Origin of the sequence: Halorhodospira sp. 9628 (assembly GCF_022228075.1) — a bacterium.
Classification (GTDB): domain Bacteria; phylum Pseudomonadota; class Gammaproteobacteria; order Nitrococcales; family Halorhodospiraceae; genus Halorhodospira; species Halorhodospira halophila_A.
On sequence record NZ_JAJNRF010000004.1, the window covers coordinates 113,068 to 209,852 of the forward strand.

Here is a 96,785-nt window from a genome sequence, read left to right on the forward strand (position 1 = left end):
GGTGATCGAGCCGCCCCCGTCGGCGCCGTTGCCGGCGCGCTCGACCAGCCGCGGCAGCAACCCGAAGACCGACGGCGGATAGCCCTTGGTGGTGGGCGGCTCGCCGATGGCCAGACCGATCTCCCGCTGCGCCTGGGCGTAGCGGGTCAGCGAGTCCATCAGCAGCAGGACGTTGTAGCCCTGGTCGCGGAAGTACTCGGCGATGCTGGTCGCGCGCATGGCGCCGTGGAGCCGGAAAAGCGGCGACGTGTCGGCCGGTGCGGCGACCACCACCGCCCGCGCCAGGCCGTGGCGGCCCAGGATCTCGGTGATGAACTCGCGCACCTCGCGCCCCCGCTCGCCGATCAGCCCCACCACCACGACATCGGCGGTGGTGTAGCGGGTCATCATGCCCAGCAGCACGCTCTTGCCCACCCCGGAGCCGGCGAACAGGCCCATGCGCTGGCCTCGGCCAACGGTGAACAGGGCATTGATCGAGCGCACCCCGACGTCCAGCGGCGCGGCGATGGGGGCGCGCTCGAGGGGGTTGATCGGCTCGGCCATGAGCGGTGTGCGCTCCCGGGCCTTAAGCGGACCGCCGCCGTCGATGGGCTGCCCGCCGCCGTCGATGACCCGGCCGAGCAGCTCCTCGCCCACCCGGGCCTGGGCGCCGCTGCCCCGGGGCACGACCCGGGCATTGGGCATGACGCCGCGCAGATCGCCGGTGGGCATGAGGTAGAGGCGGTCTCCGGCGAAACCCACCACCTCGGCCTCGACGCCGCCCTGGCCGTCCTCGATGGTGCAGCGCGCCCCGAGCGGCGCCCGACACCCCTCGGCCTCCAGGGTCAGGCCGACCATGCGCCGCAGCACGCCCTCCACCGGGGGGCGCACGGGCTCGATGTGCTCGACCCGGCGGCGCACGCGGGCGGTCCAGTCCTGGGCCAGACCAGCAACGGTGCTCATCGACCGCCCCCGTCATCGCCGGCCGGGGCCTCGGCACCCTCGCCACCGGCCTCACCCGCCGTATCGTCCTCCTCGGCGCCGGGGGCACGACCGCGATAGCTGCGCTGCACGGCCTCGCCCCCCTCGCCGGCGTGGGCGTCGCCGAGCAGCTGCTCGCCGACGGCGTCCAGGCGCCGCTCCACGGTGGCGTCCACCCGAGAGGTCTCGGTGGTGACGATGCACCCGCCAGGGGTGAGGTGGGCGTCGGCCACCACCGACCAGCCCTTGTCGCCGACCTCGGTGCCCAGCTGCTCGGTGATGAAGCCGTGCTCCTCCGGGTGGACCTGTATGGTCAGGCCGCGCTCCTGCGCCGGTAGCTCGCGCAGCGCCTGGCGCACTGCCGCCAGGGCGTGCTCCGGGTCGGTACGCAGCTCCTCCAGGGCCAGCCGCCGGGCCACGGAGAAGACCAGGTGCAGCAGCTCATCCTCGGCGTCCCGATCGAGCTGCTCCAGCGGCCGGCCCAGGGTATCGAGCAGGGCCCGCAGCCGGCGCACCAGCACCGCCCCGGCCCGCCGGCCGTCGCTCTGCCCGGCCTGCAGGCCCTCGGGGTAGCCGGCGTGGAAGCCTTCGTGACGACCGGCCTCGTAGCCCTCCTGGTGGCCCTGGCGGCGAGCCGTGGCCCGGATCTCCTCGATCTCCTCGACCGTCGGCAGCGAGCGCCGTGCCTCGTCCTCCAGGCGCAGGCGCTCGGCCACTGCCTGGCGGCGGCGCTCGCGACGGCGGCGGCGCTTCTCGCGCTCGATACGCCGGGCTTGCTCCTGCTCGGCCTGGCGCTGACGGTCGATCTCGGGCTGGTCGAAGTCGGGCGTCTCCCACGCCTCGGCCGTCTCGGCGAACTCTCCAGGGATGATCCGCAGGCGTCGATCGCCACTGTCCATCCGCGCCCTCCCGGCTGCGACACGCCCCCGGGCTCAGCGGCACCGGGGGGGTGGGGTTCAGACGTACTGGTCGGAGCTACTGACCAGGTTGATGGTGCCCTCGTCGGCCATGCGCTTGGCAACGGCGAGGACCTCCTTCTGTGCGGCCTCGACGTCGGACAGACGCGCCGGCCCCATGGCCTCCAGGTCCTCCTGGAGCATCTCGCCGGCACGGCGCGAGAGGTTGTTCATGAACTTGGCCTGCAGGTCCTCGCTGGCGCCCTTCAGGGCCAGGGTCAGCGAGCCGGTGTCGATCTCGCGCAGGACCTGTTGCATGGAGCGGTCGTCCATCTGCTTGAGGTCCTCGAAGACGAACATCAGCTCCTGGATGCGGTCGGCGAGCTCCTCGTCGAGCTCCTTGACGTTGTCCAGAATGGCGGTCTCGGTCTGCCCGTCCATGTTGTTGAGGATGTTCGCCGCCGACTGCAGGCCGCCGATGGTCGAGGACTTCAGGCGCTGCTGACCGGAGAACTGCTTCTCCATGATCTCGTCGAGCTCCTGCAGTGCGCGGGGCTGGATGCCCTCAAGGGTGGCCACGCGCATGACGATGTCGTGGCGAACGCGCTCGGGCATCTCGGCGAGCACCAACCCCGCCTGATCCGCCTCCAGGTAGGAGAGCACGATGGCGATGATCTGCGGGTGCTCGAGGCGGATCATCTCGGCGATGGTCCGCGGATCCAGCCACTTGAGCTGATCCAGCCCGCGGGTGGTGCCGCCCATGACGATGCGGTCGATGATCGAGCCGGCCTTCTCCTCGCCCAGGGCCTTGACCAGGGTGCTGCGGATGAAGTCCGTGGAGCCGATCCCCAGCGAGGTCTGCTCGGCGGCGGTCTGGATGAACTCGTCGAGGACCTCGTCGACCTGCTCGCGGCTGACGTTGCCGATCTGCGTCATGCCCAGGCCGAGCTTCTGTACCTCGCGCGGGCCGAGGTAGCGCATGATCTCGGCGGCAGCGTCCTCGCCGAGGGTGAGCATGAGGACCGCGGCGCGGTCGGTACCCTTCATCATCGCCATCAGCCCTTGCGCTTGTCGTCTTCATCGAGCCAGGCCTTGACGGCGTTGGCCGCCAGCTCCGGTTCGTTCTCGACGAGCTCGAGCACGGCCTGGAGCTTGGCCTCGTAGGGGCGCTCGCGCATGTCGCTGAGCTGCTCGCCGCTGATCCCCGCCAGGCGCATGGCGGCTTCGCTCTCCTGCCCACCGCCGGGACTCTCCAGGCTCTCGCCGGCCGGGCGCTCCAGCCCCTCGGTCTCGGCCCCGCCGCGCTCCTCGTCCATTTCGTCCTCGCCCCCGAGCATACGGTTGACGATCGGGCGGATGGCGACGATGTAGATCAACAATCCGATGGCAGCAAAGACCGCCAGCCGGATCAAGTCGCGCACCCACTCCTGCTCCCAGACCTCCTCGGGCGGATCCGGCGGCTCGACGATCTCGGCGAAGGGCACGGTGGCCACGCTCACGGCATCGCCGCGATCGGCGTCGAAGCCCACCGCGTCCTGGACGAGATTCTCCAGGGTCTGGATCTCGTCGTCGGAGAGGGCCTCGCGGACCACCTCGCCGTCCTCGTTCTCGACGTAGCGGTGATCGACCAGAACCCCGACGGTCAGCCGATCGATCACGCCAATGGCCGGCTGCACCTCGCTCAGCGTCCGGCCCACCTCCCAGTTGCGGGTCTCGTCGGAGCTGAACGGCGTGCCGCCCCCGCCCTCGGGCTCCTCCCCGTCGAGGGTCCCCGGGCCGGGCGGCTGATTGGTCAGCGCACCGGGGATGCCGATGGGCCACTGCCCGCCCCCGCCGCTGCGCTCACTCATCTGCTCGCTGCGGATGGCGCTGCGCTCCGGGTCGAAGAGCTCTTCGATCTGGCGGCGCTCGTCGAAGTTGAGCCGGGCGCTGACCTGGGCGCGGACGCGGTCCGGGCCGATGATTGGCTCGACCATGTCCTCGACGCGGCGCTGGATGCGTTCCTCGAGCCGGCGGGTGAGCTCGAACTGCTGCGCCGAACGGGTCGCCTCGGTGGGCTCATCCTCGGCGGTGAGCAGACGGCCGCGGTGGTCGACCACGCTGACATTGCCGTGCTCGAGATCGGAGACGGCGCTGGCCACCAGGTGGATGATCCCCTCCACCTGGCGGTCGGGCAGCTGCCTGTCTTGGTCCAGCTCGAGGACCACCGACGCCTTGGCATCGCGGCGGTCGCGTACGAAGACCGACTCCTCGGGGTCGTCCAGGTGGACGCGGGCGCTGACCACGCCGCGCAGGGTCTCGATGGAGCGCGCCAGCTCCGTCTCCAGCGCGCGGTCGAAGCGGGCGTGCTCCATGAACTCGCTGACGCCGAACCCGGGGTCTTCCTCGAGCATCTCGTAGCCGAACCCGGTCCCGCGCGGCAGCCCCTCGGAGGCGAGGAAGATGCGCGCCCGGTGGACGGCGCCTTCCGCAACCTTGATATCCCCGGTGCGCTCGTCGAACTCGACGCGCACGCCCTGCTCCTCGAGGGCGTTGATGACCTCGGCGGCGTCGTCCGAGGAGAGATCGGCGTAGAGCGTACGCAGCTCGGCGGGCTCCTGCGCCCAGAAGAAGATCGCCACGCCCAGCCCGGCCACCGCCAGCAGCCCGGCGCCGAGACCGAGCTTGCGCAGCGGGTTGTCGCCGAGGACACGGGTCAGCTGCTCACGCCAGTCCTCAGGCACGAACCGGCCCACGCCGGCAAAGCCACCCGCCTCGGCTCCGGCACCGCCCTGGCCGCCGCTGTCCAGCGGCGACGGCGGCGAGGAGCCGCTCGATTCGGTCATGGCCTGGCTATCCGCCATGGCGACCCCTCACGCGTTACACCTGCATGTTGGCGATTTCCTGGTAGGCCTCCAGGAGCTGGTTGCGGACCTCCTTCATGGCCTCGAAGGAGACATCGGCCTTCTGGGCGGCCATCATGACATCGGTGAGCTGAACGTCCTCACCGCGGAGGAACTGATCCTTGAGCTCACTCGACTGGACCTGACGCTCATTGACCTGCTCGACGGCATCCCGCAGGAGATCCGAGAACTCCTCCACCGGCGGCGCGTCCTGCTCCGGCTGCTGCACCGGCTGCCCGCCGATGGCGCGCATCTCCGCGAGGGCCTGCTCGATACGAAAATCCGACATGGCGCGACCTCAGTTGCCGTAGGCGTAGAGCATCCCGGAGCGCTCGGGAATCTCGACGCCCTCCTGACGCATGCGCGCCAGCTTGTACCGCAGGGTGCGGCTGCTGATCCCCAGCCGCGCCGCGGCCTCCTTGCGGTTGCCACCGACCCGATCGAGCGTCTCGAGGATACGGCGGTACTCGCGGCTCTTGAGATCCTCCTCGAGGGTCGCCGCGGCGTCCTGGCCGGCAGCGGCCTCCGGCCGCACCGCCGGACCGGGGGTGCCCTCCGCCGCGGCGACCCCGGCGACCGGAGCGCTCGCGCCCGCCGACTCCCCGGTGCTCGGAGCGTCGGCGCCAGCGCTGACGGTGACGGGCTCGAAACGGATCGCCTCGGCATCGATGGCGCTGCCCTCGGCGAGGATCAGCGCGCGCTGGACGACGTTCTCGAGCTCGCGGACATTGCCCGGCCACGGGTGCTGGATGAGCAGCCGTTCCGCCTCGGGGGTAAAGTCTGCGCCGCAGCCGCCGCCAAGCTGGGCGTACTTCTGGGCGAAGGAGCGAGCGAGCGGGATGATGTCCGCGGCGCGCTCGCGCAGGGGCGGCAGATGGATCGGGAAGACGTGCAGACGATAAAAGAGGTCCTCGCGGAAGCGCCCGTTGCGCACCGCCTCGCGCAGATCGCGGTTGCTGCTGGCGAGCACGCGGACGTCGAGCGGGATCGGCGTCTGCCCGCAGAGGCGCTCGATCTCCTTCTCCTGCAGGGCCCGGAGCAGCTTGGCCTGGAGCCCCGGCTCGATCTCCGAGACCTCGTCGAGCAGCAGCGTGCCGCCCTGCGCCTGCTCGAACTTGCCGGCGTGGGCCCGGTTGGCCCCGGTGAAAGCGCCCTTCTCGAAGCCGAAGAGCAGGGCCTCGAGCATGTTCTCGGGGATCGCCGCGCAGTTGACGGCGATGAAGGGGCCATCGGCACGGGGCGAGCGCTCGTGGATGTAGCGGGCGAAGATCTCCTTGCCGGTCCCGGACTCGCCGGTCAGCAGGACGGTGACGTCCTTGCCGGCGACCCGCTGGGCAAGCGCCATCAGCTGACGGCTGCTGCGATCCTCGGCCACCAGCTCGGGACCGGCGTCGGTGACCCGGGCCACGGCGGCAGCCAGCTCGCCGGCCGGGGCCTCCTCGGCGACGTAGTCCGCCGCCCCGTCGCGCATGGCGGCGACGGCGCCGCTGACCTCGGCGCGGGCGGAGATGACGATCACCGGCGGAGCCATGGGGTGCCGGGTAAGCACCCGCCAGTTGTCCCCGTCACCGGCGTCCTCGAAGCAGACGACGGCAGCGATCCCGCCCTGCTCCAGGAGTTCGTGGGCGGAGCCGGTGTCTTCCGCCTCGGCGGTCACGAACCCGGCGTCGTCCAGGCGGCGCCGCTGCTCGCTGCGGCGGCCCGGCTCGCGGGCCACCACGAGCACGCGTTGCTGACCCATATGGATTGTCCCCCTCAGCGCAAATCCGCGCCGCGGTGGTACCCCGCGGCGGCCCCTTCTGAAGCAAGGGGCGTGCCAGGGGTGGGGTGGTGCGCTAAACGCCGGATTCCACGCGGCCGGCGAGGCGCTGCCGCCGCCGCGGGCGGAACCGGCAGTCAAAGTTCTGTCGACCGGCAAGACCGGCAACCGCTTGCCGCTTGACGGTCGGTGCTTGCCGACCGGCGGCCCGAGCGTGCCGGCTCAGGCGGGACGCTCGACGTCGAGCCGGCGCAGCTTCTCGACCAGCGTGGTACGGCGCAACCCGAGCAGCCGGGCAGCCCGACCGACGACCCCATTCGTGGCCTCCAGGGCCTGGCGGATCAGCTCCTGCTCCACCTCGGTCAGGTGGCCCTTGAGATCGATGCCCTCGGACCAGTCCACCGCCGGCAGCGGCACCCCGGCCTGTCCGTTGACGGGCTCCGGCGCGCCCGCAGGTGCGCCGCCATCCTCCAGCTCCTCGCGGGCCGCCTCCCGGATCTTCCGGGGCAGGTCTTCGACCCCCACCTCGCCGTAGGGGCAAAGGATGGCCAGACGCTCGACCACGTTGGCCAGCTCACGCACGTTGCCCGGCCAGTGGTAGGCCGACAGGCAGGACATGGCTGCCGGGCTGACCCGCACCGAACCCCGCCCCTCGTCCTCGATGCGCCGGATGATCTCCTCGACGAGCACCGGGATATCCCCGGGGCGCTCGCGCAGGGCCGGGATCTCGATGGGGAAGACGTTGAGCCGGTAGAACAGATCCTCGCGGAAGCTGCCGTCCCGGATCCCCGTGTCGAGGTTGCGGTGGGTGGCGGCGATGACCCGAACGTCGGCGTGGATGGGCTTGTTGGAGCCGACCCGCTCGAACGTCCGCTCCTGGAGCACGCGCAGCAGCTTGACCTGCATGTGCATGCTCATGTCCCCGATCTCGTCGAGGAAGACCGTGCCGCCTTGGGCCATCTCGAAACGGCCCTGCCGGGCGCTGATGGCGCCGGTAAACGCGCCCTTCTCGTGCCCGAAGAGTTCGCTCTCGAGCAGGTCGGCGGGGATGGCCCCGCAGTTGATCGGCACAAACGGTCTCGCCCGACGGGAGGAGCGCGCGTGGATGTTGCGCGCCACCACCTCCTTGCCGGTGCCCGACTCACCGAGGATCAGCACGCTGGCGTCGGTGTCGGCCACCTGCTCGATGAGGCTGGTAACCCGCTGCACACCGCGGCTCTCGCCGGCCAGCCGCGGCGCCCGCCCGGCGGCACCGTGCTCGCGGTGGCGGACGTTGTGGCTCAGGGCCTGACGCAGGGCGGCGGTGAGCTGGCCCTGACGCAGCGGCAGATCGAGCACCCCGAGGACACCGTGCTGCGGATCACCGCCACGGCGCCGCGCATCGGCATCCGGCGCAATGAGAAAGACGGGCAGCTCGGGCCGGCTATCGACGAGCCGCTGCAGGCAGGCGCGCTCCTGTCCGTCGATGCCCACCAGCGCCGCGGCCAGCCCAGGGTGGCGGGTAGCGGCGCCGCCGGCATCGCCGGCCTCGGCGGGGATGGGTTCGTGTTCAAGGAATTGCAGCACCGTCTCGACACCCGACCGGCGCTCCGCGTCGCTGTCGACCACCAGGACCTGAACCAACGCTCCCCTCCGATGACGGATCGCCTGTCTGCGAGGGGGCGAGTTTACGCCGGGTTAACCAGGCCGTCAAAAAAACGACACAGGCGCCGGCAAGGTGTTTCCTAGCCGGAACAGCGCGAGTAGGCGTCGTGGACCTCGCGGTGGTGCTGCTCGTCGCGCGAGGCGGCGCCGAGGCGGTCGCGCTCGGCCTCCATCAGCGCCCGGACCGCGCGGTCGCACTCGAGCGATTGGGCCAGCGCGCGGCGAGCCAGGTCAGCGCCGGGGTGGTCCGGGTCTTCGGGCAACCCGCGGGCGTGCGCCTGGCGCAGTCCATTGCGCTCCATGACCCCGTCCCAGTCCCCGGCCTCTGCGCAACGGCGCATCTGCCGGGACAGCTCCAGCAGGCGTCGGGCCGAGGCGGCCACCGCCGCCCGCCCGTCGCCGCCCTTGGCGCTGCCGCCGCCCACGCGCACCCCTACTCGCCGCGGGCGGCGGCCGCCTCGGCAGCGTCGCGGGTACGCACCTCCGGCGGGATGGCGTCCCAGGCGCTCTTGATCTCGCGCATCAACGAGGCGACCTCATCAAGGTGCTGGACCTCGTTCTGGGCGTTCGCCTCCACCAGGCGGCGCTGCATGTAGGTGTAGAGCTCCTCGAGGTTGCCGGCGATCTCGGCACCGCGCTCGTGGTCGAGCCCGGAACGCAGGCCGTCCAGGATGGAGATGGACTTGCTGATCAGCTCGCCCTTGAGGGCGATCTCCTGGCGCTCCATGGCGCCGCGGGCCTGGGCGACTCGGTCGAGGAACCCGTCCATGAGCAACTGCACCAACCGGTAAGGGTCGGCGTAGGCCGTGCTGGAGTAGGTCCCGACTTGTTGGTATTGGTTTATGCCGCGATGCATGCTCATATCCCGTTCCTACTCTTGGGGGTAGTTGGTTCGCGCTCTGTCCTTTTAGCGGCTGCTACCCATGATCCTTGAGGGCGGAACCTCCGTTCCGGAAGCTTCTGACCGCTTAATCCCGACTGTTCATGGCCGCCAGGCGCTGCTCGAGGAACTCCGAGGTCTGATTGAGTTCAGCGACCCGCGAGTCCATCCGCGAGAACTGGCTGCGCAGCTGCTCCTCGCGCCGCTCCATGCGCCGGTCGAGGCGTTCGCGATCGTCGGCGATACCGTCGAGGCGGCGCTCGACCCCCTCGGTGCGCATGTCGATCACGCTGTCGCGGCCGAGGGCGTTGTCGAGCACCCCCTCCAACCGCGACATCACCCCGCTTTCCGGGTCGGTCATCATGCGCGTGACCAGCTCCGAGTGCTCGCCAACCATCTGCTGCAGGCGCTCGCCATCGAGTTCCAGGGTGCCGTCCCGGTTGGTGCGCACACCGAGATCCCCCAACGATGAAATCGGCGCCCCGTCCAGGGCCTCCACCGGCTCGTTGAGGGACCGGCTCAGCTGCGAGAGGAGGTTGCGCAGGGTATGGTCCCCCTGCAGCGGGCCGGCCTTCTCGGTCTCGGGGTCGTAGTCCGAGAGCTGGTTGAGCTGCGCCCGGACCTGATTGAACGAGTCGACCAGACGCTGGATATTCTCTTCGGCCAGCCCGGTCTGCTGTTCGATGGAGATGCGGCTGCGCCCCTCGTCCTGGAGGCTGATGGTGGCGCCCTCGATGGCCCCCTCGATGCGGTTCTCAGGGCGGGTGACGCGCATGCCGTCGATGGTGACTACGGCGTCGCTGGCCGGGCGGATCTCCTGAAAGGCGCCGGCGGGCTCGCCGGTCTGGGGATCGGCGACGTTGTACTGCAGGGCGGAAAGATCGCCCTCGTCCGCTTCCGGATCCTGCTCGGCGCGGATCTGGGTAATGGCATTGGTCTGACCGGTCTGCTCGGTAGCCAGGGCCAGCCGCGGCCCGGCGCCATCATCGACCACCGAGGCGCGCACGCCCTCGGCCTGGGCATTGATGGCGTCGCGGATGCCGAGCAGGGTGGCCGACTCCTCGTCGATGGTGACCGCCTGCTCGTTGCCCTCGCCGTCGGTGATCATCAGCCGGCCGGTGCCGACCGGATCGGCGCTGTCCTCGAACACGCCGCTGGCCGTGGCGATGCGCTGGGTCCGCGCCAGCTGCTCCACCTCCACGTCGTACTGGCCCGGGCGCGCCTCCTCGCTGGCCGAGACCCCGGCCACACTGGTGTTGCTCGATTCCGCATCGATGCCGGAGTAAGCGCCGGGATCGCCCAGCCCCTGGACGGCCTCCTGGAGTTCGCCGATGACCCCTCGCATCTGCCCCAGGGCCTCGAGCTTCTCCTGCAGTTCTTCCTCGCGCCGGCCCAGGCGCTGCTCCGTGGGTGCCCGCTCGGCCTGGACCAGGTCCTGGACCATCTTGTTGGTGTCGATGCCGGAGCCGACGTCCATCTGGCTCGGCATGTTCGGCATCTGATCCAGCGGTGAGACCATATCCGGTCACCTCTCGAGGTATCGCTAGCGGGCCTGCCCGGTGGACCCTTCCGGCGGCGGATGCGTTCCGGCCACGCTCAGGCCTCCCCGTTGAAGAGCAGCCCCTGGACCTCGCGCATGCGCGCGGCGATGGCCAGCATCTCTTCCGGGGGGATCTGACGGACCACGTCGTCGGTGCCGCGGACGTAGACAGTGACCACCGTCTTGCCGGTGTTGTCGTCGACCCGGAACTCCAGGTCCCGGCCGACGCGCTGCATGAATTGCTCCATGCGCTCCACCGCCCGGGCAAGCGCCTGGGGATCCTCCGCCTTGAAGTGCTCCAGCGGCTCGAGCTCGGACAACGGCACGCGGGAGCGCTCTTCCGTCTCGGCGGCGGGGACCGGTGCTGCCGTGTCCTGCTCGGGGGCAAGGCGCCTCCCTTCCCCCTGCTCGGTTGGCCGCGACCAGTTGATGCTGCTGGTCACGGAACTCACCTTGTGCATTTCACTCATACAGCCTCCCGACCGGCCCTGCTACCAGGCCCCTGGGCCGGGTTCCGGAAGGCTCCCCGGAGGTCCCGGCCGTCGTTACTGCTGCAACAGCTGTGCCACTTGCTGCGGGATCTCGTTGGCCTGACCCAGCACCGAGGTCCCCGCCTGTTGCAGGATCTGCGTCCTTGTCATCTCGGCCGTCTCCTCGGCGAAGTCGGCATCCAGGATCCGCGAGCGGGATGCGCTCAGGTTCTCCGAGGAGATGTTCAGGTTGTTGATGGTGGCGTCAAACCGGCTCTGGATCGCGCCCAGATCGGCCCGGGTGTTGTTGATCTGCTGCAGGGCGAAGTCCACCGCCACGATGGTATCGGAAGCGGTCTCGCGGGTGCGCACATCAACCGGGTCGACCCCGCCGATGGTGTACGCCTCCGCCTGCAGGTCCTCGTAGTCGCCACCGTCCTGCCAGTTCTTCAGGCCGATCTGCCCCAGGGCTGCATCGTCGTCGCCATCCACCGGTTCGACCCGCAGCTCGCCGCCGATCTCGGTGGAGAGGGTGATGCCGCGCTCGACGATGAGCCCGGTGCTCTCCTCGTCGGCGCGATCCAGCCCCTGGCCGATCTCGGTCCCACCAACACCGATGGCATCTTCGGCGTCGTCCGAGAAGTACTCGAGCTCGAAGTCGCTGTTGGAGACAAAGGACCAGCCGTTTTCCCCGTTCTCCAGGCGCACCCCGGTCTCCGAGGCCCGGTCGTTAACCCGGGCGGCCAGTTCGCCGATGTCCGTGACGCTCTCGTCAAGCTCGATGGCGTGGTCGTTGATACGCAGCTGACCGCGCTCGCCCTCACCCAAGCCGTCAAACTCCACCGCCTGGGTCTCGGCCCGGTCGGCGCGCATGGCGGACACGCCGGTTTCGGCCTGGCGCTCGTTGATCTCGCGCGCCACGTCGTTGAGCCCGCGCGCATCGCCCAGGTCGATCTCGTGACCGTTGACTTGCAGCCCGCCCGGGAGCTCCACACCGGGACCACCGGCGGCCTGATGCACCGCCCGCCCCTCGGCCACATTGGCGCCCAGGTTCTCGGCGCGGACGTCCACGCCGCCGGCGTTGATGGTCTGGCCGCGGTTCGGCCCGACCTGGAAGACCAGCTCGCGCAGGGTGCCGTTGAGCACGTTCTGCTGGTTGAACTGGGTTGTCTCGGCGATCCGGCCGATCTCCTGCACGGCGGCCTGCACCTCGCGGTCGAGCGCGGCGCGATCCGACGGCGAGTTGGTGTCGTTCGCCGCCTGCACCGCCAGCTCGCGGACCCGCTGGAGCAGGTTGCTCATCTCTTCCATGGCGCCTTCCGCGGTCTGGGCGAACGAGATGCCGTCGTTCGCATTGCGGGCGGCCTGATCCATGCCGTTGATCTGGCCGGTGAAGCGCTCGCTGATCGCCAGCCCAGCCGCATCGTCCCGGGCGCTGTTGATGCGCAGCCCCGAGGAGAGCCGCTCCAGGGCCACCTCCTGATCGCCCCGGGAAGAATTCAAGTGCCGTTGCGCGTTCAGCGATGCAACGTTGGTGTTGATCACCTGTGCCATGACCCGTCTCCTCACGTCTGACGCCGTTACGGCGCCGTTTCGCTGACCCCAGCACGAGCGAACCTGTTCGCTTGGGCTCGCGTCTCGCGCTCTTGCCCAAACGTATCGGCGCTCCCTGGCAAAGCTTTAACGGTTCCGTTGTCCACCAACGGTCACCGCCGGGGTCGGCCCGCGTGGGTTCAGGTCATGGCCCGGGGTCTCACCTCCTTCTCTTTATCCGCGTCCGTTCACGGAAGAATCCCGAATCTGCTGCGGGTCATGGCACCGGTCTCGGGGTCAGCGAGCCGGTGGCGGAGCCCGGGGGGTCAGCCGGGCTCCGCCTCGGGCCTTACTGCAGCAGGGTCAGGACGTTCTGCGGGGCCTCGTTGGCCTGGGCCAAGACCGAGGTACCGGCCTGCTGCAGCACCTGGGCGCGGGTCATGGCGGCGGTCTCGGCCGCGAAGTCCGCATCCAGGATCCGGGAACGGGAAGCTTCCATGTTCTCGGAGACGTTCTGCAGGTTGCTGGTGGTGGCCTCGAAGCGGTTCTGCACCGCACCCAAGTCGGCCCGGGCGTCGTTGATCTGCCCCAGGGCGAAGTCCACCGTACGGATGGCGTCATCGGCGTCGGTCCGGGTGGCCACGCTCAGCGCATCCGGCCCGCTGACCCGGTGACGGCTCATCTCCATTTGCTCGTCGGACATCCCGAGCGCCCCGAGGGTGTCGGCGTCACCATTGACGTCGATCCGCTGGCCCAGGTCAGTGGAGAGCTGGATGCCGCGCTCAAAGCGCATCCCACTCTCCTCGCCTTCGAGCCCGAGATCGCCGATGGGGCTGTCGTCACCCGGCTCGATGCGGAAATCGGACTCGGAGACGAAGCGCACCTGATCACCGTCCATCTCGGCCCGGACGCCGGTGTTGCCGGAAGCGGCGTTCACCTCGTCGACGAACTCGCCGACGCCGGCATCCTCACCGATGCTGATGGTGGTGCCGTTGATCTCCAGGCTGGCGCCACCGTCATTGTTGAAGTCGAACGACTCGGTGGTGGCCCGGTCAGCGCGGAACGCCGTCACACCGGTGGCACGGGACTGGGCGTTGATGGCGTCCATGGCGTCGGAGACGTTGCGCGAGCCACTGACGTCAATATCCAGCCCGTTGATGTTGATCGAGCCATCCAGGTCCAGATCGCCGTAGTTGCCTTCCTCATCGAGAACGCGCTGCACCGCCTGCCCCTCGCCGATCTCGGCGCCGAGGTTGTGGCCACGCACATCGACACCGCTGGTGTTGATGCTCTGGGCCCGGTTGGCACCCACCTGGAAGACCAGCTCGTCGAGCGACCCGTCCAGGATGTTCTGGTTGTTGAACTGGGTGCTGGAGGCGATCCGGTCGATCTCCTGCACCGCCTGCTGCACCTCGGCCTCCAGGGCCTGGCGGTCCTCGGCGGTGTTGGTGTCGTTGGCCGACTGCACCGCCAGCTCACGAACCCGCTGCAGGAGGTTGCCCATCTCCTCCATGGCGCCCTCGGCGGTCTGGGCGTAGGAGATGCCGTCGTTGGCGTTGCGCTCCGCCTGGTTCATGCCACCGATCTGCGAGGTGAAGCGCTCGCTGATCGCCAGGCCGGCGGCGTCGTCGGCCGCGGAGTTGATCCGCTTGCCCGAGGAGAGCCGCTCCAGGGCCTGCTGCTGCTCGCCCTGACTGGCGCTCAGATGCCGCTGACCGGTCAGGGACGCAATGTTGGTGTTGATGACCTGTGCCATTGCCTTTGCTCCTTGTGCTCCGCTGTTTGGAAGGCCCCGGCGGCGAGCTCTTGCCGCCTGCCGGTACCCAGTCTTTCGCCTTCACTTACCGTATCGGCGACCGGCGGCAAGGCTTTACCCCTTTGGCGGCAAAAATTTTCCATACGCGGCAATCCGGTGGCACAGAGCGGCAAGCAGGGGCCGCATCCTCGTATCTGACTGTTTGAGCAGGGTGTTCAGGGGCAGCATGTTGCCACAACAGGCAACCGAGAGCACCACGGAGGGTGACCCGACGGCGGCGGGCGGCAAGCGCAGCGGCAAGAGCGGGTCGCGCCGCGACCCGTGAGGCGGGCAAAAAAGTGCCGGGGAGGATGCCCTCCCCGGCAATCAGGCGCCGATCGTTCGGCTGGAGGAAGCCGCCAAGGCGGCAGGCATGAGCACCCCTAAGCTACGGGTGACCCGTGACGTGGGATCAGAAGTCGACGCGCATCCCCGCCCAGTAGGTCCGCGGCGCGCCGGGCCGTGCCCCCGCCGGGCGGTGGTGGGCGACGTAGGTCTCGTCGGTGAGGTTCTCGATGCTCCCGAGCAACCGCACGTTGTCCATCAGCTGATAGTGGGCGGAGAGATCGAACAGCCAGCGCGAGTCGATCTTCAGATCGTCGTAGTCCCGATCCGCCAGCGCGCGGGTCTCGGAGACGTAGTTGGCGTTCAGGTTGACGCGCCAGTCAGCCTGGCCCACGCCGGCACTGAGGTTGAGCTGGTGCTCGGGGATCTCCGGCAGGCGGTCACCCTTGCGGGCATTCTCCCACTGGTTCGACAGCTCGCCGTCATCGCTCTCCCGGAACTCGCTGTCGGTGAAGGTGTAGCTGACGCTGACCGGGAGCTGGACGGGCAGGTCCTGGCTCTGACCCAGATCGTGCATCCACAGCGCCTCCAGGCCCCAGACGTGAACCTCGCCAGCCGAGACCAGTTCATCATCGGTCTGGCAGGCCCCGCCGACGTTGGTGCACTCGTAATTGATGTTGGAGTAGTCGTTGAAGAAGCCGATGACCTCCGCCTGGGTATACATGTCGCTGAACCGGAAACCGGCCTCGTAGTTGACGCTGCGCTCCTCATCGGCCTGCGGGTCGGCACCCGACGGCGCGAACCCGCGGTGGACCCCGCCAAGGACGCTCCACTGATCATCGATGGCGTAGGTGGCGCCCATGCCAGGGACCCAAACCCGATAGGTGTTGGAGTAGGAACCGTCCGCATCGAGGTTGGCGGTGGTGCGCCCCGGACCATCCCACTGCTTGCGATCCACATCGATGTTCTCGTAACGCACACCGGGAACCAGGGTCCACGAACCGCGCTCCATGGTGTTCTGCACGTGGAACGCGTAGGCCTCGGCGGAGGTGACCCGATTGGTGGTCTCACCCGGTTCCTCGTGTTCGTCGAGAACCATCATGCCGTTCTGCATCTCGAACGAGTCCTGCCACTGCTCGCGGTCCTCCTCGTCCTCGTGGTAACGGAAGCCCACCTCCAGGTCGTGATCCCAGCCGAAGGCCTGGAAGAGGTGGCCGGCCTGCACCTGGATGCCCTGGGCGTAATACTCGCGATTGTTGGCGCGGACGTTGCCGCGGGCGTCGTCGTCAATGCTAAGCCCCGCGTCATAGGCGGTGTCGAAGCCACCGAGGATCCAGGCCAGTTCGTCTTCGTGGTCGCCCGGGTCGCGGAGGATGTCGGAGATGCCCGTAAAATCACCGCTACCGCCATCCACCTCATGCAGCTTGTACCAGTTGCGCACGGTATCGGTGCGGTAGAGCGTGGTGGTGACGTCGGTATCCACCGTGGGCTGGAAGTAATGGCGGACCTGGTAGAGGTCGTTCTCGGTGTTGATCTCGTCGAGCTGCGAGCCCGCGTAGCGCCGGTGTGGGTTGTCGTCGAAGTCGTCGGGGAGCAGGCCCAGGTAGGTGTCGTGGACGGTCCGCCGATCGCGCGCGTATTTGAACTCCACCTCCTGGTAGACCTCGGCGGTGGGGTCGCTGGCCCACATCCCCTTGGCGACGAAGTTGTTGCGGTCGAAGCCGGTGTTCGGCACCGGATTGTTGGGCTTGTTGGACTGATCCCCGGAGAGCGGATGGTCGAGTTCCTTGAAGCCGTCGCTCTGCTCCGTGTAGCTCTCCAGCAGCCAGCCGAACTGCCCCTCGCGGCCGCCGATGTGGGCGTGGGCGCGCCGCCCGTTGTCCGAGCCCAGGCGCCCCTCCACCTTGCCGGAGCGCTCCTGGGGGATCGGCGTGGAGGTCATGTTCAGGGCGCCGCCGACGGTGTAGGGGCCGTGCTTGATGGCGCTCGAGCCCTTGCGCACCTCGACGTTGTCCATGCGCCCCATGGGCGGAAAATAGTAGGCCGCCGGTGCGGCGTAGGGCGCCGGCGAAGCCGTCAGCACCCCGTCCTCCATGACCGTGATGCGCGCGTTCCGCTCCGGGTTCACGCCGCGCATGCTGATGTGCGGGAACTGGCCGTAGCCCTCCTCCTCCGCGACATTGACCCCGGGGATCTGGCGCAGGATGCGGTGCGGATCGGTGTACCCCTGCCGATCGATATCCTCCCGGCTGAGCACCTGCGCCGAGCCGGCGGTATCCTGCACCCGGTCCGGGCCACCGGTGATCATGATGCGATCGAGCAGGCGGGTCTCCGCATCGCCGGATTCCGCGTGCGCCGCGCTCAGGGCGCCCCCTGCCAGGACCGCAGCAGCCGCAACCCCCCAAGGCCTTACTGTCTGACTCATAATCCCCTCGTTCTGTTATCCGTGCCGATGTGCGCAATACGTATACTAGTGATAACGATTCGCGTTTCCAAGAGACGGCCATGCCGCCGGCAGGCCTTTCCCATCGGCGTTTTCGATAACCGGAACCCCAAGGGATTGACTTTGCGCAAACCCGGGCGGCCACGGCACCCCTCGGACCGGCACCAGCGCGGCACGCCGGCCCGGCCAGGCAACGCATTGGCGGGAGAGACTAGATGTAGTCGAACAGGGAGAGGTTCTGCACGCGGCCGAAGGTGGATTGGGCCGCCTCGAGCCCGGTGAGCTCCTGGTTGAAGCGGCCGGTGGCCTCGGCGTAATCCAGGTCGCGCTCGTCGGAGGTGGCCTGCTTGAGGTCGATGATCGCCGCCTCGTTGCTGGCCTTCTCGCTATCGAGGGTGGACAGGCGGGCGCCGATCTCCGCCCGCACCCGGAAGGTGTTCTCCATGGCCAGGTCCAGATCGCCCAGGGCGCGGTCGGCGGCGTTGCGGAAGTCGGGCCCCTCACCCTCCTTAAGGGCGCCGATGAGCTCATTGACGGTGGCGAAGATCGACTGGGATCGGCTACCGGTGACCGTGAACCGGTCGCCGTCCTCGAACCCCCCCTGGCCCGGATCGGGGTTGCCCTCGATCTTCACCCGGACGCCGTCGTCCACCTCGATGGTCGCCCCCGGCTCATACAGCGGGGCGTCCTCCACCGCCGGCGGCCCGCCGTTCTCGCCGTTCACCCACTCCCAGGCGTTCTCGTCCTCGGGGTTGTGGGTGCGTTGGATGGCGTAGCGGGTGTTTCCGTCCGCGTCCTCGGCGAAGCGCACGCGGTACTGCTCGGCATCCAGGCCCCGGACCTTGCCGTCGACCACGCTGACCACGCCGGTGCCGCGGTTCTCCTCGCCCTGGAAGGCCTGGTACTGGCCGTTGCCGTCGGGGACCTTCATGAAGGCGTCGAAGCCGGAGTGATCCACGCCGATCTGGCGTCCGGGCCCGATGCGCACCTCGCGGCTGTTCTGGTCGCCGTGGTAGGTCACGTGGCCATCGGTGCCCATATTGAACGGCTGGGTGCGGGTGCGCGAGCCGGAGAAGAGATACTCCCCATTGCCGTCGCGGCTGTTGCCGAGTTCCACCAGCTGCTTGTAGCGCTCCTCGATCTCCGCGGCGATGTAGCTGCGGGTGTCGGCGTCCTGGCTGCCGTTGGCCGCCTGGACGGTGAGTTCGCGGATGCGCTGGAGCTCGTTGCCGGCCTGCTCCAGGGCGGACTCGGACATGGACAGCCGGGTCCGCGCCAGATCGCCGTTGCGGTTGAACCGCTCCACCGACTCGGTGGCCCGTTTGAGATCCAGGGTGCGCGCAGCCGAGGTGGGATCATCCGACGGCCGCAGCACCCGGCGCCCGCTGGAGAGCTGGGTCTGCGTGTCGTTGATCTCGCTCTGCTGGCCGGTCATGTTCTGAACGGCCGTGTTCTGCATGTGGCTCGTGGATACGCGCACGGCTCACCCCCTTAGCGACGCACCGCGTTGAGCATCTCCTGGAAGACCTCGTCGGCACTGGTGATGATCTGGGCGGCGGCCTGGTAGGCCTGCTGATACTCCATCATGTTGGCCGCCTCCTCATCCAGGTTGACGCCGGAGAGCTCCTCCCACTGCTCCTTGGCCTGGTTGAGCAGGGCCTCCTGGGCATCGCGATTGGTCTGCACCCGCTGGCTGAAGCCGCCGAGCTCGCCGACCATGGCGCTGTAGGCCTCCTGGAAGGTGCTGTTGCCGTTGTCCATGACGGTCTCTTCCATCAGCTCGGCCATGCGCAGGGCGTTGGTGTTGTCGCCCACGCCCTCGTAGTTGCCATAGAGCCCGAAGCGATCCCCGTCATCCGGCACGCCGGAGATGCGCACCGAGACATCCAGCGCCGCCAGCGTCTCGGCCTGGGCGCTGCCGGCCGGCTCCACGTCCTCGGCCAGGTTCACCACCTGGCCGCGCTCGATGTCCTCGGGGGCGTAGTCGAAGGTGCCCGCCGTCTCGCCACCGATGGTCACGGTGAACGTGCCGTCATCGGCGTAGGTCATCTCGACTCCCTGCTGCAGGGCACCCCCCTCCTCCAGGGCTGCCATGACGCCTTCGGCCCGCCCGACATCCGGCGGACCGATCTGCGCGCGCCCGGTGTTCTCGGTCTGACCGTCGGCGCGCGGCGCCTCGCCGGTGACCACCGGTGCGGCCGCCGCCACCTGGGTCGGCCGCGCGAGCCGGCCCTCGATCCCCTGAGCCGCGTCCCGGGTGGGCTGGATCAGGAAGCGGTCGCCCTCCTCGACGGCGCCGTCGCCGGACTCCGGCGGATAGAGGATCAGCCCGTCGAAGCGGTAGCCGCCGTCCGCGTCGGGCTGGATGTCGGCATCCCCGCCCTGGCCGAGGGTACGCACCTCGTTGGCGTCCTGAGTGGCCACCTGCCACTGCCCGTCAACGAGGCGCACCTGGTAGTTCTCGCGGCGCAGCTCACCGATACGCTCCTCGTCGACGATCACCTGCGGCTGGCCCTCGCCGGCGTTGCCGCGGTGGGCGGAGACCCCGGCCTCTCGGGCGTAGTCGAAGAAGTCGTCACCGGCCTCGGGGTAACCGCTGTCGAACTGGATGCCGCTGCGGTGCTGCTCGTTCATGGCCCCGGCCAGGGAGGTGGCCACCCGGCCGATCTCATCGCGGGTCTCGTCCAGCACACCGTTGCGGAACTCCAGCAGCCCGCCCAGCGAACCGCCCTGAACGGCGTCGGTGATCTGAACGGCGCGATCGCCCCGGCGGACAGCCAGCTCCGGGCGCTCCGGCTCGAAGGCGTTGCGCGTGACTTCCAGGGTGTTGGCGCGGTCGCCGGTGACCAGCGGCTGGCCATTGCCAATGCCCACGTTCAGCGACCGGTCGTCCTGCTCGGTCACCCGGACCGTGACGTGCTCGGAGAGCTCGCGGATCTTCTCGTCGCGCTGGTCGAGCAGGTCGTTGGGCGGGCGCTGCGGGTTGGTCCAGCGGCTGCGGATCTCGCCATTGAGCTCGGCGATGGACTCGGCCAGGCCGTTGACCTTGTCGGTCTCGGCCCGCACCCGCTTGTTGACGTCCTCTTCCAGGGTCAGCAGTCGGTTGTCCAGGGTCTGGAAGCGATCGGCCAGGGCCTGCCCCTGGGTGAGCAGCTGCTGCCGGGCAACGGTGTTCGAGGGGTCGTTGGCCACCTCCTCGACGGCGTCGAAGAACTGACGCAGCGCCGGGCTCAGCCCGGCGTCCTGGTCGGCAACCAGGTTGTCGATGCGCCCGGTCATCTCCGCGAGTCGATCCAGGCGCTCATATTCAGCGTGGTTGTTGCGCAGGGCGTCGACGCGGTGATCCTCGGTCAGGCGCTGGATGGTCTGCACCTGCGTGCCGGTGCCGACGGCCCCGCGGGAGTGGTAGTGCGGGATGCTCGTATCCTGCTCCACCCGTTGGCGGCTGTAGCCGTCGGTGTTGACGTTGGAGATGTTGTGCGACGTGGTCGCCAGCCCGCGCTGGGATGCGCGCAGCCCGGAGATGCCCGTCTGCAACAGATCAACCATAGACTCCGCCTCGCTGGGGCCCGCAGGCCCACACTGCCCTGTCTAACCTCTCGGCACGGAATCGGAAATCTTGAGGGTCTCACCGCCGATCCGCACCCCCTGCCCGTCGTCACCAAGCTCCATGATCCGCTGCAGCTTCTCCGCGTACTGCGGATCGGTGGCGTACCCAGCCCGCTGGAGGGCCTCGACATACCGCTCCGGATCGTCGCCGACCTCCAGGGCCTCACGGTAGCGCGGGTTGCGCTCGAGGAAGTCGGCGTAATCGGCAAAGCTCTCGGCCACCGAGTCGTAAGCGCGGAAGTCGGCCATCTCGCGCTGCGGGATACCATCCCGGTACTCCAGGGTGGGCACGCGCACGGCATCGCCCTGCCAGTCCGCGGAGTGGGCCTTGATATTGAACAGATTGTTGGCGCTGCGCCCGTCCCCGTCGGCCACCATGTGCTGGCCCCACCCGGTCTCCAGAGCAGCCTGGGCCACCAGGGCCACCGCTGGCACCCCGAGGCGCTCGGCGGTCTCCCTGGCCGCCGGGGTGATGTCCTCGACGAAGTCCTGCGGGCTCGACCAGCCGGCCCCCTTGCCGCCGAGGCCGCCACTGCGGCCTTGCGCGCCGTCGCCCGCGTCCGCCGCCGCGAGCTCCCCGGCATCGGGCTGCACCGGCACCGCCGAGTGGCGGTAGTCCGAGATCTCCTGCGGCAGCCCCTGCATCCGGTCGGTCTCGAAGCCCGCATTCTCGCGCAGCTGTTCTTCGATCATCGGGGCCAGCCCCAAGCCCTCGCCGTCACGGGACATCTGCACCGCCATCTGCCGGTCGAAGAGGTCGCGGTACGTCTCCTCGGCGTTGCCGCCGAAGATCTCATCGCCCGGGGTGGCCTGGCGCATCTGGCCGAGCATCATCTCGACGAACACCGCCTCGAACTGCCGCGCCACCTCGGCGAGGTCCTCCTCGCTGGGGTTGCGCGTCATCGAGCGCAGCTGCTGCAGACCCTGGGGCTCGAGGGCGTTACCGAGGGCACCGCTGCTGTTGTGCATGGTCGCCTCCCTAGATGATGGTCAGCTCGGCACGCAGCGCACCGGCGCGCTTGAGGGCCTCGAGGATAGCCACCAGGTCGCCGGGGGCGGCGCCCACGGCGTTGATGGCGTCGACGATCTCGTTGAGATCGGCGCCGGCTTCGAAGACGAAGGCCGGATTCTCACCCTCGAGGCCCTCCATGTCCTCGTCGGGGACGATCAGCGGCTCATCCAACCCGAAGGGGTCGTCGGCCACCTGTTCCGGGCCGCCGGCGCCGATGGCCACGGTCATGTTGCCGTGGCTGACCGCCGCCGGGCGGACGCGGACATTGGAGCCCATGACGATGGTCCCGGTGCGGGCGTTGACGATGACCTCCGCCGGCGCCTCACCGGGCTCGACACGCAGCTCCTCGAGGAAGGAGATGAAGCTCACCCGCTGATCCGAATCCCGCGGCGCGCGGACCCGCACCGAGCCGGCATCACGGGCACGGGCGGTGTTCGGCCCGAGGTTGTGGTTGATCACCTCGGCGGTACGGCGGGCGGTGGTGAAATCTGGCTCGTGGAGGTTGAGCACCACCTCGTCGCGATCCTGGAAACCGGTCTCGATGCGCCGCTCGACCATAGCGCCGTTGGGGATGGAGCCGCCAAGCTGGTTGTCCACGGGGATCTCGGTGTCATCGGCGCCGAAGCCGCCGATGACCACACGCCCCTGGGCCACCGCGTAGACCTCGCCGTCGGCGGCACGCAGCGGCGTCATCAGCAGCTCGCCGCCCTGCAGGCTGTCGGCATCGCCCAGCGACGAGACACTGACATCGATCTGCTGCCCGGGACGGGTGAAGGCCGGCAGCTCGGCGGTGATCATCACCGCCGCGGTGTTGTCCGCGTCCGGATCCACGTCGTGGGGGATGTTGACGCCCTGGCTGGCGAGCATGGAGCGCACGCTCTGCTCGGTGAACGGCGTGTCGTCGCCGGTCCCGTCCAGACCCACCACCAAGCCGTAGCCAACCAGCTGGTTGCTGCGCACCCCGGCCACCGAGGCGATGTCCTTGATCCGCTCGGCCGCTGAGACACTCGCCGCGAGCATCACCAGGAGCACCCCCGCGGCGACCTGGATCCAGCGTGTGTCGATCCTGCGCATTCTCATCACCTTGCGTCCTCCCGAGCGCGCCGTCCATCGCGGCGGCACCCGCCGTTCAGTAGCGCCTCATCAGAAAACGCGTCAGCCACCCCGGTTGGGCGGAGTCGCTGAGCGCCTCTTCGCCGGTGTAACCGACCTGCATGTTCGCCACCCGGTTGGACGAGACCTCGTTGTTGGCCCCCACGTCGTCGGTGCGCACGATCCCGGAGATGCGCAGCGTCTCCTGGCCCTGACTGACCCGTACGTTCTTCTCGCCGCGGATGACCAGATGTCCGTTGGGGGTGGTGTCCACCACCACGGCATTGATCGTGCCGGTGAGGTTCGTCTCCTGGTCCGCGCTCCCGCCGCCCTCGAAGCTGGCCTCGCCCTCCTGCTCGAAGGCGAAGGGGCGGCCGAAGATCTCCAGGTCCTCGCCGCCGATCTGCGGCGCCGGGATATCCGCCTCCTGCTGGCGCGCCATCTCGGAGTTGATCGAGCGATCGCCGGCGGTCTCCTCCTCGATGACCACGGTGATCAGATCCCCGGTGCGCCGCGCGCTGCGGTCCTCGAACAGCCGCATGCTGCGCTGTTCATCAAAGACCGAGCCGGTCCGCTCGTCCGGGTCATCGGGGATGTCGACCCGCGGCGCGGTGATCGGCGACGGATCCGGCGCCTCCTGCGGCATCGGGGTACACGCCGCTGCCGCCACCCCGGCCACCATGGCCGCGGCACAGCCGCGTACCCACCGATGCCAGCGCATCATCTCAGCCGCCCTCAGACGTTCTGGTTGAGGAACTGGAGCATCTCATCGGTGGTCGAGATGGCCCGGGTGTTGGTCTCGAAGCCGCGCTGGTTCTCGATCATGTTCACCAGCTCCTCGGCGATGTTCACGTTGGAGGTCTCCAGGGCCCCCTGCATGACGTTGCCCAGGGCCCCCTCCCCCGGGGCACCCACCTCGGGGGCGCCGCTCGAGGCGGTCTCAAGGAACATGTTCTCGCCCACCGGCTCGAGGCCGGAGGGGTTGATGAAGTCGGCGAGCTCGATCTGGCCGATCTCCTCGGGCTCCTCGTCGCCGGGGATCTTGGCGCTGACCGTACCGTCGCTGCCGATGCTGATGGTCTCGGCCTCCTCGGGGACCTGGATGGCCGGCTCGAGCAGGTAACCGCCGGAGGTGACGATCTCACCGTTCTCGTTGAGCTGGAAGGCGCCGTCCCGGGTATAACCCACCTGCCCGTCGGGACGGAGGATCTGGAAGAAGCCCTTGCCCTCGATGGCGACATCAAGACTCCGCTCGGTCTGCTGCACATTGCCCTGGGAGTGGATCTTCTCCGTACCCATGACCCGCGAGCCGGTGCCGAGCATCAGCCCCGAGGGCAGCAGGTTGTCCTGGCTGGCTCGGGAGCCGGGCTGGCGGACGGTCTGATAGAACAGGTCCTCGAAGTTGGCCCGGTCCTTCTTGAAGCCGTTGGTGTTCACGTTGGCCAGGTTGTTCGACGTCACCTGCATACTCTTCTGCTGGGCGTCGAGTCCGGTCTTGGCTACCCAGAGGGCAGGATCCATGGCGTCACCTCATTGTTGTTCGGTTGTCACGGCACGGGACGTGCTCGCGCCACCTCAGCCCGGGTGGTTGAGCAGCTGGGCGCTGGTCTGCTCGTTCTCCTCGGCGGCGGTCAGCATCTTGATGTGCGTCTCGAACTGCCGCGCGTGATCGATCATGTTCACCAACGATTCCGCCATGTTCACGTTGCTGCCCTCGAGCGCGCCGCCGCGGACCTTCACTTGCGCGTCGTCAGCGGCCGGTTCGCCCTCGGCGTGGCGGATCAGCCCGTCCTCGCCCTTGACCAGCTGCGTCGAGTCCGGATTGACCAGCCGCAGCCGGTCGAGCTCGATGGGCGCCCCGGCTCCGTCCTGCGGGGTGGCCGTGATCACCCCGTCGTCGGCGATGTCCACCTTGGTATCCGGCGGGATCGAGATGGGCCCGGCCTCGCCCATGACCAGGTGGCCATCGCCGGTGGTCAGCAGCCCCTCGGGCGTCGTCTGGAAATCGCCGCGCCGGGTGTACGCCTCGTCGCCGTCCGGGGCCTGGACTACGAACCAGCCCTCGTCCTGGATGGCCACATCCAGGTCGCGCCCGGTGGTCTCGATCGGCCCCGGGTTGAAATCGGTCCCGGCACGCAGCTCCTCGGCGTAGGCCCGGGTGGCGAAGCCGGGCCCGTAGACCGGCGCTTGGTAGAAGCTGTCCAGGTCGGCGCGAAAGCCCGGGGTGCTGGCGTTGGCCAGGTTCTGGTTGTTGTGGTGCTGCGCCTCCAGGGAGTGCTTCGCCCCGGTCATGGCCACATACAGTTGACGATCCATACGCCTCTACCCGTTCTGCCCCGCTGCGGCGGGAGGGGACACCCCGTTAGCGGATGTTGAGGATCTCCTGAGTCACCTGATCTTGGGTGCTGACCATCTGCGCATTGGCGGAGAAGTTGCGCTGCGCGGTGATCATGTTCACCAGCTGATCCGAGACCTCCACGTTGGACTGCTCCAGGGCGCCGTTCTCGATGCGGCCGAACTGGCCCTGACCGGCCACGCCGATCAGCGGATCCCCGGCATCGCGGGTCGCCTGCCAGGAGGTCTCGCCCACGGACTGCAGGTTCTCCTCCGACGGGAAGCTGGTCAGCGCCACCTGACCGACGGCCTGGGCCTCGCCGTTGCTGTAGCGGGCCAGGATGGTGCCATCGCCCTCGACGTTGATGTTCTCGAACTCGCCGGCGGTGTAGCCGTCCTGGGAGACGTTGGTGACGTTGAACGGCCGGGCGAACTGGGTCATCTCGCCGAAGTCGATGTCGATGTCCAGGTCGTCCACCTCGGCGAGCAGCGGGATATCCTCGAGGCTGGCGATCCGGCCTTCACCATCGTCCTCGGCATCGACCAGCGAACCGGAGGTGTCGAAGGTGAGAGTGTGCGGGCCGAAGAAATCCTCACCCTCGGCACCCGCCGCATCGTAGTCCACCCCGTCGATCTGGGTGTAGACATCCCACTCGTTGTTGCCCGCCTTGCGGAAGTAGAAGGTCGCGTCCCGGGCCGAGCCCTGGGAGTCGTAGAGGGTGGTCGTCGTCGACTCGGTGAAAGTCTCGCTGTCGTCCGGATCGAACGCCACACCCTCATCGATCACCTCGGCATCGGCGCTGAGGTTGGCGGCGATCTCGACGTTCTCGCTGGCACGCGCCGGGATCCCGTCGGTGGGCAGCTGAAGCTGGTCGCGACCGTCGCCGATGCGGCTGCCGTCCTCGTCGGTCTGGAAGCCGGTCAGGCGCTTGCCGGTGTTGTTGACGATGTAGCCGTCGCGATCCACCTCGAACTGACCGGCCCGGGTGTAGCTGACCTCGCCGTCGTCCTCAAGGCGGAAGAAGCCGCGCCCCTCGATACCCAGATCCAGGCTGCGCTCGGTGAACTCGAAGGACCCCTGGCTGAACATCTGGCCGACGTTGGCCAGCCGCGACCCCTGCCCCACGGCCAGCTGCGGGATGCCCATCGGGCCCATGGCGAAGAGGTCGTTGAACTCCGCCCGCGACTCCTTGAAGCCCGTAGTGCCGGCGTTGGCCAGGTTGTTGCTGGTGGTCTCCAGGTCCTTGGAGGCGGAGTTGATCCCGGTTAGCGAGATGTTGAATGACATGGCTGATCTCCTCGATCCCCGCTGCTCTTGTTCGTCTTATCGGATGCGCTTGACGTCGGATAGCGACATCTCACCGAGCCCGGCCACGCTGAGCTCCGGCGGCCGGCCGTCCATCCCCACCGAGACACTGGTCACCGGCGCACCCACCAGGGTGGGCACCGGCTCGCGCTCATCACCGTCCTCAACGTAGGCGTTGACCTGGTACGTGCCCTGGGGCATGCGCTGGCCGTCGTTGTCGGTACCGTCCCAGGTGAAGGGGTGTTCGCCCTCTTCCATCTCGCCAAGCTGCTCACGATGGACCCGCTCTCCGGCCTCGTTCTCGATCTCGACGGTCAGATTGGGGGCCGAGCGCTCGAGCTGGAGCAGCGCCTCCATCTCCCCATCCTCGGGCAGATAGGCCTCGCGGCTCTCGGTGACCACCTCACGGCCGACCAGCTGCGAGGCGCGCAGCGACTGATCCGAGCGCATGTGCTCGAAGAACTCGCGGAAGTCCGACTGCAGCTGCTCGATCCCCGAGGCCGTGGTGAACTGGGCGATCTGCCCCATCATCTGCTCGGTGTCCTGCGGGTCGGTCGGATCCTGGTTCTCGAGCTGGACCATCATCAGCTCCAGGAAGTCCTCGTGGCCGATGCTCTGCGGGTCGCCGTCGTCCTTCTCGTCGGGGATGCTGCGCAGATCCTCGGGCAGCGCCTCATAGCCCGACCGGGCGACCGAACCGGACGGCTCGCCGCGCGAACCGCCGGCGGGGCCACTGCCCACGGGCTTCTCGGCCGCCTTCTGCGCCGCCTGCACACCCTCGGCGACGCCCTGCGTGGCCCCGCCGCCCGGCTTACCGGATCCGCCGTCACCGGCGTTCGGCGGTTTGGGGGCCTTCTGGCCGCCACCGGCGGCCCCGCCCATCAATTGGCTCGGATCGAGCATGGTCGCTCCTCCCGGATTCAGCGGCCGAGGCGCAGGGTCTCGAGCATGAGATCCCGCGAGGTGTTCATGACTTCGACATTGTTCTGGAACGACCGCGAGGCGGAGATCATGTTGGTCATCTCCTCGACGGAGTTCACGTTGGAGCGGTAGACGTAGCCGTCGTCATCCGCCTGCGGATGGTGCGGCTTGTACAGCGGCTCAATCTCGGCGTCGCTCTCCACCACCCCCGGCATGAAGACCGGCACGCTGGGCGACGGGCTGGCCCAGGGGTCGCCGGCCGCCGGCACACCGGCGGGCTCGCCGCCAAAGAACTGACGCTGGAAGCTCACCGGGCTGACCCGATCCACCGGCCCGCCGGATTCGGCCCAGCCGGGGGTTTGCGCCGGCTGCGGTCCGCCACCCTGCGGATAGCCGCCCTGGGCCTGGTGGAGCGCCGCGGCGAAAACCGGCTGCCGGGCGCGGTACGCCTCCTCGGGGCTGGAGGCGACCGTCTCGGCGTTGGCCAGGTTGCTGGCCACGGTGTTCAGGCGCAGCTGCTGGGCGTTCATCCCGGTGCCGGCGACGTCGATGGCGTGCATCAAGGACATGTTCGCTTACTCCCCTCGGATGGCGCCGGTGAGCTTCTGGATCCGGCCGTTGAGGAAGTCCACGGCGGCCTGGTAGTTCACGGCGTTCTCGGCGAACTTGGCCTGCTCGACGTGCATCTCGACGGTGTTGCCGTCGAGCGAGGCGGCGTGGGGCTCCCGGTATAAAGATTTCGGATCGCCTGCCGCCATGGTGGATGACGGCGGCGGTTGCACGTGCTGCGCATGCGTCGCCTGCAACGGCTGCGGCTGCGGTTCGCTGGCCTGGCGCATGGCCTCGCGAAAGTCCATGTCCCGGGCCTTGTAGCCGGGCGTGTCCGCGTTGGCGATGTTCGAGGCGAGCAGCTCGTGCCGCTCGCCGCGCAGGCGCATGGCCTGCTCGGGTACCGAGAAGGCCTGATCGAAGCCGATCCGCATGGCGGGCTCCCGTGGTGTTCGTTCACGGGACCTTTATGCAGATCGCGTGCCAGGCACGCGGGGTTGGCGGATCAACGACTAAGCCGGAAGAAGGCGGCAACGGGCGGCAAGCGCTTGCCGCCCGGCGGCAGGGTCTGTCCGTCAGCCGCGGCGCCGGTAGACCACACCGCCATCGAGGCGGACCAGCTCGAACTCGTCGGAATGCCGGGCGAGGGACTCCGACGCCCCGACGATCAGGTACCCGCCCGGGCGGGTCACCTCGGCGATGCGCTGGACGATATCCCGCCGCGAGTCCCAGCCGAAGTAGATGAGCACGTTGCGGCAGTAAACGATGTCGAATCGACCCAGACCGGCGTAGCTCTCCAGCAGGTTGTGGACGCGGAAGCTGGTCCGCCGGCGCACGGCGGGCTTGACCTCCCAGGTGTTCTCGCCGACGGCATCGAAGAACCGCTGCTGGCGTTCCGGCGCCAGCCCGCGGCGCGCCACGTTGGCGGTATAACGCCCCCGCCGCGCCTCCTCGACCATCGCGGTGGAGATGTCGGTCCCGAGGATCTCGGCCTCCATACGCCCGCCGCTGTCGTTGTACTCGTCGACGGTCATGCTGATCGAGTACGCCTCCTGCCCGGAGGAGCAGGCCGCGGACCAGATGCGCACCGGCCAGACGCGGCGGCGCTCCATCTCGGGGAGCAGGTGCCGACGCAGGACGTCGAAGGGGAAGCGGTCGCGGAACCACTGGGTCTCGTTGGTGGTCATCGCCTCGATAACCCGCCCCTTGAGATCGGCGGTGGGGCGCTGCTCGAGCCGCTGGACAAGGGTGGCCAGATCCGGGATGCGCTCGGCCTCGAGCAGCGGCCCGAGCCGGCTGGCCACCAGGTACTGCTTGCTCGGCCCAAGGACGATCCCGCAGGCGCGCTCCAGGAACCGTGCGAACGCCTGGTACTCCTCTTCACCCACGGAAAGCGCGGCCAAACCGTCCTCCTTGCATGCTCATCCCCCTCGCTCGGCCAGCCGGGCGCCGACCCGCTCGGCCAACTCCCGGGAGTGGAACTTGGCCAGGAACTCGTCGGCCCCCACGCGACGCACCATCTCGGTGTTGAAGACACCGCTGAGCGAGGAGTGGAGCAGGACGTGGACCCCGGCAAGCCCCGGATCCTGCCGGATCGATCGGGTCAGGGTGTAGCCGTCGAGCACCGGCATCTCGATGTCCGAGACCACCATCAGCAGATCGTCGAGCCCGGAGGGATCCTGATCCTTCCAGGTGCGCAGCTGCTCCAGCGCCTCGCGGCCGTTGTTCTTGGTGACCACGCGCACACCGATCTCCTCGAGCGTGCGCTTGATCTGCCCCCGGGCGACCGCCGAGTCGTCCACCACCAGGACCTTGTAAGCCTCGGAGCCCTCGGCGTGATCCACGCCACCGCCCTCGGTGACCTCCGGATCGGCGCCGCCGGCACGCTGAACCTCGGCGAGGACCTTCTCGACGTCGACGATCTGGATCATCTGCCCGTCGTAGCGCGCCACGGCGGTCAGGTAGCTGCCGGCGCTGCCCCCGCTCGGCGGCGGCAGCACGTCCTGCCAGTTGATGTTGACGATCCGGTCCACCCCGCCGACCAGGAACCCCTGGACCTGACGGTTGTACTCGGTGACGATGATGTAGTTGCCTTCTTCCTTGGTGATGGCGCCGTTGCCGGTGGCGTAGCTCAGATCGAGCACCGAGAGGGTGTGGCCGCGGACGTAGGCGATGCCGAGGGAGGCCGGATGGGCATGCGGCACGTAACTGAGCTCCGGGGCCGGTATGACCTCGCGGACCTTGAACACGTTGATCCCGTAGCGCTGCCGCCCCTCGAAACGGAACAGCAGCAGCTCCATGCGGTTATGGCCAGCCAGCTGGGTCCGCTGGTCGACGGAGCTCATGATTCCGGCCATCGCTGACGGCTCCCTTATCGGCGTGCGTCCCGGGGGCTGGCCCCCGCCCGTTGGCGTCATGTTAATCCGGTAGCCGGATCAGGGAAAGCGGCCGACGCCGCGGCACACCCTTTGCATATTTCTCCGGAGGATCACCAACCGAATGGAGGTTGCGCGCGGACCGATGAGCAGACCCGCCGGCGCCACCCCCGCCCGCAGGGTCGGGCGCAGTGCGCGACCGTCGCCCGCCTGGCGCCTGGCCGTCGTATTGTTGGCGCTGACGGCCCTGGCCCCGGCGGCGGCGCAGGCCAGCACCCAGTCGCCGGAGGCCATCCGTGAGACGGCGGAGGTGTTCCTGCGCGAGGCGCTGGCCGGCGAGTACGACGAGGTGGAGGTCGAGGCCCGCGGGGTGGACGGCCGGTTGAAACTGCGTGCGTGTGACGGCGAGCTGGAGGGGTTCATCCCCCGCGGGCGCAGCCCCCACCAAGCCGGTACCGTGGGGGTGCGCTGCAGCGGAGAGGCACCCTGGACCGTTTACGTGCGCATGGAAACCACCTTGAAGACGGAGATGGTGGTGGCCGCACGCAGCTTGCGCCGCGGACAGCGGCTCGCGGCGGCGGATCTGCGCACCGCTACGCGGGATGCGCGCCGGGTCCGCGGCGAGTTCTACCGCGACGCCGGCGATCTGGTCGGCCAGGAGGTACGCCGGAGCCTGCGCGAGGGGGTGGCCGTGACCGGCAACCACGTGCAGCCCCCGACGCTGGTCGAGCGCAACGACCGGGTCACCATCGCCGCCGGCCGGGGCGATGCCATCCAGATCAGCAGCCGTGGCCGCGCCCTGGAGCACGGCCAGAAAGGCGACCGGATCCGGGTGGAGAACCTGGACTCCGGACGGGAGATCCAGGCACGGGTCGTCGGCGAGGGCCAGGTCCGGGTCGGCGATTAGGCCGCAGGCGGCGGGAGTTGCCGTCAGTGGCAACCTGGGTCACAGTAACCGGAACCAGGACTCAAGTTCCTGCCCGGGCCGCCGATAAATACGGATAGCACGGGTCCATGCAGGCCAGGGAGCGGCGCTGCAGCCCGCATAGGAAAGGTTTTGAGGAGAGCCCGATGTCCAATCCGATCGAAGGAGGGGGTCCGCGCCCCGTCGGACCCGCGACCGCCCAGCCGGGCAAGGGCCCGAAGAGCGGCGGCGCCGACGAGGCGTCGAACGCCCCGCCCCGGGGCGCAGGCGGCGCCGACGAGGCCGAGACCTCGGAACGACTGCAGACGGTCCGCGAACGCATCGACCAAACCCCGGAAGTCGACCGGGATCGGGTCGAAGCCATCAAGGAGCGGATCGCCAACGGCGACTACCCGGTGGACGCCGAGAAAGTCGCCAAGAAGTTCGCTGAGCTTGAGGCGCTGGTCGAGTCGTGATGACGCCGGCGGAGCACGGCCGCTCTGACCGCTTTCCGCGCCAGACGCTGGACGCGGAGCTGGCGCAGCGCCTGGCCGTGCGCGTCGAGCGCTGCCAGGCGCGCGCCGGGGAACTCGCCGCCACCCTCGAGGCCGAGGCCCGGCAACTGATCGACCGGGACCTGAACGGCTTCGACGAACTCCTGCGCCGCAAGGGCGCCCAGGTCGAGGCCCTGGAAGAGGCCGAGCAGCAGCTGCGGCGGGTTCTCACCGAAGCCGGCTATCCGCCGGGGACCGCTGGCGTGCGGGCGGTGTTGCGTACTGCACCGGAGTCGCTGCGCTCCGCCTGGGGCGAGCTGGAGCAGTTGCTGCGCACCATCCAGGCCCGCAACGAGGCCAACGGCCGCCTCATCCACCGCAACCTCGACCATACCCGGCGCCTGCTCGACCTGGCCACCGGCGCCCACGAGCGGGCCGATGAACTCACCTACGGCACCCACGGCGGCTACACCGCCAGCGACCGCTCCCGGCGCATCACGCGCGCCTGACAATACCCGCTCCGGCAACCTCCGAACCGGGCCGCGGCCCGCGTGCTATCTTCAGGGGATGGAACGACGGAGGCAGCCATGACCGAGATCGACCCTGCCACGGCCAGCCACGAAGCGATCCGCCCCCACCACGCCGAGCACGCTGCCGAGCAGCGTCGCCAGGAGGCCCTGCGCCCGGAACGGGACGGGGAGACAACGGGGACGGAACGGATCCGGGAGGAGCGCACCGAGGCGGCCGGCAACCGGGATGCGGAGTCGGTGCGCGCCAGCGACCCGGTGGCGGTCAACGCCTCGGGGCCGGATTCGGCCACCGGCGAGGTGCCACGAGATCGGGAGGAAGCCCGCGCCCTGGCCGAGGAGACCCGGGAACGGATCCTGGACAATCCGGAGCGGGCGGCGGAGTCCGTGCGCGATACCGCCCACGAGCCCGCCGCCAGCCGGATGAGCCGGGCAATCGAAGCCCTTAGTTGATCTTCTCCTTGATGCGCGCCGCCTTGCCGCTGAGCTCGCGCAGGTGGTAGAGCTTGGCCTGGCGCACGTCGCCGCGGCGCTTGACCTTGATGCTCTCGATCTGCGGGCTGTAGGTCTGGAAGACCCGCTCGACGCCCTCGCCGTGCGAGGTCTTGCGCAGGGTGAACGAGGAGTTCAGGCCGCGCTTGCGCTTGGCGATGACGACACCCTCGAAGGGCTGGACGCGCTCGCGACCGCCCTCACGCACCCACACCTGCACCAGCACGGTGTCGCCCGGGGCGAACTCCGGCACCGTGTGCTTGCACGCCTCGATCTGCTCGCGCTCCAGTTCGTCGATGACGTTCATGACGATTCCCCTCGGTTCTACGTTTCTTCGTGATCGTTGCCGGCCCGCGCCCCTGCGCGGTGCTCGACGATGAATTCATCCAGCAAGCGGCGCTGCCGCTCGTCCAGCTCCCGCCCGGCGAGCAGATCCGGGCGGCGCAGCCACGTCCGCCCCAGGGCCTGCTTGAGCCGCCAGGTATCCACCGCCCCGTGATCCCCGGAGCGCAGCACCTCCGGCACCCCCTGCCCTTCGTAGACCTCCGGGCGGGTGTAGTGCGGATGGTCGAGCAGCCCGGTGGCGAAGGAGTCCTCGGCCGCCGAGTCCTCGTGCCCGAGCGCCCCCGGGACCAGCCGCGTAGTGGCGTCGATGGCGACCATGGCGGCGAGCTCGCCGCCGCTGAGTACGTAGTCGCCGATGGACAGCTCCTCGTCCACCTCGGCCTCGAGCAGCCGCTCGTCGATGCCCTCGTAGCGGCCACAGAGGTAGATCACCCGCTCGCGGGCCGCCAGGCGCGCCACCCCGTCCTGATCCAGCCGCGCCCCCTGGGGGCTGAGGTGAATCACCCGGGCCGGGCGCGGATCCGCTGCCCGAGCCGCTTGGATGACCCGGCGCAGCGGCTCCACCTTCATCACCATGCCGGGACCACCGCCGTAGGGCCGGTCGTCCACGGTGGCGTGCCGATCGGTTGCGTAGTCCCGCGGGTTCCACGCAGCCAGCTCGATCAGGCCCCGCTCGGCCGCCCGGCCGACCACCCCGAACCGGGCCACCTGCTCGACCATCTCCGGGAAGACGGTGACGACGTCGATGCGCCTAGAATTCGGGGTCCCAGTCAACCTCGATGACGCCTTCCTGCTGATCGACCCGCTGAACGACGTGGTCGAGGGTAAACGGGATCAGCCGCTCTCGCTCGCCGCGCACGACCATGACGTCGTTGGCGCCGGTCTCGAACAGGTGGCTGACAGCCCCCAGCTCGACGCCGTCGACGGTGCGCACCGCCAGCCCCTGCAGATCGACCCAGTAGTATTCGCCGGGATCCGGCTCCGGCAGCAGCTCCCGCGCTACCGCGATGTCGCTGCCAACCCACTGCCGCGCTTCGTCGCGATCATCGATGCCGGCGACCCGGGCGATCAGGCCTTTGCCCTGCTCCTGCCCCGCCTCGAGCCGAACAGCCCGCCAGCCGTCGGCGGTGGCCAGCTCCCAGTCGGCGTAAGCGAACAGGTTGGTTTTCGGCTGGGTGTAGGAGTAGACCTTGACCCACCCCGCCACACCGAACAGCCCGACGATCCGGCCGACGACGACCCGCCTGGGCTCACGATCCGGCATGGACCGCGGACCGGCTTACTGAGCCGGTTGCTCGGCGCGCTCGGCCTGCCGGATCAGCTGAGCCGCACGCTCCGTCGGCTGCGCACCCTTGGCGATCCACGCCTTCGAGCGCTCGACGTCCAGCTTCAGCGGCGCCTCCTGCCCCGAGGCCACGGGGTTGAAGTAGCCCAGGCGCTCGATGAAGGCGCCGTCCCGCGGCTTTTTCGCCTCGGTAACTACGATGTGGTAGAAGGGCCGCTTCTTCGCGCCCGCCCTTGCCAGTCGAATGGTAACCATATGCGCCCTTGCGATTCCCGTTACGTTGAGTCATCGGCCCCGCGGCGGGGCTTCTGATACGTACTTGAGTAAACCGGGCATTGTACTCGCTTTGTCACTGAAGGGAAGGGTCTGCACGGAGAAAAGCGCCTCGCTCAGTCGGCGCCGTCCTCCGGATCGGCGTTGCTGAAACGCCTCAGCAACCGATCCCGGTAGCCCTGCTCGGCGACGTACAGGGCATCGGCGTCGTGGCCGCTGCGCTCGAGCCGGGCGCGCAGCAGCGACAGCCGCCGCTCGGCCTGGCTGCGCTGCTCCGCCGCCTCGGCGGAGGCATCGGCGTAGAGGGCGTCGATGAGGTCCTCGAGGCTGCGGATCTCCTGGCGCTCGGCCAACTCCGGTGGGATGCAGTTGGCGTTCTTGAGCACCCGGTAGGCGGTGCGCAGATGCTCGGGGATCATGGAGTCGTCATCGAGCTCCAGCGGCTGCCCGGCGCCGGGCAGGTCCTGGAGCTCGCCCTGCTCCACGGCCTCTTCCAGTCGGCGTTCGGCAATCCGGTCGATGAGGCTCATAACACGCCCTCCCAGAAGGCCTTCACATCCTCGACACGGCGGGTCAGCGGCATCGCCGGCAGGCTGTTGCGGAACAGTCGGCCGTAGGGTTTGCCGAGCAGGCGCGGGTCCGCAATCATCAGCACGCCGCGGTCGGCGTCGTCGCGGATCAGGCGCCCGGCCCCCTGTTTCAGGGCGATGACCGCCTCGGGTAAGAGGATATCGCGAAACGCCACCCCGCCGGCATCCTCTACCGCGCGCTGCCGGGCGGCGGTCACCGGATCTCCCGGGGCGGCGAACGGCAGGCGGTCGATGATCACCGCCGAGAGCGCCGCCCCGCGGATGTCCACCCCCTGCCAGAAGCTCGCCGTACCCAGCAGGACGGCGTCGCCGGCTTGGGCGAAGGCCTCCAGCAGCCGCCCCTGCGGGGCATCGCCCTGGACCAGCAGCGGTCGCCTCAGGGCCGTCTCCAGCTGCTCGCGGGCCAGGCGCAGCGCCCGATGACTGGTGAACAGCAGGAAAACCCCGCCCGGCGTGCAGTCGATCACCTCGCGGGCCCGCGCCACCACCGCCTGATCGTACCCCGCCTGGTTGGGCAACGGGAGCCCGCTGGGGCAGTAGAGCAGGGACTGGCCGGCGTAGTCGAAGGGACTGGGCAGCTGCTCGGTGCGCACCGTATCGGCCAGCCCGAGGCGGCCCCGGAACGCAGCGAAGGAGCTACCCACCGCCAGCGTGGCCGAGAGCAGAACCCAGGCATCGGCCTCCCGCTCCATGTGCCGGCGAAAACTGCCGCCCACATCCAGGGGTGTCCGGTGCAGGGCGAAACCCCGCCCGCGGGTCTCGTACCACTGGACCTCGCCCTCCGCGGGGGCGAGGAAGCAGCCGAGGGCCTCCTCCAGCTCACCGGCGCGCCGGTGGCACGCCTCCAGCTCGGGGCCACGCTCGGCCACCAGAGCGAGGGCTTGCTGCAGGCCAGCCGCTGCCCCGCGCAGGGCTTCGGCCGCCTCGGCGCCCCCCGATTCGGCCACCGTGTACCAGGCATCCCGCTGCTCCCCCCCTTCCAGGGCCAGGCGCAGCCCGGCGACCGCCGCCTCCAGGGTATCGATGGCCGCGCGCAAATCCGGCATGTCGCCAGCTTCGCGCCGGTCGGCGATACGCACATCGCGAACCAGATCGCGGATCGCCCGCGCCGAGACCGAGTGACCGAAGAAACGCGCGGCCGTGTCCGGGAGCAGGTGGGCCTCGTCGAGGATCACCGCTTCCGCCTCGGGCAGCACGGCCCCGTAGCCGGCATCCTTCACCGCCCAGTCGGCCAGCAGCAGGTGGTGGTTGACCACCAGCACGTCGGCCTCGTGGGCACGCCGGCGAGCCTCGTAGAAGAAGCACGTGTCGTAGGCCGGGCAACCCTGACCGAGACAGCGCTCGGGCGTGGCGGTGATGCGCTCGGCCACCCCCTCGACGCCCTGCGGCGCCTCGGCCAGGTCGCCGCTGTCCGTCGCCCGCGCCCACTCCGCCGCCGTCTGGATGGCCGCGACCTCGTCGGGGGCGGTGAACGGCCCTTCCTCCACGGCCCGCTGCAGCCGGTAACGGCACAGGTAGTTGGCCCGCCCCTTGAGCAGGGCGGTGCGCATCGGCTGCGGGGATGCGCCCTGCAGCGCCGCCCGCACCCGGGGCAGATCGCGGTGGTAGAGCTGATCCTGCAGGGTCCGGGTGCCGGTGGAGATGATCACCCGGCGGCCGTCGAGGAGCGTGGGCACCAGGTAGGCGTAGGTCTTGCCGATACCGGTGCCCGCCTCGGCCACCAGCACCTCGCCGTCGGCTAGCGTGTCGGCCACCGCGGCGCCAAGCTGCAGCTGCCCCGGGCGCGCGGCGAACCCTTCGATGGCCCGGCTGACCGCCCCGCCGACATCGAGTTCGGCGACCACGGCCCGGGCGAAGGCTCCCCCGGGCGGCCTAGAATCGGCCAAGGCCACCGTCTCCGGTATCACCGAAACTTCGCGCCGAGGAGGCCGCGTCCCGGGCGCCGCCCCGGTCACCGCGCTCCATGCGCGCCGCCGCCACCAGCCACCACGCCTCGCGCATCACGGCGAGGTCGTCGCCGCCGGTGTCTACGGCGCGCAGGGCCAGCTCCTCGGCCCGCTGGTGGTGCCCCTGCTGGTAGCGCACCGCCGCCAGGTTCTGCCACAGCACCGCCCGCTCCGGCGCCTGGTCCAGGGCCTGCTCCAGGTGCTGTACCGCCCGGTCGTAGTCGCGCCTCTCGTAGGCCTCCCGCGCCTGCTGCGCCAGCGCCGCGATCTCATCGGCACCGCCCCGGGTCTCCTGCCGGGCGTCGGACTGTGGCTGCGACCACCAGCCCCCCTGTTCCTGCTCCGGCTCCTGCTGCGGCTGCGGCTGCGACCACCAGCCACCCTGCTCCTGCTGTGCCTCATCCCGGTCGTCCTGCCGGGGCGCTTCGGCCTGCGTGCGCGCGTCGCCACCGCCATCGGCAATGCCGTCATCAGGAGGCACATAGCAGGCCAGCGGCGCCAGGCAGACCAGTGCCGGCAGCGCGGAGAGCTTCCGCCATCGCATCATTCGGGGGCCTCGTTACAGAACCGGGCTTTGCTGCCGCCAAGGATACCAGAGCCGGGCGGAACCCGGCGCGACGCTTTACGGCCGGACAGCCGCCACGCTATAAGGGGCACGCGCGGGCACCGCGGCCCGTTGGCGGGATCCGCAGCCGCACGGCACCCACAGCCAGGAAAGAACGCATGGCCACGCCCCCGGAACACGCACACCCCGACGCCCGCGCGGTCACCCGCTCGCGCCAGGAGGTCGCCGAGCAGGTGGCCGAGCGCAGTTCGGCGATCGGCATTGAGGCGGTGCAGATCACCGAGGTCCTCAACGCCCTGGCCGCCGCCTTCGAGCGGCAGAATGAGTCGTTCAGCGACCTGCGCACCAACGCCCGCAGCATGGCCCGCAGCAACGAGGTGGTCCACCAGGCCGTCGACCGCGCCCAGCAGGTGGCCACCGAGGCCGGCAGCAACGTGGAGCACTCACGGGCCCGGATCCAGAAGGCGCTGGAGGAGATCCGCGAGCTGGCCGAGTCGGTGACGCGGGTGGAACGCCAGCTCGGTGCCCTCAACGAGGCGCTGCAGGGCGTTTCGAAGGTCTCCAGCGAGATCGCCACCATCGCCAAGCAGACCAACCTGCTCGCGCTCAACGCCACCATCGAGGCCAACCGGGCCGGCGAGGTCGGCCGCGGCTTCGCCGTGGTGGCCGAGCACGTCAAGGCGCTGGCCAAGCAGACCGCCGACGCCACCGATGACATCCACACCATCCTCGACGAGCTGACCCACATCATCGACCGCCTGGTCCAGAAAGGCGGCGAAAGCACGCTGCAGGCCGAGGCGGTGCGCGACGGCACCGAGGCGATCCAGGAGATCATGGAGACCGCCGGCAGCGCCATGGCCGATATCGACACCGACTCGGGCCGCGTCCGCGAGTCGGTGCATACCATCGACCACTACTGCCGGCGCACCGTCGAGGGGCTCGAAGAGCTGGCCGACACCGTGCGCCGGGCCACCGACACGCTGCAGGCCGCCGACCAGCGCGCCGAGAAGATCAGTCGCCACGCCCACGAGCTGATCCGGCGCACCGCCGTCGACGGGGTGGAGACCCGGGACACGCGGCTGATCCGGCGGATCCGCCGGATCGCCGCCGAACTGGGCGAGACGCTGCCGGCCGAGGCCGGCGCCGAGCAGATCGCCGCCCAGGCGCGCTCCGCCCTCGAGCAGCTCGTCGAGGGAGAAACCGGCGTACGCGCCGCCCTGATCTGCGACGCCGAGGGGCACTGCCTGGCGGCCACCGTGCCGCCGGGCGGCGCGACCGGCCTGCGCGATGCTCTGCAGGGACAGCGGCTCGACGACCGCCCCACCCGCTCGGCCCTGCGCAGCCGCGAGCCGTACCTGCTGCAGACCTACCGGCTGCAGTACGGCGGCGCGGGGCCGGTGGTCCAGGAGATCAGCGCACCGGTGCAGGCCGGGGGGCAGGTCCGGGGCTGCCTGCGGGTGATCTACGGCGGCGAGTGAACGATAGCGACGGAGCAGCGGGTATGGCGTTCATCGATTTCTTGAGGGGCCGTGGCTTCCTACCGGGGCGCTCCGGCGCTCCCCGGGCGGATACCGGACGGGACGCCCGGGAGCACGCCCTGGCGCAGGCCATCCGCGGCGTCTCGGAGGAGACCAGCCAGCTGGGCCTGGAGGTCTCCGACGTGCACGGCAACGTGGACGACACCGCCGCGCAGATGGAGCGCGAGGCGCGGTTGTTCCAGGAGCTGCGCGAGTCGTGCCAGCGCCTGTCCGAGGCGAACAAGGTCGTCGACGCGGCGGCCCGTAACGCCCAGCACGTCTCCGGTGCAGCGCGGGCCGACATGCGCCGCTCCGAAGACCGCATCCGCGATGCTCTGCAGCGGATCGCCGGGCTGAGCACCTCGGTGCGCGAGATCGAGAGCGACCTGGAGCATCTCAACGAGGCGATGCAGCGGGTCACCAAGGTGGCGCGGGGGATCGGCGCCATCGCCAAGCAGACCAACCTGCTCGCCCTCAATGCGTCCATCGAGGCAGCCCGTGCCGGCGATGCCGGCCAGGGGTTCGCCGTGGTGGCCGAGCAGGTCAAGTCCCTGGCCGCCCAGACCAGCGAGGCCACCGGGGACATGGACCGCACCCTGCAGAACCTCACCGAGCAGACCCAGGAGCTGATCGCCATCGGCCACCACAGCACGCGCCGGGCGCAGCGGGTGGAGCAGACCACGGGGCAGATGCAGAGCCTGTTCGAGCAGCTCGAGCAGTCCATGGCGTCGGTGGATGCCGAATCGGCGCGGATCGCCGAGGCGGTCCAGGAGATCGACACGCAGAGCGAGCACACCATCGAGCGCTTCGACCACAACACCGCCGAGCTGGAGGCCTCCCACTCTGACCTCGAGCGCGGCCGGGCCCAGATCGACCGCTTCCTCGCTTTCACCGAGGAGCTGATGAACCTGGCCAACGCCTCGGACGTCGAGACCGAGGACACCCCATACATCGTCCGGGTCATGGAGGTCGCGCGGCAGGTGTCGGAGCGCTTCGAGGCGGCCATCCGCGAAGGCGAGATCAGCGAGGCGGACCTCTTCGACCGCGACTACCGCGAGGTCCCGGGGACCGACCCACAGCAGTATGAGACGCGGTTCGTGGCCTTCACCGATCGGGTCCTGCCCGAGCTCCAGGAGCCGCCACTGGAGGATGCGCACATCTCCGGGTGTTTCGTCATCGACAACCGGGGCTACATCCCCACCCACAATCGCCACGTCTCGCACCCGCAGCGTCCCGGCGACCCACAGTGGAACGCCCGCCACGCCCGGCAGCGGCGTATCTGGGAGGACCGCACCGCACAGTCGGCGGCGCGCAACGAGAAACCCTTCCTGCTGCAGACCTACCGGCGGGACATGGGCGGCGGCCGCTTCGAGTTGATCCGCGACGTCTCCGCCCCGATCCAGGTCCGGGGCAAACACTGGGGGGCGGTGCGGATGCTCTACGAGCCATAGCCGCCACCGGCCGGGGCGCCGGCGCCACCGCCCCGGCCGCGTCGGTCAGCCGAACAGGCGGCGGACCTTCTCCAGGGCCACCACCAGGCTCTCCACCTCGTCGTGGGTGTTGTAGACGCCGAACGACGCCCGTGCCGTGGCCGGCACGCCGTAGCGCTCCATCAGCGGCTGGGCGCAGTGGTGACCGGCGCGGATGGCGATCCCCTGCTCGTCGAGGAGCATGGCCACGTCGTTGGGGTGCGTCCCCTCCATGATGAAGGAGACGGCCCCGGCCCGACGCTGCGGCCGGCCGATGAGCTGCACCCCCGGCACCGCGGCGATGGCCTCGGCCGCGTGGCCGACCAGTTCTTCCTCCCGAGCGGCGATCCGTTCGCGGCCGATGGCCTCGATATAGCGCAGTGCCTCGCCCAGGCCGATGGCGCCGGCGATATTCGGCGTCCCCGCCTCGAAGCGCGCCGGCGGCTCGGCGTACTCGGTGCCCTCGAAGGAGACGTGGCGGATCATGTCGCCCCCGCCCTGATACGGCACCATCCCGGCCAGGTGCTCATAGCGGCCCCACAGGACGCCGATGCCGGTAGGCCCGTAGGCCTTGTGGCCCGAGAAGGCGTAGAAGTCGACCCCCAGCTCCTGGACGTCCACCGGCAGATGGGGAGCGGCCTGCGCCCCGTCCAGGAGCACGGGCACCCCTTCGGCCCGGGCCATGGCGGCGATCTCCGCCACCGGGTTGACGGTACCGAGGGCGTTGGAGACGTGGACCACGCTGACCAGCCGGGTGCGCTCATGGATCATGCCGCGCACCGTTTCCAGATCCACGTCGCCGTTGTCGTCGATGGGCACCACCCGCAGGGTGGCACCGGTCCGCTCGCAGACCAGCTGCCAGGGAACGATGTTCGAGTGGTGCTCCATGTGGGTGACGAGGATCTCATCCCCCGGCCCGACCCGGGGCGCGACGAAGCTGTGCGCCACCAGATTGATCGCCTCGGTGACCCCGCGCAGGAAGATGACCTCCCGCTCGCTGGGGGCGTTGAGGAAGCGCTGGGCCTCGGTCCGCGCCCCCTCGAAGGCCGTGGTCGCCTCCTGGGAGAGGGTGTGCACCCCGCGATGGACGTTGGCGTAGTAGTGCTGATAGCAGCCGAGTTCGGCATCGATCACCGACTGCGGCTTCTGCGCACTGGCGGCGCTGTCGAGGTAGATCAGCGGCCGTCCGTTGACCTCGCGGCGGAGCACGGGGAAGTCGGCGCGCAGCCGGTCCACATCCACCGCCCCCGGGCGGGTCGCCTCCTCGACCATGCTCATGCCTCAAAACCCTCCAGTTGCTCGCCGCCCGGCAGGAACCGGCGCAGGAGCGCACGCTCGTACGCGGCGGCCTGCGGGCAACGCACGGTCTCCACCACCTCGGCGACGAAGGCGTAGGTCAGCAGGCTCTTGGCCACGACGGGATCGATGCCGCGGGCGCGCATGTAGAACAGCGCCTGCTCATCGAGCTCGCCCACCGTGGAGCCGTGGGTGCAGCGCACGTCGTCGGCGAAGATCTCCAGGCGCGGATTGGAGTGGGCCAGCGCCCGCGGGCTGAGGATCAGGTTGCGGTTCTCCTGCTCGGCGTCGGTCTTCTGCGCCCCCGGATGGACCTTGATCAGGCCGTCGAAGACGGTCTCCGAGCGCCCGTCGAGCACGCCCTTGAAGACCTGGCGACTGCGCGTGTGCTCGGCGTCGTGGTGGACCCAGGTGTGGTGGTCGACGAAGCGCTGGCCGTCGCTGAGGTGGATGCCGGTGAGATCCCCCTCGCCGTTATCGCCTTGTACGGTCGCCTCGATGTCCACACGCACCTTGTCGCCGCCCCAGACAAAGGAGTGGGCGCCGACCCGGGCATCGCGGGCAGCGGTGCCGCTGACCGCCCCCAGCTGGCAGCCGGCGTCGCCCTCCTCGCTGATCCGGGTCAGATCCACCTGGGCGCCGGCATCGGCGATGAGCTCGGTGACCGGACAGCTGAGGTAGGCCGCCTGCGGATCACCGCTATGGTACTCCACCACACGCAGGTGGCTGGCCTCCTCGCCGTGGACGATCACACGCGGGTAGACGGCGTGGCCGGCAGTGGCAGCGCTGGTGTAGCAGACGATAAGCAGCGGCGCCTCGACCATCGCCCCGCGGGCCACCTGCACGGCCACTCCCTCGCCCATCAAAGCGGTGTTCAGGGCGATGAACGGGCTGTTGGCCGGGTCGGCGTGGGCGGCCAGATGCGTCTGCAGCCAGGCGGGTTCCTCGGCCAGCGCCTCGCTCAGGGGGCGCACCGAGACCCCGGCGGGCAGCTTGGCGTAATCCGAACGCGCCGGATCCAGCTGCCCATCAACGAAGACCAGCCGGGGCCCATCGCCGGGCGGGAGAAGTTGATCAAGCCGCCCGGTCAGGCCGTCGTCTACCTCGCCCGGGCCCTGCGGCGGGCGAAAGTCGCTGCGCAGCACCGGGGTCAGGTCGATGTGCTTCCACGCCTCCCAGCGCCGGGTCGGGAAGCCGTGGGCGTCGAAGGTGGCCATGGCCGCGCGACGACGCTCGGCCAGCCAGGCCGGCCCCGGGTCGGCGAGGTCGTCGAAGACCGCGCGCGGGTGACTCTTGAGCTCTTCCACCGCTCCCATGTCAGGCAGCCTCCTCGTCCTCGAACAGGGCGTAGCCGGTGCGCTCCAGCTCCTCGGCCAGCTCCTTGCCGCCGGAGCGCACGATGCGCCCGTTGACCATGACGTGCACGTAGTCCGGCACGATGTAGCTGAGCAGGCGCTGGTAGTGGGTGATGATCAAAAACGAGCGCTGCGGGTCGCGCATGCTGTTCACGCCGTCGGCCACAGCGCGCAGGGCGTCGATGTCCAGCCCGGAATCGGTCTCGTCGAGGATACACAGCCGCGGCTCGAGCATGGCCATGTGGAAGATCTCGTTGCGCTTCTTCTCGCCGCCGGAGAAGCCGGCGTTGACCGGTCGGTTGAGAAGCGACTCGTCAAGCTTGACCCATTGCGCCCGCTCGCGGGCCATCTTGAGGAAGCTGACCGGGTCGATCTCGCCCTCACCCCGGGCCTCACGGGCGGCGTTGACCGCCGCCTTGAGGAAGTAGCTGTTGCTCACCCCGGGGATCTCCACCGGGTACTGGAAGCCGAGAAAGACCCCGGCCCGGGCCCGCTCCTCGGGCTCCATCTCGAACAGATCCTGCCCCTCGAAGGTCACCGCGCCGTCGGTGACCTCGTAGCTCTCATCGCCGGCGAGCACCTTGGACAGGGTGCTCTTGCCCGAACCGTTGGGCCCCATGATGGCGTGCACCTCGCCGGGGCCCATCTCGAAGTCGATGCCCTTGAGGATCTCCGTCGTCTCGACGCTGGCGTGGAGGTTGTTGATCTTCAGCATGGTCCGCTTCTCCTGGGAATCTGTCTTATCCGACGCTGTCCTCGAGGGTGACCTCGAGCAGCTTCTGCGCCTCGACGGCGAACTCCATGGGCAGCTCCTGGAAGACCTCCTTGCAGAAGCCGTTGACGATCATGGAGACCGCGTCCTCCTCGCTGATGCCACGCTGCTTGCAGTAGAAGATCTGGTCATCGCCGATCTTCGAGGTGGTGGCCTCGTGCTCGAGCTGCGCGCTGGGGTTCTGGATGTCGATGTACGGGAACGTGTGGGCGCCGCAGTGGGAACTCATGAGCATGGAGTCACACTGCGAGTAGTTGCGGGCATTGCTCGCCGTGGGCAGCACCTTGACCAGGCCACGATAGCTCTGCTGGCCGTAGTCCGCCGAGATCCCCTTAGAGATGATGTGGCTGCGGGTGTTGTTGCCGATGTGGATCATCTTGGTGCCGGTATCCGCCTGCTGACGGCCGCGGGTCACCGCCACCGAGTAGAACTCGCCGATGGAGTCGTCGCCCTTGAGCACGCAGCTCGGATACTTCCAGGTGATCGCCGAACCGGTCTCCACCTGGGTCCAGGAGATCTTCGAGCGCTTACCGGCGCACAGGCCGCGCTTGGTCACGAAGTTGTAGACGCCGCCGACGCCGTTCTCGTCGCCGGGGTACCAGTTCTGAACCGTGGAGTACTTGATCTGCGCATCGTCGTGGGCGTAAAGCTCGACCACGGCGGCATGCAGCTGGTTCTCGTCACGCTGCGGCGCGGTGCAGCCCTCCAGGTAGGAGACCGAACTGCCTTTCTCGGCAATGATCAGGGTCCGCTCGAACTGCCCGGTATGCCCGGCGTTGATGCGGAAGTAGGTGGACAGCTCCATGGGGCACTCCACGCCCTCGGGGATGTAGACGAAAGAGCCGTCCGAGAAGACCGCCGAGTTCAACGCGGCGAAGAAGTTGTCCTTGCGCGGCACGACGCTGCCGATGTACTGCCGCACCAGCTCCGGATACTCGTGCAGCGCTTCGGAGATCGAGCAGAAGATGACCCCGTGCTTGGCCAGCTCGTCCTTGAACGTGGTGGTCACGGAGACGGAGTCGAAGACCGCATCCACCGCCACGTTGGAGCGCCGGGCGCCCTCGGCAGGCTCGCCCTCCTCCTGCACGCCCGCGAGCATCTTTTGCTCGTGCAGCGGAATGCCGAGCTTCTCGTAGGTCTCGAGCAGCTTCGGGTCGACCTCGTCGAGGCTCTTCGGCCCCTGCTTGGGGGCGGCGTAGTAGGAGATGGCCTGGAAGTCGATGGGCGGGAACTGCACGTTCTGCCACTGCGGCACGGCCATCTCCAGCCAGCCGCGGTAGGCTTCGAGCCGCCACTCGAGCATCCACTCCGGCTCGCCCTTCTTCTCGGAGATGAACCGGATGGTCTCCTCGTTGAGCCCCGGTGGTGCAAACTCCTGCTCGATATCGGTGAAGAAGCCGGCCTCGTAGCCCCGGCTGGTGAACCGTTCAATGGTTTCGTTGCTGCTCGACATGTCGCCCAAGCCTCCGGCTGCTCAGTGGCCAATAACCTGTTGACGGGGGTAGATCCCCACCGGCGCGCTGGCCGGCTCGCCCATCTCCGCCAGACTCACCGCCGCCAGGGCCTGCCGGACCACGGAGCTGATCCGCGACCAGGTGGCGCTGGCATTGCAGTCCTCGACGTGCGTGCAATTATCGGTCCCGCTCTCGACGCACTCGGTGAAGGCGATCGGCCCCTCGAGGGCCTCGATGACCTCGGCCACCGAGATCTGCTCGGGGGGCCGGGCCAGGCCGTAGCCGCCCTTGGCGCCGCGGTAGGAGCACAGCAGCCCGGCATGCACCAGCTGCTTCATGACCTTGCTAACCATCGGTTGCGGCAGGCCGTGGGCGCCCGCCAGCTGCGCGGCGTTGACCCGTTCTCCCGGCCGGCGTGCCATGGCCGAGAGGATGACAACGCCGTAATCGGTCTCGCGGTTGATTCGGAGCATGATCTCTGACTTCGCTCAATCCGTACTCAAAGGGTACATATTCCCGAACCCGAAGGGAAGACTCTTTAGAAGTCTTATAGTTCTAGGCGTGCGCCCCTCCTGGATCCCCGCGGCGGCGCCGATCCATGGCAGGATGGGGGCGACTTGCCCGATCAGGAGAGCAGCTGTTGAATCCCCGGCCGCACAAACCGCGACTGCGCACAACCTACCGGCTGATCATCGAGGAGCGTGACAACGGCTGGGAGGTAGTCTTCTACAACGAACAGGGCGGCGTGCAGCACATCGGCAACTCGCAGACCGAGATCGCGGCGCTGCGCTCGGCCTACTTCATCGCCCGTTACTACCACTACGAGCACGACGTGCTCATGCGCACCCGGCACGGCGACAAACGCCTGGATATCGAGACCCTGATGCAGAACCGCCGTCCGAGCTGAACCGCAGGCCCGCTCAGGAAGCGGCGGCCGTGGCGTCGCCGCCGCCGAGGGCCTGCTCCTCGATACGGCGGATCTCGTCCCGCACCTGCGCGGCCGCCTCGAACTCGAGATCCCTGGCGTGCTCATGCATCCGCTTCTCCAGCTCACGGATCCGCCGTACCGCCTCCGCCGGCGACAGCCCGGCGTACGCGCCGGCCTCTTCGGCCACTCCGGCCGCCCGTTGCGGCGCGCCCGGCGCCGGCACCCCGCCGCGCTCCATGATGTCGGGCACCTCTTTGCGGATGCCCTGCGGGGTGATGCCGTGGGCCTCGTTGTGGGCGATCTGCTTGGCCCGCCGACGCTCGGTCTCGTCGATGGCGCGGCGCATGGAGTCGGTCACCTGATCGGCGTAGAGGATCGCGCGGCCGCTGATGTTGCGAGCCGCCCGGCCGATGGTCTGAATCAGTGAACGGGTCGAGCGCAGGAACCCCTCCTTGTCGGCATCGAGGATCGCCACCAGCGAGACCTCGGGGATGTCGAGCCCCTCGCGCAGCAGGTTGATGCCGACCAGGCAGTCGAAATGACCCAGGCGCAGGTCACGGATGATCTCGGTGCGCTCAACGGTGTCCACGTCGGAGTGCAGATAGCGCACGCGGATCCCGTTCTCCTCCAGGTACTCGGTCAGGTCCTCGGCCATGCGCTTGGTCAGCGTGGTGACCAGCACGCGCTCATCACGCTCGGCGCGGGCGCGGATCTCGCCATAGACATCATCGACCTGCGCGGTGGCCGGGCGCACCTCCACCTCCGGATCGACCAGCCCGGTGGGGCGAACCACCTGCTCGACCACCTGCCCGGCGTGCTCCTCCTCGAACGGGCCGGGCGTTGCCGAGACGAAGACCGTCTGCGGAGCCAGGCGCCGGAACTCCTCGAACTTCAGCGGCCGATTATCCAGCGCCGAGGGCAGGCGGAAGCCGTAGTCGACCAGCGTCTGCTTGCGCGAACGGTCGCCCTTGTACATGCCGCCGATCTGCGGAACGGTGACGTGGCACTCATCGATGAACAGCACCGCCTCCGGCGGGATGTAATCGAACAGGGTCGGCGGCGGCTCACCGGCCGCCCGCCCGGAGAGGTAGCGCGAGTAGTTCTCGATGCCGTTGCAATAGCCGAGCTCGAGCATCATCTCCATGTCGAAGCGGGTCCGCTCCTCAAGCCGCTGCGCCTCCACCAGCTTGTCGGCGGCGCGCAGCTCGCTGAGGCGCTCGCGCAGCTCCTCCTTGATCTGCTCGACGGCCCGGTGCAGCTGCTCCTTCGGGGTCACGTAGTGGGTCTTCGGATAGATGGTCACCCGCGGCACCCGGCGCAGCAGCTCGCCGGTGAGCGGGTCGAACCAGCTGATCTCCTCGATTTCATCGTCGAAGAGCTGCACCCGCACCGCCTCTTCCGGGGACTCGGCCGGGAAGATGTCGATCACCTCGCCGCGGGCGCGGTAGGTCCCGCGGGTGAGTTCGGTGTCGTTGCGGGTGTACTGCAGCTCGGCGAGCCGGCGCAGGATCGCCCGCTGGTCGATGCGCTCGCCGCGGACCAGGTGCAGGAGCATCGACATGTACGCCTGCGGGTCACCGAGGCCGTAGATGGACGATACCGAGGCGACGATGACCGTATCCTGGTGCTCGAGGAGCGCCTTGGTGGCGGACAGGCGCATCTGCTCGATGTGCTCGTTCACCGAGGCATCCTTCTCGATGAAGGTATCCGACGACGGCACGTACGCCTCCGGCTGGTAGTAGTCGTAGTAGGAGACGAAGTACTCGACCCGGTTCTCCGGCAGGAACTCGCGCATCTCGCCATAGAGCTGGGCGGCCAGGGTCTTGTTGGGAGCGAGCAGGATCGCCGGGCGCTGCAGCCGCTCGATGACGTTGGCGATGGTGAACGTCTTGCCGGAACCGGTGACCCCGAGCAAGGTCTGATCCGAGAGCCCCGACTCGATCCCCTCGACGAGCTCCTCGATGGCCTGGGGCTGATCACCCGCCGGCTGAAACCGGGCATTGAGCTTGAAACGTTCCGTCATCGAATCCCCGCATTCATCTTGGGCGCACCCTGACCCGGCGCCCTGCACACAGCGTCTACCCGCTCGACCAACGACACCACCTGCCGGACCCTGCCCACTGAACCCCGAAGCCTCAACCCCGCCCCACGCGCACTGAACCGTGAACACCCGACCCGAAAACCCTTATCATACGCACCGAGCCCAACTTTCAACGCGGAGCCAGACCATGGACCTTCAGCTTGCCGATCGCGTCCAGCGCATCAAGCCATCGCCGACGCTCGCCGTCACCGCCCGCGCCGCCGAGCTGCGCGCCGCCGGCCACGACGTCATCGGCCTCGGCGCCGGCGAACCGGACTTCGACACCCCCCCGCACATCATCGAGGCCGCCGTCCGGGCCGCCCAACAGGGGCAGACCCGCTACACCGCCGTGGACGGTACTGCCGAGCTCAAGCAGGCGGTCATCGACAAGCTCGAGCGCGACAACCGCCTGAACTACGAGCCCAGCCAGATCCTCGTCTCCAGCGGTGCCAAGCAGTCCCTGTTCAACGCCATGGCGGCGGTGCTCAACGAGGGCGACGAAGTGGTCATCCCAGCGCCCTACTGGGTCTCGTACCCGGACATGGCCCTGGTCTTCGGTGCTCAGCCGGTGTTCGTGGCCGCCGGTGCCGAGAGCCGCTTCAAGATCACCCCCGAGCAGCTCGAGCAGGCCCTGACCCGCAAGACCCGCATGGTCATCCTCAACAGCCCGTCCAACCCCACCGGCACCGCCTACACCCGTGACGAACTGGCGGCGCTGGGCGCCGTGCTCGAGCAGCACCCCCAGGTGGTGGTGGTCAGCGATGACATCTACGAGCACATCCTCTGGCGCGATGAACCCTTCACCAACATCGCCATGGCCGCCCCGCAGCTGGTCGACCGAACCATCGTCGTCAACGGCGTCTCCAAGGCGTACGCCATGACCGGGTGGCGGATCGGCTACGCGGCCGGCCCAGCCCCGCTGATCGGCGCCATGAAGAAGGTGCAGTCGCAGAGCACCTCCAACCCGGCTTCCATCTCCCAGGCCGGCGCGCTGGCCGCGCTCAACGGCGATCAGGGCTGCATCCAGCCCATGCTCGAGCAGTTCAAGGCCCGCCACGACTTCGTCGTCGAGCGGCTGAACGCCATGCCGGGGGTCAGCTGCACGCCCTGCGACGGCACCTTCTACTGCTTCCCGCACATGGAGGAAGCGATGAACCGGGTCGGCGCCAAGGACGATGTGGCCTTCGCCGAGCAGCTGATCAACGACGCCGGCGTGGCCCTGGTCCCGGGTTCCGCCTTCGGTCTCCCCGGGTACGCGCGCATCTCCTATGCTACAAGTATGGAGAACCTGGAGCGCGCCATGGACCGGCTGCAGCAGGCCCTGGGCGGCTGATCGGCCCCGCTCCTCGCCCCCGCGATGGCCCCGGGCGATCGCGGGGGCGGCAGGACGGGCACGGAAAACCCCATAGAGGCTTGACCAACGCAGTAGAGGATCGGCAGAATACGCAGCGCATCGTGAGGTGACACCACGCTTCCCCGGTAGCTCAGCGGTAGAGCAAGTGACTGTTAATCACTGGGTCGGCGGTTCGAATCCGTCCCGGGGAGCCATCCACCATCCCTTCCTGTCGGCCACCCGACTCCGCGGGCGCAAGGTGATAACCCTGTATCACCGGGAGGCCGGGCGACCCCTCACCGGTATGAGAGGCCGCCACCCCCAAGTCCGGATCTCAGCAGCATTCCCGCTCGATGGCGGAGAGCATGCTGAGACCCGCATCATCGCCGCGCTGAACGAATAACTCCCGGATCACGTTAATCTGCGCGTGGACCATCAGGCGCGTATCCGGCTCTGAACCATCCCGGCCGCCCAGCTCACGCTCCAGATACCGCCGCACTCGGCTATTCTCCGGCTCCTCTGCGATGTGGCGGTCAACGCACTGGAGCAGGCGCTGGATGGCCCGCTCACAATCCAGACCGGGGCTGAGCTCAGACATCGCCGTACTCGATCACCAGGTCCTCGTCACGCACCACCATCTGGCACATCAGACGCCAGTTGGTGGGCAGATCATCGACGCGCATGCGATCGATCTCCGCTTGGGTGACCTTGCCCAGCTCGAGCAGGACCCGCTCCTCGCGGTCCGTCAGTGGACCCGCCATTGTCCCTTTTGCGACACCGTAATGGACATAAACCAGACAACTGCCACACTCGCCGTCCTGGCAATCGAAAGAGATCGGGATGTGGTTCCGGCGGGCCAGTTTCAGGACCGGCTCCGTATGACTGCCTGCCACCGCCTCTACGGTTTGCTCCCCGTGGTCTGGATGCCGAAAGGTCACGCTGGGCATAGCTCCACTCCTGCCTTGCCAAATGGGTTATGGATCGATCGAAGCACCACCCATCCAGCAACTTTCGGGCCATGGCGCGACCGCCCTCCACGGGCCCAGAGGTCATGCGGCAGAGGCGAACCTATTCCAGGGTGAAGCCGACCTTGATCGTCACCTGCCAGTGACTCACTCGCCCGTCCTCGATATGGCCTCGGGTATCCACCACCTGGAACCAGCGCAGGTGGCGAAGGCTCTCGCCGGCACGTGCGATGGCGTTGTTGACGGCCTCCTCGATCCCGTCGGGCGACGAACCAGTCAGTTCGACGATCTTGTAGACGTGGTCACTCATCCGTGATGCTCCTGATGACTGGGAAGTGGACAGCGGCCGATGCCCGGCTCCGCTCTGGCGGGGCCGGGCATGCCCTTTCACCCCGGCCCGGACCGGGGTGAAACCGCGGTTACGCCTCCAGGTCGTATCGGTCGGCGTTCATGACCTTGGTCCAGGCCGCGACGAAATCGTGGACGAACTTCTCCTGGTTGTCGTCCTGGGCATAAACCTCGGCGTAGGAGCGCAGGATCGAGTTGGAGCCGAAGACCAGGTCCACCCGGGTCGCCGTCCACTTCACTGCATCGCTGCTGCGCTCACGGATCTCGTAGCGGTTCTTGCCCACCGGCTTCCAGGTGTAGGCCATGTCGGTGAGGTTGACGAAGAAGTCGTTCGTCAGCTGCCCCTCACGGTCCGTAAGCACGCCATCCTTCGCACCGCCGTGGTTGGTGCCGAGCACCCGCATGCCGCCGACGAGGACAGTCATCTCCGGCGCCGTCAGACCCATCAGCTGCGTGCGGTCGAGCATCATCTCCTCGGGCTGGACCGCGTAGTCCTTCTTGAGCCAGTTGCGGTAACCGTCGGCGAGCGGCTCGAGGTACTGGAAGGAGTCGACATCGGTCATCTCCTGGCTGGCATCGCCGCGCCCCGGGGCGAAGGGCACCGTGATCTCGTGGCCGGCCGCCCGGGCCGCCTGCTCAATGCCCACGTTGCCAGCGAGTACGATGGTATCGGCCACACTGGCCCCGGTCTCGGCAGCGATGCCCTCAAGAACGCCAAGCACCTTCGCCAGACGCTGGGGCTCGTTGCCCTCCCAGTCCTTCTGCGGGGCAAGCCGGATACGGGCGCCGTTGGCACCACCCCGGTAGTCGGAGCCGCGGAAGGTCCGGGCGCTGTCCCAGGCGGTGGCGACCATCTCGCCGATGCTCAGGCCGCTATCGGCGATCTTCGCCTTGACCTCATTCACATCGTAGTCCGTCCGGCCGGCCGGCACGGGGTCCTGCCAGATCAGATCCTCGGTCGGTGCCTCCGGTCCGATGTAGCGCGTCCGCGGCCCCAGATCCCGATGGGTGAGCTTGAACCAGGCCCGGGCGAAGACCTCGTCGAAGTAGGCGGGGTCGTTGTAAAAGCGCTCGGAGATCTTGCGATACGCCGGATCCATCTTCATGGCCATGTCCGCATCGGTCATGATCGGGTTCAGGCGGATCGACGGATCCTCGACGTCGACCGGCTTGTCCTCCTCCTTGATGTCCACCGGCTCCCACTGCCACGCGCCGGCGGGGCTCTTGGTCAACTCCCACTCGTAGTTGAGCAGCAGGTGGAAGTAGCCGTTATCCCAGCGCGTGGGATAGGTCGTCCAGGCGCCCTCGATCCCGCTGGAGACCGTGTCGCGCCCGATGCCCCGGGAGACCTTGTTGTTCCAGCCAAGGCCCTGTTCGTCGACATCGGCGGACTCCGGGTCCGGACCGAGATGCTCCACGTTGCCGTTGCCGTGACACTTGCCCACCGTGTGCCCGCCGGCGGTCAGGGCGACGGTCTCCTCGTCGTTCATGGCCATGCGCTCGAAGGTGATGCGCACGTCTTCGGCGGTCCGCAGCGGATCCGGGTTGCCGTCCACGCCCTCGGGGTTGACGTAGATCAGGCCCATCATCACCGCCGCCAGCGGGTTCTCCAGCGACTCACGGTCGTCACCATAGCGGCTGTCCTCGGCATCACTCGGCGCCAGCCACTCCTTCTCCGAGCCCCAGTAGATGTCCTTCTCCGGGTGCCAGATATCCTCGCGCCCGAGGGAGAAGCCGTAGGTCTTCAGGCCCATGGACTCGTAGGCCACGTTGCCGGCAAGGATGATCAGGTCGGCCCAGCTGAGCCGGTTGCCGTACTTCTTCTTGATCGGCCAGAGCAGACGCCGCGCCTTGTCCAGGTTGACGTTGTCCGGCCAGCTGTTGATGGGGGCAAACCGCTGGTTGCCGGTGCCGCCGCCGCCCCGGCCGTCCGCCACCCGATAGGTGCCGGCGGCGTGCCAGGCCATGCGGATCATCAGCCCGCCGTAATGGCCCCAGTCCGCCGGCCACCACTCCTGACTGTCGGTCATGAGTTGGTGGAGATCCTGCTTGACCGCGTCGAGATCGAGCTTCTTGACCTCCTCACGATAGTTGAAGCCCGGGCCCATCGGATCGGGTTTGTGGTCGTGCTGGTGCAGGATGTCGAGGTTCAGGGCGTTGGGCCACATGTCCATGTTGGACTCGCCCACCTGCGTCATCGCGCCGTGCATCACCGGGCAGCCGCCGGTCTTTTGCTGATCGGTCATTGTTATCTCCGTTGCTTCCTGCGGATTGCCGTTTTGAACAATTCCATTTTGCGCTTGTGCGCAGTCTCACTCAAGACGGCTCCCTGATCGAATGTAGCAATCACAGTGTTCCTGTCACCCTCCGGGGCTACCCGGCGGGTCAACGCACCGCTTGCAATGACATCCATCATCGCGATAATGCCGGCTTCCCTGGCAACCCTGGAGTCTGCATGAGCGACACCAACGAGAACGGTGCGCGGGAGCCGGAGATCCCGCTTCCGAGCGTGACCACGGCCCTGCTCCCCATCGCCTTCACCATGGGCCTGATGGTCTTTCAGATCCTCGCCTTCGACGACTTCGTCCCCCACGTACCACTGGCCCTGGGCATCGCCTTCACCGGCCTGCTCGGCTGGTACCACGGCATCCGCTGGTGGCGGATGGAGAACGGCCTCTACCACGTCGTCCATATCGGTCTTCAGTCGGTGGCCATCCTAATCACAGTGGGCATGATCATCGGCACCTGGATCCTCTCGGGGACCGTGCCGCTGCTGATCTACTACGGCCTGCTGCTGATCACCCCGGAACTGTTCCTGCTCGCCGCCATGATCCTCACCGCCGTGGTCTCCATGGCCGTGGGCACCTCCTGGGGCACGGTCGGCACCGTGGGTCTGGCCCTGGTGGGCGTCGGCGAGGGGCTGGGCATCCCCATGGCCCTGACCGGCGGCGCCATCGTCTCGGGCGCCTTCTTCGGCGATAAGATGTCGCCGCTGTCCGACACCACCAATCTCGCCCCGGCCGTTACTGGCACCAACCTGTTCAGCCACATCCGCAACATGATGGCCACCTCCGTGCCGGCGCTGATTGTTGCCGGCACCGCGTACTGGGCCATCGGCTTTGGCTACGCGGACACCGGCCTGGAGAGCGGACGCATCGAGACCATCCTCGAGGGCCTGGAGGCGCAGTTCACGCTGCATCCGGTGCTGCTGCTGCCGGCGGTTCTGGTCATGGCCCTGGCGCTGCTGCGTTTCCCGGTGCTGCCCACGCTCTTTGCCGGTGCCATCGCCGGCGCGGTCATGGCGGTCCTCGTCCAGGGCACGGACCTGACCACCGCGATCATGGCGATGCAGGACGGCTTCGTCAGCGAGACCGGCGTCGAGTCGGTGGACGACCTGCTCTCCACCGGTGGCATCCAGTCGATGATGTGGACCATCTCGCTGGTGCTCATCGCCCTGGCCTTCGGCGGGATCCTGGAGCAGACGCGCAGCGTCGAGGCCATCCTCAACGCCATCATCCAGCGCATCCGAGGCCGCTTCTCGCTGTTCGCCGCCAGCACCGGCAGCGCCGCCGGCACCAACCTCATCTCCGGCGATCCCTACCTGTCCATCGCGCTACCGGGCCGGATGTACGCCCCGGTCTATCGGGGACAGGGACAATCGACCCTGAACCTGTCGCGTTCGGTGGAGGAAGGCGGGACCATGATCAACCCGCTGATCCCTTGGGGCGCGGGTGGTGCCTTCACCGCCGGTGCGCTGGGCATCCCGACGCTGGTCTACGCCCCCTTTGCCATCGTCTGCTGGCTGTCGCCGCTGATCGGCCTGCTCTTTGCTGCGACCGGGTGGTTCATGCCACGCGCCACCGAGGAAGAGCAGCAGCGCTGGCAGGACAACCATGAATCCATCATGGTCCAGGGCGGCGTGGTCAACTCCGCCGATCTCGACCCCGAGGAGCTGGAGCGGGCCTTCGACCGCTACCGGCGGCGCTGACTAGGGCACGGCAATGCCGCTGGGTTGGCCCAGCCACCCCGGCGGCATTGCCCGATGCCTAGCCGACCGATTTGCGCCTCCGATCCGGCGTAGGCACCATTGGGCGGTCGCCTGCTCAAGACATCCAACGCGTCTTTCCAGTTAACGAAAAACCAACAGACCGCCTGCAACGGGGAAGCGAATCCTCATGCTCAGTGCCGTCCGTCTCACCCCGAAGCTGCTCCTCCTCTTTGGCGTCCCCACTCTGCTGGCCTTTGTCATCGTCGGCGGGATCGCCACCCACCAGGCCAACGACCGCTTCAGCACCGAGATCACCGACTCGACTCAGGAGCTGAGCGAGGCCGGTGCCGAGGCCATCAGCCAGTGGCTCGACACGCACACGGCCTACGTCTCCGCCCTGGCGCACAGCGAGGCGCTCGCCTCCGGCAACCCCGATCGGATCGGTGACTTCCTCGCCGGCCAGGGCGAGCACATGAGCGACGAATACGAAGTGCTGATCTTCGTCGACACCGAGGGGACGGCCACCTACCACCACGGCGGCGAGCAGACGGATCTCTCCGGGCGCGACTACTGGCAGACCATCGTCGAAGAGGAGCGGGAGACGCTGGTCATCTCCGATCCGGTCCACTCCGCCAGTACCGGCAATCCGATCACCGTCATCGCCCGGGCGGTTACCGATGCCGGGGGGGATGTCATCGGCCTGGTGGCGGTGACCGTCACCCTCGACACCCTGGCCGATGTGGTGGCATCGACTACGGATCGCGCTGGCGCCCTCGCCTGGGCCTTGAGCGCCGACGGCCTCACCGTCGCCCACCCGGACGAGGACGTGCGCATGGAAGAGAACGCGCTGGAGTCCGGGGATACCGACTACCAGGCGATCGCCCAGCGCATGGTCGACGGTGAGCGAGGCGTGGGCACCTTCAGCGGGGCCGACGACACCGCCTACACAGCGGCCTTTGCCCCGGTCTCCGGACTCTCCGGCTGGTCGCTGGGGATCGCCGTGCCAGAATCAGAACTGATGGCCGCTGCCCGCGATCTGCAGCAGAACCTGCTGATCGTCTTCGCCGCGGCGGTGGTGCTGCTTGGCGGGATCATCGTCCTGGTGGCCCGGCGCATCGCGCAGCCGATCGCCGCCACCGGCCGGGCACTGGGCGAGATCGCCAGCGGCGAAGCCGACCTCACCCGCCGCCTGGAGGTCCATTCCCGGGATGAGGTGGGCGAACTGGCCACCAACTTCAACGCCTTCATCGACCGGCTCCAGGGGTTGATCGGCTCGGTCGCCGACGCCTCAACCCAGCTCTCCGCCTCCGCCGAGGAGCTGTCGGCCTCGGTGCGCGAGACCAGCGGCCAGCTGCGCGAGCAGCAGTCCGAGACCGAGCAGGTGGCCACCTCCATGAACGAGATGGCGGCCACCATCCAGCAGGTCGCCGAAAACGCCTCGGACGCCTCCGAAGCGGCCCGCCGGTCCGATCAGGCCGCCCAGTCGGGCTCGGAGGTCGTGCAGGAGAACGCCGACGAGATCCGTCAGGTGGCACAGCAGGCCGAGACCGCCGCCGGCGTCGTCCAGCAGCTCAATGAAGACGCCGAGCGGGTTACCAAGGTGCTCGACGTGATCCACGAGATCACCGAGCAGACCAACCTGCTTGCCCTCAACGCCGCCATCGAGGCGGCCCGCGCCGGGGAGAACGGCCGCGGGTTCTCGGTCGTCGCCGAGGAGGTGCGCAAGCTGGCCACCCGCACCCAGACCTCCACCGAGGAGATCCGCGAGATCCTCGACACCCTGCGCGGGCGCATCGAAGAGGCGGCCCAGGCCATGGAGAACGGCCGCAGCAGCTCTGGCCAGGCAGTAACCATTGCCTCGCGCGCGTCGGAGTCGCTGGGTGCGATCACCGAGTCCGTAGGGACCATCAACGACATGAACACCCAGATCGCCAGCGCTGCGGAGGAGCAGTCGGCGGCCTCCGAGGAGATCAACCGCTCGCTGACCCAGATCAAGGCGACCATCGACGCCACCGCAAGCGGCGCCTCCCAGGTCGCATCGGCCAGCGAGGAAGTCGCCCGGCTGGCCGCCGACCTGCAGGACCGCGTGGGGCAGTTCCGCGTCCGCTGACCGGGGCTGCCCCGATCAGCCGCCGCGGCGCAGGGCGGGCACCGCCGTCAGGGCGCGGAGCAGCGTGACCAGGGGCGAGCGGTACTGCAGGGTGCGCCCGGTGCCGGTGACCCCGCGGATTCGGGGCACCAGGACATCGGCCACCCGTTCCGGGGGCTCGGCCAGGCGATCAATAATCGGCCGGGCGCTCTCGGGCAAATCGGCGAGCAGCAGCTCGGTGCGCACCAGCCCGGGACGCAGCTCGTGGACGCCCACCCCGCGCTCGCCGGCGGCCTGCAGCTCGCGACGCAGCTGACGGGAGAGCTCCGCCACCGCCAGCTTGCTGACCCGATGCGGGATGGAGGTCCGCGAGAAACGCGCCCCCAGCTCCGAGAACCCGAAGTTGAACAGGTGGTAGCACGGCTGCTGCGCCGCCGGTTGGGCCTGCATGCGCCGCAGCGCCGCCGCACAAAGCTGCATGGAGCCGGTGAGGTTGGTCGCGCAGGTGCCAGCAATGTCCGCCGTATCCAGCCCGGTCAGCGGCCGCTTGAAGCGCCCGGCGGTACCGGCGTTATTCACCCAGCGGTGGATGGTCCCCAGTCGCTCGACGGCGAAATCCGCCAGCCGCTCGGCCTCCCCGGGGTCGGCGACGTCGGCGGCGAGGACGTGTAGACGCTCCCCGGCCCCCGTGGCGGCGGCCAGCTCGGTCCGCGCCGCATCCAGCCGCGCCGGATCCCGGGCGCAGACGACCACAGTATCCCCGGCGGCGAGGAAACGCTGCGCCATGGCCAGGCCCAGGCCGCGGCTGCCGCCGGTGAGCACCACCCCGAGCGGCGGCCCGGCGGCCGCGGAGGCGGGGTGGTTGTGCGGGGATGCGGAGGGCTCGCTCATAATCGCTGCAAGCTAGCCGGCAGCCGGCCCCGGGGCAACGCCCGGGGCCGGCTGCCGCCACGCCACCGGCTAGAAGTTGTAGCTCGCCCCCAGGGTGTAGTTGCGGCCGAGGATCGGCGCCGAGCCCTTGAAGAAGCTCTCGTGGCGTCGGCCGTCCTCGTCGAGGAGGTTTCGGCCGCGGAAGAACACGCGCAGCTCCTCGACATCCTGCGGTTCCCAGCCGATATCGAAGCCGACCAGGTTGTAGCTGCCGGTCTCGGTCTCCGCCGGGCCGGTATCCGTCTGCCGGAAAACGTGTCGCCAGTCCACGGCGAAGTCCAGAGTCCGCCAGGCGGTGTCCACGCCGATCCCCAGCCGCGGCGCCGTCATCCGCGGCAGGCTCCCGCCGTCGCGGAAACGCCCGCGCAGGTAGTCGCCGCTGGCCCGGGCGGTCACCGGCCAGTCGGCCACGGTGAGATCGTGCTCCGCCTCGAACTCCAGGCCGTAGAGGTGGACGTCGGCGGCGGTGTTGTAGACCAGCTGATCGCCGCCGTCCTCTTGCACAACTTCATCGTCATCCGCCCCAACGCGCAGGGGCTCGCCGTTGTCGTCGAAGCTCTGGAAGTAGATGTAGTCATCCACCCGGTTGTAGAAGACCGCGGCGTCGTAGCGGACCGCCCCCTGGTGGCGCTCCAGGGCGATGTCCAGGTTGAGGTACTGCTCCTCGCCGAGATCCGGATCCCCCACCTCCCAGGTGCCGGCGGCGCCGTGGCGGCCGAAGGCGTAGAGCTGCTCGGCCGAGGGGGCGCGCTCGGCGTAGGTCACCGAGGTGCGCAGGCGGTGGGCGTCGTCGAGCTCGAAGCGGGCACCGGCGGAGGCGCTGCCGGTGGTGAAGGTGCGGCTGCCGAGTTCCTCCTGGAAGTTGCGCTCGGGCACGTCGACCCCGTTGATACTGCCGTCTTCGGCGACCTTCTTGATTTGCTGGTCCGCCACATCCGCCGGCCGTGAGCGCTCGTGGTTGAGCCGGGCACCGAACTCCACGGCGCCGAAGCCGGTGGGCAGCTCCTCGACCACGAAGACCCCGGTGGAGGTGGTCTCGTTGGGCCGGATGAGGTCGTCCCGGCCCTCGCGGGGATCCGCGCCGACGTAGTCCACATCGTGGAAATCGATGCCTACGGTCCCGCGCAGCCCGCCGAGGGCGTCCAGGGGATCGTGGGTCAGCTCCAGCCGGGCGTCGAGCTCGTCCTGCTCGAAGGTCGCCTCCAGCTCTCGCTCGTCCAGCCGTCCGGTGCTCGTGTCGTACTCGTACTCGATCTCATCCTGGACGAACTCGGTGTAGGAGAGATTGAAACGGGCGGCCGAGAAGCCGTCGAACGGGTCGTAGAACTCACTGCGCAGATCGAAGCGGTCGTGCTCGGCGTAGATCCGCTCGTACTCGTCGGAGAGGTCGATATCGCCTGTGTTGTGCACCGGGAAGAAGGCCTCCGGCACGCCGTACTCGATCTCCCAGCGGTCGTAGCCGACGCCGATGTAGCCCCAGTCCTCCGACCACATCCCGGTCAGCGACCAGCTGTCGTCCTTGACGTCGCTGTTGACCAGCGTATCGCGGATCAGGTGATCGCCGTCGCGTCCCTCCTCAAGCTGGAAGCCGGCGATGTCGGCGTCGTCGCTGCGACTGAGGCTGTAGTCGGTGCGCAGGGCGAACCCCTCGGTCAGGGGCACCTCGACACCGGCGTAGCCCTGGCGCTTGTTGGCATTGTCGGTGTAGGCGCCGTAAAGGCGGCCGGAGACCTGGTCCCCGATAAACGGGTCAAAGCGGCTGGTGACCATGTTCACGGCCCCGCCGGCGGCCCCGGAGCCGTACACCAGTGTCGCCGGCCCGCGGATGAACTCCACCGACTGCGCCCGCCGCGAGTCCCCCCCGACGGCGTGATCGACGCCCTCGTCCGAGACATCGCTGATGCGCATGCCGTCCTGCAGCTCCTCGACCCGGGACCCCTGCAGGCCACGGATCGTGGGCCGGCCCACGCCGGGCCCGAAGTCCGCGTTGCTGATCCCCGGCAGGCCGTCGAGGACCTCGCCGATGGTCCCGCCACCGCGACGGCGCTCCAGCGCCTCACCCTCCGCCACCGAGATCGGGCGCACGAGTTCGCTCTCCGTGCGGCTGCCCAGGGGATCGCCGGTCACGGTCACCGGGGGCAGGACCTCGGCCCCCGAGTCCCCAAGCACCGCCGCCGGTGCCGCCAGCCCCGCCAGACCGGCCGCCGGCAGTGCGCCGCGCCACGATACCGCGAGGGTCCGGAACCGGAGTATCATGCTACCTCCTTCATGCAAATGCGAATGCGTCCTGTTTATTTTATCCGCTCAACCGTATGCCCGCCAGGGGCTGCGGCAGCCGCGCCCCCTACGGCCGGAAGCGCTCGTCCGCCCGACCCTCGGCGAAGCGGGCCCGGGCCTCGTCCAGCCAGCCGCGGCGCACCGGGCCCTGTGGACCCAACTCCGGCGTACACGGCTTGATGTCGAGTAGCGGCGTGCCGTCGAGCATGTCCGGCCCCCGGATCTCGAGGGTGTTGCCGCGCACCGCCTCCAGTCGCACGGTGGACAGGCCGATGGGGTTCGGCCGCCGGGGCGCCCGGGTGGCGAAGACACCGTGGGGGCGATCATCGAGAAAGGGGACCACCTCGAGCTCGTAGCCCTCGCTGCGGTCGAAGAGAAAGATCAGGGTGATGTGCGAGAACCCGTCCAGATCCTTGAGCCCGGCCGCGTAGGCGGGATCGACCTCCACCCGGCCGGTGAAGTCGCCGGCACCGCTCGGCTGGACCGGCATACCGCGACGTTCGGTGTGCGGGGTGCGGATCACCCCGATCGGCTGCATCTCGATCATGCGCTCCTCCTCTGCAGGCAGGTCACGCCCCTGCGGGGCGCAAACGCGCACAGTCTGCGTCATTGCGCGGGCGCATGCAGCCTTGTTGCATCAGCACACGGCGCACGGGGGAAGTGCAGGCGCACATCGAGGGCAAGGATCCCGCCCGGACCCAATGCCTGGCGCGGCGAGGGATACGTGCCCCCGCCGCCCAGGTGCCAACGAGCCCCGGGCGGCGGGTGCGACGGGTCAGTCCATACGCGCCCGGACGCGATCGAACTCGCGCTCGATCTCCTCGCCGGGACGGCCACCAATGCGGCTGAAGACCAGGATCGCCAGTGTCCCGAGGATGAAGCCGGGCAGGATCTCGTACATATCGAACAGGCCACCCTCGAGCAGATCCCAGACGACCACCGTCACCGCACCGACGACGATCCCCGCCAGCGCACCGTTGCGGGTGGTACCCCGCCAGAACACCGAGAGGATGATCACCGGGCCGAAGGCGGCACCGAATCCAGCCCAGGCGTAGGCGACCAGGTCGAGGACCGCGGCGTCCGGATCGAACGCCAACAGCGTTGCGAAGAGTCCGATGACGAGCACCGTGGCACGGCCGACCCAGACCAGCTCGCGATCGCCGGCGCGCGGGCGCAGGAAGCGCTTGTAGAAGTCCTCGGACAGGGCCGAGGAGGAGACCAGCAGCTGCGAGTCGATGGTGCTCATGATCGCCGCCAGCACCGCCGCCAGCAGGCAGCCGGCCACCCACGGGTTGAACAGCGCCTGGATCAGGGCCAGGAAGACCGTCTCGGGGTTGTCCAGGGTGCCGGTCCCCTCGAAGAAGGCGATACCGGCAAAGCCGGTGAAGATCGCCCCGAACAGGGCAAAGACCATCCAGCTGATGCCGATGAACCGGGCCGCCGGGATGTCCTTCGGGCTGCGGATGGCCATGAATCGGGTCAGCACGTGGGGCTGCCCGAAGTAGCCCAGCCCCCAAGCCATCAGCGAGATGATGCTGAACAACGTCACGTCGTGGAAGGCATCCAGCGCCCCGGGCTCGAAGTCCGCCACCGCCCCGGCGGTCTCCGACCAGCCGCCGAGATTCATCACCGTGATCACCGGCACCAGGATCAGCGCGACGAACATCAGGATGCCCTGGATGAAGTCGGTCCAACTAACCGCCAGGAAGCCGCCAAGCAGGGTGTAGACCAGGATTACCGAGGCGCCGACCGCCAGGGCCAGCGTGTAGTCCACGCCAAAGGTGTCCTCGAACAGCGTGCCCGCCGCCACCAGCCCGGCCGAGGTGTAGAAGGTGAAAAAGAGCAGGATCACCAGGGCGGAGACCACGCGCAGGGCGGAGGTCCGGTCCCGGAAACGGTTCTCGAAGTAGGCGGGGATGGTGATGGAGTCCCGCGCCACCTCGGTGTAGCGGCGCAGCCGCTCGGCGATGAACTGCCAGTTGAGGTAGGCGCCGATGGCCAGGCCCACCGCGATCCAGATCTGATTCATCCCCGAGGCGTAGACCGCCCCGGGCAAGCCGAGCAGCAGCCAGCCGCTCATGTCCGAGGCGCCGGCGGACAGGGCCGCAGTCCCCGATCCGAGACGCCGCCCGCCGAGGATGTAGTCGGCCAGGCTCTTGGTGAAGCGGTAGGCGAAGAGCCCCACCAGGATCATGAGGATCAGGTAGACGACAAAGGTCGCCAGCAGCGGGATGTTCAGGTCGAGCTCCCCGTTCATTGGTCCTCCTCCCGCAGCTTGCGGCGCACCAGGCTCGCCAGCGCGAGCACCACCACCAGCAACATCGGCACCAGCAGCCAGAACCAGGTGGCTGCCGTGAGGTTCTCTTCCATAGCCCGCTCCTCCGCTTGTGCAACGCCCGCCGCCCGGCGGCCGCGGGTCAGGGTCAACGATTACCGGGTGCAGATTCCGTGCCGCTGCGCACCGCCCGGCATCCCCGGACGCAGGCGCGGCGATTGCACCATGCGTGACCGGGGATGAAATACCAGGCACTGCGATCGTGCAAGGCACTGCGCCGGCATACCGCCCTCGCCGACCCGGCCGACAGGCGCCACAATCAGGGAAAGCGCCGCCCGCTCGCAGGCCGAGCACTGCGCGCGGGGCGGGCTGGCACGCGCCCTGCACGCAGCAGGCGATGTCCGCCCTGATTCGATCCGCCCGAGGAGGTGCCATGAGCGCGTTCGTCCATCCGGACCCCGAGCAGCTGCTGCCCGTCGAGCGCCAACCCCTGGCCGCGGCCTATCGCATCGACGAGCCCACCCGCAGCCAGGCCCTAATCCGGGAGGCCGAGTGCGACCCGCGGACCCGGGCGCGTATCCAGGAGCGGGCCCGCACCCTGGTCCACGGCATGATCCGTGCCCAGCGCCGCCAGTCCTCGCTGACCGCGCTGCTCCACGAGTACGACCTCTCCAGCGAGGAAGGGGTCGCGCTCATGTGCCTGGCCGAAGCGTTACTGCGCATCCCCGACGCCCCCGCGGCCGATCGGCTGATCCACGACAAGCTCGGCGCCGGAGGCTGGTCATCGCACCTGGGCCGCGACCGCCGCCTGCTGGTCAACGCCGCCACCCTGGGCCTGGCGCTGACCGGGCGGATCCTCGATGCCGGCGAAGCCGAACGCTGGTTCGGGGCTCAACTGCGCGGTGCCATGGCGCGCCGGGGGGCGCCACTGATCCGCCGCGCGGTGCGCCGCTCCATGGGCCTGCTCGGCGAGACCTTTGTCCTCGGCCGCGACATCCCCGAGGCGCAGCGGCGTGCCCGCAAGCTCGAAGCCAAGGGGTACCGCTACTCCTACGACATGCTCGGCGAAGCGGCGCGGACCGATGCCGACGCCGAGCGCTTCTTCCAGGCTTACTGCGCAGGGATCGAACACTTTGGCCGCAGCGCCGACCCCAACGCATCGATGGACGCCCGCGCCGAGGTCTCGGTGAAGCTCTCGGCCCTCGACCCGCGCTTCGAGCCCGGCCAGGAGGAACGCGTCCGGGAGACGGTCATCCCACGGCTGCAGGCGCTCTGCCGACGGGCCCGGGAGGCCGGCATCGCCCTGTGCGTGGACGCCGAGGAAGCGGCCCGGTTGGATCTGACCCTGGACGTGCTCGAGGCGGTGATGGCCGACCCCGAACTGGCCGACTGGCACGGCCTGGGGATCGCGGTGCAGGCCTACCAGAAGCGGGCGCCGGAGTGGATCGAGTGGCTTGCCGAACGGGCGCGGCACCACCAGCGACGGCTGCGGGTCCGCCTGGTCAAGGGCGCCTACTGGGACACCGAGGTCAAGGACACCCAGATCCAGGGCCTCGACGACTACCCCGTCTTCACGCGCAAGGCGGCCAGCGACGTCTGCTTCCTGGCCTGCGCCCGGCGCATGCTGCGCTACCCCGAACAGATCTACCCCCAGTTCGCCACCCACAACGCCCACACGGTGGCCGCCGTGCTGGAACTGGCCGAAGAGCAACCCTTCGAGTTCCAGCGCCTGCACGGCATGGCCGACGAGCTTTACGATCAACTCGTCGACGCCCGCCCCGGCCGCGGTGTCCCGGTGCGTATTTACGCGCCGGTGGGCCAGCACGAGGCCCTGCTCCCCTACCTGGTCCGTCGGCTGCTCGAGAACGGCGCCAACTCCTCCTTCGTCAACCGGATCCACGAGGGCGATGTGGAGACCCTGATCGCCGATCCGGTGGAGCACCTGCGCTCGCGCCCGACCCTGCGCCACCCCCACCTGCCGCTGCCGGCCGGGATCTTCGGCCCGGACCGAACCAACAGCCGCGGCATCGACTTCTCCAACCGCCAGGAGACCGCGGCCCTGGCCGAGGCGATGACCGCCGCTGCCGAGTCCCGGCGTGAGGCGCGGCCGATCATCAACGGCCGTGGCGCCCCCGAAGCCGACGGCACCTGGGCCGACGTCTGCAGCCCCACCGACACCGGGCAGCGGGTGGGCAGCGTGCTGTGGGCCGGCCCCGAACACCTGGAGCAGGCCCTGGCCGGCGCCGCCGCAGCGTGGCCGCGCTGGGCCGCCACACCGGTCGAAGAGCGCGCCCGCGCCCTGGAACGCTTGGCCGACCTCTACGAGGCGCACACCGCCGAACTCATGACCCTCTGCACCCTGGAGGGCGGCAAGACGCTGCGCGATGGCATCGCCGAGGTCCGCGAGGCGGTGGACTTCTGCCGTTACTACGCCGCCCAGGCGCGACGACTGATGGCTGAGCCGACGCCGCTACCCGGCCCAACCGGCGAGACCAACACGCTACAACTCCATGGCCGCGGCACGTATCTGTGCATCAGCCCCTGGAACCTGCCGCTGGCGATCTTCACCGGTCAGATCACCGCCGCCCTGGCCGCCGGCAACGCAGTGATCGCCAAGCCGGCGGAGCAGACGCCGCTGATCGCCCAACGGGCGGTGACGCTGATGCACCAGGCGGGCATCCCTGGCGACGTGCTCCACCTGCTACCCGGCGAGGGCGGGCGCATCGGGCCGCCGCTGGTCGCCGACCGGCGCATCGACGGCGTGGCCTTCACCGGCTCGGTGGCTACGGCGCAGCAGATCCACCGCACCCTGGCCGGGCGTGACGGCCCCATCGTTCCCCTGATCGCCGAGACCGGTGGCCTCAACGCCCTGATCGTGGACTCCAGCGCCCTGCCCGAGCAGGCGGTGGTGGATGTCCTGCGCTCGGCGTTCTTCAGTACCGGTCAGCGCTGCTCGGCGCTGCGCCTGCTTTGCCTCCAGGAGGACATCGCCGAACCTTTTCTAGAGATGCTGCGCGGTGCCATGGACGCCCTGCGGGTCGGCGACCCGCGCTGGCTGGCCACCGACATCGGCCCGGTCATCGATGCCTCGGCCCGGGCCCGGCTGGAGGCCCACCATGAGGCGATGGCCGCCGCCGGCCGGGTGGTCCATCGAACACCTCTGGGCGACGCCGGAGCCCGCGGCCATTTTGTCCCCCCGTCGCTCTACCGGCTGGACGCCATCGAGGACCTGCAGGAGGAGTTCTTTGGGCCGATGCTCCACTACACCACTTGGCGGGCGGGGGAACTCGAGTCGGTGGTGGAGCGGATCAACGCCGCCGGTTATGGGCTGACGTTCGGTGTGCACAGCCGCGTCGACAGTCATCGGGATGCGGCCACGCGGGCGATCCGCGCCGGCAACGCCTATGTGAACCGGGATATCGTCGGTGCGGTGGTCGGCTCGCAGCCCTTCGGCGGCGAGGGGCTGTCGGGCACCGGTTTCAAGGCGGGCGGTCCGAACTACCTACTGCGCTTCGTCAACGAGCGGATGGTCACGGAGAACACGGCCGCGGCCGGGGGCAATGCCTCGCTCTTCGCCCTGGGCGAGGATGACGAGGCGTAAGCGGCGAGGAGCCGGCGGGCAGACGGTTCACCTGCTTGAGCGTCGACACAGCCCGGAGCCGGTGGATGCTGCGGCCGTGGGAGGCGGGGGCGCGACAAAGGCGCATTGAGCGCACCGAGCAGCGCAGCCCCCTCGGGGCATGCGGGGCGAACCTTTGCCGGTTCGCACCGCATAGCGCGTAGCGTACGAGCGCCGCGCAGCGGCGCGAGCTTTACGCGCGGCCCCGAGGGGGGAGCAGCGCAGGGGACCCCGAAGGGGTGCGCTCGTCAGCGCCGTTGTCGCGCCCCCGCCTCCCACGGCCGCAGCGAGCCGTTCTCGGGTTTCGCCCGCCGCATCGCCCAAGCAGGTGGACCGCCTGCCCGCCGGCTCCTTGCCGCCGTCTACGCCTCGTCGTCCAGCCCCTCGAACAGCGGGGTCGAAAGATAGCGCTCGGCGCTAGAGGCGAGGATGACCACCAGACGCTGACCGGCCAGCTCCGGGCGCGCGGCCACCCGCACCGCCGCCGCCAATGCCGCGCCGCTGGAGATCCCGCAGGGAATCCCCTCCAATCGTGCCACACGACGACTCATGGCCAGCGCCTCAGCGTCCTCCACCTGCAGGGTCTCATCCACCAGCGCGGCATCCAGGGTCTCCGGCAGGAAGCCGGCACCAATGCCCTGCAGACCGTGAGGGCCGGGTGCCCCGCCGGAGAGCACCGGCGAGCCGGCCGGTTCCACAGCGTAGGCGCGGAACCCCGGCCGACGCTCCTTGAGCAGACCGGCGACCCCGGTCAGCGTACCGCCGGTCCCCACCCCGGCGATCAGCCCGTCCACAGCGCCACCGGTGTCCCGCCAGATCTCCTCGGCGGTACCACAGCGATGGGCGCGGGGATTGGCCGGATTGCTGAACTGAGCCGGCTGGAAGCTGTCGGGGATCTCCTCGAGCAGTGCATCGGCCCGGTCGATGGCGCCGCGCATGCCCGCCGCCGGGTCGGTCAGTTCGACCCGGGCACCGTAGAAGGCGAAGAGCTTGCGGCGCTCGGTGGACATGTTCGCCGGCATGGTCAGGATCAGCCGATAACCCCGGGCCGCGGCGATGAAGGCCAGACCGATGCCGGTGTTCCCCGAGGTGGGCTCGATCAGCGTTGAATGCCCCGGCGTGATCCGCCCCTGCGCCTCCGCCGCCTCGATCATGGCCAGGGCGATGCGGTCCTTGACCGAGCTGAGCGGGTTGAACATCTCGAGCTTGGCCAGCAGCTCGGCGGCGAGCCCCGCCTCGGCGCCCAGCCGCGGCAGGCGCACCAGGGGCGTGCGGCCGATGGTGGCCACGAAGTCGTCGTAGATCCGCCCGCTTTCCGGCGCGGGCCCCTCCGTCTTTGTCATTCCACCTCCCCAAAAAAGGATTCGCAGGAGCGTTTCCATCCCGCAGCATAACCCACCGCCACGCTGCGCTGCGTCATTTGCAAAAGGATGCATAGCCCCTATTCTGGGGAAAAAGCCGCAGGCAGCCGCTCCTGCCAAGGCGGCACGACCACGGACAAGGAACGGCATCGAAGGGGGAGAACCTTATGAGCCAGAAGACGGCACTGGTAACCGGCGGGCTCGGCGGTCTCGGCGCGGCGGTGTGCGAGCGCCTGGGCCGCAGCGGACACACCGTGGTGACCACCTACACCTCGGACAACGGCCGTGTCGACAAGTGGCGGGAGCGGCTCCAGGAGCGCGGCGTGACGACGCCGGTGCACGCGGTCCAGTGCGACGTAGCCGACTGGGACTCCTGTGCCGCCATGGCCGAGGCGGTGCGTGAACGCGCCGGCCCGGTCGACATCCTGGTCAACAACGCCGGCATCACCAAGGACGGCAGCTTCAAGAAGATGACCCGGGAGAACTGGGACGCGGTGATGCGCACCAACCTGGACAGCGTCTTCAACGTCACCAAGCAGTTCGCCGACGACATGGCCGACCGCGGCTGGGGCCGCGTCATCAATGTTGCCTCGGTCAATGGCCGCAAGGGGCAGTTCGGGCAGTGCAACTACGCTGCGACCAAGGCCGGCATGCACGGCTTCACCATGTCCCTGGCCCGGGAGCTGGCACGCAAGGGCGTGACGGTGAACACCGTCTCGCCGGGCTATCTGGCCACCGACATGGTCATGTCCATGAAGGAGGAGGTACGTCAGCAGATCATCGAGACCATCCCGGTGCAGCGGCTCGGCGAGCCCGACGAGGTGGCCTCGCTGATCGAGTATCTCGCCTCGGAGGACGCCGGCTTCATCACCGGCGCCAACCTCGACATCAACGGCGGCCTGCACATGGAGTGATCGCCGGTGGCGGGGGCGGCCCCGCCGCCCCCGCCTTCACCGCCCTAGTTGGCGTCCTCCACCCGGATCCGTTCCCGGTTGTCCTCCACGGTCGCCGGGCCCACGCCGCTGACGCGACTGAGGTCGTCGGCATCCCGGAAGGGACCGTTGGCCTCGCGCTCCTCGACGATCTCGGCCGCCCGCACTTCGCCGACGCCGGTCAGCCCGGCGGCGAGTTCTTCGGCACCGGCTTCATTGATGTCCACGCCCCCGGCGGCCTGGACAGCCCCGGCGGTGAGCGTGAGTGCGGTGAGGGTCGCGGGGATGGACGCGCGGATAGCGCCGCTGAGTTGCTCAGGCATGTCGGATCCTCCTTGATGCTTGTGCCTGTAAGTCGCCACTCCCTGGCGACGGACGACACCGTCTTGCGACGGCGTCGGTATTAATGTAGCAGCCCACCCCGGCCGGGCCAATCGGGGACGGCGCCGGCGTTCACCCGGCGGCGGCAATCTCGGCGCCGATCCCGGCGGCGGCGGCGGCAGGATCGTCGGCGGCGGTGATCGGGCGGCCGACGACCAGGTAATCACATCCGGCGGCCACCGCCGCAGCCGGGGTGGCGATGCGCTGCTGATCCCCGACCGCCGCCCCGGCCGGACGCACGCCGGGGGTGACCCGAAGCAGGCCACCGCCGAAGCGCTCACCGATGGCTGCGGCCTCCTCCGGCGAGCAGACCACGCCATCGAGCCCGCTGGAACGGGCCAGCCCGGCCAGCCGCAGCACCGCCTCACGCGGCGGCCCGGCCAGGCCGATCTCCTCGAGGGTGGCGGCGTCGTGGCTGGTCAGCACGGTGACCGCCGTGAGCAGGGTCTGCCCGTCGGCAGCCGCCACCGCCTCGCCGGCGGCCTCGAGCATCCGCCGTCCGCCAAGGGCGTGGACATTGACCATCCAGACGCCGAGTTCCGCCGCCGCGCGGCAGGCACCGGCCACGGTATTGGGGATATCGTGGTACTTGAGGTCGAGGAAGACCTCGAACCCCCGCCCCTGGAGTCGCTCCACCAGCTGCGGTCCGGCGCGGGTGAACAGCTCCTTACCCACCTTCAGCCGACACAGCCGCGGATCGAGCTGCGCGGCCAGGGCCTCGGCCGGGGCCGCCGCGGGGAAGTCCAACGCCACGATCAGTCGCGGCCCGGCAGGTACGTTCATCCGCCCTCCGTCTCGTTCTGCGGTCGAATGCTCGCCCAGCTCTGGCAGCCGGGGCACTGCCAGAACAGGGTCCGCCCCGAGAAACCGCAGCGCCGGCAGCGGTAGAGGGCGCGACCGGCCTCCAGCTTCTCGAAGAGATCGAGCAGGATCTGCATCTCGCGCGGGTCGATGGGCTCACCCACCGAGTGGGTCAGCGCCACCAGGCGGCGGATGCCGTCCAGCGAGGGCTGCCGGCGCAGCATCAGCGTCAGCTCGCGGATCGCCGCCTGCGTGCCGCGGCGCTCACGGATGACCTCGGCCAGGCGGACCATCAGGCGGCCGTCCGGCATGCGCGTGACCGTATCCCGCAGGAAGGTCTCCATCTGCCCCGGGCGCCCCAGCCCGCGGTAGGCGGCGGCCAGGCCGTCGAGGATCTCGGGCAGCAGCGCCGGATCCTGCGTACCCACCGCCTCATACGCCTTGACCGCGGCCTTGTAGCGTCCCAGCTCGCGCTCCAGGTCACCGAGGAGCATGTTCGCCCGGGCACAGTCCGGGTCGGCACTCAGCGCCCGGCGTAGCGCCTTGCGGGCGTGCTCGGTGTACCCCCGGCTCAGGGCGTGGGCGGCCTGCTCGCAGCGCAACTGGCCGATCCGGACCCGATAGTCGCCCTCGCCCACCCGCTCCAGGTGCTCGGCGGTCTCGATGGCGCGGTCCCATTCGCGCTCATGCTCGTAGATGGTCAGCAGCCGGCGCAGGGCCTGATCGACGTGGGCGTCCTGCTCCACCACCTCCTGGAAGAGCTTCTCGGCCCGGTCGAAGACCCCTGCCTTCATGTAGTCCTCGCCCAGCGCGAGCAACGCGTAGGTGCGCTGGCGTCGGGTCAGCGACGGACGGGCAATGAGGTTCTGGTGGATGCGGATGGCCCGGTCGACCTCGCCCCGCCGACGGAAGACGCTGCCCAGCGCCAGGTGGGTCTCAGCGGTATCGCTGTCGACCTCGACCATGCGGGTGAACACCTCCAGCGCCTTGTCTCGCTCCTCGTTGAGCAGGTAGTTGAGGCCCTGGAAGTAAGCATCCGAGATCGGAGGGGAGTAGGAATCGTGGTGCTCGTCACCTCCGCCGCGCCGGCCGATCCACCATCCGGAAAGGGCGGCTACTGGCAGCAGTAGCCACAGCAGCTCGTGCATCGGGGTCAGTCACTGTCTCCCAGCGGCACGCGGCGCATGGCCTGCAGCTGCCGCTCGGCGTAGCCGAGCTGCCGCCGGAGCCGGGAGACTTCGCGGCGACGGCGCCAGACGGCGCCGATGCTGGTCAGGGCGCCGAGGGCGGCGCCGACGATGAGCGTGATCACCAGGGCCACGGACAGCGCCACCTGGAACTCCGCGAAGAAGACATCCACGGCGACCGGATCCGCATTCAGCACGGAGAAGGCAAGCCCGATAAGAATGATCAGAAGGATACCGATGATGGCGAATATGCGTCGCATGGGCCGGCTCTCACCCTCTATGGCTGGAAACGATTCACTGCGAGCGCAGCGGCGCCTGGTGGCGGCTGCTGTTTACGCGCTCCCGCAGCTCCTTACCCGGCTTGAAGTGTGGCACGTACTTGGCTGGCAGCGCCACGGGTTCTCCGGTCTTGGGGTTGCGGCCCATCCGCGCTGGGCGGTGGTGGAGGGAAAAGCTCCCGAAGCCGCGGATCTCGATCCGCTCGCCGTTGGCCAGGGTCTCGCTCATGTGCTCGAGCATCTTCTTGACCGCGTCTTCAACGTCCTTGTGAGCCAGATGCGGCTGCTTGGACGCAATGGCCTCAATGAGCTCGGACTTCGTCATGGGTCGGGGGTCTCTGCTTGCTGGCTCGGATCGGCGGGACCGGGGGGCGCACGGCCCCCCGGGGTCACCGGACTCAGTTGTCCTGGTTGCCCTTCATCTGCTCCTTGAGCAGATCGCCGAGCTGCGTGGTGCCGGCACTCGGCCCCGGGCGGGCGTGCTCCTGCACCGCCACCTGCTCCTCCTCGGCCTCCTGGGCACGCAGGGAGAGGTTGACCGTGCGGTTGCGACGATCGACGCCGACGAACTTGGCCTCGAGCTCCTGCCCCTCCTCAAGGACCGAGCGGGCGTCCTCGACGCGCTCCTTGGCCAGGTCCGAGGCGCGGATGTAGCCCTCGACACCGCCGCCGACGTCCAGGGTCGCGCCCTTGGCCTCGACGGAGAGGATCTTGGCCTTGACCGTGGCGCCCTTCTGGTGGTCGGCCAGCCACTGGCTCAGCGGATCCTGCTCCAGCTGCTTGATGCCCAGCGAGATGCGCTCACGCTCGGGGTCGATCGACAGGACGACGGTCTCGACCTCCTCGCCCTTGCGGTAGTTGCGCACCGCCTCCTCGCCGGCCTCGTCCCAGGACAGGTCGGAGAGGTGAACCAGGCCGTCGATGCCGCCCTCCAGGCCGACGAAGATGCCGAAATCGGTGATCGACTTGATCTGACCGACGACGCGATCGCCCTTGGCGTATTTGGCGGCGAACTCATCCCACGGGTTCGGCTGACACTGCTTCATACCCAGCGAGATGCGGCGGCGCTCCTCGTCGATGTCGAGGATCATCACCTCGACGTCGTCGCCGACCGCAACCAGCTTCGCCGGATTGACGTTCTTGTTGGTCCAGTCCATCTCGGAGACGTGGACCAGGCCCTCGACGCCCTCCTCGATCTCGACGAAGCAGCCGTACTCGGTGATGTTGGTGACCTTGCCCGGCACGCGCGCCCCCTCCGGGTAGCGCTGCGCGATGGCCTCCCACGGGTCAGCGCCGAGCTGCTTGAGGCCGAGCGAGACGCGGTTGCGCTCGCGGTCGAACTTGAGCACCTTGACCTCGATCTCCTGGCCGACCTCGACCACCTCCGAGGGGTTCTTGACCCGGCGCCAGGCCATGTCGGTGATGTGCAGCAGGCCGTCGATGCCGCCGAGGTCGACGAAGGCGCCGTAGTCGGTCAGGTTCTTGACGATGCCCTTGAGGGTCTCGCCCTCCTGGAGCTTCTCGAGCAGGGCCTCGCGCTCGGCGCTGTACTCCTCCTCGACCACCGCGCGGCGGGAGACCACCACGTTGTTGCGACGGGCATCGAGCTTGATGACCTTGAACTCGAGGTCCTTGCCTTCCAGATAGGTGGTGTCGCGCACGGGGCGGATGTCCACCAGGGAGCCGGGCAGGAAGGCGCGGATGTGGCCCAGATCGACGGTGAAACCGCCCTTGACCTTGCCGCTGATCTGACCGGACACGGTCTCGCTGTTCTCGTAGGCCTTCTCGAGGGCACGCCAGGCGTAGGCGCGCTTGGCCCGCTCGCGGGAGAGCCGCGTTTCGCCGAAGCCGTCCTCGACGGTGTCGAGGGCCACCTCGACCTCGTCGCCGACGTTCACCTCCAGGTTCCCGGCCTCGTCATAGAACTGCGAGACAGGGATCACCGCCTCGGACTTGAGGCCGGCGTTGACGATCACGTCCTCGTTGTCGATCCCCACGACCTTCGCCGTAACAATGGCGCCAGGCCGCATATCGGTGTTCGCAAGGCTCTCCTCAAAGAGTTCCGCAAAGCTTTCGGTCATCGCTCAGTCGATCCAGGACCGTGTCACGGTCAGTTGTTGGTGGTGGATTTCGGCGGCCACGGCCGCCGGCCCTTCCTTTAATACGATTTACGGCCGCCTGCCACCCCGCGGGGGGCGGCGGCGACGCGCTTGTGCCGATTATCCCAGCCGTCCCCGCACTTGCGCCAGTACCCGTTCGATCACCGTTTCGATGGCCAGGCCAGTGGTATCCAGGTATTCGGCGTCCGGGGCGGGCTTCAGTGGCGCCGTGGTACGGGAGGCGTCGCGTCGGTCTCGCTCGGCTATCTCTTCCGACAGGCTCGCAAGGCTAACATCGGCCCCCTGCTCCTTCAACTGGTTATAGCGCCGCCGCGCGCGCTCCTCGGCGCTGGCGGTGAGAAAGACCTTCACCGGCGCGTCGGGGAAGACCACGGTGCCCATATCGCGGCCGTCGGCCACCAGCCCCGGGGGGCGGCGGAAGTCGCGCTGACGCTGCAGGAGGGCGTCACGCACCGCCTGCAGAGCCGCCACCTGCGAGGCCAGGGCCCCGGTGGTCTCGGTGCGCAGCTCGGCCGAGACGTCGTCGCCGTCGAGGAGGATCCGCTCCGCCCCGTCGGCGACCCGAAACTCCGCCGGCAGCACGGCCGCCAGCTCGGCGGCCCGCGGCGCATCGTCGGCGGCCACACCCTGGCGCTGGCAGTAGAGCCCGGTCAGGCGGTAGAGCGCACCGCTGTCCAGGAAATGCCAGCCGAGGGCAAGCACCACGGCCTTGGCCACGGTGCCCTTTCCGGCCCCGCTGGGGCCGTCGATGGCAAGTACGGGAGGGGGATTGGTCTGGGTCATGAAGTTTCAGGTTTCGACGGTTAGGGTTCAGGGGGTATGGGCGGGCCCGGCGTCGACCTCCACCCCCATCCCCAGCCGGCGCAGCAGTTCCACAAAACCGGGGAAGGAGGTGCGCACGTTCTCGCAGGACTCGATCGCCACCGGGGCCTCGGCACGCAGGGCGGCGATGGCGAAGGCCATGGCGATGCGGTGGTCGGTATGACTGTGCACCTGCCCACCGTCGAGCACCGGCCGGCCGACGATGCGGGCCCCATCCTCGCGAGGCTCGACCGTCACCCCCAGCGCCTGCAGGCCCTCGGCCATCACCGCGATGCGGTCGGACTCCTTAACGCGCAGCTCGGCGGCGCCGGTGAGCAGCGTCTCGCCCTCGGCGCAGGCGGCCGCGATGAACAGCGCCGGGAACTCGTCGATGGCCAGTGGCACCAGCTCCTCGGGGATGGCGATGCCACGCAGCCCGGCGGAACGCACCCGCAGGTCCGCCACCGGCTCGCCACCGACCTCGTCGGTACCCAGCACCTCGATATCGGCGCCCATGCGCCGGAGGATCTCCACCACGCCGGTGCGGGTGGGATTCCAGCCGACATGGCGCAGGGTCAGGTCCGAGCCCGGGGCAATGCTCGCCGCGACCAGCAGGAAGGCGGCCGAGGAGATGTCCGCCGGGACGTCGACGCGGGTCCCGTACAGACGCCGCCCGCCCTCCAGGCAGACCGTGGCCAGATCGCGGGAGACCGGGTAACCGAACCCCTGGAGCATGCGCTCGGTGTGATCGCGGGTGGGGGCCGGCTCGGTGACGCAGGTGTGGCCGGCAGCGCGCATGCCGGCGAGCAGCAGCGCCGATTTCACCTGGGCGCTGGCCACCGGCAGCGTGTAATCGATGCCGGTCAGCGGGCTGTCTCCGTGGATGCGCAGCGGAGCGGTGCCGGCCTCGCTGGTGGTGATCCGCGCGCCCATCTCCGCCAGGGGCTCGGTGACCCGGCGCATCGGGCGACGGTTGAGCGAGGCATCGCCGGTGAGCACGGTGTCGAACGGCAGCCCGGCCAGCAGTCCGGCGAGCAGGCGCATGGAGGTGCCGGAGTTGCCCACGTCCAGCTCGGAGGCTGGCGGACGCAGCCCTTCCCAGCCCACCCCGTGGACCGTCACCGCGCCGTGCTCCGGACCGTCGATGGCCACGCCGAGGCCGCGGAAGACCTCGATGGTGGCCAGGACGTCGGCCCCCTCGAGCAGACCGGTGACCTGCGTGGTGCCATCGGCCAGGGCGCCGAGCATCACCGCCCGGTGGGAGATCGACTTGTCCCCGGGGACCCGGGCCTCGCCGCGGATCGCCCCGCCCGGGGCGACCCGCCAGTTCTCGTTTTGCATCGCACTCACGAGCGCCCCTCCAGCAAGCGCAGGAAGCCGGCGCGGGCCTCCTGGGCATTCTCGAACACACGCAGGACCCGATCGTCGTCACCGGCGGCCAGCGCGTCGGTCAGCCGCCCCAGATCCTCCTGGTAGCGGCGCAGTGCCGCGACCACATGCGCCCGGTTGGCGGTGCAGATATCCCGCCACATGGCCGGATCCGACGAGGCGATGCGGGTGAAGTCGCGGAAACCACCGGCGGCGTACTCAAAGATCTCCTGCCGGTCATCCCAGCCGGCCAGGGCATCCACCAGCGCATAGGCGAGCGCGTGCGGCAGATGGGAGGTGGCCGCCAGGACCTCATCGTGGTGATCGGCCTCCATGCGCACGACTTGGGCACCGGCCGCCCGCCACATGGCCGCGACGCGCTCGACCGCCTCCTCGGGGTTCTCCGCCGTGGGGGTCAGGATGACCCGACGGCGATCGTAGAGTTCGGCGAAGGCGGCCTCCACGCCGCTGTTCTCGGTGCCGGCGATCGGGTGGCCGGGCACCAGCCACGCCGGCGGCGTCCCGTAGACGGCACGGGCGTCCTCGATCACCGAGCCCTTGACGCTCCCGGCGTCGGTCACCACGGTACCGGGCTCCACCGCCCCCTCGAGGGCGGCCAGAACCCCGCGCATGGCACGCAGCGGCACGCAGATCACCACCAGACCGGCGCCTCGAACCGCCTCGGCCGGATCGTGGCAACCGCGGTCGATCACCCCCAACGACCGGGCACGCTCCAGGTTGGCGGCGCTGCGCCCGCAGCCGACCACCTCCTCCACCGCCGCATGGCGGCGCAGGGACAGGGCCAGCGATCCACCGATCAGGCCCACGCCGATGATCGCCAGGCGCCGGATCACGCCGTACCTCCGTGCAACTGCCGGGAGAGCGCGGCCAGGAAGGTGCGGTTCTCCACCGGCGTGCCCACGCTCACACGCAGGTGCCCGGGCAGGTCGTAGGCGTCCACCGGGCGGACGATAACCCCGCTGCGCAGCAGCCCCTCGTTGAGCTCCGCCGCCCGATCCCCTGCGTCGAAGGTCAGGAAGTTGCCGGCGGACGGCAGCGGGGCGAAGCCCAACTCCTCCAGGCCGCGGCGCAGTACCGCGCGCTGCTCGGTGTTGAGCGCCACCGAACGCTCCAGGTACTCGCAGTCGGCCAGCGACGCGACCGCCGCCGCCTGGGCCGGGCCCGAGCAGTTGAACGGCTGGCGCACGCGGTTCATCAGCTCGGCAACCGCCGGATGCGACAGGGCGTAGCCGGCCCGCAGGCCGCCGAGGCCGTGGACCTTCGAGAAGCTGCGGGTGACGATGAGATTCGGGTAATCGTCGAGCCAACGACTGGCATCGGGGTAGTCCGCCTCCTCCACCGCGTACTCGAAGTACGCCTCGTCGACCACCGCCAGGGTCGTCGCCGGCACGGCGTCGAGAAACCGGCGCAGCGCCTCGCCCCCGACCCAGGTGCCGGTCGGGTTATTGGGGTTGGCGACGAAGACCACCTGGACCGATTCGTCCGTGGCGGCGGCCATCGCCTCCAGGTCGTGGCCGCGGGGCTGCTCCGGGTGCCCGGCGGGTAACGCCGGTACCACCCGGGCCTCGGCCCCCGCCGCCTGGGTCACGATCGGGTAGACGGCGAAGGCGTGGGCCGAGAAGACTGCGCGGCGTCCAGGGCCGAGAAAGGTCTGCGCCACGAGGGCGAGGACATCGTTGGAGCCGTTGCCCAGCGTCACCCGCCCCGGATCCACCCCGTGGCGCTCGCCGATGGCGTGCCGGAGTTCGAAGCCGTTGCCGTCCGGGTAGCGGTGACCGGCCTGGACCGCGGCGGTGGCGGCCTGCGCCGCCCGCGGCGAGGGCCCCAGCGGGTTCTCGTTGGAGGCGAGCTTGATCACCTCCTCGACACCGTAGTCGCGGCGCAGCTCTTCGATGGGCTTGCCGGGTTCATACGGGGCAAGCCCGCGTACACCCGGATTGGCCAGATCGAGAAATGCGGATTCGGATGCAGCCATGGATCAGATCGCCCTTGGATAGGAGCCGAGAACACGGAAGAGGCTGGCACGCTGGCGCATCTCCTCCAGGGGGCCGCGCAGGTGCTCGTCCTCGGCGTGCCCGAGGATGTCGATGAAGAACACGTACTCCCACACCCCCTGCTGGCGCGCCGGACGCGACTCGATCCGGGTCATGTCGATGCCGTTGCGCGCCAGCGGCTCAAGGAGCTGGAAGAGCAGCCCGGAGCGGTTGGCGCTGGAGACCACCAGCGAGGTCTTGTCGTGACCACTCGGCGGCGGGGACTGGTAGCCGAGAACCAGAAAGCGGGTGGTGTTGCCGTGGTAGTCCTCGATGCGCTCCTGGAGCAGCGGCACGCCGTAGCGCTCCGCCGCCGCCTCGCTGGCGATGGCCGCGGCGTTGGGCTCCAGGGCCGCCAGCCGGGCCGCCTCGGCGGTGCTGGAGACCGGATGGCGCTCGGCCTGCGGCAGATGGGTCTCGAGCCAGGCGCGGCACTGCGAGAGCCCCTGCTGGTGCGAGTAGACCCGCTCGACCGAGGTCAGCCCACCGGCGTGGCTGGCCAGGGCGTGGTGGATGCGCAGCTCCACCTCGCCAACGATGGCCAGCTCCGAGTCCAGGAAGCGGTCCAGGGTGTGGCTAACCACCCCCTCGGAGGAGTTCTCCACGGGGACCACGCCGTAGTGCGCCGCCCCCGATTCCACCTCGCGGAATACGCCGCCGATGGTGGCCTGAGGCGACATGCCGGCATCGTGGCCGAAGTGCTTGCTGGCCGCCTCTTCGGTGAAGGTGCCCTGCGGGCCGAGGAAGGCGACGGTCAGCGGCTGCTGCAGCGCCCGGCACGCGGACATGACCTCGCGGAAGAGGACCGTGACCTGCTCACGGGTCAGCGGCCCCCGGTTGCGCTCGACGAGCCGCCGCAGGATCTCCGCCTCCCGCTCAGGCCGGTAGACCTTAAGCGCTTCACCGCGGCGGGCCTTGGCGCGGGCCACCTCCTCAGCCAGGCGAGCCCGCTCGCTGACCAGCTCGAGGATCTGGTCGTCGATCCCGTCGATCCGTTGCCGCAGCGCGGCCAGGTCGTCATTGTCGACGGACATCGCTCCCCCTCAGCGGATCACGCGGACCTTCAGAACCCCCTCGATGCCGCGCAGTTCCTCGGCCACCGCTTCCGGCACCTCGCCCTCGACGTCCACCAGGGTGTAGGCCAGGCGTTCCTGCGCCTTGTTGAACATGTCGTCGATGTTCAGACCGTGCTGCGCCAGCAGACTGGAGATCTGACCGAGCATGTTCGGCACGTTGGCGTTGACCACGCACAGGCGGTCGCCCTTGCCGCTGCGCGGCATGCTCATATCCGGGAAGTTGACCGCGTTGCGCACGTTGCCGGTCTCCAGGTAATCGCGCACCTGATCGGCCACCATGATGGCGCAGTTCTCCTGGGCCTCGTGGGTCGATGCCCCGAGGTGCGGCAGCGTCACCGCCCGCGGATGGTCCTTGACGGCATTGCTGGGGAAGTCGCTGACGTAGGCGTGCAGACGCTCCTCGTTGAGTGCCTCGAGCACGTCGCCCTCATCCACCACCTCGGCGCGCGAGAAGTTGAGCAGCGTAGCCCCCTGGCGGGCCTGGGCCAGGCGCGAGGCATTGATCAGCCCCCGGGTGGCGTCGATCAGCGGCACGTGGATGGTGATCATGTCCGAGCGCGCCATGACATCGCCCACGCTGTGCGCCGCCTCGACCCCGGAGTCCAGGGCCCAGGCGGCATCCACGGTGATCTGCGGGTCGAAACCGACGACCTTCATGCCCAGGGCCCGGGCGGTATTGGCCACCTGGACGCCGATGGCGCCGAGGCCAACCACGCCCAGGGTGCGCCCGGGCAGCTCAAAGCCGACGAAGCGCTTCTTGTTGGCCTCCATGGCCTCATGCAGCTCGGCGTCGCTGCCCTGCAGGCCCCGGGCATACTCCCAGGCCGGACAGATGTTGCGCGCGGCCAGGAACAACCCGGCGATGACCAGCTCCTTAACCGCGTTGGCGTTGGCACCCGGGGCATTGAACACCGGCACGCCGCGCTCGGTCATGTCCCCGACCGGGATGTTGTTGACGCCCGCCCCGGCGCGGCCGATGGCCACCACGGAATCGGGAACCTCCTGGCCGTGCAGGTCGGCGGAACGGACCAAGATGGCGTCCGGGTGCGCGATGTCCGAGGAGGTCTCGAAACGCTCGCGGGGCAGCCGGTCCAGGCCCTTCACCGAGATGTTGTTCAGCGTGAGGATGCGGTACATGGGATTCACCCGTTTCGCCTCTCGAAGTCGGCCATGAACTCGATCAGCCGGTCGACACCGGCTTCGGGCATGGCGTTGTAGATCGAGGCCCGCATGCCACCCACCGAGCGGTGCCCCTTGAGGGTGGTCAGACCGGCCGCCTCGGCCTCCTCGAGGAAGGTCTTGTCGAGGCTGTCGTCGGCGAGCACGAAGGGTACGTTCATCCACGAGCGCGCCTGCGGGTCCACCGGGTTGCTGTAAAAGCCGGAACCGTCGATGGCGTCGTAGAGCTTCTGCGCCTTGCGGTGGTTGATCTCGGCCATCGCCTCGAGCCCGCCGAGCTCCTTGAGCCACTGGAAGACCAGCCCGGCAATGTAGAGCGGATAGGTGGCCGGCGTATTGAGCATGGAGTCGGCGTCGACCTGCTGCTTGTAGTCCCAGACCGTGGGGGTCTGCGGCATCGCCTGGCCGATCAGGTCCTCGCGGACGATGACCAGGGTCACGCCGGCCGGGCCGATGTTCTTCTGCGCCCCGGCGTAGATCAGGCCGTAGCGGCTGACGTCGATGGGCCGCGACAGCAGCGTCGAGGACATGTCGGCGACCAGCGGCTTGTCCCCGACGTCCGGCAGCCAGTGGAACTCCACGCCGCTGATCGTCTCGTTGGGGGTGAAGTGGACGTAGGCGGCGTCGTCGGAAAGCTGCCACTGCGACTGCGGCGGGATGTGCATCATGTCCGGCTCGCCGGAGGCGGCGACGTTAACGTCGCAGAACTTCTTCGCCTCGGCGATGGCCTTCTTGGACCACTGCCCGGTGTAGATGTAGTCGGCGCGCTGCCCGCCACGGAGCAGGTTCATCGGAATGGCCGAGAACTGGCCAGTAGCACCGCCCTGGAGAAAGAGCACCTTATAGTTGTCCGGGATCTGCAGCAGTTCCCGCAGGTCGGCCTCGGCCTTCTCGGCGATGGAGACGTACGCCTTGCCACGGTGGCTCATCTCCATGACCGACATGCCGGTGCCGTGCCAGTCGAGCATCTCGTCGGCGGCCTGGCGCATCACCGCCTCGGGGAGCATGGCCGGACCGGCGCTGAAGTTGAAGACTCTACTCATGCGGTGATCCTCGGTTGCGAAACACGAATTCCCGGGGCCCCGGGCGGCGCTGCCGCCCGGCGGCCCGCGACTCCCTAGGCCTCGGGCGCCTCCGGCGCCTCCGTCTCGGCCAGCCCCTCGACCCGCTCGAGGCCGACCAGCTGCTCATCCTCGTCGAGGCTGATGAGTTTCACCCCCTGGGTGTTGCGCCCGACCCGCGAGACATCGGCCACCGGGGTGCGCACCAGCGTACCGCTGCGGCTGACCAGCATGATCTCGTCGTCCTCGGCGGCCTGCACGGCACCGACCACCCGGCCGTTGCGCTCGGTGGTGCGGATGCAGATCACGCCCATGCCGCCCCGGCCCCGCCGCGGGTAGTCGGCCACCGGGGTGCGCTTGCCGTAGCCGTGCTCGGTGGCGGTGAGGATATCCCCCTCGCCGAGGATCAGCAGCGCGATCACCCGCTGGCCGGATTCCAGGCGGATGCCGCGCACGCCGCCGGCGGTCCGGCCCATGGCACGAACATCCGACTCGTGGAAGCGCAGCGCCTTGCCCGCGTCGGAGAGCAGCATCACCTCGCGATCGCCGTTGGTGATCTCGGCATCCACCAGGGTGTCGTCACCGCGCAGCTCCAGGGCGATGATGCCGCTGGAGCGCGGCCGCGAGAAGTGCGACAGGGGCGTCTTTTTGACCGTGCCGTTGCGCGTGGCCATGAAGACGAAGTGGTTCTCGTCGAACTCGCGCACGGGGACGACGGCGTTGATGCGCTCATCCTCCTCAAGGGGCAACAGGTTGACCATCGGCCGCCCGCGCGAGGTGCGGCTGCCCTGCGGCAGCTCGTAGACCTTGCGCCAGTAGCACTTGCCGGTGCTCGAGAAGCACAGCAGCGTGTCGTGGGTGTTGGCGATGAACAGCTTGTCGATGAAGTCCTCGTTCTTCATCGCGGTGGCGCTCTTGCCCCGGCCGCCGCGGCGCTGCGCGCGGTAGCCGTCCAGCGGCTGCGCCTTGACGTAGCCGTGGTGCGAGAGCGTGACCACCATGTCCTCCTCGCTGATCAGATCCTCCAGCGAGAGCTCGGCGGTATCCTCGCGGATCTCGGTCTTGCGCTCGTCGCCGTACTGATCCCGGATCGCCACCAGTTCCTCGCGGATGACCTCCATCAGCCGCTCGCCGCTGTCGAGGATGTGGATCAGCTCGGCGATCCGCTCGAGGAGGTTGCTGTACTCCTCGACGATCTTGTCCTGCTCCATGGCCGTCAGGCGGTGCAGGCGCAGGTCGAGGATCGCCTGGGCCTGCGCCTCGGAGAGGCGGTAGATGCCCGAGTCGGCATCGAGACCGAAGTGATCGGCCAGCTCCTCCGGGCGCGTGGCGGCGGCCCCGGCGCGCTCGAGCATCTCGGTAACCACCCCGGGGCGCCAGTCCCGGGCGACCAGCTCGGCCTTGGCCTCCGCCGGCCCCGAAGAGCCCTTGATCAGCGCGATGACCTCGTCGATGTTGGCCAGGGCGACCGCCAGCCCCTCGAGCACGTGGGCGCGCTCGCGGGCCTTGCGCAGCTCGTAGATGGTGCGCCGGGTGACCACCTCGCGGCGGTGACGGATGAAGGCTTCAAGCACCTGCCGGAGGTTGAGCGTACGCGGCTGGCCCTCGTGCAGCGCCACCATGTTGATGCCGAAGACCGTCTGCATCTGCGTGTGGCGATAGAGGTTGTTGAGCACGATCTCACCGGCCTCGCCGCGCTTGAGCTCGAGGACGATGCGGATGCCTTCCTTGTCCGATTCATCGCGCAGCTCGGAGATGCCCTCGAGGCGGCGCTCCTTGACCAGCTCGGCGATCTTCTCGACCAGCCGCGCCTTGTTGACCTGATAGGGCAATTCGGTGACCACGATGCGCTCGCGGTCCGCGGTCATCTCCTCGACCTCGGCACGGGCGCGCAGGACCATGCGCCCGCGACCGGTGCGGAAGGCCTGATGGATGCCGGCGGTACCGAAGATGATGCCGCCGGTGGGTAGGTCCGGGGCCGGAACATACTCGATGAGCGACTCGACGGGCAGCTCCGGGTCGTCGACCAGGGCCACGCAGGCGTCGATCACCTCGCGCAGGTTGTGCGGCGGGATGTTGGTGGCCATGCCCACGGCGATGCCGGAGCCGCCGTTGATGAGCAGGTTGGGCAGACGCGTCGGCAGCACGTGGGGCTCTTGCTCGGAGCCGTCGTAGTTGTCGACGAAGTCCACCGTCTCCTTGTCGATGTCGGCGAGCAGCTCGTGCGCCAGGCGCGCCATGCGCACCTCGGTGTAGCGCATCGCTGCCGGCGAGTCGCCGTCGATGGAGCCGAAGTTGCCCTGGCCGTCCACCAGCCGGTAGCGCATGCTGAAGGTCTGGGCCAGGCGCACAATGGTGTCGTAGACCGCGGCATCACCGTGGGGGTGGTACTTACCGATGACGTCACCGACCACACGCGCCGACTTCTTATACGGCTTGTTGTAGTCGTTGCCCAGTTCGCGCATGGCGTAGAGGACACGCCGGTGCACGGGCTTGAGGCCGTCGCGGACATCGGGAAGGGCACGCCCGACGATTACGCTCATGGCGTAATCGAGGTACGACTGCCGCATCTCGTCTTCGAGGTTTACAGGGAGGATCTCGCGGGCAACGCCGGTCATGCGCTCTTCTCAAGACTCTCCAGGGGAAAAGGTCGATGGTACCATACCGCCGCCCAACCGGGAGCGCAGGGAGCCGTCCGCTTGGACCTGACCAATCAACTTATCCTGTTCGGCGCCGCACTGCTGCTGGTGAGCATCCTCGCCAGCGTGGTCTCGGACCGCGTCGGCGCCCCGATGCTGCTGGTCTTCCTGGCCATCGGCATGCTCCTCGGTGAAGAGGGGCTGTTCGGGATCGACTTCGACGACATTCAGGCCGCCCATCTGATCGGCAGCCTGGCGCTGGCCATCATCCTCTTCGACGGCGGCCTGCGCACCCAGGCCTCCACCTTCCGGGTGGCCCTCAAACCGGCGCTCACCCTGGCCACCGTGGGCGTGATCATCACCGCCGGCATCACCGGCGGGGTGCTGGCCTGGGCCTTCGACCTCGACTGGAAACAGGGCCTGCTGATCGGCGCCATCGTCGGCTCCACCGACGCGGCGGCCGTCTTCGGACTGCTCCACGCCCGCGGACTGGAGCTCAAGCAGCGCGTGGCCGCCACGCTGGAGATCGAATCGGGCTCCAACGATCCGATGGCGATCTTTCTGACCATCATGCTGGTCGAGATCCTCGTCCAGCAGCCGGATCTGCTCGCCGCCGCCGCGGCGCTCGAGTTCGTCCAGCAGCTCGGCCTCGGCGCCGCCTTCGGCGCCCTCGGCGGCCTCACCCTGGCCTGGCTGATCAACCGCATCAACCTGACACCCGGGCTCTACCCCCTGCTGGCGCTCGGCGGCGGCCTGGCCATCTTCGGCGGGGCCGCGGTCCTCGGCGGCAGCGGCTTCCTGGCCGTCTACCTGGCCGGGCTGATCGCCGGCAATCGGCGGCTGCAGGCGGCGCAGAACATCCGCCGCTTCCACGACGGTTTCGCCTGGCTGGCGCAGATCACCATGTTCGTGGTGCTCGGGCTGCTGGTCACGCCCTCGGAGCTGCTACCCGTTGCCGCCCAGGGCCTGCTCGCCGCCGCGGTGCTGATCCTGGTCGCCCGCCCCCTGGCGGTCTTCGCCTGCCTGGCCCCCTTCCGGTTCCCCTGGCGCGAGCAACTGTTCATCTCGTGGGTGGGCCTGCGCGGCGCGGTGCCCATCATCCTCGGGCTCTTCCCGCTGCTGGCCGGGATTGAGCAGGCGGAGCTGTTCTTCAACGTGGCCTTCTTCGTGGTGCTGGTCTCGCTGGTGGTTCAGGGCTGGACCATCGCGCCGGCGGCGCGGCTGCTCGGCCTTGAGGTGCCGCCGGACAGTGGCGCCACCCAGCGTCAGGTGATCGACGTCCCGCACCAGACCGACTACGCGTTCATCGCCTACCGGATCACCGAGAGTTCGCCGGCGCTCTACGAGCCGATCAACCGGCTCAACCTGCCGTCATCGGCCCAGCCGGTGGCGCTGTTCCGCGAGGGCGAGGCGCTGCAACACCCAAGGCGCGAGGTGCTGCGCCCGCGGGACTATCTGTACCTGCTGGCCCTGCCCCGGGACATCGCGGATCTGGACCGCCTGTTCGTTGCTCCCAGCGGGCCGGCCTACCTGGCGGAGCAGCGCTTCTTCGGCGAGTTCACGCTGGACGGCTCGGCGCGGCTGGGGGACATCGCCACCGCCTACGGCATCTCCATGCCCAGCGGTGCCCGGCCGGAGCAGTCGCTGAGCGACTATCTGCTGTGGATCTTCAACAACCGGGCGGTGGTCGGTGACCGGGTGCGGATCGACAACCTGCAGTTCACCATCCGGGAGATCCAGGATGGGCGCATCGCCAAGGTGGGCATGCGCATCGGGCAAAAGGGCTGACGGGGCCTGCCACAGCGGCCCGCCGCCGAAGTAGCCCGCGCGGTAGTCGGGGCAATTCGGGCTCGCCGAACGCGCCCCTGCGGGGTTCCCTGTGCTGCTCGCCCGCGCAGGGCCGCGCTCAAAGGAACGGCGCTGACGCGCCGTTCTGCGCTGAGCGCTGACCAGCGCGAACCGGGAAAGGTTCGCGCTGGCCCCCTGCTTGGGCTGCGCTGCTCGGCGCGTTCGGAATGCGCCCGAATTGCCCCGACTACCGCGCAGGGCCGCTTCGACGACTCAGCCAGCGCCCTCGAGCAGGCGGGCCATGCCGTCGGCGTCCGGCTGATGGACCACACCGCGCTCGGTGACGATGACATCCACCAGCTCCGCCGGCGTGACATCGAAGACCGGATTCCAGGCGCCGACCCCCTCGGCCTTCGGCGCGACCCGCTGGCCGCCGGCGTACAGGACCTCCCGGGCGTCCCGCGTCTCGATGGGGATCTGCTCACCGGTGGCCGTCTCCGGATCGATGGTCGAGGTGGGAGCCACCACCATGAATCGCACCCCGTGCTGGCGCGCCGCCAGGGCCACGGCGTAGGTGCCGATCTTGTTGGCCACGTCCCCGTTGGCTGCAATGCGATCGGCACCGACGATCGCCCAGTGCACCTGTCCGGTGCGCATCAGGGCAGCCGCGGCGCCGTCGGCCAGCAGCTCCACCGGGATGCCGTCGGCGGCCAACTCCCAGGCGGTCAACCGAGCCCCCTGCAGCCACGGCCGGGTCTCGTCGGCGAAGACGCGCTCGATTCGGCCATCCGCCCAGGCGGTGCGGATCACGCCCAGCGCCGTGCCCAGACCGCCGGTGGCCAGCGAACCCGTGTTGCAGTGAGTCAGCACCCCGCTGCCCGGCTGGATCAGCCCGGCGCCGGAGCGGCCCATGCGCTGGTTGGCTGCAACATCCTCGGCGTGGATGGCGTGGGCCTCGGCAAGCAGGGCCGACGCCGGATCCTCGTCCTCCGACAGCCGCGAGGCGCAGGTCTCCATGCGCGCCAGGGCCCAGGCGAGGTTGACGGCCGTCGGCCGCGAGCGGCGCAGGGCATCCAGATCCTCGGCCATACCAGCCTGCCACCCGGCGCCGTGGGTTCGCCAAGCCGCAGCACCGGCCAGGGCCGCACCATAGCCGGCGGCCACCCCGATCGCCGGCGCGCCACGCACCACCATGTCGGTGATCGCCTGGGCGACGGCCGCAGCGTCGGTGCAGCAGACGTACTGTTCCTGACCGGGCAGCAGACGCTGATCGAGCAGATAGAGCCCCTCGTCGCGCCACTCCAGCGCCCGGACCGTGTCGTGGGAGGCGGTATTCAAGTCGTGGTACCCTCGCTGCAGTAAAAACGGAGCGTATTATGGAACGTGTCGACACTCTGATCCACGCCCGCTGGGTCATCCCGGTCGAGCCGAGCGGCAGCGTGCTCGAGGACCACGGGGTCGCCATCCGCGACGGACGTATCGTAGCCGTCGCCGGCAACGACGAGCTGCGCGGGAGCTACCGGGCGGATACCCAGCACGATCTCGGCGAGCACGTCCTCATCCCCGGGCTGATCAACGCCCATACGCACACCGCGATGACCCTGCTGCGCGGCATGGCCGACGACCTGCCGTTGATGACCTGGCTCACCGAGCACATCTGGCCGGCCGAGCAGCGCTGGGTCAGCGAGGCCTTCGTGCGCGACGGCAGCACCCTGGCGATGGGCGAGATGCTCCGCGGCGGGGTGACCTGCTTTAACGACATGTACTTCTACCCCGAGGTGACCGGCGAGGCCGCCCGTCAGGTGGGCATGCGTGCCCAGCTCGGGATGATCGTCATCGGCGTACCCAGCGGCTACGCGCAGAGCCTGGACGAGTACCTGGAAAAGGGCCTGGCGCTGCACGAGCGTTTCCGCGACGAGCCGCTGGTGCGCACCCTGTTCGCGCCCCACTCGCCCTACACCGTGGATGACGGGTTCCTGGGGCGGATCGGCGAGCACGCCGAGCGCCTGGACGTTCCCGTACACATCCACGTCCAGGAGACCGCGGACGAGGTCCAGCAGAGCCTGCGCGAAACCGGCAAGCGCCCCCTGCAGCGCCTCGAGGAGGTCGGCCTGGTCTCACCGCGGCTGCTCGCCGTGCACGCCACACAGCTCGAGCAGACCGAGATCGAACGCCTGGCCGCCGCCGGCGCGCACGTGCTGCACTGCCCGGAGGCCAACCTGAAACTGGCCAGCGGCTTCTGCCCGGCAGCCGCACTGACCCGCGCCGGTGTCAACGTCGCCCTGGGCACCGACGGTGTGGCCAGCAACAACGACCTCGACCTCATCGGCGAGATGCGCACCGCCGCCCTGCTGGCCAAGGCGGTCTCCGGCGATGCCGCCGCCCTGCCCGCCGAGCAGGCGCTGGCCATGGTGACCATCAACGCCGCGCGCGCCTTCGGCCTGGAGGAGGAGATCGGCTCCATCGAACCCGGCAAGTCGGCGGACCTGACCGCCATCTCGCTGGCCGATCTCAACCAGCACCCGATCTACAACCCCCTCTCGCAGCTGGTCTACGCCGCCAACCGCCAGCACGTCACCGACGTCTGGGTGGCCGGCGAGCCCCGCGTGCGCGACGGGCAGCTGACCACGCTGGACCCGGCCGAGACCATTGCCCGGGCCGAGCAGTGGCGGGAACGGATCGCAGCGGAGCGGGCTCAGTGAGGGCCAACGGTAACGGAGGGCAGCCCATGAACCAGGCCGACCCGGGCAGCGAGCGCAACGAGGACACCCGCGAAACAGCGCAGTTCGATGCCACCGGCGACTGGTGGGAGCCGGACGGCAGCCAGCGGGCCCTGCACGACATCAACCCGGTGCGCCTGGAGTGGCTGGAGGCACGGCTCGACGGGCTGGCCGGCAAGCGCATCCTCGATGTCGGCGCCGGCGGCGGCCTGCTGGCCGAGGCCATGGCGCGCCGCGGCGCCCAGGTACTCGGCATCGACACAGCCCGCCAGGCACTGCAGACCGCCAAGCTGCACGCGCTGGAGGCGGAGATCACCGGCGTCGACTACCGCCAGTGCACGGTGGAAGAACTGGCCGAGGAGGCGCAGCGCGGGGAGGTCGAACCCTTCGACGCCGTGGTCTGCATGGAGATGATCGAACACACCCCGCGCCCGGAGTCGGTGGTGGCCGCCATCGCCACGCTACTGCGCGACGGCGGCGATGCCTGCTTCTCGACCATCAACCGCACCCTGCGTGCCTACGCCCTGGCCATCGTCGGCGCCGAATACATCCTCGGTCTGCTGCCCCGGGGCACGCACCAGCATGAGCGCTTCGTGCGCCCCTCGGAGCTGACCCGCTGGGGGCGCCCCCAAGGGCTGGTACTCCAGGAGGTCACGGGGCTGGGCTACAACCCATTCACCCGCACGGCGTGGCTGAAGCAGGACACCTCGGTGAACTACTTCGCCCACCTGCGCAAGCATTGATGAACACGCGGCGCGGCGTCCTCTTCGATCTCGACGGAACCCTGGTCGACACGGCACCGGATCTGATCGCCTGCGTCCAGGAGCTGCTCGCCGAGGCGGGGCGGCCGCCGGCGCCGACGGGTGCGCTGCAGACCACGGTCTCCCACGGCGCACGGATCATGGTCAGCCACGCCTTCTCGGTACCCCCAAGCGACCCGCACGCGGTGGCCCTCGAGCAGGAGCTGGTCCGGCGCTACCGGGCCCGCATCGCCGATGAGAGCCGGCTCTTCCCGGGCATGGCCGCGGTGCTCGACACCCTCGAGGGGCAGGACATCCCCTGGGGTATCGTGACCAACAAACCGACGCACCTCACCGAACCGCTGCTCGAGCGCCTGGCACTGGACACGCGCGCCGGGGCGGTGGTCTGCGGCGACACGCTGGACCGGGCCAAGCCCCACCCCGACCCGATCCGGCACGCCGCCGCCACGCTGGGCTGCGCCCCCGAGGCGTGCTGGAGCCTGGGCGATGCCCGCCGGGATATCGACGCGGCGGTGGCCGCCGGCGCCCGCGGGCTGGTGGCCCTATTCGGCTATCTGCACGCCGGCGACCGCCCGGCCCTGTGGGGCGCCCACGGGCTGATCCGCCAACCCGCGGAGCTGCTGGGTTGGCTTGAGCCCGAAGCAGGCGCCAGACTCGACCGCTCCGCTGTCTGAAACCGCGCCATGCCCGCACCCGCCATCCCCGACGACCTGTTGGCCCGGACGGCCCCGCCGGGCTCCAGCCTAGACTACGCCCTGCGCCTGGCACCGGAGCAGCAGCGCCGGCCGCTGCAGGCGATTGCGGCGTTCACCAGTGAGATCCGGCGCATCCCGCTGAGCACTCAGGAGCCCGACGTGGCCCGGGCCAAGCTGCATTGGTGGCGCACCGAGCTGGCGCGGATCCTCGAAGGGGGCGGCGAGCACCCACTGGCCGCCCCCCTGGCCGCAGCGGTCCACGATGACCAGCTGCCGGGCGCGGAGCTGCGCGCCGTGCTCGATGAGGCCGACCGCACCCTGGACGGCGACCGGCCCGACACCTTCGCCGAGCAGCGCGAGCTGACCGAGCGCCACGCCGCGGCCCCGCTACGCCTGGCCGCCCGGGTTCTGGTCGGCGACGACTCGGCCACCGGGTACGCGACGGCACTGGGCAGCGCCATCGCATTGACCCGCAGCCTGCGTCTGCAGGGGCTGGCCGCCCGTTACGGCGACAGCGACCTACCCCGGGAGACCCTGCGCGGGGCCGGAGTGCCGGCGGAGGGAGCACTGCTCCAAGCCGATGGGACGGCCCTGCCCTCGCTGCTCCGGGCGCTGGACGCCCAGGCCGGGGCCATCGAGCCGCTGTTCTCGGCCGCGGGCCGGCGGGCGCCGACGGACCGCGCCGCGGCGCGTGCGCTACGCCCGGTGACGGCGTACGCCGCGCTGCATCAGGCCCTGCTCCTGGAGATCCGTCGCCGCGGGCCGGCGGAGCTGATCCGCGGCCGGCTGACGCTGACGCCGCTGCGCAAGGTGTGGGTCGCCTGGCGGGGGCGGCTGTAGCCTAAGGCGCCCCCCCCGCCGTCGCCCCCTGTTTCAGCCCCCCGTCGCTCCCTGTGTCAGGCCCCCGGGCCGGATCGGCGGACGCGCCCCTGCGGGGTTCCCTGTGCTGCTCGCCCGCGCAGGGCCGCGCGCAAAGGAACGGCGCTGGCGCGCCGTTCTGCGCTGCGCGCTGACCAACGCGAACCAGGAAAGGTTCGCGCTGGCCCCCTGCTTGGGCTGCGCTGCTCGGCGCGTCCGCAAGGATCCGGCCCGGGGGCCTGAAACAGGGGAGGTCCATCGAGCCCTCCCAGGCAGCGGCGCCCCTCCTCAGGCAGGCGTGCCCCGGGGGTCCGTCTCCACTGCGAAGCACTTCGCCTCGGCAGCCACCAACTCCTTGGCGGCAAGCATCCGCACCGGCGGACTGGCTTGGCCAAGGGACTCATAGAGAGCCCGGCACTCCGGGACGTAATGACGCGCAAAGGCCAGATCGTGATCAGCAATGGAGGCAAGGTTGCTGGCCAGATCGGCGCACTTGATGGTCTGCACCCAGCCCGGTGCCTGGCGCAACTGCTTAACGGCGCGGGCCTTGCGCTGGTCGCGGGGCTCGCCCTCCTCGATCGCGGCGCAGGTCAGCCACATCACCCCGGAGCGAACACGCTCTCCAAACTGGGCGCAGAGCATGCCGGGCTCCAGGCCGGAGTCCTCGACAGCATCATGAAGCCAGGCCGTGATCAGGGCGTCGGTCTCCTCCGTACCGAGCCGGGTCAAGGCCGCCACCTCCGCAAGGTGCTTCCAGTACGGCTCGCCGGTATAACGCCGACGTTGATCGCGGTGGATGTACATGGCGAGGGTGATGGCTTCGTAGAGGCGTTGCTCGTCGCGGGCCGATGGCTGCTGCGAATCGGTCATGGGCCTGCTCTCGCGGTCTGTGGTGGCCGACAGGTCATTTTGCTGCATCTACTTTACCGGTTTCGCAACCTGCTGCCCATGCAAGGGTGTAGGAGTTAGGGGGGGCGGCGGCTAAGCGTTGCTTGCTCGTATCGCCGTCGACACAGGCAGTCGCCCCTGTTTCAGGCCCCTGGGCCGGATCCTTGCGGACGCGCCGAGCAGCGCAGCCCAAGCAGGGGGCCAGCGCGAACCTTTCCTGGTTCGCGCTGGTCAGCGCGCAGCGCAGAACGGCGCGTCAGCGCCGTTCCTTTGCGCGCGGCCCTGCGCGGGCGAGCAGCACAGGGAACCCCGCAGGGGCGCGTCCGCCGATCCGGCCCGGGGGCCTGAAACAGGGAGCGACGGGGGGCCTTACACTGGGGCCCGACACAGGGAGCGACGGCGGGGAATACGCCCGAGGCAATGGCTACAGGCAACCCCGCCCGGCCTACCTTGCTCGCCACCGGAGCGCTGGGTAAGGTACGGCGTTTCCCGTCGTTCACCACCATCAGGGGATAACCGTGGCCGAACAAGCGTTGATCTCCGCCGACTACCAGCCCGCCGAAGACGCCTTCGACGGGCGCGTCATCCTGGTCACCGGCGCCACTGGCGGTATCGGCAGCGCCGTCTGCCGCCGGCTCGCCGCCGCCGGCGCCACGGTTGTCATCCTCGACAAGGACCTCAAGGCGCTCGAGAGCCTCTACGACCGCATCGTCGAGGACAACCACCCAGAACCGGCGATCTACCCCATGAACCTCGAGGGCGCCACCTTCGACAACTTCCCCGAGGTCGCGCAGCGTATCCGCGAGGGCCTCGGCCGCCTCGATGGCCTGCTCCACGCCGCGGCCACCATGGGCAAACCGGCGCCCGTCGAACTCTACGACATGGAGACGTGGTACAAGACCCTCCAGGTCAACCTCAACGCCGCCTTCATGCTCACTCAAGCGTGCCTGCCGCTGCTGCGCGAGTCCGACCGGGGCAGCATCGTGTTCACCAGCGATGCCAGCGGCCGGAATGGCCACAAAGCCTACGGAGGCGCCTACGCCGTCTCCAATGCCGGGCTCGAGGGCCTGATGCGGGTGCTCGCCGCGGAGCTGGCCGAGACGACGAGCGTCTGCGTCAACACCCTCGACCCGGGCATTGTCGCCACCGGGCTGAGGCAGAAGGAGTTCCCCTTCGAGAACCCCCTCGACCTGACCCAGCCGCAGCAGGTGGCCGGCGCCTTCCTGCGCCTGCTCGGGCCCGACGGGCGCAGCCACCACGGTCAGGCGCTGAGCGTCGAGCCGGCACCGGCGTGAGCGCGCCCTCGCCGCGCCCCCACCCCGGCCTGACCGGTGAGCGGCTACGCTGGCTGCTTGAGCAGCTGGTCGCCCACCACGGTGAACAGCACTGGTGGCCGGCAGAAACCGCCTTCGAGGTACTGGTCGGGGCCGTGCTGACCCAGAACACCGCCTGGAGCAATGTCGAGCGCGCCATGGAGCAGCTCCGTGGCGCGGGGCTGCTCGATCCCGTGGCCCTGATCGAGGCCGAGGGCGACGAGGTGGCCGAGGCGATCCGGCCGGCAGGCTACTTCAACGTCAAGACCCGCCGGCTGCGCAACCTGTGCATCGCCTACCTGCAGGAGGGCTGCATGGAGGGCATGCAGCTACGGCGCACCGAGGCGCTGCGCGAGAAGCTGCTGGCGGTCAACGGCGTCGGCCGCGAGACCGCCGACGACATCCTGCTCTACGCCTTCCACCGCCCGGTGTTCGTCATCGACGCCTACACCCGGCGCATCCTCCAGCGCCTGGGCTGGATTCAGGGCGACGAGGGCTACGAACGGCTACGGGCGGGTGTCGAGGCGGCGCTGGGGCCGGACACCGCAGCCTTCAACGAGCTGCATGCCCAGATCGTGGCGCTGGGCAAGGACACCTGCCGCCCCACGCCGCGCTGTGCCGACTGCCCGCTCAGCGCCGCTTGCGCCCACGCCGCCGGCGGCGCTGGGGCGCCGTCCGCCTGACCGGCTCCGGCGGGGTCAGGCCCACGTGCTCGTAGAGTTCGCGCTTGCCGGCCTCGTCCAGCTCGCGCAGCTGGCCGCGGCGCAGATCCCGGGGCATCACCACGGGCCCGTAGCGCACGCGGATCAGACGGCTGACCGTCACCCCTTGGGACTCCCAGAGCCGGCGGACCTCGCGGCGGCGCCCCTCGGTGACGATAACGTGGAACCACGCGTTAGCGCCCTCCTGCGGCTCGTCCACCGGCATGGCCGACTCCACCACCTCGAAGTGGGCGGGGCCGTCCTCGAGTTCGACCCCACCCACCAAGCGGTGGACCATCTCCTCGGTCACCTCGCCGTGGATCCGGCAGGCGTACTCCCGCTCAACCCCCGTGGAGGGATGCATCAGGGCGTTGGCGAGTTCGCCATCGTTGGTGAACAGCAACAGCCCCTGGCTGTTGATATCCAGCCGCCCGACGGCGATCCACCGCCCGGGCGTGCGCGGCAGCCGCTCGAAGACTGTTGATCGGCCCTCGGGGTCGGAGCGGGTGGTCACTTCGCCCTCGGGCTTGTTATAGAGCAGCACCCGCCGCGGCGGCTCGCGATGGACCCGCTGCACCGTCTGCCCGTCCAGCTCCACGTGGTCACGGGGCTGCGCGCGATCGCCCAGCTTCGCCACGCGTCCCTCGATGCGCACGCGCCCGGCCTGGATGGCCGCCTCCATCTCGCGGCGCGAGCCCAGCCCGGCGCGCGCCAGCACCTTCTGCAGTTTCTCGCCCGCAGGCTGATTCCCACCGTCACTCGTCACGGGTCGCCCCCTGTTCGTCGTCGCTGGTTGCCGGATCGCCCTCGGCCTCGTCGGGCAGGCGCAGATCCAGCTCCAGATGCGCCTGATCCGGATCCTGCAGCGTGGCCAGATCCGGCAGCTGATCCAGCCCGCGCAGGTTGAAGTGCTCAAGAAACCCGCGGGTGGTGGCGTACATCGCCGGGCGCCCCGGCACGTCGCGCCGGCCCACCACGCGGATCCAGCCACGCTCCTCGAGCGTGCGGATGATCGAAGTACTGACGCTGACCCCGCGCACCTGCTCGATCTCCCCGCGGGTGATCGGCTGCCGGTAGGCAATCAGGGCCAGCGTCTCGAGGACGGCCCGCGAATAGCGTGCCGGCTTCTCCTCCCAGAGCCGCGAGACCCACGGGGCCATGTCGGCACCGACCTGGATGCGGTAGCCGCCGGCCACCTCGCGGATCTCGATCCCGCGCCCCTGGTAGTCCGCCGACAGCTCGGCCACGGCCCGGCGGATGTCGTCGCGGCTCGGCGCCCGGTCGGCATCGAACAGGCCCTGGATGCGTTCGAAGGTCAGCGCCTCGCCGGCGGCCAGCAGCGCCGCCTCGATGATGTGCTTGAGTGGTGGCATATTCATCGTGCGCGGATGTAGATCGGGGCAAAGGCGTCGGCCTGGACCAGCTCCACCATGGACTCGCGCACCAGCTCGAGCAGCGCCAGGAAGGTCACCACGACCCCGGTCCGCCCCTCCTCCACCCGGAACAGCTCCTGGAAGGGCGTGTAACGCTCCTCGCTGAGCCCGCTCAGGGTCTCGCTCATCCGCTCGCGGATGCTGATCGTCTCGCGCTCGACGTGGTGGCTCTCATTCAGCTGCGCCCGGCGCATGACCTCTGAAAGGGCCAGCAGCAGCTCGCGCAGGCTGACTTCCGGTGCCTGCGCCCGGGGCCGGCACTCCGGTGCGTCGGCGGCGGCCGGGAAGATATCCCGCCCCACGCGGGGGAGTTCGTCGATCTGCTCGGCCACCTTCTTGAAACGCTCGTACTCCTGCAGCCGGCGGATCAGTTCGGCCCGCGGATCGTGGTCCTCGTCCTCCTCGTCGTCGGCCGCCGCGGGCCGCGGCAGCAGCATGCGCGACTTGATCTCGGCGAGCATGGCGGCCATCACCAGGTACTCGGCGGCCAGCTCCAGACGCATCTCGCGCATGAGCTCGACGTACTCCATGTACTGCCGGGTGATCTCGGCGATGGGGATGTCGAGGATGTCGAGATTCTGCCGCCGGATCAGGTAGAGCAGCAGATCCAGCGGCCCCTCGAACGCCTCGAGGAAGACCTCGAGCGCGTCCGGGGGGATGTAGAGATCGTCCGGCAGCCGTCGCAGCGCCTCGTCACCGACGCGGGCCACCGGCTCACCGCCGCCCGCCGGCTCGTCAGCGGACGCCTGCCCGGCGGCGGTCTCCGTCACCGGTACTCCAGGCCCATGGCGCTGCGCACCTCGCCAAGGGTCTCGCGGGCCTCCTCGCGGGCCTGCTCACAGCCGTCAACGATGATCGAGCGCACATGCTCCGGATCTTCCTCGTACTGTCGGGCCCGCTCGCGGATCGGCGACAGCTCGGCCTCAACGGCGTCGATGATGCAGCGCTTGCACTCCAGGCAACCGATCCCGGCGGTGGTGCACCCCTCTTGGACCCACGCGCGGGTCGACTCGTCGGAGTAGACCTGATGGAAGTCCCACACCGGGCACTTCTGCGGATCGCCGGGGTCGTTACGACGCACCCGCGCCGGGTCCGTCGGCATGGTGCGCAGCTTGCGGACGACGTCGTCGGTGGGCTCGCGCAGGCCGATGGTGTTGTCGTAGGACTTGGACATCTTGCGGCCATCGAGGCCGGGCATCTTCGCGGTCGGCGTCAACAGCACCTCGGGCTCGGGCAACAGTTCCCGGGTGGTGCCGTCGAGATAGCCGAAGAGCCGCTCGCGGTCGGCGACGGTGATGTTCGGCTGCCCCTCCAGCAGGGCGTGCGCCACCTCCAGGGCCTCGCGGTCACCCTCCTGCTGATAGCGACGGCGCAGGTCGTGGTAGAGGCGCGCATTCTTCTTGCCCATCTTGCGCGCCGCCTCCTGGGCCTTCTGCTCGAAATCCGGCTCGACGCCGTAGAGGTGGTTGAAGCGGCGGGCCACCTCGCGGGTAAGTTCCAGGTGGGCCACCTGGTCCTCGCCTACCGGCACCTCGGTGGCCTTGTAGATGAGCACGTCCGCCGACTGCAGCAGCGGATACCCGAGGAAGCCGTAGGTGGACAGGTCCCGGTCGCTCAGCTGCTCCTGCTGGTCGCGGAACGTGGGCACCCGCTCGAGCCAGCCGAGGGGGGTCATCATCGACAGCAGCAGGTGGAGCTCAGCGTGCTCGGGCACCCGGGACTGGATGAACAGCCGCGCCAGCTTGGGGTTGACGCCGCAGGCCAGCCAATCGATCACCATGTCCCAGACATTGTCCCCGACCACCCAGGGGCTCTCGTAGTGGGTGGTCAGGGCGTGCCAGTCGGCCACGAAGAAGAAACACTCGTACTCGTTCTGCAGGCGCACCCAGTTCTTGAGCACGCCGTGGTAATGGCCCAGGTGCAGCCGTGGGGGGGGGGGGGGGGGCGGCCCCGGGGGGGGGGGGGGGGGGGGGGGGGTGGGGGGAAGGC

General features: G+C 69.2%; 88 protein-coding genes, 1 tRNA gene and 1 pseudogene (1 of these 90 running past the window's edge). 20 read left to right on the top strand and 70 right to left on the bottom strand.

All coding sequences use genetic code 11. The features are described from left to right. The 27 genes from fliI to LRG10_RS06220 form a co-directional block, all read right to left on the bottom strand. Nucleotides 1-942 carry the 5' portion of a flagellar protein export ATPase FliI gene (gene fliI / locus LRG10_RS06090; protein ID WP_201168512.1) on the bottom strand. It extends 408 nt beyond the left edge of the window, so 942 of the gene's 1,350 nt are visible here — the first part of the coding sequence; its start codon is at nt 940-942; the stop codon falls past the left edge of the window. Further along, on the bottom strand, nt 939-1,859 hold the full coding sequence (locus LRG10_RS06095; protein ID WP_238634956.1) for a flagellar assembly protein FliH: 921 nt from the start codon (nt 1,857-1,859) through the stop codon (nt 939-941). Before LRG10_RS06095 ends, fliI begins: the two co-directional genes overlap by 4 nt. A gap of 57 nt (nt 1,860-1,916) precedes the next feature. Further along, nucleotides 1,917-2,906, bottom strand: a complete 990-nt coding sequence (fliG, locus tag LRG10_RS06100) for a flagellar motor switch protein FliG (protein WP_201168699.1) — start codon at nt 2,904-2,906, stop codon at nt 1,917-1,919. A gap of 5 nt (nt 2,907-2,911) precedes the next feature. Continuing rightward, a complete protein-coding gene (fliF, locus tag LRG10_RS06105; RefSeq protein WP_201168518.1) occupies nt 2,912-4,699 on the bottom strand; it encodes a flagellar basal-body MS-ring/collar protein FliF in 1,788 nt (595 codons plus the stop codon). 16 nt (nt 4,700-4,715) lie between these two features. After that, on the bottom strand, nt 4,716-5,027 hold the full coding sequence (gene fliE / locus LRG10_RS06110) for a flagellar hook-basal body complex protein FliE (protein WP_201168521.1): 312 nt from the start codon (nt 5,025-5,027) through the stop codon (nt 4,716-4,718). 9 nt (nt 5,028-5,036) lie between these two features. Then, entirely contained in the window at nt 5,037-6,479 is a 1,443-nt protein-coding gene (locus tag LRG10_RS06115; RefSeq protein ID WP_201168524.1) for a sigma-54 dependent transcriptional regulator, read from the bottom strand. 240 nt (nt 6,480-6,719) lie between these two features. Beyond that, nucleotides 6,720-8,120 (bottom strand): sigma-54 dependent transcriptional regulator, encoded by a 1,401-nt coding sequence (locus tag LRG10_RS06120; RefSeq protein WP_201243144.1) that lies wholly within the window; start codon nt 8,118-8,120, stop codon nt 6,720-6,722. A gap of 101 nt (nt 8,121-8,221) precedes the next feature. After that, the gene (locus tag LRG10_RS06125) at nt 8,222-8,566 is read right to left on the bottom strand and encodes a flagellar protein FliT (RefSeq protein WP_238633543.1); all 345 of its coding nucleotides are present in this window, start codon (nt 8,564-8,566) and stop codon (nt 8,222-8,224) included. 8 nt (nt 8,567-8,574) lie between these two features. Then, a complete protein-coding gene (gene fliS, locus LRG10_RS06130) occupies nt 8,575-8,997 on the bottom strand; it encodes a flagellar export chaperone FliS (RefSeq protein WP_238634977.1) in 423 nt (140 codons plus the stop codon). 112 nt (nt 8,998-9,109) lie between these two features. Then, entirely contained in the window at nt 9,110-10,540 is a 1,431-nt protein-coding gene (fliD, locus tag LRG10_RS06135; RefSeq protein WP_238634957.1) for a flagellar filament capping protein FliD, read from the bottom strand. A gap of 77 nt (nt 10,541-10,617) precedes the next feature. Then, nucleotides 10,618-11,031, bottom strand: a complete 414-nt coding sequence (locus LRG10_RS06140) for a flagellar protein FlaG (RefSeq protein ID WP_238633545.1) — start codon at nt 11,029-11,031, stop codon at nt 10,618-10,620. Between the two features lie 75 nt (nt 11,032-11,106). Then, nucleotides 11,107-12,585 (bottom strand): flagellin, encoded by a 1,479-nt coding sequence (locus LRG10_RS06145; protein ID WP_238634958.1) that lies wholly within the window; start codon nt 12,583-12,585, stop codon nt 11,107-11,109. Nucleotides 12,586-12,913: 328 nt separating this feature from the next. Beyond that, nucleotides 12,914-14,320 (bottom strand): flagellin, encoded by a 1,407-nt coding sequence (locus tag LRG10_RS06150; RefSeq protein WP_238634959.1) that lies wholly within the window; start codon nt 14,318-14,320, stop codon nt 12,914-12,916. A gap of 451 nt (nt 14,321-14,771) precedes the next feature. Next, entirely contained in the window at nt 14,772-17,069 is a 2,298-nt protein-coding gene (locus tag LRG10_RS06155; protein ID WP_238634960.1) for a TonB-dependent receptor domain-containing protein, read from the bottom strand. A gap of 229 nt (nt 17,070-17,298) precedes the next feature. Further along, on the bottom strand, nt 17,299-18,567 hold the full coding sequence (gene flgL, locus LRG10_RS06160) for a flagellar hook-associated protein FlgL (RefSeq protein WP_201168545.1): 1,269 nt from the start codon (nt 18,565-18,567) through the stop codon (nt 17,299-17,301). Nucleotides 18,568-18,578: 11 nt separating this feature from the next. Beyond that, a complete protein-coding gene (flgK, locus tag LRG10_RS06165; RefSeq protein ID WP_201168547.1) occupies nt 18,579-20,636 on the bottom strand; it encodes a flagellar hook-associated protein FlgK in 2,058 nt (685 codons plus the stop codon). A 42-nt stretch (nt 20,637-20,678) separates the two neighbouring features. Further along, nucleotides 20,679-21,665: a flagellar assembly peptidoglycan hydrolase FlgJ gene (flgJ, locus tag LRG10_RS06170; protein ID WP_201168549.1), complete on the bottom strand. Its 987-nt coding sequence runs from the start codon at nt 21,663-21,665 to the stop codon at nt 20,679-20,681. Nucleotides 21,666-21,675: 10 nt separating this feature from the next. Next, a complete protein-coding gene (locus LRG10_RS06175) occupies nt 21,676-22,782 on the bottom strand; it encodes a flagellar basal body P-ring protein FlgI (protein WP_238634961.1) in 1,107 nt (368 codons plus the stop codon). Between the two features lie 55 nt (nt 22,783-22,837). Next, nucleotides 22,838-23,524: a flagellar basal body L-ring protein FlgH gene (locus LRG10_RS06180; RefSeq protein ID WP_201168551.1), complete on the bottom strand. Its 687-nt coding sequence runs from the start codon at nt 23,522-23,524 to the stop codon at nt 22,838-22,840. Between the two features lie 11 nt (nt 23,525-23,535). Beyond that, nucleotides 23,536-24,321: a flagellar basal-body rod protein FlgG gene (gene flgG, locus LRG10_RS06185; RefSeq protein ID WP_201168553.1), complete on the bottom strand. Its 786-nt coding sequence runs from the start codon at nt 24,319-24,321 to the stop codon at nt 23,536-23,538. A gap of 54 nt (nt 24,322-24,375) precedes the next feature. After that, complete coding sequence (gene flgF / locus LRG10_RS06190; RefSeq protein ID WP_201242462.1) at nt 24,376-25,116, bottom strand: flagellar basal-body rod protein FlgF; 741 nt, start codon at nt 25,114-25,116, stop codon at nt 24,376-24,378. Between the two features lie 46 nt (nt 25,117-25,162). Then, on the bottom strand, nt 25,163-26,422 hold the full coding sequence (gene flgE / locus LRG10_RS06195; RefSeq protein ID WP_238634962.1) for a flagellar hook protein FlgE: 1,260 nt from the start codon (nt 26,420-26,422) through the stop codon (nt 25,163-25,165). Between the two features lie 36 nt (nt 26,423-26,458). Continuing rightward, nucleotides 26,459-27,343, bottom strand: a complete 885-nt coding sequence (locus tag LRG10_RS06200; RefSeq protein WP_238634963.1) for a flagellar hook assembly protein FlgD — start codon at nt 27,341-27,343, stop codon at nt 26,459-26,461. A 17-nt stretch (nt 27,344-27,360) separates the two neighbouring features. Next, nucleotides 27,361-27,930 (bottom strand): flagellar basal body rod protein FlgC, encoded by a 570-nt coding sequence (gene flgC / locus LRG10_RS06205; protein WP_201168563.1) that lies wholly within the window; start codon nt 27,928-27,930, stop codon nt 27,361-27,363. 6 nt (nt 27,931-27,936) lie between these two features. After that, the gene (gene flgB / locus LRG10_RS06210; RefSeq protein ID WP_201242459.1) at nt 27,937-28,344 is read right to left on the bottom strand and encodes a flagellar basal body rod protein FlgB; all 408 of its coding nucleotides are present in this window, start codon (nt 28,342-28,344) and stop codon (nt 27,937-27,939) included. A 141-nt stretch (nt 28,345-28,485) separates the two neighbouring features. Beyond that, nucleotides 28,486-29,313 (bottom strand): protein-glutamate O-methyltransferase CheR, encoded by an 828-nt coding sequence (locus tag LRG10_RS06215; protein ID WP_238633555.1) that lies wholly within the window; start codon nt 29,311-29,313, stop codon nt 28,486-28,488. 18 nt (nt 29,314-29,331) lie between these two features. Further along, a complete protein-coding gene (locus LRG10_RS06220) occupies nt 29,332-30,267 on the bottom strand; it encodes a chemotaxis protein CheV (protein WP_201168568.1) in 936 nt (311 codons plus the stop codon). Nucleotides 30,268-30,430: 163 nt separating this feature from the next. Here LRG10_RS06220 and flgA point away from each other — a divergent pair, with 163 nt between their 5' ends. From flgA to LRG10_RS06240, 4 genes are all read left to right on the top strand, one after another. Beyond that, nucleotides 30,431-31,192, top strand: coding sequence for a flagellar basal body P-ring formation chaperone FlgA (gene flgA / locus LRG10_RS06225; RefSeq protein WP_238634964.1), 762 nt, complete (start codon nt 30,431-30,433; stop codon nt 31,190-31,192). Nucleotides 31,193-31,356: 164 nt separating this feature from the next. Continuing rightward, nucleotides 31,357-31,665 carry a flagellar biosynthesis anti-sigma factor FlgM gene (flgM, locus tag LRG10_RS06230; RefSeq protein WP_201168572.1) on the top strand — a complete coding sequence of 103 codons (309 nt, stop codon included), beginning with the start codon at nt 31,357-31,359 and terminating at the stop codon, nt 31,663-31,665. Then, complete coding sequence (locus tag LRG10_RS06235) at nt 31,665-32,192, top strand: flagella synthesis protein FlgN (protein ID WP_238634965.1); 528 nt, start codon at nt 31,665-31,667, stop codon at nt 32,190-32,192. The genes flgM and LRG10_RS06235 overlap by 1 nt, the downstream gene beginning before the upstream one ends. Before the next feature lie 78 nt (nt 32,193-32,270). After that, nucleotides 32,271-32,663: a hypothetical protein gene (locus tag LRG10_RS06240; protein ID WP_238633559.1), complete on the top strand. Its 393-nt coding sequence runs from the start codon at nt 32,271-32,273 to the stop codon at nt 32,661-32,663. Here LRG10_RS06240 and rplS read toward each other — a convergent pair. The 7 genes from rplS to LRG10_RS06275 all read right to left on the bottom strand — a co-directional run bounded on the left by rplS (nt 32,656) and on the right by LRG10_RS06275 (nt 37,688). Next, nucleotides 32,656-33,009 (bottom strand): 50S ribosomal protein L19, encoded by a 354-nt coding sequence (gene rplS, locus LRG10_RS06245; protein ID WP_201168579.1) that lies wholly within the window; start codon nt 33,007-33,009, stop codon nt 32,656-32,658. The genes LRG10_RS06240 and rplS overlap by 8 nt on opposite strands. Nucleotides 33,010-33,026: 17 nt before the next feature. Further along, nucleotides 33,027-33,821 (bottom strand): tRNA (guanosine(37)-N1)-methyltransferase TrmD, encoded by a 795-nt coding sequence (trmD, locus tag LRG10_RS06250; RefSeq protein ID WP_201168582.1) that lies wholly within the window; start codon nt 33,819-33,821, stop codon nt 33,027-33,029. After that, on the bottom strand, nt 33,799-34,311 hold the full coding sequence (gene rimM / locus LRG10_RS06255; RefSeq protein ID WP_201168584.1) for a ribosome maturation factor RimM: 513 nt from the start codon (nt 34,309-34,311) through the stop codon (nt 33,799-33,801). The genes trmD and rimM overlap by 23 nt, the downstream gene beginning before the upstream one ends. A 15-nt stretch (nt 34,312-34,326) precedes the next feature. Then, nucleotides 34,327-34,587 carry a 30S ribosomal protein S16 gene (gene rpsP / locus LRG10_RS06260; RefSeq protein WP_201168587.1) on the bottom strand — a complete coding sequence of 87 codons (261 nt, stop codon included), beginning with the start codon at nt 34,585-34,587 and terminating at the stop codon, nt 34,327-34,329. A gap of 134 nt (nt 34,588-34,721) precedes the next feature. Beyond that, nucleotides 34,722-35,135: a DnaJ family domain-containing protein gene (locus LRG10_RS06265; protein ID WP_201168590.1), complete on the bottom strand. Its 414-nt coding sequence runs from the start codon at nt 35,133-35,135 to the stop codon at nt 34,722-34,724. Beyond that, on the bottom strand, nt 35,132-37,081 hold the full coding sequence (locus LRG10_RS06270) for an ATP-dependent DNA helicase (RefSeq protein ID WP_238634966.1): 1,950 nt from the start codon (nt 37,079-37,081) through the stop codon (nt 35,132-35,134). The genes LRG10_RS06265 and LRG10_RS06270 overlap by 4 nt, the downstream gene beginning before the upstream one ends. After that, a complete protein-coding gene (locus LRG10_RS06275) occupies nt 37,068-37,688 on the bottom strand; it encodes a tetratricopeptide repeat protein (protein ID WP_201168593.1) in 621 nt (206 codons plus the stop codon). Before LRG10_RS06275 ends, LRG10_RS06270 begins: the two co-directional genes overlap by 14 nt. 176 nt (nt 37,689-37,864) lie before the next feature. On the opposite strand from LRG10_RS06275, the gene LRG10_RS06280 reads away from it, so the two are divergent. Beyond that, complete coding sequence (locus LRG10_RS06280; RefSeq protein WP_238633563.1) at nt 37,865-39,184, top strand: methyl-accepting chemotaxis protein; 1,320 nt, start codon at nt 37,865-37,867, stop codon at nt 39,182-39,184. Nucleotides 39,185-39,207: 23 nt separating this feature from the next. Next, nucleotides 39,208-40,674: a methyl-accepting chemotaxis protein gene (locus tag LRG10_RS06285; protein ID WP_238633564.1), complete on the top strand. Its 1,467-nt coding sequence runs from the start codon at nt 39,208-39,210 to the stop codon at nt 40,672-40,674. Between the two features lie 45 nt (nt 40,675-40,719). Here LRG10_RS06285 and LRG10_RS06290 read toward each other — a convergent pair whose 3' ends face one another. The 5 genes from LRG10_RS06290 to LRG10_RS06310 are packed head-to-tail and all read right to left on the bottom strand — an operon-like array spanning nt 40,720 to nt 46,042. Further along, a complete protein-coding gene (locus LRG10_RS06290; RefSeq protein ID WP_201168602.1) occupies nt 40,720-41,970 on the bottom strand; it encodes an aminotransferase class V-fold PLP-dependent enzyme in 1,251 nt (416 codons plus the stop codon). Next, nucleotides 41,967-43,304, bottom strand: coding sequence for a Fe-S cluster assembly protein SufD (gene sufD, locus LRG10_RS06295; RefSeq protein WP_201168605.1), 1,338 nt, complete (start codon nt 43,302-43,304; stop codon nt 41,967-41,969). Before sufD ends, LRG10_RS06290 begins: the two co-directional genes overlap by 4 nt. A 1-nt stretch (nt 43,305) precedes the next feature. Continuing rightward, the gene (sufC, locus tag LRG10_RS06300) at nt 43,306-44,058 is read right to left on the bottom strand and encodes a Fe-S cluster assembly ATPase SufC (RefSeq protein WP_201168608.1); all 753 of its coding nucleotides are present in this window, start codon (nt 44,056-44,058) and stop codon (nt 43,306-43,308) included. Between the two features lie 25 nt (nt 44,059-44,083). Next, the gene (gene sufB / locus LRG10_RS06305; RefSeq protein WP_201242436.1) at nt 44,084-45,568 is read right to left on the bottom strand and encodes a Fe-S cluster assembly protein SufB; all 1,485 of its coding nucleotides are present in this window, start codon (nt 45,566-45,568) and stop codon (nt 44,084-44,086) included. A gap of 21 nt (nt 45,569-45,589) precedes the next feature. Further along, nucleotides 45,590-46,042 (bottom strand): SUF system Fe-S cluster assembly regulator, encoded by a 453-nt coding sequence (locus LRG10_RS06310; RefSeq protein ID WP_201242433.1) that lies wholly within the window; start codon nt 46,040-46,042, stop codon nt 45,590-45,592. Nucleotides 46,043-46,209: 167 nt separating this feature from the next. Between LRG10_RS06310 and LRG10_RS06315 the strand changes: the two genes are divergently transcribed. Then, nucleotides 46,210-46,476 carry a hypothetical protein gene (locus LRG10_RS06315; RefSeq protein WP_201168611.1) on the top strand — a complete coding sequence of 89 codons (267 nt, stop codon included), beginning with the start codon at nt 46,210-46,212 and terminating at the stop codon, nt 46,474-46,476. A gap of 13 nt (nt 46,477-46,489) precedes the next feature. Here LRG10_RS06315 and uvrB read toward each other — a convergent pair whose 3' ends face one another. Beyond that, nucleotides 46,490-48,520: an excinuclease ABC subunit UvrB gene (gene uvrB, locus LRG10_RS06320; protein WP_201168612.1), complete on the bottom strand. Its 2,031-nt coding sequence runs from the start codon at nt 48,518-48,520 to the stop codon at nt 46,490-46,492. 205 nt (nt 48,521-48,725) lie between these two features. Here uvrB and LRG10_RS06325 point away from each other — a divergent pair, with 205 nt between their 5' ends. Then, nucleotides 48,726-49,910, top strand: coding sequence for a pyridoxal phosphate-dependent aminotransferase (locus LRG10_RS06325; RefSeq protein WP_201168613.1), 1,185 nt, complete (start codon nt 48,726-48,728; stop codon nt 49,908-49,910). Nucleotides 49,911-50,050: 140 nt separating this feature from the next. Then, nucleotides 50,051-50,125 (top strand) — tRNA-Asn (locus LRG10_RS06330). A 119-nt stretch (nt 50,126-50,244) separates the two neighbouring features. Here the strand turns inward: LRG10_RS06330 and cowN are convergent. From cowN to katG, 5 genes and pseudogenes are all read right to left on the bottom strand, one after another. Then, a complete protein-coding gene (gene cowN, locus LRG10_RS06335) occupies nt 50,245-50,508 on the bottom strand; it encodes a N(2)-fixation sustaining protein CowN (RefSeq protein WP_201168614.1) in 264 nt (87 codons plus the stop codon). Next, nucleotides 50,501-50,671, bottom strand: a complete 171-nt coding sequence (locus LRG10_RS13245; RefSeq protein WP_338018482.1) for a hypothetical protein — start codon at nt 50,669-50,671, stop codon at nt 50,501-50,503. Before LRG10_RS13245 ends, cowN begins: the two co-directional genes overlap by 8 nt. Nucleotides 50,672-50,698: 27 nt before the next feature. Further along, nucleotides 50,699-50,857: pseudogene (locus LRG10_RS13250) on the bottom strand (2Fe-2S iron-sulfur cluster-binding protein); the annotation flags it as partial. A gap of 121 nt (nt 50,858-50,978) precedes the next feature. Next, nucleotides 50,979-51,185 (bottom strand): dodecin, encoded by a 207-nt coding sequence (locus tag LRG10_RS06345; protein ID WP_201168617.1) that lies wholly within the window; start codon nt 51,183-51,185, stop codon nt 50,979-50,981. A gap of 109 nt (nt 51,186-51,294) precedes the next feature. Then, nucleotides 51,295-53,469, bottom strand: a complete 2,175-nt coding sequence (gene katG, locus LRG10_RS06350; RefSeq protein ID WP_238634967.1) for a catalase/peroxidase HPI — start codon at nt 53,467-53,469, stop codon at nt 51,295-51,297. A gap of 209 nt (nt 53,470-53,678) precedes the next feature. On the opposite strand from katG, the gene nhaC reads away from it, so the two are divergent. Both nhaC and LRG10_RS06360 read left to right on the top strand, forming a co-directional pair. Further along, entirely contained in the window at nt 53,679-55,211 is a 1,533-nt protein-coding gene (gene nhaC, locus LRG10_RS06355) for a Na+/H+ antiporter NhaC (RefSeq protein ID WP_201168623.1), read from the top strand. 187 nt (nt 55,212-55,398) lie between these two features. Further along, on the top strand, nt 55,399-57,321 hold the full coding sequence (locus LRG10_RS06360; RefSeq protein ID WP_238634968.1) for a methyl-accepting chemotaxis protein: 1,923 nt from the start codon (nt 55,399-55,401) through the stop codon (nt 57,319-57,321). Nucleotides 57,322-57,336: 15 nt separating this feature from the next. Here LRG10_RS06360 and LRG10_RS06365 read toward each other — a convergent pair whose 3' ends face one another. The 4 genes from LRG10_RS06365 to putP form a co-directional block, all read right to left on the bottom strand. After that, complete coding sequence (locus LRG10_RS06365) at nt 57,337-58,191, bottom strand: SDR family oxidoreductase (RefSeq protein ID WP_201168629.1); 855 nt, start codon at nt 58,189-58,191, stop codon at nt 57,337-57,339. Nucleotides 58,192-58,260: 69 nt separating this feature from the next. Then, nucleotides 58,261-60,486 (bottom strand): TonB-dependent receptor, encoded by a 2,226-nt coding sequence (locus LRG10_RS06370; protein ID WP_238634969.1) that lies wholly within the window; start codon nt 60,484-60,486, stop codon nt 58,261-58,263. Between the two features lie 88 nt (nt 60,487-60,574). Then, a complete protein-coding gene (gene tsaA / locus LRG10_RS06375) occupies nt 60,575-61,054 on the bottom strand; it encodes a tRNA (N6-threonylcarbamoyladenosine(37)-N6)-methyltransferase TrmO (protein WP_238634970.1) in 480 nt (159 codons plus the stop codon). Nucleotides 61,055-61,282: 228 nt separating this feature from the next. Further along, entirely contained in the window at nt 61,283-62,764 is a 1,482-nt protein-coding gene (gene putP / locus LRG10_RS06380) for a sodium/proline symporter PutP (protein WP_274519787.1), read from the bottom strand. A gap of 451 nt (nt 62,765-63,215) precedes the next feature. Between putP and putA the strand changes: the two genes are divergently transcribed. Then, the gene (gene putA, locus LRG10_RS06385) at nt 63,216-66,383 is read left to right on the top strand and encodes a bifunctional proline dehydrogenase/L-glutamate gamma-semialdehyde dehydrogenase PutA (RefSeq protein ID WP_238634971.1); all 3,168 of its coding nucleotides are present in this window, start codon (nt 63,216-63,218) and stop codon (nt 66,381-66,383) included. 380 nt (nt 66,384-66,763) lie between these two features. Here putA and cysK read toward each other — a convergent pair whose 3' ends face one another. Continuing rightward, nucleotides 66,764-67,744 carry a cysteine synthase A gene (gene cysK, locus LRG10_RS06390; protein ID WP_207189799.1) on the bottom strand — a complete coding sequence of 327 codons (981 nt, stop codon included), beginning with the start codon at nt 67,742-67,744 and terminating at the stop codon, nt 66,764-66,766. 185 nt (nt 67,745-67,929) lie between these two features. Between cysK and phbB the strand changes: the two genes are divergently transcribed. Next, nucleotides 67,930-68,676: an acetoacetyl-CoA reductase gene (phbB, locus tag LRG10_RS06395; protein WP_201168638.1), complete on the top strand. Its 747-nt coding sequence runs from the start codon at nt 67,930-67,932 to the stop codon at nt 68,674-68,676. Nucleotides 68,677-68,720: 44 nt separating this feature from the next. On the opposite strand, the gene LRG10_RS06400 is transcribed toward phbB, so the two are convergent. The 14 genes from LRG10_RS06400 to gyrA form a co-directional block, all read right to left on the bottom strand. Further along, nucleotides 68,721-69,017, bottom strand: a complete 297-nt coding sequence (locus LRG10_RS06400) for a helix-hairpin-helix domain-containing protein (RefSeq protein WP_201242423.1) — start codon at nt 69,015-69,017, stop codon at nt 68,721-68,723. Between the two features lie 130 nt (nt 69,018-69,147). Further along, entirely contained in the window at nt 69,148-69,858 is a 711-nt protein-coding gene (gene pyrF / locus LRG10_RS06405) for an orotidine-5'-phosphate decarboxylase (protein WP_201168642.1), read from the bottom strand. Continuing rightward, nucleotides 69,855-71,024, bottom strand: coding sequence for a lipopolysaccharide assembly protein LapB (lapB, locus tag LRG10_RS06410; RefSeq protein ID WP_201168644.1), 1,170 nt, complete (start codon nt 71,022-71,024; stop codon nt 69,855-69,857). Before lapB ends, pyrF begins: the two co-directional genes overlap by 4 nt. Before the next feature lie 5 nt (nt 71,025-71,029). Next, nucleotides 71,030-71,323: a LapA family protein gene (locus tag LRG10_RS06415; protein ID WP_201168646.1), complete on the bottom strand. Its 294-nt coding sequence runs from the start codon at nt 71,321-71,323 to the stop codon at nt 71,030-71,032. Between the two features lie 34 nt (nt 71,324-71,357). After that, nucleotides 71,358-71,666, bottom strand: coding sequence for an integration host factor subunit beta (locus tag LRG10_RS06420; RefSeq protein ID WP_201168648.1), 309 nt, complete (start codon nt 71,664-71,666; stop codon nt 71,358-71,360). A 73-nt stretch (nt 71,667-71,739) separates the two neighbouring features. Continuing rightward, nucleotides 71,740-73,422: a 30S ribosomal protein S1 gene (gene rpsA, locus LRG10_RS06425; protein ID WP_201168650.1), complete on the bottom strand. Its 1,683-nt coding sequence runs from the start codon at nt 73,420-73,422 to the stop codon at nt 71,740-71,742. 138 nt (nt 73,423-73,560) lie between these two features. Continuing rightward, complete coding sequence (gene cmk / locus LRG10_RS06430; protein ID WP_201168652.1) at nt 73,561-74,244, bottom strand: (d)CMP kinase; 684 nt, start codon at nt 74,242-74,244, stop codon at nt 73,561-73,563. A gap of 27 nt (nt 74,245-74,271) precedes the next feature. After that, a complete protein-coding gene (aroA, locus tag LRG10_RS06435) occupies nt 74,272-75,603 on the bottom strand; it encodes a 3-phosphoshikimate 1-carboxyvinyltransferase (RefSeq protein WP_238634979.1) in 1,332 nt (443 codons plus the stop codon). A 5-nt stretch (nt 75,604-75,608) separates the two neighbouring features. Next, nucleotides 75,609-76,484 carry a prephenate dehydrogenase/arogenate dehydrogenase family protein gene (locus tag LRG10_RS06440; RefSeq protein WP_238634972.1) on the bottom strand — a complete coding sequence of 292 codons (876 nt, stop codon included), beginning with the start codon at nt 76,482-76,484 and terminating at the stop codon, nt 75,609-75,611. Continuing rightward, nucleotides 76,481-77,626: a histidinol-phosphate transaminase gene (gene hisC, locus LRG10_RS06445; RefSeq protein ID WP_238634973.1), complete on the bottom strand. Its 1,146-nt coding sequence runs from the start codon at nt 77,624-77,626 to the stop codon at nt 76,481-76,483. Before hisC ends, LRG10_RS06440 begins: the two co-directional genes overlap by 4 nt. 3 nt (nt 77,627-77,629) lie before the next feature. Next, nucleotides 77,630-78,718 carry a prephenate dehydratase gene (gene pheA, locus LRG10_RS06450; RefSeq protein WP_201168662.1) on the bottom strand — a complete coding sequence of 363 codons (1,089 nt, stop codon included), beginning with the start codon at nt 78,716-78,718 and terminating at the stop codon, nt 77,630-77,632. Between the two features lie 9 nt (nt 78,719-78,727). Next, the gene (locus LRG10_RS06455) at nt 78,728-79,897 is read right to left on the bottom strand and encodes a phosphoglycerate dehydrogenase (RefSeq protein ID WP_201168665.1); all 1,170 of its coding nucleotides are present in this window, start codon (nt 79,895-79,897) and stop codon (nt 78,728-78,730) included. A 5-nt stretch (nt 79,898-79,902) separates the two neighbouring features. Next, nucleotides 79,903-80,982: a 3-phosphoserine/phosphohydroxythreonine transaminase gene (gene serC / locus LRG10_RS06460; RefSeq protein ID WP_201168667.1), complete on the bottom strand. Its 1,080-nt coding sequence runs from the start codon at nt 80,980-80,982 to the stop codon at nt 79,903-79,905. A gap of 74 nt (nt 80,983-81,056) precedes the next feature. After that, nucleotides 81,057-83,618, bottom strand: coding sequence for a DNA gyrase subunit A (gene gyrA, locus LRG10_RS06465; protein WP_201168669.1), 2,562 nt, complete (start codon nt 83,616-83,618; stop codon nt 81,057-81,059). Nucleotides 83,619-83,699: 81 nt separating this feature from the next. Between gyrA and LRG10_RS06470 the strand changes: the two genes are divergently transcribed. Continuing rightward, complete coding sequence (locus LRG10_RS06470; RefSeq protein ID WP_238634974.1) at nt 83,700-85,427, top strand: potassium/proton antiporter; 1,728 nt, start codon at nt 83,700-83,702, stop codon at nt 85,425-85,427. Nucleotides 85,428-85,700: 273 nt separating this feature from the next. Here the strand turns inward: LRG10_RS06470 and mtnA are convergent, their stop codons facing one another. Then, nucleotides 85,701-86,765: an S-methyl-5-thioribose-1-phosphate isomerase gene (gene mtnA / locus LRG10_RS06475; RefSeq protein ID WP_238634975.1), complete on the bottom strand. Its 1,065-nt coding sequence runs from the start codon at nt 86,763-86,765 to the stop codon at nt 85,701-85,703. A gap of 38 nt (nt 86,766-86,803) precedes the next feature. Between mtnA and LRG10_RS06480 the strand changes: the two genes are divergently transcribed. From LRG10_RS06480 to LRG10_RS06495, 4 genes are read left to right on the top strand one after another with little or no spacing between them, the layout of a single operon-like run. After that, on the top strand, nt 86,804-88,129 hold the full coding sequence (locus LRG10_RS06480) for a TRZ/ATZ family hydrolase (RefSeq protein ID WP_201168678.1): 1,326 nt from the start codon (nt 86,804-86,806) through the stop codon (nt 88,127-88,129). A 26-nt stretch (nt 88,130-88,155) separates the two neighbouring features. Then, a complete protein-coding gene (gene ubiG, locus LRG10_RS06485; RefSeq protein ID WP_201168681.1) occupies nt 88,156-88,890 on the top strand; it encodes a bifunctional 2-polyprenyl-6-hydroxyphenol methylase/3-demethylubiquinol 3-O-methyltransferase UbiG in 735 nt (244 codons plus the stop codon). Further along, entirely contained in the window at nt 88,890-89,582 is a 693-nt protein-coding gene (locus LRG10_RS06490) for an HAD family hydrolase (RefSeq protein ID WP_201168684.1), read from the top strand. Before ubiG ends, LRG10_RS06490 begins: the two co-directional genes overlap by 1 nt. A gap of 9 nt (nt 89,583-89,591) precedes the next feature. Continuing rightward, entirely contained in the window at nt 89,592-90,443 is an 852-nt protein-coding gene (locus LRG10_RS06495) for a squalene/phytoene synthase family protein (protein WP_238634148.1), read from the top strand. A 306-nt stretch (nt 90,444-90,749) separates the two neighbouring features. Here LRG10_RS06495 and LRG10_RS06500 read toward each other — a convergent pair whose 3' ends face one another. After that, nucleotides 90,750-91,331 carry an HD domain-containing protein gene (locus LRG10_RS06500; RefSeq protein WP_201168725.1) on the bottom strand — a complete coding sequence of 194 codons (582 nt, stop codon included), beginning with the start codon at nt 91,329-91,331 and terminating at the stop codon, nt 90,750-90,752. Nucleotides 91,332-91,867: 536 nt separating this feature from the next. On the opposite strand from LRG10_RS06500, the gene LRG10_RS06505 reads away from it, so the two are divergent. Next, nucleotides 91,868-92,644: an SDR family NAD(P)-dependent oxidoreductase gene (locus LRG10_RS06505; RefSeq protein WP_201168728.1), complete on the top strand. Its 777-nt coding sequence runs from the start codon at nt 91,868-91,870 to the stop codon at nt 92,642-92,644. After that, nucleotides 92,641-93,345, top strand: coding sequence for an endonuclease (locus LRG10_RS06510; RefSeq protein WP_201168731.1), 705 nt, complete (start codon nt 92,641-92,643; stop codon nt 93,343-93,345). The genes LRG10_RS06505 and LRG10_RS06510 overlap by 4 nt, the downstream gene beginning before the upstream one ends. Here the strand turns inward: LRG10_RS06510 and rluB are convergent. From rluB to LRG10_RS06530, 4 genes are read right to left on the bottom strand one after another with little or no spacing between them, the layout of a single operon-like run. After that, entirely contained in the window at nt 93,293-94,129 is an 837-nt protein-coding gene (rluB, locus tag LRG10_RS06515; RefSeq protein ID WP_201241374.1) for a 23S rRNA pseudouridine(2605) synthase RluB, read from the bottom strand. The genes LRG10_RS06510 and rluB overlap by 53 nt on opposite strands. After that, complete coding sequence (scpB, locus tag LRG10_RS06520) at nt 94,119-94,736, bottom strand: SMC-Scp complex subunit ScpB (RefSeq protein ID WP_370641544.1); 618 nt, start codon at nt 94,734-94,736, stop codon at nt 94,119-94,121. The genes rluB and scpB overlap by 11 nt, the downstream gene beginning before the upstream one ends. 2 nt (nt 94,737-94,738) lie before the next feature. Next, nucleotides 94,739-95,566 carry a ScpA family protein gene (locus LRG10_RS06525; RefSeq protein WP_201168739.1) on the bottom strand — a complete coding sequence of 276 codons (828 nt, stop codon included), beginning with the start codon at nt 95,564-95,566 and terminating at the stop codon, nt 94,739-94,741. Further along, on the bottom strand, nt 95,563-96,720 hold the full coding sequence (locus tag LRG10_RS06530; protein WP_238637316.1) for a tryptophan--tRNA ligase: 1,158 nt from the start codon (nt 96,718-96,720) through the stop codon (nt 95,563-95,565). The genes LRG10_RS06525 and LRG10_RS06530 overlap by 4 nt, the downstream gene beginning before the upstream one ends. Between the last annotated feature and the right edge of the window lie 65 nt (nt 96,721-96,785).

What these genes read in the sequence shown, in the direction of transcription:
- LRG10_RS06345 (WP_201168617.1), bottom strand. Translation starts at nt 51,185, where the DNA reads ATGAGTGACCACGTCTACAAGATCGTCGAACTGACTGGTTCGTCGCCC.
- LRG10_RS06095 (WP_238634956.1), bottom strand. Translation starts at nt 1,859, where the DNA reads ATGGACAGTGGCGATCGACGCCTGCGGATCATCCCTGGAGAGTTCGCC.
- LRG10_RS06220 (WP_201168568.1), bottom strand. Translation starts at nt 30,267, where the DNA reads ATGGCCGGAATCATGAGCTCCGTCGACCAGCGGACCCAGCTGGCTGGC.
- putA (WP_238634971.1), top strand. Translation starts at nt 63,216, where the DNA reads ATGAGCGCGTTCGTCCATCCGGACCCCGAGCAGCTGCTGCCCGTCGAG.
- cmk (WP_201168652.1), bottom strand. Translation starts at nt 74,244, where the DNA reads ATGACCCAGACCAATCCCCCTCCCGTACTTGCCATCGACGGCCCCAGC.
- cowN (WP_201168614.1), bottom strand. Translation starts at nt 50,508, where the DNA reads ATGTCTGAGCTCAGCCCCGGTCTGGATTGTGAGCGGGCCATCCAGCGC.
- LRG10_RS06400 (WP_201242423.1), bottom strand. Translation starts at nt 69,017, where the DNA reads ATGCCTGAGCAACTCAGCGGCGCTATCCGCGCGTCCATCCCCGCGACC.
- flgM (WP_201168572.1), top strand. Translation starts at nt 31,357, where the DNA reads ATGTCCAATCCGATCGAAGGAGGGGGTCCGCGCCCCGTCGGACCCGCG.
- rplS (WP_201168579.1), bottom strand. Translation starts at nt 33,009, where the DNA reads ATGAACGTCATCGACGAACTGGAGCGCGAGCAGATCGAGGCGTGCAAG.
- flgB (WP_201242459.1), bottom strand. Translation starts at nt 28,344, where the DNA reads ATGCGGATCGGCTTCGATCAGGCCTTCTCGGTACCCGAGCAGGCCATG.
- lapB (WP_201168644.1), bottom strand. Translation starts at nt 71,024, where the DNA reads ATGCACGAGCTGCTGTGGCTACTGCTGCCAGTAGCCGCCCTTTCCGGA.
- flgF (WP_201242462.1), bottom strand. Translation starts at nt 25,116, where the DNA reads ATGGATCGTCAACTGTATGTGGCCATGACCGGGGCGAAGCACTCCCTG.
- cysK (WP_207189799.1), bottom strand. Translation starts at nt 67,744, where the DNA reads ATGACAAAGACGGAGGGGCCCGCGCCGGAAAGCGGGCGGATCTACGAC.
- phbB (WP_201168638.1), top strand. Translation starts at nt 67,930, where the DNA reads ATGAGCCAGAAGACGGCACTGGTAACCGGCGGGCTCGGCGGTCTCGGC.
- LRG10_RS06150 (WP_238634959.1), bottom strand. Translation starts at nt 14,320, where the DNA reads ATGGCACAGGTCATCAACACCAACATTGCGTCCCTGACCGGTCAGCGG.
- tsaA (WP_238634970.1), bottom strand. Translation starts at nt 61,054, where the DNA reads ATGATCGAGATGCAGCCGATCGGGGTGATCCGCACCCCGCACACCGAA.
- LRG10_RS06370 (WP_238634969.1), bottom strand. Translation starts at nt 60,486, where the DNA reads ATGATACTCCGGTTCCGGACCCTCGCGGTATCGTGGCGCGGCGCACTG.
- LRG10_RS06480 (WP_201168678.1), top strand. Translation starts at nt 86,804, where the DNA reads ATGGAACGTGTCGACACTCTGATCCACGCCCGCTGGGTCATCCCGGTC.
- fliG (WP_201168699.1), bottom strand. Translation starts at nt 2,906, where the DNA reads ATGATGAAGGGTACCGACCGCGCCGCGGTCCTCATGCTCACCCTCGGC.
- flgA (WP_238634964.1), top strand. Translation starts at nt 30,431, where the DNA reads ATGAGCAGACCCGCCGGCGCCACCCCCGCCCGCAGGGTCGGGCGCAGT.
- ubiG (WP_201168681.1), top strand. Translation starts at nt 88,156, where the DNA reads ATGAACCAGGCCGACCCGGGCAGCGAGCGCAACGAGGACACCCGCGAA.
- LRG10_RS06155 (WP_238634960.1), bottom strand. Translation starts at nt 17,069, where the DNA reads ATGAGTCAGACAGTAAGGCCTTGGGGGGTTGCGGCTGCTGCGGTCCTG.
- fliD (WP_238634957.1), bottom strand. Translation starts at nt 10,540, where the DNA reads ATGGTCTCACCGCTGGATCAGATGCCGAACATGCCGAGCCAGATGGAC.
- flgK (WP_201168547.1), bottom strand. Translation starts at nt 20,636, where the DNA reads ATGGTTGATCTGTTGCAGACGGGCATCTCCGGGCTGCGCGCATCCCAG.
- LRG10_RS06240 (WP_238633559.1), top strand. Translation starts at nt 32,271, where the DNA reads ATGACCGAGATCGACCCTGCCACGGCCAGCCACGAAGCGATCCGCCCC.
- sufC (WP_201168608.1), bottom strand. Translation starts at nt 44,058, where the DNA reads ATGCTGAAGATCAACAACCTCCACGCCAGCGTCGAGACGACGGAGATC.
- gyrA (WP_201168669.1), bottom strand. Translation starts at nt 83,618, where the DNA reads ATGACCGGCGTTGCCCGCGAGATCCTCCCTGTAAACCTCGAAGACGAG.
- LRG10_RS13245 (WP_338018482.1), bottom strand. Translation starts at nt 50,671, where the DNA reads ATGGCGGGTCCACTGACGGACCGCGAGGAGCGGGTCCTGCTCGAGCTG.
- LRG10_RS06115 (WP_201168524.1), bottom strand. Translation starts at nt 6,479, where the DNA reads ATGGGTCAGCAACGCGTGCTCGTGGTGGCCCGCGAGCCGGGCCGCCGC.
- katG (WP_238634967.1), bottom strand. Translation starts at nt 53,469, where the DNA reads ATGACCGATCAGCAAAAGACCGGCGGCTGCCCGGTGATGCACGGCGCG.
- LRG10_RS06310 (WP_201242433.1), bottom strand. Translation starts at nt 46,042, where the DNA reads ATGCTCCGAATCAACCGCGAGACCGATTACGGCGTTGTCATCCTCTCG.
- LRG10_RS06200 (WP_238634963.1), bottom strand. Translation starts at nt 27,343, where the DNA reads ATGCTCGATCCGAGCCAATTGATGGGCGGGGCCGCCGGTGGCGGCCAG.
- LRG10_RS06285 (WP_238633564.1), top strand. Translation starts at nt 39,208, where the DNA reads ATGGCGTTCATCGATTTCTTGAGGGGCCGTGGCTTCCTACCGGGGCGC.
- sufB (WP_201242436.1), bottom strand. Translation starts at nt 45,568, where the DNA reads ATGTCGAGCAGCAACGAAACCATTGAACGGTTCACCAGCCGGGGCTAC.
- LRG10_RS06175 (WP_238634961.1), bottom strand. Translation starts at nt 22,782, where the DNA reads ATGCGCAGGATCGACACACGCTGGATCCAGGTCGCCGCGGGGGTGCTC.
- scpB (WP_370641544.1), bottom strand. Translation starts at nt 94,736, where the DNA reads ATGCCACCACTCAAGCACATCATCGAGGCGGCGCTGCTGGCCGCCGGC.
- flgE (WP_238634962.1), bottom strand. Translation starts at nt 26,422, where the DNA reads ATGTCATTCAACATCTCGCTAACCGGGATCAACTCCGCCTCCAAGGAC.
- flgJ (WP_201168549.1), bottom strand. Translation starts at nt 21,665, where the DNA reads ATGCACAACAGCAGCGGTGCCCTCGGTAACGCCCTCGAGCCCCAGGGT.
- hisC (WP_238634973.1), bottom strand. Translation starts at nt 77,626, where the DNA reads ATGGCTGCATCCGAATCCGCATTTCTCGATCTGGCCAATCCGGGTGTA.
- LRG10_RS06145 (WP_238634958.1), bottom strand. Translation starts at nt 12,585, where the DNA reads ATGGCACAGGTGATCAACACCAACGTTGCATCGCTGAACGCGCAACGG.
- LRG10_RS06290 (WP_201168602.1), bottom strand. Translation starts at nt 41,970, where the DNA reads ATGAGCATGGTCGAGGAGGCGACCCGCCCGGGGGCGGTGGATGTGGAC.
- LRG10_RS06325 (WP_201168613.1), top strand. Translation starts at nt 48,726, where the DNA reads ATGGACCTTCAGCTTGCCGATCGCGTCCAGCGCATCAAGCCATCGCCG.
- serC (WP_201168667.1), bottom strand. Translation starts at nt 80,982, where the DNA reads ATGAGTAGAGTCTTCAACTTCAGCGCCGGTCCGGCCATGCTCCCCGAG.
- pheA (WP_201168662.1), bottom strand. Translation starts at nt 78,718, where the DNA reads ATGTCCGTCGACAATGACGACCTGGCCGCGCTGCGGCAACGGATCGAC.
- LRG10_RS06280 (WP_238633563.1), top strand. Translation starts at nt 37,865, where the DNA reads ATGGCCACGCCCCCGGAACACGCACACCCCGACGCCCGCGCGGTCACC.
- aroA (WP_238634979.1), bottom strand. Translation starts at nt 75,603, where the DNA reads ATGCAAAACGAGAACTGGCGGGTCGCCCCGGGCGGGGCGATCCGCGGC.
- rimM (WP_201168584.1), bottom strand. Translation starts at nt 34,311, where the DNA reads ATGCCGGATCGTGAGCCCAGGCGGGTCGTCGTCGGCCGGATCGTCGGG.
- rpsP (WP_201168587.1), bottom strand. Translation starts at nt 34,587, where the DNA reads ATGGTTACCATTCGACTGGCAAGGGCGGGCGCGAAGAAGCGGCCCTTC.
- flgG (WP_201168553.1), bottom strand. Translation starts at nt 24,321, where the DNA reads ATGGATCCTGCCCTCTGGGTAGCCAAGACCGGACTCGACGCCCAGCAG.
- LRG10_RS06275 (WP_201168593.1), bottom strand. Translation starts at nt 37,688, where the DNA reads ATGATGCGATGGCGGAAGCTCTCCGCGCTGCCGGCACTGGTCTGCCTG.
- LRG10_RS06140 (WP_238633545.1), bottom strand. Translation starts at nt 11,031, where the DNA reads ATGAGTGAAATGCACAAGGTGAGTTCCGTGACCAGCAGCATCAACTGG.
- rpsA (WP_201168650.1), bottom strand. Translation starts at nt 73,422, where the DNA reads ATGACCGAAAGCTTTGCGGAACTCTTTGAGGAGAGCCTTGCGAACACC.
- nhaC (WP_201168623.1), top strand. Translation starts at nt 53,679, where the DNA reads ATGAGCGACACCAACGAGAACGGTGCGCGGGAGCCGGAGATCCCGCTT.
- LRG10_RS06495 (WP_238634148.1), top strand. Translation starts at nt 89,592, where the DNA reads ATGCCCGCACCCGCCATCCCCGACGACCTGTTGGCCCGGACGGCCCCG.
- LRG10_RS06360 (WP_238634968.1), top strand. Translation starts at nt 55,399, where the DNA reads ATGCTCAGTGCCGTCCGTCTCACCCCGAAGCTGCTCCTCCTCTTTGGC.
- LRG10_RS06490 (WP_201168684.1), top strand. Translation starts at nt 88,890, where the DNA reads ATGAACACGCGGCGCGGCGTCCTCTTCGATCTCGACGGAACCCTGGTC.
- uvrB (WP_201168612.1), bottom strand. Translation starts at nt 48,520, where the DNA reads ATGACGGAACGTTTCAAGCTCAATGCCCGGTTTCAGCCGGCGGGTGAT.
- LRG10_RS06235 (WP_238634965.1), top strand. Translation starts at nt 31,665, where the DNA reads ATGACGCCGGCGGAGCACGGCCGCTCTGACCGCTTTCCGCGCCAGACG.
- LRG10_RS06415 (WP_201168646.1), bottom strand. Translation starts at nt 71,323, where the DNA reads ATGCGACGCATATTCGCCATCATCGGTATCCTTCTGATCATTCTTATC.
- fliE (WP_201168521.1), bottom strand. Translation starts at nt 5,027, where the DNA reads ATGTCGGATTTTCGTATCGAGCAGGCCCTCGCGGAGATGCGCGCCATC.
- LRG10_RS06500 (WP_201168725.1), bottom strand. Translation starts at nt 91,331, where the DNA reads ATGACCGATTCGCAGCAGCCATCGGCCCGCGACGAGCAACGCCTCTAC.
- pyrF (WP_201168642.1), bottom strand. Translation starts at nt 69,858, where the DNA reads ATGAACGTACCTGCCGGGCCGCGACTGATCGTGGCGTTGGACTTCCCC.
- LRG10_RS06455 (WP_201168665.1), bottom strand. Translation starts at nt 79,897, where the DNA reads ATGTACCGCATCCTCACGCTGAACAACATCTCGGTGAAGGGCCTGGAC.
- fliF (WP_201168518.1), bottom strand. Translation starts at nt 4,699, where the DNA reads ATGGCGGATAGCCAGGCCATGACCGAATCGAGCGGCTCCTCGCCGCCG.
- LRG10_RS06265 (WP_201168590.1), bottom strand. Translation starts at nt 35,135, where the DNA reads ATGAGCCTCATCGACCGGATTGCCGAACGCCGACTGGAAGAGGCCGTG.
- putP (WP_274519787.1), bottom strand. Translation starts at nt 62,764, where the DNA reads ATGAACGGGGAGCTCGACCTGAACATCCCGCTGCTGGCGACCTTTGTC.
- LRG10_RS06420 (WP_201168648.1), bottom strand. Translation starts at nt 71,666, where the DNA reads ATGACGAAGTCCGAGCTCATTGAGGCCATTGCGTCCAAGCAGCCGCAT.
- fliS (WP_238634977.1), bottom strand. Translation starts at nt 8,997, where the DNA reads ATGCATCGCGGCATAAACCAATACCAACAAGTCGGGACCTACTCCAGC.
- LRG10_RS06365 (WP_201168629.1), bottom strand. Translation starts at nt 58,191, where the DNA reads ATGAGCGAGCCCTCCGCATCCCCGCACAACCACCCCGCCTCCGCGGCC.
- flgC (WP_201168563.1), bottom strand. Translation starts at nt 27,930, where the DNA reads ATGTCCTTGATGCACGCCATCGACGTCGCCGGCACCGGGATGAACGCC.
- LRG10_RS06180 (WP_201168551.1), bottom strand. Translation starts at nt 23,524, where the DNA reads ATGATGCGCTGGCATCGGTGGGTACGCGGCTGTGCCGCGGCCATGGTG.
- sufD (WP_201168605.1), bottom strand. Translation starts at nt 43,304, where the DNA reads ATGGGAGCGGTGGAAGAGCTCAAGAGTCACCCGCGCGCGGTCTTCGAC.